The organism is Bacillus sp. 11C (genome assembly GCF_055486375.1).
The window spans coordinates 1-115,343 of sequence record NZ_JBUPVZ010000012.1; the positions used below are offsets into that span (position 1 = coordinate 1).

Genomic DNA, 115,343 nt, shown 5'->3' on the forward strand with positions numbered 1-115,343 from the left:
CGGTAGTTCAGTTGGTTAGAATGCCTGCCTGTCACGCAGGAGGTCGCGGGTTCGAGTCCCGTCCGGACCGCCATTTAAATAATACTTAGGCTCGGTAGCTCAGTTGGTAGAGCAACGGACTGAAAATCCGTGTGTCGGCGGTTCGATTCCGTCCCGAGCCACCATTTATCAATATATATATTTTGGCGGTTGTGGCGAAGTGGTTAACGCACCAGATTGTGGCTCTGGCATTCGTGGGTTCGATTCCCATCAATCGCCCCAAATAAAAATTGCGGGTGTAGTTTAGTGGTAAAACCTCAGCCTTCCAAGCTGATGTCGTGGGTTCGATTCCCATCACCCGCTCCATTTCTATATTGTCATGGGCCTGTAGCTCAGCTGGTTAGAGCGCACGCCTGATAAGCGTGAGGTCGATGGTTCGAGTCCATTCAGGCCCACCATGATTTATATTCCACAGTAGCTCAGTGGTAGAGCTATCGGCTGTTAACCGATCGGTCGCAGGTTCGAATCCTGCCTGTGGAGCCAAATGGAGAAGTACTCAAGTGGCTGAAGAGGCGCCCCTGCTAAGGGTGTAGGTCGTGTAAGCGGCGCGAGGGTTCAAATCCCTCCTTCTCCGCCATATGATTACAGTTAGAAGTTCTCAATCATCGGCCCGTTGGTCAAGCGGTTAAGACACCGCCCTTTCACGGCGGTAACACGGGTTCGAATCCCGTACGGGTCATCCAAAAACCTTGCATATTCTGCAAGGTTTTTTATTGTGGAAAAGAAAACCCTCGGCTAGGCCTGAGGTTCCAAAAAGCTTCCAGCGTGGTATAAAAAAATACTCCTCCGAGGTGCTAAATATTTTTGGTTCGCCAACCAAAATATGAGCATACGGAGGAGTTATAATGTCAAAAGACAGTAATAGTCTAGCACACACATAGAAGCAACAGCGTGCAAAGATCACATCCATATGTTAGTGAGCATTCCGCCAGTGATAAGTGAATAGGCATTCATAGGATATTTGAAAGGAAAAAGTAGTTTAATGATATTTGATCGTCACCAAATGTGAAATACAGATATGGGAACCGGAAATTTTGGTGTGCTGGATATTATGTAGATACGGTTGGGAGAAACAAAAAGGTAATCGAAGAATATATACGAAATAGATACAAGATGATATCGTGGCAGAACAATTAACAATGATCGAATATATCGATCCATTCACAGGTGAAGAGGTCAAGAAAAAGAAAAGGAAATAGGGAGAAGGCCTTTGAGGTCTGGTCAGCAGAAGTAGTACATAAGGCGAACCAATCAGAAGTCCTTTAGGGTTTGGTCAGTAACAAGGGCTTTCAGCCGCAGAGAAAACCACCCGTGATAACGGGTGGTCATTATTTTATATAATTCTTGATCTATTTCATGCTTTATTCTATAAAAAAGCAACAAAAATCTCCATATATTTCGTTTTTCTTCAGAAAATGAATTTAAATGTCAATAAGTATAAGCGCTTTCATGAAAGGGCTTTTTTTTATTTCTTCGAATAAATACTATATATAAAAACTATGATGTCAGAAAGGATGATTACATGACCGCTGCCAGCCCGACAGCACATGATGTTTATCTTTATCACGAAGGCAGTCTGTTTAGAAGCTATCAGCTATTTGGCTCGCATTATCGTGAGCTGAATGGCCAAAGCGGATATGAATTCTGTGTGTGGGCGCCTCATGCGTCAGAAGTTCGAGTAGCTGGGGATTTTAACAGCTGGTCAGGAGAACAGCATGTGATGCATAGAGTGAACGATAACGGCATTTGGACTTTATTTATTCCGGGCTTGGCAGAACAGGAACGATATAAGTATGAAATCGTGACTCATAGCGGTGAGATCAGGCTGAAAGCAGATCCATACGCCTTTTATTCAGAAGTCCGGCCTCATACAGCGTCACTGACTTATGATCTGGCAGGATACAGCTGGCAAGATCAAAAATGGCAAAAGAAACAAAAGGTTAAGACGCTGTATGAGAAACCACTTTTTATTTATGAACTTCATCTCGGTTCTTGGAAGAAACATTCTGATGGCAGGCATTACTCTTATAAAGATTTAAGTCAGTCGCTTATTCCTTATATCAAAAAGCATGGGTTTACCCATATCGAACTGCTCCCGGTATATGAACACCCCTATGATCGTTCCTGGGGATACCAAGGAACGGGGTACTACAGCCCGACAAGCAGGTTTGGCACGCCTCATGATTTGATGAGGTTTGTCGATGAATGCCATCAAGAAAACATCGGAGTCATTCTGGATTGGGTCCCCGGACATTTTTGTAAAGATGCACATGGCCTTTATATGTTTGATGGAGGGCCTCTTTATGAATATCAAGATGAACGTGATCGGGAGAACTGGCTATGGGGAACGGCAAACTTTGACTTGGGAAAACCGGAAGTTCATAGTTTTTTAATTTCTAATGCGTTGTACTGGGCGGAACTCTATCATATAGATGGATTTAGGGTTGATGCAGTGGCTAATATCCTGTATTGGCCAAATCAGGATGAACGCCACACGAATCCATATGCTGTTGGGTTTTTAAAAAAACTCAATCAAACGATGAGAGAGGCATATCCGCATGTCATGATGATTGCGGAAGATTCAACGGAATGGCCTCAAGTGACAGGTGCCGCTGAGGAAGGGGGGCTCGGTTTTCATTTTAAATGGAATATGGGCTGGATGAATGACGTACTGAAATACATGGAGACGCCGCCAGAAGAACGGCGGTATTGTCATCAGCTTATTTCTTTTTCATTACTGTATGCGTTTAGAGAACATTTTGTATTGCCATTTTCTCATGATGAAGTCGTTTACGGAAAAAAATCAATTCTTAATAAAATGCCTGGCGACTATTGGCAGAAATTTGCCCAGTATCGGCTCTTGCTCGGTTATATGACGGTTCATCCCGGAAAGAAATTGATTTTTATGGGAACAGAATTTGCCCAATTTGATGAATGGAAAGACACAGAGCAGCTTGATTGGTTTTTGGACTCCTTCCCCATGCATCGGAAAGCCAGCGTTTTTACGCAAGATATTCTCCGTTTTTATCAAAAAAGCAAAATCCTTTATGAACATGATCATCGTGCACAGTCATTTGAATGGATTGATGTCCATAATGACCAACAATCGATTTTTTCTTTTATTCGTTATGGCAAAAGGCACGGTGAGGCGCTTGTCATCATTTGTAATTTTTCACCCGCGGTCTATCATCAATATGATGTTGGAGTTCCTTTTCTTACCCAATACATCGAAGTGCTGAATAGCGACAGTGAAACATATGGAGGCTCAGGACAAATTAACAAAAAGCCGTTAGCGTCCAAAACGGGAGCTTTACATCATAAACCGGGTTATATCACGATGACCATTCCCCCTTACGGCATTTCGATTTTACGGGCGGTTAAAAAAAGAGGAGAGATAAAAAGATGAAAAAACAATGTGTAGCCATGCTCCTTGCCGGCGGGAAGGGCAGCCGTCTCAGCGGATTAACAAAAAATATGGCCAAACCGGCTGTATCTTTCGGGGGAAAATACAGGATTATTGATTTTACCCTCAGCAACTGTTCCAATTCAGGCATAGACACAGTCGGAATTTTAACACAATATCAGCCGCTTGAGCTGAATTCCTATATTGGAATCGGCAGTGCGTGGGACCTTGACAGACATAATGGCGGCGTGACGGTTTTACCCCCTTATGCCGAGTCATCAGAAGTCAAATGGTATAAAGGGACAGCAAGCGCCATTTATGAAAATCTCAATTATTTGAATCAGTATGATCCTGAGTATGTGCTGATTTTATCAGGAGATCACATCTATAAAATGGACTACGGCAAAATGCTTGATTTTCACATTGAAAAGAAAGCGGATGTAACGATCTCTGTCATCGAAGTGGGGTGGGAGGAAGCAAGCCGGTTCGGTATCATGAAGACCAATGCAGATGGGATGATCACACATTTTGATGAAAAGCCCAAATTCCCTAAGAGCAATCTTGCCTCAATGGGAATTTATATATTCAATTGGCCGCTTTTAAAACAGTATCTTGAGATGGACGACCGAAATCCTTATTCAAGCCACGACTTCGGCAAAGACATTATTCCTCTGCTTTTAGAGGAGAAAAAGAAGCTATCTGCTTATCCGTTCAAAGGATATTGGAAGGATGTCGGAACAGTGCAGAGCTTGTGGGAAGCCAATATGGATTTGTTACAAGAGGACTCGGAGCTGAAGCTTTTTGAACGGAATTGGAAAATTTACTCCGTCAATCCGAATCAGCCTCCGCAATTTATTTCATCTGACGCACAGGTAAATGATTCGCTTGTGAATGAAGGGTGTGTTGTGTATGGAAATGTGACTCATTCCGTTCTTTTTCAAGGTGTTACTGTCGGTAAGCATGCGACTGTCACATCGTCGGTCATTATGCCGGATGTGACGATTGGCGAGCATGTAGTGATTGAAAATGCCATCGTTCCTAATGGTCTGATGCTTCCGGATGGCGCAGTGATTCAGTCCGAAAAAGACATTCAGGAGGTGCTGCTCGTTTCCGGGGAATTTGTAGAAAAAGAATGGATCTAATACTGAAGAGGGGGCAGAGTCAGTGTTTAATAATCAAATGTTAGGTGTTATAGATGAAACCACATATAAGCATTCTCTTCAGGATTTAACGGCACAGCGGTCGCTGGGGGCAATCCCTTTTGCCGGCAGGTACCGTCTGATCGATTTTATGCTTTCCAACATGGTGAATGCGGATATTAGGAGTGTCGCGATTTTTCCGAAGTATCGCTACCGTTCGCTTATGGATCATCTTGGAGCGGGTAAGGAATGGGATTTGCATCGAAAAAAGGATGGTCTCTTTTTTTTCCCGTCGCCCCACCTTCATCAAGAATATGATGAATTCGGTTCTTTCCGTCAGTTTTCAGACCATCTTGATTACTTCCATAGAAGCACACAGCAATATGCTGTCATCTCCAACAGTCATACCGTATGCAACATTCAATTTCAATTTGTGCTGAAACGCCACCAGGAGGTTGGCTGCGACATCACAGAGGTATTTCAGGACGGCCAGTCGCTGCAAATCTATATCATGTCTACAACGCTTTTGAAGGATCTGATCTATGGACATCGTGAAAAAGGCTATAAAACCATTCAGGAGGCTGTTGAAAAAGAATCAGCCGCCTTGACCATTTGCCCTTATGAATATTCAGGTTATGCTGCAGTCATTGATTCGGTAGAAAAGTATTATACCCACAGTATGGAGCTCATTCAGCCTCGGTTTTGGCAGCAGGTGTTTTTGCCGCAGCAGCCGATCTATACAAAAGTGAAGGATGAGCCGCCGACGAAATACGGAAAACACAGCACTGTTAAAAACTCCTTGGTGGCAAATGGCTGTGTGCTTGAAGGAGAGATTGAAAACTGCATATTGTTCAGGGGGATTCATGTCGGAAAGGGAACGAAGCTAAAAAACTGCATTATTATGCAAAAAACGCAGATTGGCGAGGAGTGTCTGCTTGAGCAGGTTATTTCTGATAAGGACGTTAAAATCGGCAATTCGACTGAGGCTGCGGGAACAGCCGAGCAGCCGCTTGTATTAAGAAAAGGTTTGGTGCAAGGAGAGCTGATGAATTCTTGAAGATATTGTTTGCTGTAGCTGAATGCGCCCCGTTTGTTAAATCAGGAGGTCTTGCCGATGTAGCCGGCGCTCTGCCAAAGGCACTTGCGCGATTAGGCAATGAAGTAGCTGTGATATTGCCGAAGTACAGCCAAATACCTGAACGCTGGAAAAAGCGCATGAGAAAAGCGGCTGAGTGTACGGTAGCCGTCGGCTGGCGTCAGCAATATTGCGGAATTGAACATATGGCCGATGATGATGTGAATTATTATTTCATCGACAATGAATATTATTTTAACAGGGATTCGTTGTACGGGTATGATGATGACGGTGAACGCTTTGCTTTTTTTTCTAGAGCTGTGCTGGAGGCAGTCGAAGCTGTAAATATTCAAGCCGATATTGTTCATACTCACGACTGGCATACAGCAATGGTCAATTATTTGCTGAAAGAGGAATACGGGAAACATCCTTTTTATGAACAGATGAAAAGTGTGCTCACGATCCACAACCTGCAGTTTCAGGGCATTTTTCCGCCTGATGTCACACATGACTTGCTAGGGCTTGAGATGGATCATTTTCATTATGAAAAGTTAGAATGCAACGGATTCGTTAATTTTATGAAGGCGGGCATCATTGCGGCTGATCATGTGACAACTGTAAGCCCGACTTACAGAAATGAAATATTGACGCCTTATTACGGTGAACAGCTGGATCAGGTTTTGCGATATAGGGAAAATGATGTAACCGGCATTTTAAACGGCATTGATGATTCTTTCTATCAGCCGAAGAGCGATCCTTATATAGCTGCGCATTACGATTCGGAGCATCTTGCATGCAAGGAAGAAAATAAAACGAAGCTTCAGCGGCGGATGGGGCTTCCAGAGCGAAACGATATTCCGCTGATCAGTATGGTGACAAGGCTCACTAAGCAAAAGGGACTTGATCTTGTGCGCAGGATTATGCACGAACTCCTTGAGGAGCAGGACATACAGCTGATTGTGCTGGGTACAGGGGAACGTGAATTTGAAGACTATTTCCGGTATGCAGAATTTGCTTTTTATGAGAAGTGCCGTGCGTATATTGGGTTTGACGAGCCGCTTGCCCATCAAATTTATGCGGGCTCTGATTTGTTTTTGATGCCTTCGAAATTTGAGCCGTGCGGCTTGGGCCAGCTGATTGCTCTCCAATATGGCGCCATTCCGATTGTCAGGGAGACGGGCGGTCTTTATGATACTGTTCATTCCTATCAGGAGGAAGAGGGATCGGGCAATGGCTTTACGTTTTCCGCCTTCAATGCGCATGATCTGAAATATACGATTGAGAGGGCGCTGTCGTTTTATCGCCAAAAGGATGTATGGAAGAGCCTCATGAAGACCGCAATGAACGCAGATTACAGCTGGGAGAAGTCAGCGAAAGAGTATCAGCGCATTTTTGAGCATGTGACAAGGAGTGGACGGGATGTTCTCGAGTAAAGAACGATTTGCAGCCTTATTTTTAAAGCGTCTGGAAATGACGTGCGGAAAAAGCTTTAGAGACTCTGCCAAGCTGGACCAATATAAAACGTTGGGCAATATGGTCAGAGAGTATATCAGCGCTGAGTGGATCCAGACGAATGAAAAGAGCAGGTCCAATTCCGGAAAGCAGACATATTATTTGTCAATCGAATTTCTTCTCGGTCAGCTCCTTGAACAAAATTTAATGAATCTTGGCGTTCGTGATGTGGTAGAAGCAGGCTTGAAGGATATCGGCATCAATTTAGAGGAGATCCTTCAGATAGAGAGCGATGCAGGTCTGGGCAACGGCGGGCTTGGGCGCTTGGCCGCTTGCTTTTTAGATTCTCTCGCTTCGTTGAACTTGCCGGGACACGGAATGGGCATTCGTTATAAGCACGGCTTGTTTGAGCAAAAAATTGTAGACGGGCATCAAGTGGAGCTGCCTGAACAATGGCTGAAAAACGGAAACGTATGGGAAGTAAGAAATGCGGATCAGGCTGTTGACGTGCCGTTTTGGGGCGAGGTGCATGTGACAGAAAAAAACGGGCGTCTGCATTTTCGGCATGAACAAGCTACAATCGTTACCGCTGTTCCTTATGATATTCCGATTATCGGCTATGAAACGGGGACCGTCAATACATTGAGGCTATGGAATGCCGAGCCCTATGCGCATTATCACGGCGGCAATATTTTGTCTTATAAGCGGGAAACAGAAGCCGTTTCAGAATTTTTATATCCTGATGACACCCATGACGAGGGGAAAATTTTACGGTTGAAGCAGCAGTATTTTTTAGTATGCGCAAGCTTAAAAAGCATTGTGAACAATTACCGCAAAACGAATAAATCTATGTCCGGCCTGCATAAAAAAGTAAGCATTCATATTAATGACACCCATCCTGCGCTTGCGGTGCCTGAGCTGATGCGGATTTTACTTGATGAAGAGAACATGAGCTGGGAAGAGGCCTGGCATATCACCGTACATACGATTTCTTATACAAATCACACGACATTGTCAGAAGCGCTTGAGAAATGGCCGATTCATTTGTTTAAGCCGCTGCTGCCGCGAATGTATATGATTATTGAAGAAATCAATGAAAGGTTTTGCCGTGCGGTTTGGGAAAAGTATCCCGGAGACTGGAAAAGGATAGAGGACATGGCGATTACGGCGCATGGTGTTGTCAAAATGGCTCACCTGGCCATAGTGGGCAGCTACAGTGTAAACGGCGTTGCCAAAATCCATTCTGATATTTTAAAGGAAAGGGAGATGCGCGACTTTCATTTGCTGTTTCCGAATCGTTTTAACAATAAAACGAATGGAATTGCCCACAGACGCTGGCTTCTAAAAGCGAATCCAGGTCTGTCTGCTGTCATCACGGAGGCGATCGGCAATGAATGGGTAAAACGGCCGGAATCACTGATCCGCTTAGAACCGTACGCCTCAGATCCCGCGTTTATTGAGCAGTTTCAAAACAACAAAAGCAGGAAAAAACAAGAGCTTGCTGATTTGATTTTTTGTACGGCTGGGGTGGTTGTGAACCCTGACAGCATATTCGACGTACAGGTGAAACGGCTTCATGCGTACAAACGGCAGCTGCTGAATGTTTTTCATATTATGTATTTGTATAACCGTCTAAAGGAGGACTCGGGATTTTCTATCTATCCGCAAACCTTTATTTTCGGGGCAAAGGCTTCACCAAGCTATCATTATGCCAAGAAAATCATTAAGCTGATCCATTCTGTCGCAGAAAAGGTTAACTATGACCCGGCAGTCAAGCAGCTGATTAAGGTTGTTTTTTTGGAAAATTACAGAGTTTCTATGGCTGAGCGGATTTTTCCCGCGTCGGATGTAAGTGAACAGATTTCAACCGCAAGCAAGGAAGCGTCTGGTACAGGAAATATGAAGTTCATGATGAACGGCGCTTTGACGATCGGCACACATGACGGCGCAAATATTGAGATTCTTGAGCGGGTGGGATCAGATTGTATTTACACATTCGGTTTAAAGGCGGATGACGTTTTATCGTATCAGGAAAACGGCGGCTATAGATCGAGGGAATATTATCAGCATGACCGCAGAATCAGACAGGTGGCGGATCAGCTGATTAATGGTTTTTTTGAAGGGGAAGCAGATGAATTTGAATCGATCTATGACTCTCTGCTTCCGCATAATGATGAGTATTTTGTGCTCAAGGATTTCAGCTCATATGCCGATGCGCAGGAGCGTATTCAAGCTGATTATCGCGATCGGCGGAAATGGTCTGAGCGTTCGATTGTAAACATTGCCCATTCAGGTTATTTTTCCAGTGACCGCACGATCCGGGAATATGCGAAAGACATTTGGGGAATCCAGCCGATGATGTGAAAAAGCCGCTGTAAGAGCGGCTTTTTTGGTTCACAGGTTCATTGAATAGATTGTAAAGGATAAGAACGTCGCAAATGCACTCCATAAAAAATAAGGCAGCAGAAGATAGCTTGAGGCTCTGCTGTATTTTTTTGCTATGATCATTAATATGAATGCTGTAATGGCGACAAGCAGGCAGTCAATCGATGCAGCCAGCAGGTTCTTTTGCGTAAACTGAAAATAGCTGAATGCCTGATTAAGCACATAATTAATCAAAAGCATAAACCAAAAGTTTTTCGCGTCTTTAAATGAAAACGCGGCATACACAAGGGCAGCTGAAAGGGAGATCAGCGCAAACAGGATGGCCCAAATGATGCCGATCGCGGAGCCGGGTGGCGTCCAGTCCGGTTTTTTTAGTGAATTGTACCATTCTTGGTCAACAGGAAACAGGTAGCCTGCGGCTGAAAACAGCGCATACGTAATCACAAAAACCGCTATGGCGCCGAGAATTTTCTTCATATTTGCAACCTCCGTATGTATTTATTTTACATTTATACTTATCCTTCCCCTTTATCTTATAAAGATCAAACCCCCGATATGCAGGGGGAATGATTATTTTAAATTAGCTGCTGCAATGCGTTTGCTTTAATGCGTTCATATTCAAACGCTGACTCTAACTCTTCCTTTGGCAAAGCGGACTTGCGGACGTATTTTTCGCGAATGACATCGTAAAGCTCATAAGGAAAAAGCATATCAATAAACATGACTTGTTTTTGTTGATCAGTTAATGGGGTTCTGGATTCGTAAGCGTTCAGCATGACATGAAATGTTTCTTCATCCCAAACGCCTGTCGTATCCAAAAGCGGGATAATCATTTTGCGCAAATCTCGAATAGGCAGATCAAATGATACGGTATCTAAGTCGATAACCCAAATCTGTTCATTTTCCCCTAAGAGTGTATTTCCTGTTCCGTAATCCTGGTGGCAGAGGTTAGGGCTTTTTTTCAGCTGTTCAGTCCATGGAACATAGGACGATTGCAAAAGCCGGTCTTTGATGCGCAGTCCGTCTTCAATAAAGCTGTCTATTTCCTGAAGATAAAGCAGTGAGAAAGGATCTTCTTTTTCCATCTGCGCCATCAGCTTCCACGTTTCCATTTGTTTGCACCGTTTCGTGTAGTGATTCGGCCAGCGCCCTAATTTCGTAAATACGGGAACGCCATTTGGCGGCTGATACCCGACGGAAGCTGTGTGAAAATCAGCAAGGCCTTTCATGATAAACTCCAAATCCTGCTTTACAGTCAGCTCAAACGGTCTTCCTTCGATCCAGTCATATACGACAAATAGAAAGGAGCCATGCTTGGAATATAGGCTGCCTTTTTTGTTTGGGAGTATGCCGGGAACATTCATGCCTTTTTTTGCCAAATAGTCCTGTGCGAAAATGGAAAACAAGGCTTTCTTTTCGGGCCTGTGTATTCGTTTCAGACAAACCGCACCGGATCCTGTGTGAACCTTCCACACAAGCGCCATCTGGTTACCCTGAATGACGTCTATTTTTTCAGCCTGAACATCCCATCCTTGAAGCACATTTTCAGCCAGCTCCGTTAATTTTCTTTCATCTTCTGCTGATAAAGGAAGCTCTGATGAATTCCCCTCCTCCATGACTTCTTGGTTTTCTGCCATTAAAGGACACATCCTTACCTGTTTTACTCCTACCTTATGAATCAAATGAAAAAAGTGATTGAGATATTTGACTATATGTATAAAAGAATATGGTTGTTTACCCGTTTTGTTTTTGGGGCAGTCCTATTCCGCACAAGTTGGTTGTTCAGCCGTATCATGATTTTAACTAGTTAAAAAACATGCAGGAATGGAGGCTATGTATGAAAATAGCACTGATCGCCACAGAGAAGCTTCCTGTCCCCTCGGTTCGAGGAGGCGCCATTCAAATCTACCTAGAAGCGGTTGCCCCTTTGATTGCCAAAAAACATGAGGTGACGGTGTTTTCGATTAAAGATCCGAATCTTGCTGATAGAGAGACGGCAGACGGAGTCCATTATGTGCACTTGGATGAAGACCGTTATGAAGAAGCTGTTGGGGAAGAGCTGAAAAAGAGCCGTTTTGATCTTGTGCATGTTTGTAATCGCCCAAGCTGGGTGCAGAAACTGAAGAAAAAGGCGCCAGACGCTGTTTTTATTTTAAGCGTTCACAATGAAATGTTCGCTTACGATAAAATCAGCCAGACAGAAGGCGAGATTTGCATTGATTCTGTAGCGCAGATTGTTACGGTCAGCGATTATATCGGCCGGACGATCACAAGCCGTTTTCCGTCAGCACGATCAAAAACAAAAACCGTGTATTCCGGTGTGGACTTGAAAGCGTACCATCCCCGCTGGACGAAAGAAGGGCAGCGGGCTCGTGATGATATGCGAAGCGAGCTGGATCTTCACGGCAAAAAAATCGCCCTGTTTGTCGGCCGGCTCAGCAAAGTCAAAGGCCCGCACATTTTATTGCAGGCTTTGCCGGACATTATCGAGGAGCATCCCGATGTCATGATGGTGTTTATCGGGTCAAAATGGTTCGGAGATAATGAATTAAATAACTATGTCAAACATCTTCATACACTCGGTGCGATGCAAAAGGATCATGTCACATTTATTCAATTTGTGAAGCCAAAGGACATCCCGCGCCTTTATACCATGTCAGATGTATTTGTGTGCTCTTCGCAATGGCAGGAGCCTTTAGCGAGGGTGCATTATGAAGCGATGGCCGCTGGACTGCCTATTATCACAAGCAATCGAGGAGGCAATCCAGAAGTCATAGAAGAAGGGAAAAACGGCTATATCATTCATGACTTTGAAAATCCTAAACAATATGCCCAACATATCAATGATTTGCTCAGCAGTTCTGAAAAACGCGAACGGCTTGGGAAATACAGCCGCCGTGAGGCAGAAAGCCAATTCGGCTGGCAGAGGGTGGCGGAAAATCTGCTCAGTGTGTATGAAAGAAACAGATAGAAGGGGTGAACAGAGTGTACCAAAAAGAGCATGAAGAACAGATTGTGTCCGATATTCTCAGCTATTATCCGTTCCATTTCGAACATGTGGCACTAAAATCAAACAAAAGCGGGCGCAAAATCTGGGAGATACAAACTGATCAAGGCCCAAAGCTATTAAAAGAAGCGCAGATGAAGCCGGAGCGAATGCTTTTTATCACTCAGGCACATGCCCATTTACAGGAGAAAGGGCTGCCGGTAGCGCCGATTCATCAAACAAAAAATGGCGGGAGCTGCTTAGGCACGGATCGGGTCTCTTACAGTTTATATGACAAAGTGACAGGTAAAGAAATGATTTACTATGATGCAGAGCAAATGAAAAAAGTCATGTCATTTGCCGGCCATTTTCATCATGCGTCAAAAGGATATGTTTGCACAGATGAAAGCAAGAAAAGAAGCAGGCTCGGAAAATGGCATAAATTGTATCGCTGGAAGCTGCAGGAATTAGAAGGGAATATGCAGATCGCGGCCTCTTATCCTGAAGACATATTTTCGCAAACTTTCTTAAAACATGCTGATAAAATGCTGGCCAGAGGTAAAGAAGCACTGCAAGCACTTGATGAGTCAGAGTATGAAAACTGGACGAAAGAAACGCATGAACATGGCGGATTCTGTTTTCAGGATTTTACATTGGCGCGGTTAACTGAGGTAGACGGGGAGCCTTTTTTAAAGGAGCTTCACTCGATTACGTACGATTTACCGTCAAGAGATCTGCGCATTTTGCTGAATAAAGTCATGGTTAAGCTTTCTGTATGGGATGCGGATTTCATGATTGCGCTGCTTGCAGCCTATGATGCAGTGTATCCGCTCACAGAAAAACAGTACGAAGTGCTATGGATTGATCTGGCGTTTCCGCATTTGTTCTGTGCAATCGGCCATAAATATTATTTGAAGCAAAAGAAAACATGGTCAGATGAGAAGTACAACTGGGCGCTGCAAAATATGATTTCCGTTGAAGAATCTAAAGATGCGTTTTTGGATAAACTGCCGGAACTGTATAAAAAAATAAAAGCGTATCGGGAGGCGAATTGACATGAGGTCATCGAGACAAAAAGCCTCCATTTCTAAACTCGATCTCGACCAATTCGTATTTACACCGCCTGGATCGATGGGATGGCAGGCTCATGACAAAATCTCGGCTGACAATGAAGAAGAGAAGCATTTGGCTGCGGGCAGGATCCGAGAGCTCCCTAACATCACTGCACCGAGAGATTCTCAAGAAGAAACAAAGGAAACGGAAACAAACCACAAAGTCATGGATGATGAAAAGACGAATTTGAATACCATTGGAGAGCTTGATGAGGAGCGTGATTCTAAACGATCAGCGTCTCCAATTGAAGTAGAGCATGAAGAATCAGCGGAGGAAGCTACTGTGGAAATCATCGTTCTTCCAAGTAAATCCGCACCAGCCCCATGGATTTCTCAAACTGTAAAGCGCAAGGCATAAAATCACATTTATGCCTTTTTTATGCGTCCCTGCAGCAAAAAAACAGCCCGTATCTGCAACACGAGCTGTAGGTATTATGATTTTGCTTTCACAAAAAGCTGATTTATAAATGATAAATCAAGGTTTTTCGTCAGAAGAGGCGGCGGAAATTGTTTGTTTTCCGGTGTCAGAACGGATTGATAAACAGCATTGAGCCGTTTGGCAGCATGGGTAAAGGTAAATAAAGATTCTACACGTTGCCGGCCGTTTTTTGTGATTTTATTCATTAATTGTTGATCTGTAAAGGCTCTGTCAATTGCTTTCGCAAATGCAGAAGGTTTGTTATAGCTGTCGATGACAAGTCCGTTGACTTCGTGTTTTACGACTTCTCCGTTTCCGCCACGATTTGTGGTAATTAAGGGGGTGCCGGCGGCCATTGCTTCATAATTCACACGGGCCAGGGGTTCATTCCATTGAGAGCTGCACACGAATACATCCGCCATCAGAAAGAGGTTTGGAATGTCGTCTGCGGGAATGAATTTCGTAAAGATCACGTGTTCTCTGTATGGCAGCGCCAGCTTGCGCAGATAGGTTACATATTGGTTTTCGCCGTCATCGCTGAACCACTTTCCGCCTGCTATGACCAGCACAGCGTCGGGATGCTGCTGTAAAATCCGTTTCATGCTGTGAATGAGAAGGTGGGGCCCTTTGGTTGGGCTTAAACGGCCGGCGAATAAAATAACTTTTTTATCCTCAATGCCGTATTTTTTCCTGTATGTTTCTCTGACAGCCGAACCTTTCATCGTCCAGACAGGCGGATAGGAGCGAATATCAACGCCGGAATATACGACTTTTGTGATGTCCTCGGCTTCCGGGAAACGATCAATGACCGTTTGTTTAATAAATTCGCTGACGGTTGTGATCATGGTGACATTGTCGAGTACTTCTTTTCCTTGCGCGAAGGTCATCTTTTTTTCAGAAAACATTTCGTTATGCAGGCTCAAAACAATCATGCTGCTTGGTGAAGCTTTTTTATATAAAGAGACATTTAAAGGCCTGTTAAACACATGGATTAGATCAAAGGAAGAGGCCCGCAGCTCTTCGGCTACCGCCTCGCGGTAATGCTCTTTTGGCAAATGGATATACTGTACGCCGTCTTTCGTTTCTCTTTTTGGGAGTGATGGATCTTCTATTGAAAAAATGGTCAGATCGTACCGGCTGCTGAAATAAAGCGTGACACCGTCAATCATCATTTGAATAGCGCCGCCGCGTACCGCTGGCGCCGGCAGCTTTTCTGTACAGATAAAGGCAAGTTTCATTTTCATTCCCCCTGATACAGCGACGATAAATAGGCGATTTCGTTAGCCAAACCATCGTTTAAGGATGTGGCGGGATCGTAATGCAAGAGCTGTTTTGCTTTTGAAATATCCGCCCACGTTTTGCTTGGTTCCCCTGCTATTTTGTCCGAGAAGTGCAGTGTTGCTTTTTTACCGGAAATGTCTTCAATGAGGGAAACAACCTTTAAGACTGAGGCACGTTCTCTGCCGCCGATATTCACTGTTTCACCAATAAGATGGGGGTTCCCAAGAACAGCGGTGATGCCTTTGACACAGTCGCTGATATAGGTGAAATCTCTTGACTGCTGTCCGTCACCGAAGATGGTGAGCGGCTTTTTCAGAAGGTGCTGTTTGATGAGCCGGTGAAATGCCATGTCCGGCCGCTGTCTCGGCCCATATACGGTAAAGAAACGGAGAATCACAATTGGAATGCCGAAGCTTTGTTGATATACATGGCAAAGCTTTTCTCCCGTTAGCTTTGTTACCCCGTACGGAGATAAAGGATAAAGCGCCGCATCTTCACTGACTTTCCCTTGTTTTTCGCCATAGACGGAAGAGGTGGAAGCAAAGACGAACGCTTGAACGGGATGTTTTCGGCATGCCTCAAGGAGCCTTTGGAGCGCTTGGATATTATGTGCGGCATATGGGTGAAAATGATCGCCCCAGCTTGAACGGACACCCGGTATGGCTGCCAAATGAAAGATGACGTTCACATCTTCCAGCAAGGGAGAAAGATCTGCTGTCAGCAGATTTTCCTTTATGAACGTAAATCGTTTTTCTGGCAGCAGGGCATCAAGGTTTCTTAATTTTAAGGAAAATGGAGTCGGTCCGATAAAGTCGTCGATTCCGATAACGTGATGTGTTTCATCCTTCAGCAATTCTTCGCAGAGGTGGGAGCCGATAAATCCCGCTGCTCCTGTGACGAGTATTTTCATGGGCGGCCAACCCCCGTGCAGATCAGACCGCAAGCCTCCAGAGATTCTTTTTTCAATACGTTGCGCCCGTCGATCACCAGACGCCCTTTCATGGTGCCTGCGGCCTTTTTCCAATCAATCGCTAAAAACTCGGGCCATTCTGTGGCCAAAAATAAAAAGTCACTTTCTTCTATCGCGTCAAAAGCTTGAGAATGCTGGGTCACATGTTGCCGCAAATGTTCTGGTAGAACAGCTTCAGGGTCATAAGCATGGACATGACATCCCAGATCTGTCAGCCTTTCCATCAGCCTGACGGCTTGAGAATTCCTAATGTCATCGGTATGCGGTTTGAAGGAAATGCCGAGTATAGCCGCTTTTTTGCCGTGAAGTGTATCGAAGAAAGATTTTATTTTTTTGACATACAGGTCGAGCTGGGTGTCATTGATGTGCTGAACGGCTTGAAGCAGGTAGGTCTCCGTGTTTTTTTCAAAGGCAGCGAATTGCAGCGCCTGCAGATCCTTTGGAAAGCAAGAGCCGCCGTATCCAATGCCGGCCTGCAAAAAGTGCCCCCCGATTCTCGGGTCAAGTCCGATAGCGCGGGAAATATCCGAGATATCTGATTGGTAGGCTTCACATATGCGGGCCATTTCATTAATGAACGAAATTTTTGCTGCTAAAAAGAAGTTATTGGCATATTTGATCAGCTCTGCTCCTGCTAAACTTGTGATGATATAAGGGGTGTCAATGTGTTTGTAAATGGATTTGACGATTGCTGCCGATACGTGATCTCCTTTTTGAATACCGATAACTGTTTTGTCAGGATACAGCATGTCATGCAAGGCGCTGCCTTCCCGCAGAAACTCCGGATTGGATACGATGTTAAATGAATTTGCTGAAACGCCGGAGGCAATCAGCTGTTTTGCTATGTTTTCATTTGTCCCGGGGGGAACAGTGCTTTTCGTAATGATGGTTTTATACGATCGGATCGTCTGGCTCAAATCGCTGATAACGGACTGCAGCGCTTTCGTATTTGCTGATCCGTCCGAGCGCGGAGGGGTTCCGACTGCGATAAAAATGACGGGACATTCCTCCATGCTTAATTTCACTTCGGAAGAAAACGAGAGATTATCGCAATGATGTACTGCATCTGAAAGCCCAGGCTCGTAAAAGGGAATGTCTCCATTTTTCAGCTGCTCGATTTTTTTGACGTCTTTGTCTGTGCATATCATGTCATGTCCGATGGATGCCAGTGCCGCTGATAGGGTTAAACCGACATATCCGGCGCCAACCACGCAAATTTTCATCACCTGAGCTCCTTTACAAGATTACTGGTCATATATCAATATCCTATTAAAAAAGGGCTGGTTCGTGATTCCGTTTTCAGCCCAGTTGCATCTGCCTAATTTCAGGTGTACAAACATCGGGGTGCGGTCTTGGAATATCATGTAATAAACATGAGCTGAGGGGAAAATAACATGATAAAAAAAGCAATCATTCCTGCCGGCGGATTCGGAACGAGGAATCTGCCGGTGACGAAGGTAATTCCGAAAGAAATGTTTCCGGTAGGATCTAAGCCCGTCATTCATTATATTGTGGAAGAGCTTAAGGAGTCAGGCATTGAAGATATTTTGATGGTTGTATCGAGCCATAAAAATCTGATTGTCGATTATTTTGATTCTTCTTTAGCGCTTGAAGCTTTTCTCGCCTCCCGGCACAAATTGCATTTACTCAGCGAACATCCGGTTCCGGATATACGCATTCATTATGTGCGTCAGCCTTATGCAAAAGGTCTTGGCGACGCGATTTCTTTTGGAAAGCAATTTGCAGGCGAAGAGCCGTTTGCCGTCGTTTTGCCGGATGATCTGATCTTCTCCGCTAATCAGCCGGCCCTGGGGCAGCTGATTGAGGCGTATACGAAATATCAGTGCAGTGTGATCGGTTTAAAAGAAACAAAAACGGAGGATTTGCACCATTACGGTGTGATAAAAGGGGAGTCTGTTGAAAAAGGGCTTTATCGCATTCAGGATATTGTGGAAAAGCCTAAACAAAACCCGCCATCTCATTTTGCCGCAGCAGGGCGTTATATTTTCACACCTGATATTTTTGATAAGCTGGAGACATTGGAAGCTGATACAGGAGGAGAAGTGCAGATAACGGATGCGATTAAATCTTCACTCGGGATATCGAGCGTTTACGGAAAAATGCTGGAGGGCAAACGGTATGACATCGGACTGCAAAAGGATTATCTGAAGCTGATCACCGATATGCTGAAAACGTAAAAGAACCCCCATAACCGGGGGTTCAATCAGCGTGGAGATCTCCGAATGTTGTCATGATTCCCTCTTCGTCGAGTTCTTCCTCATAACGCTCATGGGCCCTGCTTTGATAAACGGTAATTTCTTTGCCTGTGATATCTGTAGCGATGAAATTTTCGTACGACTCTGTATTGCCGATATTTTCTTCGGCATTCATCGTCATATCATCATAGCTAAGCGGCGGGTTTTCCATATCCTGCGGTGTTGATGAATTTCCGTATTTTTCGACGTCTTGGTAAGAATCTTCACTGTCATATGGCGCTCTGATTTCTTCATCATCGTCAAATTCAAATTGCCCGAAAGGTGTTTCTTCTTCGATCGGACGGTCTTTAGAAATGATATCCTGTGACGAATACTCTGCGAGCGTCGTGGCGGTCGGAAGCGCTTCAAGACGTTCGTATGGAATTTCCTTTCCGCTGACTTCACAAATACCGTATGTGCCGTTTTCTATCGCCTTCAATGAATGCTCAATGTCCCGAAGATGCTCTCGTTCATGCAAGTCGAGAGCGATGTCTTTTTCACGCTCATAAAGTTCGGTTGCATGATCTCCGGGGTGGTTGTCATAAGCCGAAAGTTCCCCCATTGAATCATATGGAAAGGCTGAATTGAGCTGAAAATGGTCATTGTCTTTGAAACGGTTTAAGATATCCTCTTTTGTTTGTTCCAGTTCATGTTTCAAATGCTGAAGCTGGTCTTTTGTAAGCATTGTAATCGCCTCGTTTCTCTGTGATGCATACCTTTAGTATGAACAGATCGCCTGAGAACTTTCATAAATGACGGGTGGAGGAATCTAGGAGATTTCCCTTATATGGTAAGCGGATACAACCTTTGCTTTCAGCGGAGAAAGAAATTTAAGGTTTGTTTCTTTTTCATTTCTGTAATTAGGTTTATAATAGGTAAGGCAGGCCATTTGGACTGCATGATCTGTGTGTTTGACACAAAGGAGACACAGGTGTATGGTATTAAAAGCATTTTAAGGATTATGGAGGAATGCCTCATGGTGACAACGGTGCAGCGTACGTTCCGAAAAGGAGTTCTACATGCATTACATAAAGCCAAAGAAGTCAACCATGCTGTCTTAATAAGCTATTCGAGACAAATCGAGTCTCTTGACCCTCTATCATTTTTCAATTACGGAGCAAAAAAATATACAGGCAATCGATTTTTTTGGTCAGATCCTGAAAGTGAATTGACAATAGTCGGTCTTGGCAAAGAAGCGATTTTCCAGACAAATCAAAAAAACAGCGAGCGGTATCGCGAGGTTTTTGAACAATGGGAGCGCTTTAAAAAGACGGCTTTTCATATTTGTGAAGAAGAAAAGCTGCAGCATTCTGCAGTGGGACCTGTGTTATTCGGAGGATTTTCTTTTGACCCTTGCGAAGAAAGAGGTACACAATGGGACCATTTCTCGGAAGGGGATTTCTTTGTGCCTGCGCTTATGCTGACGATGACTGCTGATGGCCCTTTCTTAACAGTCAACAGATGGGTAAGCGGAGAGGAAGACGCAGAAGGTGTTTTGGAAGGCTTAATTGCTTTTGCAGCGGAATTTATGGTTTCAGATTTAGATCAAAGACATCAGGCTGTGATGGCGGCATCAGAAGAGCTGGATAAGGATGATTGGCTCAAAGCGATTGAAACGGCAACAAGCCAAATGAAAGAGAAACAATACGATAAAGTGGTTCTTGCCCGAGAGCTGCTGCTCACGTTTGACGGCCCGGTCCAAATTGAACCGGTGCTTAAAACGCTTCTGAACGATCAGCAGACAAGCTATGTTTTTGCAATCGAACAGGAAGGAAAAACCTTTGTCGGCGCGTCTCCGGAAAGGCTGATCAAAAAAGACGGCAGCACTGTCATGTCTTCTTGTCTGGCCGGCTCCATTAGACGCGGCAAGGATGAAGAAGAAGACCGCCTCATAGGCCTTGAATTATTAAACGATAAGAAAAACCTGCTGGAGCATGATATTGTGGTCGGCATGATCCATGACGCTTTTGTATCAAGCTGTTCGGAGGTTGAAAAGCCTAGCGGACCTGTATTGTACAAAACAAAAAGTGTCCAGCACTTATTTACGCCGATTGTCGGTCAGCTTCGAGAGTCTGATTCGCTTTTTGACTTAATTGAGAAACTGCATCCCACACCGGCGCTTGGGGGGGCACCTCAGAAAAAAGCTGTTGAAGTGATCAGAGAGATCGAGCCGATGTCCCGCGGCTGGTATGCAGCTCCTATCGGCTGGATTGACAGCCAGAATAACGGGGAATTCGCAGTAGCCATCCGTTCAGGACTGATCGAGGGCAGCACAGCTAGGCTGTTTGCTGGGTGCGGCATTGTGGAAGACTCGGACCCGCAGTCTGAATATGAAGAAACGCAGATTAAATTGAAGCCGATGATCTCTGCATTAGGAGGTGTGAGGCGTTGACAGCCAACCCGATTACTCATTATATCGGAAGTTTTATTGATGAATTCGCCCTTTCCGGGATTACGGACGCCGTCGTTTGTCCGGGCTCAAGGTCTACACCGCTGGCTATTCTTGCAGCCGCGCATCCTGATATCAACGTCCATGTTCAAATTGATGAAAGATCTGCCGGTTTTTTTGCTCTAGGGCTGGCAAAAGCGAAGCAGCATCCCGTTCTTTTGATCTGCACATCAGGAACAGCCGCGGCTAACTTTTATCCGGCTGTGATTGAAGCCCATTATTCGAGAGTGCCCATTATTGTGTTAACTGCTGATCGGCCTCACGAGCTGCGCGAAGTAGGCGCACCGCAGGCTATTAATCAGCACTTCTTATTCGGTAACTTTGTTAAGTTTTTCACAGACTCAGCTCTTCCAGAAGCGTCTCCGAATATGCTGAGATATATCCGAACGCTGGCCGGCCGCGCCGCCGGGGAAGCACAAAAGCGTCCAATGGGACCTGTGCATGTGAATGTGCCGCTGCGCGAACCGCTGATGCCGGATCTTTCGGATGAGCCGTTTGGAAGAATGAGAACAGGCCGTCACGTGTCTGTGAAAACGGGTACGCAGTCTGTTGACCGCGAATCTCTGTCTGATGTGGCTGCAATGCTGGCAGAGGCTGAAAAAGGAATGATCGTCTGCGGAGAACTCCACAGTGATACGGATAAGGAAAGCATTATTGCGCTGTCTAAGGCGCTTCAGTATCCGATTTTAGCCGACCCGCTGTCTAATCTGCGGAACGGTATTCATGATAAAAGCACTGTCATTGATGCGTATGATTCATTTTTAAAAGATGATGAGCTGAAGTCGAAACTGCGTCCTGATGTTGTCGTCCGTTTTGGGCCGATGCCTGTTACAAAACCGGTTTTCTTATGGCTTAAGGATGACCCGGCGATCGAGCAGATTGTGATTGACGAGGATGGAGGGTGGAGAGATCCGACACAGGCAAGCGCACATATGATTCACTGCAATGCATCCGTTTTTGCCGAAGCGCTCATGACCGAACATGCTGACATGACCAGATCACCAGAATGGCTGGAAAAGTGGCAGTTTGTCAATGAGAGGTTCCGTACGCATCTGCAAACAATCAGCAGTGAAGAGGTTTCGTTTGAAGGCAATCTCTATCGAATCCTGCAGCATCTTGTGCCTGAAAACAGCTCGCTGTTTGTCGGCAACAGCATGCCGATCAGAGATGTTGATACGTTTTTTGAAAAGCAGGAACGCCCTTTCCGGATTTATTCAAACCGGGGCGCAAATGGGATAGACGGTGTTGTCTCCTCTGCCATGGGGGTATGTGAAGGAACAAAAGCGCCTGTTACCCTCGTGATTGGCGATTTATCTTTTTATCACGATTTAAACGGACTGCTGGCGGCCAAAAAGCTGGGCATTCCTCTTACTGTGATTCTCGTGAATAATGACGGTGGAGGGATTTTCTCATTTTTGCCGCAGGCTTCTGAGAAGACACACTTTGAAGATTTGTTCGGCACGCCGACAGGGCTTGATTTCAAGCATGCGGCTGCACTATACGGCGGAACGTACTCATGTCCGGCCTCATGGGATGAATTCAAAGCAGCTTACGCCCCGCAGGCAGACAAACCCGGACTCCATTTGATAGAAATCAAAACGGATCGCCAGTCAAGAGTCCAGCTTCATCGCGATATGCTGAATGAGGCTGTGCGGGAAGTGAAAAAACAATGGAAAGTGTAAACATAACGGTTTCAGATGGTGTCCGATATGCTGTGACAGACGACCGGCCGAACGCTTCAGAAGCCGTCGTCTGTCTGCACGGGTTTACCGGCAGCAAACAATCATGGACTTTTCTTGATGGGATGCTGCCTGATTCCCGTTTGATCAAAATGGATTGTTTAGGGCATGGTGAAACAGATGCCCCGCTGAATGGGAAAAGATACAGCACAAGCCGGCAAGTTTCTGATCTTGCCGAGATGTTTGATCAATTAAAACTTCACAAAGTGAAATTGATTGGGTATTCTATGGGAGGAAGGCTTGCTTATTCTTTTGCGGCGGCTTATCCCGAACGGGTATCGGCACTTGTGCTTGAAAGCACAACGCCGGGGCTTAAAACGCTTGAGGAACGGCGGGATCGGATCATACGGGACCGGAAGCTTGCTGATTTTATTTTGCGTAACGGGATCAAAGCTTTTGTGCAGTATTGGGAGGGTATCCCTTTGTTTTCATCCCAGCAGCGGCTGGCTGAAGATATTCGGCACAGGATACGGTCGGGCCGTCTGCGAAACAATAAGGTTGGGCTTGCAAACAGTTTAACCGGTATGGGCACCGGTTCACAGCCTTCCTTGTGGAGCCGTGTAGAAGAAATAGCTGTGCCTGTGCTTCTGATCTGCGGGGAGTGGGACGAAAAGTTTTGCGCCATCAATCAAGAGGTGCACAAGAAGCTTCCATCTAGTAAAATAGAGATTGTTCCTGAAGCCGGACATACGGTACATGTGGAACAGCCGCGTATTTTTGGTAAAATAGTGAGTGAGTTTTTGACAAGCTTATAACTCGTTCACATGGAAAAATAGAGGAGGTCATATCATGGCTGTAGAATGGAAAACTGAACGGACATACGATGAAATATTGTATGAAACGTATAATGGTATTGCAAAAATAACAATCAACCGCCCTGAGGTACATAACGCGTTTACTCCTAAAACGGTTGCTGAAATGATTGATGCGTTTGCTCGCGCGAGAGACGATCAAAAGGTCGGCGTTATCGTGCTTGCCGGTGCAGGAGACAAAGCCTTCTGTTCTGGCGGAGACCAGAAAGTGCGCGGTCACGGCGGTTATGTAGGAGACGACCAAATTCCGCGCTTAAACGTGCTGGATCTTCAGCGTTTAATCCGCGTCATTCCGAAACCGGTTGTCGCGATGGTGTCCGGATATGCGATCGGAGGAGGCCATGTGCTTCACATCGTATGTGACTTGACAATCGCTGCCGACAACGCGATTTTCGGACAAACAGGCCCTAAAGTGGGAAGCTTTGACGCTGGTTACGGTTCTGGCTATCTGGCTCGAATCGTAGGACATAAAAAAGCCCGTGAAATCTGGTATCTGTGCCGTCAGTATAACGCACAGGAAGCGCTGGACATGGGTCTTGTCAACACAGTCGTTCCTTTGGAACAGCTTGAAGAAGAAACGATTAAATGGTGTGAAGAAATGCTTGAAAAAAGCCCGACCGCACTGCGCTTTCTTAAAGCTGCGTTTAACGCGGATACAGACGGACTTGCTGGAATTCAGCAGTTTGCAGGGGATGCTACCCTTCTTTACTACACAACTGATGAAGCAAAAGAAGGCCGTGATTCCTTTAAGGAAAAACGCAAACCTGATTTCGGACAGTTCCCTCGTTTCCCGTGATCAGCAATACTTAGTCAACAAACAGCTTGAGACTTTGCGGTCCAAGCTGTTTTCTTTTCAATACAGACATTTTACCTCGGAGATGATGACATGCTGACAGAACAGCCCAATTGGCTCATGCAGCGGGCCCAGCTGACACCTGAGAGAATCGCTCTCATCTATGGAGACCAAACCGTGACATTTGCAGAATTGTTTGCGGCGTCTAAGCGAATGGCGGCGCAGCTTGCTGCTTATTCAGTTCGGAAAGGAGACACCGCGGCTATTTTGCTCCAAAACCGTGCAGAAATGGTATACGCCGTTCACGCTTGTTTTTTGCTTGGTGTGAAGGCGGTGCTTCTGAATACGAAGCTGTCAACACATGAAAGGCTGTTTCAGCTAGGGGATTCCGACGCCCGCTTTTTACTGACAGATTCAAGCTTTGACAAGCAAAATTATGAGCACATCGTTCAAATCATTGATGTGGACGAGCTTGCCAAAGAATCCGCAGAGGAAATTGAAATCCAGGCCTATATGAAATTGGAAGAAACGGCAACGCTGATGTATACATCAGGTACGACAGGCAAGCCCAAGGGGGTTCAGCAGACATTCGGAAACCATTATTTCAGTGCGGTGTCATCCGCGCTTAATTTGGGTATAACAGAACAAGACCGCTGGCTTATCGCATTGCCGCTCTTTCACATCAGCGGATTGTCCGCGTTATTTAAATCTGTGATCTACGGAATGGCTGTCGTGCTTCACCAGCGTTTTTCAGTAAGCGATGTGCTGGATTCTATCAACAGGCATCAAGTGACAATGATATCTGCAGTGCAGACGATGCTGGCCAGTCTTTTGGCCGAAACAAGTAGCTGTCCTGAATCCATCAGATGTATTCTGCTAGGCGGAGGTCCTGCCCCGCGGCCATTGCTTGAGGAATGCCGTGAGAAAGGATTCCCTGTCTTTCAGTCATATGGAATGACAGAAACATGCTCGCAAATTGTGGCCCTGTCACCGGAATTCAGTATGGAAAAGCTCGGCTCTGCGGGTAAACCGCTGTTTTCATGTGAGATCAAAATAGAACGGGACGGACAGGCATGTGAACCGTTTGAACACGGTGAAATCTTGGTCAAAGGCCCAAATGTCATGAAAAGCTATTTTAACCGGGAGAGCGCAAATGAAGCATCCTTTCAAAATGGCTGGCTGAAAACAGGTGATCTTGGGTATTTGGACAGTGAAGGCTTTTTATATGTATTAGACAGGCGTTCAGATCTGATCATATCAGGCGGAGAAAATATTTATCCGGCTGAAGTGGAATCAGTGCTGCTTTCACACCCCGCTGTGGCCGAAGCCGGTGTTTCAGGGGCTGAGGACAAAAAATGGGGGAAAGTGCCCCACGCCTATCTTGTCCTGCACAAGCCTGTAAGCGCAGAAGAATTGACCGCCTACTGCAAAGAACGTTTGGCGAAGTATAAAATTCCGGCGAAATTTTTTGAACTTGACGGCCTGCCGCGCAATGCGTCTAATAAGCTCTTGCGAAACCAGCTGAAGGATGCGCGTAAAGGAGAACTGTTATGATCGAAATAGAGAAAATTACGCTTTACCATTTGAGTATGAATTTAAAGAAACCATTTAAAAGCAGCATTGAAACGCTTCAAGAGCGTAAATTTCTGATCGTGGAAGCCATTGATACATCCGGTGTCACAGGGTGGGGAGAAGTATCTGCGTTCTCTTCGCCTTGGTACACCGAGGAAACCATTGGAACATGTTTGCACATGCTTAAGGATTTTTTTATTCCCAATGTTGTCGGGCGTGAATTCAGTCACCCTTCCGACGTGCCGGACAGCCTGGCGCGCTATAAAGGCAACCGGATGGCAAAAGCGGGACTTGAATCGGCTGTCTGGGATATCTATGCGAAAAAGAAGGGCATGTCTCTCGCCGAGGCATTGGGCGGGACAAGAGATAAAGTCCCTGCCGGGGTGGTTGTCGGCTTGGCGCCACTTGACGATATGCTGAAGGAAATCGAGAGTTATCAAAAAGAGGGTTATCGACGAATAAAAATTAAAATTCAGCCTGGACAGGATGTTGAATTAATCAAGGCCATCCGCAGCCGGTTCCCAAACATTCCGCTCATGGCCGACGCTAATTCTTCCTATGAGCTGAAGGACATCAGCCGGTTAAAGGAGCTTGATGAATATCATTTAATGATGATTGAGCAGCCTCTGCAAGCTGATGATATCGTTGACCACCGCCACTTGCAGAAACATTTGAAAACCGCCATTTGCCTTGATGAAAGTATTTGTTCATTTGATGATGCGAGACGGGCGATTGAGCTCGGAAGCTGCAAAATCATTAATATTAAGCCTTCCCGTGTCGGCGGCTTAACAGAAGCCTTAAAAATTCATGATTTATGCAGAGAGCATCATATGCAGGTTTGGTGCGGCGGAATGCTGGAAACAGGCATATCAAGAGCGCAGAACGTGGCGCTGGCTTCACTGCCGCAATTCACAATACCTGGGGATATATCCTCATCCTCACGCTATTGGGATGAGGATATTGTGACCCCGGATATCCGTATTGATAATGGATTTATTTCTGTGTCCAAACAGCCTGGTTTAGGGGTTGAAGTGAATCAGGACATTATGCGAAAATATGTGACCAAAATGGATGTTTTCACGCAGCATGGATAAGAAAAAAGCATTTTGACATTTTGAGAGAATGTCAATGTGCTGTTATAGTAAAAGCGTTCGTTGAATACATCCCTTCTCGTTTGGACCGGCTGTTGACCCAGCCGGTTTTTTTTGTATGTAAATTACGCTTGACAAAAGTGGACAAACGCGATAGTTTTGCATTAAGGAAACTTTTTGTCCTGCTTAAACAAAATATGCTTTTGTCTAATTTTATGTCACATGTCTAAGAAATGAAAACATAAGATAATACAATCTGACATTGATGGCAAAGAGGAGGGAAAATATGAAAAAGGGACTGATGGCAGCAGTGCTTTTGTCCTGCATTGCCTTAACGGGATGCGGGACGGATTCAGCCGGAAAAAGCGCTGACAAGCGCCTGCAGGTAACGGCAACAACATCCCAAATTGCCGATGCAGCCGAAAACATCGGAGGAAAACATGTGAAAGTGACCGCTTTAATGGGACCGGGAGTCGATCCGCACCTTTATAAAGCGTCACAAGGCGACACGAAAAAATTGATGTCAGCCGATGTCGTTCTGTACAGCGGATTGCACTTGGAAGGGAAAATGGAGGACATTCTTCAAAAGATTGGCGAACAAAAACAAGCAGCGGCTGTCACTGAGGCCATACCGAAAAACAAGCTTATTTCTGCCGGAGAAGGCAAAATGTTTGATCCGCACGTTTGGTTCAGCATTCCGTTATGGATCTATGCGGTGGATGAAATTGAAGCGCAATTCAGCAAAGCGATGCCTGAGTATGCGGAAGATTTTAAGAAAAAGGCCAAAGAGTACAAAGAGGATTTGCAATATTTAGATAAGTGGTCGCGTCAAGAGATTGCGAGCATTCCGGAGAAAAGCCGTGTGCTGGTCACCGCTCACGATGCCTTTGCGTACTTTGGGAAAGAGTATGGATTTCAAGTGAAAGGCCTGCAGGGGCTAAGCACAGATTCTGATTACGGATTGAAGGATGTTCAGGAGCTGGTCGATCTCCTGACACAAAAACAAATAAAAGCTGTTTTTGTCGAAAGTAGCGTATCTGAAAAATCAATAAATGCTGTGGCGGAAGGTGCTAAAGAAAAAGGCCATACAGTCACAATCGGCGGTCAGCTCTATTCGGATGCCATGGGTGAAAAGGGCACAAAAGAAGGCACATACGAAGGGATGTTCCGCCATAATATCAACACAATTACCAAAGCGCTTAAATAAAGAAAAGAGGTGATGGAAATGTTCCCTGTTGAGCTCGATAATGTAACGGTCGCTTATCATAAAAAGCCTGTTCTGCAGGACATTTCACTGCAGGTGCCTGAAGGAAAGCTAATTGGCATTATCGGTCCAAACGGCGCGGGAAAATCAACCTTGATCAAAACCATTCTCGGTCTTGTGCCCCGGGCTTCAGGAGATATCTCTATTTACGGTAAAGACTATAAGAAGCAGCGGACAAGAATCGGATACGTTCCGCAGCGAGGTTCGGTTGACTGGGATTTTCCCACAAACGCGCTCGATGTCGTGCTGATGGGACGATACGGACGAATTGGTTTATTGAAAAGGCCCAAAAAAGCGGATGTGGAAATGGCGAAAGCTGCTTTAGAAAAAGTGGGGATGCTTGATTATGCGAAAAGGCAGATCAGCCAGCTGTCAGGAGGCCAGCAGCAACGGGTGTTTCTTGCCCGGGCGCTATGCCAGGACGCCGACATTTATTTTATGGATGAACCGTTTGCCGGCGTTGATGCAGCGACGGAGCGGGCAATTATGACGCTTTTGGCGGAACTCAAAGAGAAAGGAAAAACAGTGCTTGTCGTCCACCATGATCTGCAGACTGCCGAGGATTATTTCGATTGGATCTTACTGCTTCATCTAAGAAAAATCGCTTTCGGATCAGCTAAGACTGTTTTTACGATCGAAAACTTGCAAAAAACGTATGGAGGAAGACTGACGTTTCTAAAAGATAAAGTGCTGGCAGAAGGACTTAAGGGGTGAGCGCATTGTTTGAAAGTTTGTGGCTGCAACTCCAGCATCCGAATACACAGTGGGTGCTGGCGGGTACGCTTTTGCTCGGAGCGGCAAGCGGGGTTTTGGGCAGTTTTGTGCTGCTGAGAAAGCAAAGTTTAATCGGTGATGCGATGGCCCATTCAGCTCTGCCGGGAGTGTGTCTCGCTTTTCTGTTCACCGGGCAAAAATCACTGCCTTTCTTTTTGCTGGGGGCAGCAATTGCCGGGCTGCTTGGAACGTGGTGTATTCAGCTGATTCCGCGGCTTTCAAAAACAAAAGAGGACTCGGCGATCGGGATTGTTCTTTCTGTGTTTTTTGGCGTCGGAATCATACTGCTGACATATATTCAGCAACAAGGGACGGGAAGCCAAAGCGGGCTTGATTCTTTTTTGTTCGGCCAGGCGGCTTCATTGGTTAGGCAGGATATCATGCTGATTGCAGGAATATCTGCTGTTTTATTGCTCCTCTGTGTTGTTTTCTTTAAGGAGTTTACATTGATCACTTTTGATCTCGCATTTGCAAAGGGATTGGGAATGCCGGTGCGTTTTTTAAACGGGCTTTTGTCTTGCCTGATCGTCTGTGCTGTTGTTATCGGGCTTCAGACAGTTGGGGTGATTTTAATGGCAGCTATGCTGATTACGCCTGCCATAGCTGCAAGATATTGGACCGAGCGATTAACCCGAATGATGGTCATTGCCGGTTTCATCGGCGGTGTAAGCGGCGTAGCCGGAACCTTGCTTAGCACGACGATGAAGGGTATGGCGACAGGGCCATTAATGATCTTATCAGCAACGATAATCTTTCTATTTTCAATGATTTGCGCGCCAAAGCGGGGATTGGCAGCAAAAGCAATAAGGCTGATCAGGCTGCGGCGCAAAACAAGCCGGGACCAGGTGCTGCTGACGATTTACGAGCAGTATGAAAAGAACGATCTTTATGTAACGGCTGAAGGTGTAAGAAAGAAAAAGCGGCTATCCCCTTCATTATGCCATAAGGTATTGAATGAATTAGAAAAAGAGCGATGCATCGTGCGTGTTGAAAATGGGATTTGGCAAATGACACGAGCTGGAATAGAAAAAGGCTATCACATCGCGTTGAAGCATCGAATGTATGAAGTGTACCTCATGCATGAAATGGAACTAGCGAATATAGAATTCGATCAGGATTATTTTGTCCCGGATCGTTTGCCTGAGGAAACGAGAGAGCGGCTTTTTTCACTCTTAAAGCTGTATGGACGGATGCCTGAACTTCAAAAAAAAGCATCTCCTGATTCAGAGAAGGGACAAATCGCAAATGAGTTTTGAAGCGTGGATTATAGCTACTGGTGTATTAGTCGGTGTAAGCTGCGCGCTGATCGGCACCTTTCTTGTGTTGAGAAGAATGGCAATGCTGGCCGACGCGATCAGCCATACAGTGTTGCTTGGCATCGTCAGTGCTTTTCTTGTGACAGGAAGTCTTGACGGGGTACCTATGTTTATCGGCGCGGCCGTATCTGGACTGTTAACGGCATTTTTGGTTCAGCTTCTTCACAGCAAGGGGGTTCAATCAGATGCCGCTATAGGCGTTGTTTTTACATCTTTATTTGCGGTGGGCGTCATTTTGCTATCTGTGTATGGAGCGAATGTCCATCTTGATATTGAGCACTCGTTGATGGGAGAGATCGCTTTTGTGCCGTGGAGTACGATCACGGTATTCGGAGCTGACATCGGGCCGAAAGCGTTTTGGATGCTGGCATCTGTTTTGGTTTTAAATGTGGTGTTGATCAGTGTGTGCTATAAGGAGTTCAAAATCGCTTCGTTTGATCCGCAAATGGCTTTAGCGCTGGGAATACCCGTGTTGCTGATTCATTATGTGCAAATGGGCATGCTCTCACTCACGACCGTTGCTTCTTTTGATTCGGTGGGTGCTGTATTGGTTGTGGCTATGCTGATTGTCCCGCCTGCTGCGGCTCATTTGCTGACAGACCGGCTGCTGTATATGCTGATTCTCAGCGCTGTGATTGGAGGGCTGTCAGCTGTCATGGGCTATTTCTTCGCAACGTGGCTTAATGTTTCAATTTCCGGAGCGATGGCGGCCATGACAGGTGTATGGTATGCAGGCGCCTTATTGTTCTCACCTGCAAACGGGGTCGTGACACAAAAGATAAGGACACAAAACATACGAAAAGAAAGAGCTGGCTGATGCAGCTCTTTCTTTTGATTACAAATCATGCGGCTTAAACGTTTTACAGTCCGTTTCCCGGCTGTTGTCAGCCGTTTCACCAGTATGGCTGACAACATAAATGGCATCAGCGGTGCACTTGTTTCCTTTGCCCCAATAAGAACAGTTGTTGACTTCGCATAGAATTTTCTGCTCCATGCCATCCCCTCCTTATAAAGGTTCTGGCTTAGTATAGCCGGCAGACTTGTCCTCTATTCCTCCTGTCGGATATAACGCTTATCCCTCATAAACATTTTCCAGAAGAAAAAGAAACCGGGAAAAAGGATGATAAATGCAACGATATACGTCGCAAACAGCGCTCTGAACGTTGCCGGCTCTGTAAAACCCGACATGATTGTCACATCAGGGTAAATCATGTACGGAAGATGCGCCCGCCCGTACGCGTAGCTGGCGAGAAAATACTGTACCGCAATCGCGACAAGTGCTAGCCGCGGTTTGCCGATGTTTTGGCCAAAGCTCTTGTTAGGCAGAAAAAGAGCGATTCCCGCAATGACAAATGTAATAAACGATGCAATTATCCAGGAGAGATCATTCATCATGCCGCTATACAGCCAGTTGGCTTCATTTCGCATTGTCAGCATAATGCATAAAGCAAACAGGAGTGAAATCGGGCCGGTAATCAAGGCGCTTTTTCTGTAAGCGCTGTACGCATCATGTTCCTCCGCTACATTTGAAAAATCAGCAAGCAGAAGCGAGGACAAAAATAAAGTGCTTAAAATCGCAAACCCCATGAATGAATAGGCGTTCGGGCTTGAAAAGATTTTAGACATATTCAAATTATAGATTCCGTCCGTTTTTTCGATAAACCCTCCGTGTGTCACAGGGAGAACCAAAATTAAAATAGCCGGGATGAGAAAACCGGAGATTCCGGAAATATATCTTAGCGTTTTTCGTTCTTTCGCTGTGTTTGAAAAAACGAGAAAGCCGCTTCGGATCGCTAAAAACAGTAAAATCATGCTGCCGGGAATTAATAAAACAGTTCCGAGCACAAATGTCGCGCCGGGAAAAAAGCTGAAAAGCGCCACGACGATGGCCACAATAAAGACGTTTGTGACCTCCCAAGTCGGGGACAGAAATCGGTTGGCGATATCGGTGGCCTTCATGTGCTCCTTGTTTAAATAGATCATAGACCAAAATCCCGCTCCAAAATCCATTGTCGCCATGACGGCGTAGATAAACACAAAGCCCCAGATAATTGAGATGGCGATCAGAGCGTCAGTTGTAATGTCCATTTGTCGATCTTCCTTCCGTTTGGTTTCCTGTTTGCGGAGCCATTACGAATCCGCTGTATTTAAATCTTCGTCAACCGGGTGTTTGCGGAAATAGTACAGCAGCACGTAAACGACAGCCGCGCCTAACACGGCGTAAACGAATGTGAAAAATAAGAAGAGGATCCCGATCGAGCCGGTCGTCGTCACCACATCCGATGTTTTCTGGAGATGATAGATGACCCATGGCTGCCTCCCCGTACAGGCGAAAATCCAGCCGAATTCAATGCCGATGATGCTAAAAGGGCCTGCCGTCATAAAAATGACCAAAAGCCACGTTGGGAAACGGTCTTTCTTCAGCACCTTTTTCCATACCACACCGATAATGGAATAGAGAATAAGCAGCATACCCACTCCGACCATCGCATTAAACAGCGTGTGAACGAACAGCGGCGGCCATTCGTCTTTTGGAAACGCGTTTAATCCTTTCACAACAGTGTCAAAACGGTCGGCTGCCAAAAAGCTTAACGCCCATGGAATTTCGATGGCCCATTTTACTTTTTCTTCATTCGGGTCGGTAAAACCGCCGATCGCAAGCGGGGCGTGAGACGTTGTTTCAAACAAACCTTCGGCCGCGGCTAATTTTTCGGGCTGGTATTCGTGCAGCATCTGAGCTGATTCGTGGCCGTTCAATGCCGTCAACAATGAAAAAATACCGCCGATTGTCAATGAAAGCAAAAGCGCTTTCCGGTGAAAGCGATAGATGTTTTCCTTTTTTTGCGACCGGATCATCTTGTATGCGGCAACAGAAGCGACGATAAAGGCCCCCGTCATAAACGCGGACACCACGACATGGCCGGCGGTGACAAAAAAGCTCGGGTTGAAAAACGCGGCCCACGGATCAACATCAGTAATTTTTCCATTTTCCATTTTAAAACCCGCTGGTGTGCCTTCAAAGGCGTGAACATTCGTGATTAGAACAGCTGACGCTGCCGCTCCGACTAATACAAAGAAAACGGCAACAATCCTCATAGCTGGTGATAAGCGGTCTGCGGCGTATACATAAATCGACATGAATAGGGCTTCCACAAAAAAAGCATAGATTTCAATTTGAAACGGCAGGGACATGACCCGGCCGATGACTTCCATAAATCCCGGCCATAAAAGCGCGAGCTGGGTGCCCGCAATCGTCCCGGTCGGTATGGCGACCCCCAGCAAAACGGCTTGTGCTTTCGTCCATCTTTTCGCCATGATCGCATAATGGTCATCTTTCGTTTTTTGATAGATCAATTCAGCCACTAAAATCATGAGCGGCAGACCGACTCCAAGCGTTGCGAAAATGATATGAAAGCCCATTGTCGTGCCAAAGAGGCTTCTGGCCAAAACTAAATCATCCACAATCGTAAACCACCTTTCTCAAAAGACGTTCTATATGTATTTTGGGTTTATTATTTGCTTCCTCGTTTAGATTATTCTTCCTGTTCTTAAATGCCCATGAGGTTTACGATATGGAAACGCGGGGAAGGATGTAAGAAGATTGACAAAACGTTTTTGATAATATAGAATAAAACGTAATTATTACGATTTGAAAGAAGGAGATATATATGAAAGAAGGAATTCATCCAAAGAACCACAAAGTCATTTTTCAGGATGTCAACAGCGGTTACCGTTTTCTCAGCACCTCTACTAAAACATCCAATGAAACGGCAGAGTGGGAAGACGGCAACACATATCCGGTCATTAAAGTAGAGGTCAGTTCTGATACGCATCCGTTTTATACAGGCCGCCAGAAATTTAATGAAAAAGGCGGAAGAGTGGAGCAGTTCAAAAAACGCTATAACATGGGGAAATGAGGCAGACCTGAGGGTTTGTCTTTTTTTCTGTCCTCGTTTGTTTTCGATAAGATGACGAAAAGACAAATGCTGTGATATATTGAAGAGTAAAAAGACCAGAAAGGATACAACTAGTTATGAGCCTGCTAAATGATATTCTCGACTTTAACAAAACATTTACAGATCAAAGGGAATACGAAAAGTATCAGACTTCAAAATTTCCAGATAAAAAAGTGGCGATTCTTTCTTGTATGGACACTCGTTTGGTAGAATTGCTGCCGCATGCGATGAATATGAGAAACGGTGATGTGAAAATCATTAAAAGTGCCGGTGCGCTTGTGACACACCCATTCGGAAGCATCATGAGAAGTTTGCTTGTCGCAGTGTACGAGCTGAACGCCGATGAGGTATGTGTGATCGGGCATCACGATTGCGGCATGAGCAAAATCAGCAGCAAAAGCATGCTTGATAAAATCAAAGAAAGAGGAATTACGGAAGAACGCATCGAAACATTAAAGTACTCCGGTGTGGACTTTGATCAATGGTTTAAAAGCTTTGATTCAGTGGAAGCGAGTGTGAAAGACAGCGTAGACGTTATTAAACATCATCCGCTGTTCCCGGAAAACGTTCCTGTCCATGGATTAGTCATTGATCCTAAAACCGGAAAACTGGATCTTGTCGTAAACGGCTATAACGATTAATGTTTTCGTTTCTTTTCAGGAACAGGATCGACTCCTCCCGGATGGAACGGGTGGCATTTCAAAATCCGTTTGATGGTCAGCCATCCGCCTTTTAAAGCGCCATGCGTTTTAATCGCTTCGATTCCATATTGGGAACAAGTCGGATAAAAGCGGCATGTTGGCGGCGTTAGCGGCGAGATGAATTTTTGATATCCTCTGATCAGAGCGATAAATAGGGTTTTCATATGTCTTCAGCAACCTTTCTGATGCAAGTATAAGAAAAAAAACACAGATTGAAAAGTTATTCGATAATTCTCATCGGAAAGGTATGTTATAATGAAATTACATTTTAAAAAAAGAGGAGAGTGCCATTATGCCTTCAGTAGAAAGTTTTGAGCTTGATCATAATGCGGTTGTTGCTCCATACGTAAGACATTGCGGCGTGCATAAAGTAGGAACAGACGGCGTTGTAAATAAATTTGATATTCGTTTTTGCCAGCCAAATAAACAGGCGATGAAACCTGACACCATTCACACACTTGAGCATTTGCTCGCGTTTACGATTCGTTCTCACGCTGAGAAATATGATCATTTTGATATTATTGATATTTCTCCAATGGGCTGCCAAACAGGCTATTATCTTGTTGTGAGCGGAGAGCCGACACCTGCGGAAATCGCTGATCTGCTTGAAGACACAATGAAGGAAGCGGTAGAGATTACCGAAATTCCGGCTGCGAACGAAAAGCAGTGCGGACAGGCGAAGCTTCATGATCTGGAAGGCGCTAAACGTTTAATGCGTTTCTGGCTGTCACAGGATAAAGAAGAATTGCTAAAAGTATTTGGCTAAATATAAAAAGACCTTTTTGCGCTTAAGCAAAAAGGTCTTTTTTGTGACGTCTCATATTTTGTGTACCATTTGCTGTAAGCGTTTGCTACTATTTAGGTAAACAATGAAAGGGTGATGGCATGAAAAAGATGTGGGTTGTTCTGCTTTTTTCTGCTTTTTTGCTTAACGGGTGCGGATCTGGTGAAAACAAAGCAAATACTGCTGAGACGCCCGAGGTATTGGATGTCAAACTGACCGGCCCTGAAAAAGTAAATGCCGGAGAAAGCGCCGCTTATGAAGCAGCGGTATCATATGGCGACGAAGCGGTGACGGATGCCGATGAAGTGGAGTTTGAAGTGTGGAAAGAAGGAGAAAAAGACGCCAGCCACATGTTTAAAGCAAAGCAAGAAAAAGGCTTATACCGATTGGAAACAACGTTTAAGGAAGATGGTGTATACACTGTCCAATCCCATGTCACAGCAAAAAAACAGCATAGCATGCCGACCATAAAAGTCCAAGTCGGAGACGCAGATGCTGCCAGCAACCAGTCAGAAGACGAGCATTCACACGATCATTGACTGTTTGAATCAGAGTTAGTTTCTTGCGGAGGATCGATGGTGTGCTTTACATTATAGGCTTTCACAGTCGTCCAAATGGTTACAAGCAATACAGCCAGCACAATCAATATGCTTACCGTAATGAGAAGCGTCATGATATTCCACCTCCCGTTTTTTAACAATTGTAGCATAGTAAAAGAAATCTTGACAGATAAGGGTGAAAAAGAGGTTTTAGCGTACGATATAGAGGGTATACATATTCATATAAACAAGGAGGAAGATAATCATGTCAGAACAATTGATTCAAGCAGTGAACAAACAAGTAGCCAACTGGACAGTCATGTATGTGAAACTACATAATTATCACTGGTATGTGAAAGGGAAAGATTTCTTCACTCTTCATGAAAAGTTTGAAGAGCTGTATAACGAAACGGCAACTTATATTGATGACTTGGCAGAACGTCTTTTGGCGCTGAACGGAAAACCGATTGCGACAATGAAGGAATCCTTGGAAACGGCTTCTGTAAAAGAAGCGGAAGGAAATGAATCAGCTGAACAAATGGTTCAGAGTGTATATGATGATTTCACAGTCATCGCGGAAGAGCTGAAAAGCGGCATGGATTTAGCTGATGAAGTTGGTGACGAAACAACAGGGGATATGCTTCTTGCGATCCATCAAAATATTGAAAAACACAACTGGATGCTGAAAGCTTACCTAGGATAAATTCAAAAAAAGAAAGGCCGGATGTCTTATAAAAGACGTCCGGCTTTTGATGTTGTATCTGAAAAAATAGGCGACAACCAGTCCATTTTTCTGAAAAATCCAATCCGTTCGGCTTGTTTTCCATAGAATATCGTAAGGCCGTTTCTGTGAAAGGATGTTGGATAATGGATAGAGACTTTGGCATCTTTTCGTTTTTAGCAGTCAGCGTTTCAGCAGCGGGTTTTTTCTTCGGAGGTTTTCAGTATTCATTCCTGATTTTGCTCTCTCTTATGGCAATTGAATTTATCAGTACGACCTTGAAGGAAACGATTATTCACAAATTGGCGTTTAAAAAGGTATTTGCCCGGCTTGTTAAAAAATTAGTCACGCTGGCTCTGATCTCTGTATGCCACTTTTTTGATCAGCTGCTGAATACACAGGGGTCAATACGTGACTTGGCTATTATGTTTTATATTCTTTATGAATCTGTGCAAATTGTAGTGACAGCCAGCTCTCTCGGTATACCGGTTCCTCAGATGCTTGTCGATCTTTTAGAAACGTTAAAAAATAAATTCAAACGCAAACCGTAACTTTTAGCTATTCGCAGGTCATAATAAAGCCCAGAGCGTCAGTCGCACATTTTGGCAAAAGACACGGCAAAACTGTACGAGCTGGTCTGTATGCTTTTAGACCCTGATGGCGTGCTGGGTTTCCCTTATTTTTTGTTAAAGGGCTTCCGAAGAAACATAACTGTGGTATGATGTATGGAAGATAGCTAGGAACGGATTTGAGGGATAAACATGTACGAGTTTAAAGATTATTATCAGAATACTGTTCAGCTTTCCTTTGACGATCAGCCTTTCTCGGACAGCCCGAAGCATGTCTGGGTGATTTGCCGTTTTGGCGGCAAATGGCTTTTAACAGAACATGAGGACAGAGGCTATGAGTTTCCAGGCGGGAAAGTAGAGCCGATGGAGTGCGCAGAAGAAGCGGCGCTCCGGGAAGTAAAGGAAGAGACGGGTGCGAGAGTGAAAAGCCTCAAGTACCTCGGACAGTATAAAGTTCTTGGTAAAGAAAAAGTGATTGTGAAAAATATATATTTTGCAGATGTAGAAAAGCTTGAAAAGCAAGCTGATTACTTTGAAACGAAAGGTCCGGTTTTGTTCCATCAGCTGCCGGAAAACCTTTCCCGCAATAAAAAATTCAGCTTTATTATGAAGGATTCCGTTCTTCCAATCAGTTTGAAAAAATTGAAAGAAGCTGGCTGGATTGAATAAAAAACCCGGCAGTATCAGGTTTTCTGATTTTGTCATTTTTCAGCGTGATTGAAAACCTTGAAGTCTAGGAAGGACGAGCATCGGAGCAGACTTCCGCAGGATGAGGTGACAGCGGCGTTTGAGCAGGACGCTCTAGCGTTTAGCCGATGATCTTTTTTACGTGAGCACCGAAGCGCAGGCCTGGCAACGAATGCGAGGGTTTGCCGACACGCTGAAAACCCGGCACATGTGCCGGGTTTTTTTATGTCCTGCCCTTCGTCCATTTCTTTTCCAGCAGCTCTACGCCCTGATACATCAGAGTGGCGAATATGGCGATGATCAGCAGGCTTAAGAAGACGAGCGTAAAATTGAAGACTTGAAAACCGTAAATAATCATGTATCCTAATCCGATCTTGGAAACTAGGAATTCGCCTACAATGACGCCAACCCATGATAAACCGACGTTTACTTTCAGAGTTGAGATAATGGCGGGGGAGGATGCGGGCAGAATCACTTCTTTAAAAATGCCCCATTTCGTTGCGCCGAATGTTTTCATGACTTTTATATAGTTTTCGTCAATCTCCTGGAAGGCGGTGTACACGACGATGGTTGTGATGATGACGCTGATGATGGCCCCCATCGCAATAATGCTGATCAAACTGGGGCCGAGCGCGACAATCAAAATCGGGCCCAGCGCCACTTTCGGCATTGCATTCAAAATAACGAGATACGGATCTAAAATCCTCGCAAGCCGGTTGGACCACCATAACAAAGCAGCGAGGCACGTACCCATAAACGTCCCAAGCAAAAAGCCAAGCACTGTTTCAAATAAAGTGACGCCGATATGTGACAGTAGAGACCCGTCACCGAGCTTCTCCAGCAATAAGTTCCATACAGCTGATGGAGAGCTGAAGATCAGCGGATCGATCCAGCCGAGCCTGCTGGAGATTTCCCACCCCGAGAAAAAGAGAATAAATATGGCAAGCTGAAAGGAATAGACATTCCGTTTTTCCTTTTTCTGTTTGAATTGATATTGCTCGTGAAGCAGATCAATGGTTTCTTTGCTGTTTCTCAAGAGAATTCAGCTCCTTCCATATCGTTTGAAACAGCGTTTGGAAGGATGGCTCCTGACGGGCGTCAAAAGGCATCATCGCGGCCAATTCTTTAGGGATCGTAAAAATCTGGTGAATGCTGCCCGGCTGATTTGAAAATAAAAAGATCGTATCGCTCATCGCTATCGCTTCCCCAATATCATGAGTGACTAGCACCGCTGTTTTTTGATATTCCTTTAATGTGCGGAATACCAGGTTTTCTAATGAAAGCTTTGTCTGAAAATCAAGCGCGGAAAATGGCTCATCCAGCAAAAGCAGACTTGGATTTGGCGCAAGAGTTCTTGCAAGCGCGGCCCGCTGGCGCATACCGCCCGACAGCTCTTTCGGGTATTTTTTCTCCACATCTATGAGACCGAACCCAGACAATAGACCGAGTGCAGCAGCCTTGCTTTCTTCCGTCAGCGTGTCAGCGATTTTTAAACCGAGAAGCACATTTTCCTCGATAGATTTCCAGGGAAATAAGTAATCCTGCTGAAGCATGTAGCCAATGTTATGTTCTTTTTGATTAGGCTCACTGCCTTCAATCAGAACTCTGCCTTCCGCTGGCTCAATCAGGCCGGCGATAATGGAAAGCAGCGTTGTTTTTCCGCAGCCGCTTGGGCCGAGAAAAGAGATGAAATCACCTTTTTCGGCCTCGAAATGAATATCCCGCACGGCCGTCGTTTTTTCTTTAATAGAAAAATAAGTATGGGTTACATGGTCGACATGTAAGAAAGACATAGATGGCGCCTCCTATTTTTCCGAGGTGACTTTTTCGGCAATTTGTTTATTTACAAGCTGATTGTATGGAATGCGCTTCGGCAGTTCTCCCGATTGATCCATAATGGTTTGGAGCAGCTCCCATTCTTTTTCGTTGAGCAGAGGGTCCGGCGAATACGAATGCTGTTTTTTATAGCGGTCAATGGATGTTTCGATGACTTCTGGATCAGTATCATCAAATTCACCTTTAATGGCTTTTGTGATTTCTTTCGCAGAGTGATTTTCCACCCATTGCTGTGCCTTATAAATGGCTTTTGTAAACTTGACTGCTGTGTCTTCATGTTTCTTCAGGTAGCTTTGTTTCGCCATAAAAGTCGTATAAGGAACCTGGCCTGATTCTTCTCCGAACGAAGCCGCGATATGGCCGATTCCTTTTTTCTCAAAAAGCGAAGCTTGAGGTTCAAAGAGCTGTACATAATCGCCGGTTCCAGAAGCAAATGCATTGGCGATATTGGCGAAGTCTATGTTCTGGATGAGATCAACATCCTTATGCGGGTTAATCTTATGTTTGTTCAGTACATACTCGCCGACCATTTGCGGCATGCCGCCTTTTCTCTGGCCGAGAAACGTTTTTCCTTTCAGCTGATTCCAGTCGAAGTGTTCAGCATCTTCTCTCGCGACAAGAAACGTTCCGTCTGTCTGAGTCAGCTGGGCGAAATTAATGACGGGGTCTTTGGCTCCTTGCGCTTCGACATAAATAGATGTTTCTGATCCGACAAGGGCGATGTCGGAGCCGTTTGAAAGAAGCGATGTCATCGTTTTGTCGCCGCCCCATGTCGTGCTTACATTGACATCAAGCCCTTCTTCCTTGAAAAATCCTTTAGACTCAGCGACATATAAAGGCGCGTAAAAAATCGAATGGGTCACTTCGGCTACTTTGACTTTGGTGAGTGTTTCTTCCTGCTTGCAAGCTGCCAGAGCGATCATCAGAAATATACTGCCGACACAGGCGCATCCCAGCCTTAACCGTTTGTTCACATAGACAACCTCCTTATTTAGCATCAAGTTTATATCCTTTTTTGCTTTACATATCGTATGATGGGTATAAAAATGTGTGAATGCCTAATCAGGTTCGCCGGATGTAAGTTTAGAGTAAGGAAAACATATAGAAAAGGAGGCGGCTGCTTTGATTGTTGAGAAAAGAAGATTTCCGTCGCCAAGTCAGCATGTGCGTCTGTATACGATCTGCTATCTTTCAAATGGCTTACGGATAAAGGGGCTTCTTGCTGAGCCGGCGGCACCGGGACAATATGACGGATTTTTATATTTGCGCGGCGGGATTAAAAGCGTGGGCATGGTTCGGCCGGGCCGGATTATCCAGTTTGCGTCCCAAGGATTTGTTGTGTTTGCTCCATTCTACAGAGGAAATCAAGGAGGCAAGGGCAACGAGGATTTTGCCGGAGAAGACAGGGAGGATGCTTTTTCTGCTTTTCGCCTGCTTCAGCAGCATCCGAATGTCAAAAAGGACAGAATTCATATTTTCGGCTTCTCCCGCGGCGGAATGATGGGAATGCTCACTGCAATTGAAATGGGCCGGCATGCGGCTTCGTTCGTTTCCTGGGGAGGCGTCAGCGATATGATCCTTACATATGAGGAGCGGCACGATTTGCGGCGAATGATGAAAAGAGTCATCGGGGGAACACCGAAAAAGGTGCCTGAGGCATATAAATGGAGAACACCGTTTGACCAAATAAACAAAATTCAGGCTCCCGTGCTGTTAATCCATGGAGAAAAAGACCAAAATGTTTCGATTCGGCATTCCTATTTATTTGAAGAGAAGCTAAAACAGCTGCATAAGCCGGTGGAGACGTGGTACTACAGTAAATTCACACATTATTTTCCGCCAAAAGAAAACCGGCGTATCGTGCGGCAGCTGACACAATGGATGAAAAACCGCTGACGGTGAAATATGGTATGATAAAGAAAAAAGAGAACGAAAGGGGATTTCACTTTGGGAATGCCTGTTGAATTTAATACACTAATTGTGACAAAAGGAAAAGAAGTTCGCATAGATGAAAATATATTCACGTTAGAAAAAGACGGATATCGTGTGTATCCGATGGAGATTCCGATGGACGTGCGTAAAACAAAGTTCGGCGAAAAGTCGGGCACAGCTGAAGTGCAGAAGCTTCAATGGGAAGACGGCCGGACCATCATTACGTACAAGCTGACGTCCCTGCATTCTGTCAATTAAAATAAGCCAAGAGCGTAAATGCTCTTGGCTTTTGCTTTTTAAACGAGAGGGCCGCCTGCCTGCGCAATGGCATCTGTATGTGCGAACTTTTTAAAATTCTCTTTGAATTCATTTGCGAGGTAGATCGCTTTTTCTCTGAATTCTTCCTTGTTGTTCCATGTGTTTTCCGGCTGAAGGATCTGATCAGGTACGCCGGGAACGTGAACCGGAATATGCAGGCCGAAAATATCGTCAGTCGTCATTTCTGCATCCTCTAATTTGCCTTCAATCGCTGCTTTGACCATCGCTCTCGTATAAGAAAGCTTCATACGTTCGCCTGTGCCGTAGCCGCCGCCGGTCCAGCCGGTATTGACCAAGAAAACGTCTGCGCCGTGTTCATCGATCTTGTTGCCTAGCATTTCAGCATAGACATGAGCAGGTAGCGGCAGGAATGGTGAGCCGAAGCATGTGGAGAACGTCGTTTCAGGAGACGTCACACCGCGTTCGGTTCCAGCAAGCTTGCTCGTATAACCGCTCAAGAAATGGTACATCGCCTGCTCCTTCGTCAGTTTGCTGATCGGCGGCAGGACTCCGAATGCATCAGCCGTCAAAAATACAATGGCTGAAGGATGGCCTGCCATGCTTGGTGTGACGATGTTGTCAATCATATGAATCGGGTAAGCCGCCCGCGTGTTTTCGGTATAGAAGGAATCATCATAATTGGCTTCGCGTGTCTCTTCATCAACAACAACATTTTCGAGAACAGACCCGAAGCGGATCGCGTTAAAGATTTGAGGCTCCTTTTCCTCGCTTAAATGAATGCATTTGGCGTAGCATCCGCCTTCAATATTAAAGACGCCGGTGTCAGACCAGCCGTGTTCATCGTCGCCGATCAGCCTGCGGTCAGCATCGGCTGATAGGGTGGTCTTGCCTGTTCCAGACAGTCCGAAGAAAAGGGCGACATCGCCTTTTTGACCGACATTGGCAGAGCAGTGCATGGATAGAATATCTCTTTCGGGGAGCAGGAAATTCATAATAGAGAAAATGGATTTTTTCATCTCTCCGGCATACTCTGTTCCGCCGATTAAAATCGTCCGCTTTTCGAAAGAGACAATAATAAACGTTTCGGAATGTGTGCCGTCTGTTTTTGGATCTGCTTTAAAATGCGGAGCGGAAAGAATGGTAAACGGCTGTTCAACTGTTTTCTTATCATGGCCTTCCGGGCGGATAAACAGCTGTCTGGCGAATAAATTGTGCCAAGCGAACTCATTCACGACGGTAATCGGCAGTCTGTATTTTTCATCTGTTCCGGCAAATCCTTCAAAAACAAACAGCTCATCCCGCTGTTTCAGATAGCTGACAACTTTTGTGTACAGCCGCTCAAACGCTTCTTCTGAAATCGGCTGATTCACCGTACCCCAATCGATCTTATTTTTCGTGCTTTCTTCCTGCACGATGAATTTGTCTTTAGGCGAACGTCCTGTGTAAGCGCCTGTTGTCGCCCGAACGGCACCCGTGGATGTTAAAATGCCTTCGTTTCGGGACAGTGCTTTTTCTGTAAGCTGTGCTGCTGATAAATTATGACACACATTTGGACTTGTTAATAAGGCTTGTAAATCAGCGGTTAAATCAACTGAGTTCATATGAAACCTTCCTTTATCGTTTTTTGTGTTTTGCTAATTGTGAATTAGTATAACATATATTTTCAAATAGTCTATACTATTTATCTTTTTTTGTGTGTGCGTTTCCATTGTTTTCCCTTGATATAGGTGCCTATTTCTTCTGAATCATATTGACATTGCAAACCCTTTTACGATAAGATATTTCATTGAGCGGATACTCTTATCCCGAGCTGGCGGAGGGACAGGCCCTATGAAGCCCAGCAACCGGTTTCTCTGTTATTTATTAGGTTCAGCTGTGTGAGACAACCAAGGTGCTAACCTGTTGCAAGGTTGTATGATTCCTTGAGCGATAAGAGTGAAAGGCACAAAGACCAAACCCTTTCCTCAATGGAAAAGGTTTTTTTATTTCATAAAATATGCCAATTAACATTCTCTAATATAACGTTACATTGTATAAGAGGGAGCGAGTTCCGTATCATATATACAAGGTCTATCGGGAGGCCTTGTGCAGGAGGAAGCAAATCATGAGTAAAAATCGTCGTTTATTTACATCAGAATCTGTTACGGAGGGACATCCGGATAAAATCTGCGACCAGATTTCTGACAGCATTTTAGATGAAATTTTAAAGAAAGACCCTAACGCGCGTGTGGCTTGTGAAACGTCAGTGACAACCGGTTTGGTTCTTGTCAGCGGAGAGATCACAACATCTACGTATGTTGACATTCCGAAAACGGTTCGTCAAACCATTAAAGAAATCGGATACACACGTGCGAAATACGGATTTGATGCGGAAACTTGTGCGGTTTTAACATCAATTGACGAGCAGTCTGCTGATATCGCGATGGGTGTAGACCAAGCGCTTGAAGCCCGTGAAGGCACAATGAGCGATGAAGAAATTGAAGCGATCGGTGCGGGTGACCAAGGTTTAATGTTCGGTTATGCGTGCAACGAAACGAAAGAGCTTATGCCTCTTCCGATTTCACTTGCTCATAAATTGGCCCGCCGCCTGAGTGAAGTCCGTAAAGAAGATATTCTTCCGTACCTTCGCCCTGACGGCAAAACACAAGTAACGGTTGAATACGATGAAAATAACAAACCTGTCCGTATTGACGCGATTGTTATTTCAACTCAGCACCACCCTGAAATTACGCTTGAGCAAATCCAGCGCAACATTAAAGAACATGTTATCAATCCGGTTGTTCCTGAAGAGCTGATTGATGAAGAAACAAAATATTTCATCAACCCTACAGGACGTTTCGTTATCGGAGGCCCTCAAGGGGATGCGGGACTTACAGGACGCAAAATCATCGTTGATACGTACGGCGGCTATGCACGCCACGGCGGAGGCGCGTTCTCAGGCAAGGATGCGACGAAGGTAGACCGTTCTGCTGCTTATGCAGCGAGATATGTTGCGAAAAACATCGTTGCGGCTGAGCTTGCTGATTCTTGCGAAGTGCAGCTTGCTTACGCGATCGGTGTTGCACAGCCTGTGTCAATCTCAATCAACACATTCGGTTCCGGAAAAGCTTCTGAGGAAAAACTGATTGAAGTTGTTCGCAATAACTTTGATTTACGACCTGCCGGCATTATCAAAATGCTTGATTTACGCCGTCCGATCTACAAACAAACTGCTGCGTACGGCCACTTTGGACGTCACGATGTTGATCTTCCGTGGGAGCGTACAGACAAAGCGGAGCAGCTGCGCAAAGAAGCGTTAGGAGAATAATTTTATAGCCGCTTACTGGTTAAGCGGCTTTCCTTTTTTTATCGTTGTATTCATGTTTATTTTTTTACATAACTGTGAAACCAAATACTATTCACAGCGTCTATAAATAGGGGTTCAATGATGACAATTTTAATTATGGAGGCAATACTATGTGTGGATTTGTCGGGGTTTTTAACAAGCATCCGTTAGCTCAAACCGCTGATCAAGAAGAACTAATTAAACAAATGAACCAAATGATCGTTCACCGCGGTCCTGACAGTGATGGATATTTCCATGATGAGCACGTTGGATTCGGATTCAGACGGCTCAGCATTATTGATGTAGAAAATGGCGGACAGCCTTTATCATATGAAGATGAAACCTATTGGATTATCTTTAACGGAGAAATCTATAACTATATTGAACTGAGAGAAGAACTTGAAGCAAAGGGGTATACATTCAACACGGATTCGGACACAGAGGTTCTTCTTGCGACTTATCGTCACTACAAAGAAGAAGCCGCGTCCAAACTGCGCGGTATGTTTGCCTTTCTAATTTGGAATAAAAACGATCATGTGCTGTATGGAGCAAGAGATCCGTTCGGCATTAAACCATTGTATTACACAACGATCAATGATCAGGTTTATTTTGCCTCAGAGAGAAAAAGTTTAATGGTTGCTCAAAATGATATTGAAATAGATAAAGAGGCATTGCAGCAGTACATGTCATTCCAATTCGTTCCTGAACCAAACACGCTTGATGCCAATGTGAAAAAAATAGAGCCGGGTTCACAGTTTACAATCCGCCCAGATGGCGATATCACATTTAAAACTTATTTCAAAGCGAACTTCAAACCAGTTCAGACTGAAGAAGATAAGCTTGTGAAAGAAGTTAGAGATGCGATCTATGACTCTGTAAATGTTCATATGAGAAGTGACGTTCCTGTCGGTTCATTCCTGTCTGGCGGAATTGATTCTTCCTTTATTGTATCTGTAGCGAAGGAATTGCATCCGAGCTTAAAAACATTCTCTGTCGGATTTGAGCAGCAGGGCTTCAGTGAAGTTGATGTAGCGAAAGAAACCGCCGCGGCGTTAGGCATTGAGAATATCAGCAAAGTCATTTCGCCTGAGGAATACATGAACGAGCTTCCAAAGATCGTATGGCATTTTGATGATCCGCTTGCTGATCCGGCAGCGATTCCATTGTACTTTGTTGCAAAAGAAGCGAAAAAACATGTAACGGTTGCTTTATCAGGTGAAGGTGCGGACGAGCTCTTCGGCGGATATAACATTTACCGTGAGCCGCTATCCCTTAAACCGTTTGAACGCATTCCGTCCGGCCTAAAAAAGATGCTTCTGCATGTTGCGGCTGTTATGCCTGAGGGCATGAGAGGAAAGAGCCTGCTTGAACGCGGCTGCACACCGCTTCAAGATCGTTACATCGGTAACGCGAAGATCTTCGAAGAGTCTGTCAAAAAACAGCTGCTGAAGCATTATAATCCGAACCTTTCATATCGCGATGTGACGAAGACTTACTTTACAGAGAGCAGCTCATACAGCGATATTAATAAAATGCAGTATGTCGATATCCACACTTGGATGCGCGGGGACATTTTGTTAAAAGCGGATAAAATGACGATGGCGAATTCTTTAGAACTCCGTGTGCCATTCTTGGATAAAGTTGTATTTGATGTTGCTTCGAAAATTCCTGATGAGCTGAAAACGAAGAACGGCACGACGAAGTATCTTCTTCGCAAAGCCGCTGAAGGAATTGTGCCTGAACACGTATTAAACCGCAAAAAGCTCGGTTTCCCTGTACCGATTCGTCATTGGCTGAAAAACGAAATGAACGAATGGGTGCGGAATATTATTCAAGAAAGCCAAACGGATGCTTATATCCATAAGGAGTATGTCCTGCAGCTTCTTGAAGACCATTGTGCGGACAAGGCAGATAACAGCCGTAAAATCTGGACTGTACTGATCTTTATGATCTGGCATAGCATCAATATCGAAAAACGCTATATGCCTGAAGAGCTGAACCATCAGCCTAAAGAAGTCATCTTTGTGTGACAGACAAGGCTTTCGATTCGTCGAAAGCCTTGTTATGATACCTTTATTTCTCCATCATTATTGATTACCAATCCGTTTTTTCTGTTTGCGTCTTAAATATCATTGGCATTTTTAGCATTTATCTTTATTCTTATGGCTTACAGTTCTGATACAAGAGGATCCGTGATTGTCGGACCGGTTTGGTTTCTCATCTTACTTGCTGTATTATGCAAAAGGTTTCCATAAGAAAAATGCCTATTGCCAGCGAACGAAATATCAGTTGACAAAAGAGCTCACAGTGAGCTCTTTTTGTGTGTGCTCATAGAAAATCAAGAACAGGAAAGAATAGGAATGTGTTTTTGAGAGGCTGCCTACAGTTGTGAATCATGTTTTATGATAAGATAAAAGTCATACATTTGATGCCATATGTGAATGTTTTATGGAAAAATCAAAACCCGAACGGTCATTACGCCCGGGTAACCGATGGTTATTGCTTTCAAACATAATTTGAAAAATGGTAAAGTAAGACGAAGCAGGTCTTATGTTTATTGAAGTGATTTATAGTATTGGCCCTTTGCTACATATTCCGACCGTATTCGCTGCATATCTTGCCGGTCTTCTTCCGTCAAAGGGCGGATGACTTTTGCAGGACGGCCAAAGGCGAGATGGCCAGGCGGAATGGTTTTTCCCGGCGGCACAAGACTGCCGGCACCAATAAAGGCGCCTTCGCCAATTTCGGCTCCGTCCAAGATGATTGAGCCCATGCCGATTAAGGTGTTCTTGCGGATGACAGCGCTATGAAGTGTAACCTGATGGCCTATCGTGGCGTCATCTTCAATGAGAAGCGTCCGGTTCGGGCTTTGATGGAGGCAGCTTAAATCTTGAATATTGACTCTGTTTCCGATTCTGGTCGGCGCGACATCTCCCCTTATGACAACAGAAAACCAAATGCTGGACTGTTCTCCGATAACAACATCACCTGTAATTGTTGCGTTATCAGCTACAAAGGCTGTTGAGTGGATATCTGGCATGTGTTTCTTATAAGGGTAGATCATAATATTCATCCTTCTTTCTCTATTTAAATTTTGTATGAGGTGAAGAGCATGTGGACCTGGAAAGCAGACAGACCTGTTGCAGTCATTGTGATGATTCACGGGGCAAGTGAATATCACGGACGATATAAATGGCTGATTGAAATGTGGAGATCTTCGGGTTATCACGTTGTCATGGGCGACTTGCCGGGTCAGGGAACAACGACAAGGGCAAGAGGTCATATTCGCTCATTTCAAGAATACATTGATGAAGTAGATACTTGGATAGATAAAGCACGAACCTTTGAGCTGCCGGTTTTTCTTCTTGGACACAGCATGGGCGGCCTGATCGCGATTGAATGGTTTAAACGGCAAAGAAATCCCCGGATCACGGGAATTATTTTATCATCACCATGTCTAGGACTGCAAATTAAAGTCAATAAAGCACTTGATCTTGCATCAAGAGGCCTAAATGTCATCGCTCCGTCGCTTAGGGTTGATTCGGGTTTATCAATTGATATGGCGACGCGTAATGAGGATGTCATCGAGGCCGACCAAAACGACTCGTTATACGTCAGAAAAGTATCTGTCAGGTGGTACAGAGAATTGTTGAAAGCAATTGAGTCAGCGATGATGCCGACAGATGCGTTTTTGAGAGTGCCGCTTCTAGTGATGCAGGCCGGTAACGACAAGCTTGTTGACAAAACGATGGCGGTCAAGTGGTTTTCAGGTGTTGCTTCCCGCAATAAAGCGTACAGAGAGTGGGAAGGGCTTTATCATGAAATATTTAATGAACCCGAAAGAGAAGATGTCTTTAAAGCAGCAAGAGCGTTTACTGATCAATATATTTGAACTAATTGGGGGTGCATGTGTTGACAGTACCGGAACATCCTTTTGGACTGATGGCAAAAGTATATCGAGATATTTTTCCGCTCGTTCATCAAGAGCTGGACATATGGAAGCGAAAATCAGAATTAATTCATAACAGTGAATTAAAAGCACAGGCAACCGCAAGTATTCGAGACAAAACATTCCACTGTGAAGGCGGCGGCATACTGGCGTTATTGTCAGGCAATCAAAAGCAAAAATGTGTCGAGTTTATCATCGCGTATCAAACGATCAGTGATTATCTGGACAATCTGTGCGACCGCAGCACCTCACTTGACCCGCAGGATTTTCGGATGCTTCACGCCTCAATGCAGGACGCACTGACAGTGGGAGCGGAGCCGCAAAATTATTATTTATTCAGAGAAGAACAGGATGACAGCGGGTATTTGCATGAATTGGTCAAAACGTGTCAGCGTGTTCTTGGTTCAATTGAGCACTACGACATGATTAAACCCTATCTGCTTGAACTATGCGGCTATTATTGCGATTTGCAGGTGCATAAGCACGTCATTGAGCATGAGCGTGTTCCGAGGCTTGAGAAGTGGTTTACTCAATATGAATCAGAGCTTCCTGAGATGGAATGGTATGAATTTTCGGCTTGTGCAGGCTCTACATTAGGCATTTTCTGTCTTGTTGCGTATTCATTCCAGCCTGATTTCACGGAAACAACCGCTAAAAAAATCCGCAATAGTTATTTTCCTTACATACAAGGTCTTCACATTCTGCTCGATTATTTGATTGATCAGGAGGAGGACTTGCTGGAAGGGGACTTGAATTTCTGCTCGTATTATCAGTCACACGAAGAAATGATGAAGCGGCTTGAACACTTTATCCAAAAAGCCGATGAACATTTGCACGGCATTCCGCATGAAAACTTCCATCGTTTAATCAATCGCGGCTTGCTGGGCGTTTATTTGTCAGATGATAAAGTGGCGGGCCAAAAGGAAATGGGCCGGCTCGCGAAGAAGTTGATCAAAGCGAGCGGAAAAACCTCCTTTTTCTTTTATATCAACGGCAGAGCCTATCGAAAATTTCAAAAAATAGCATGGATGAAAAACTCAAAGAAAAAAGCTCAAATCATTTGCTGATTTGAGCTTTTTTTTCGATGGCGACAATAAATGGCGGATCATTTTGCTGATTGATAAATCCATATGTTAACACACGGGCTGCTTGCTGATCCAAGTCTCGGCAAAAATCGAGCACGTCGTTTTTTTCAGCTTTGCCTTCCGGATGGCCATGATAAACAACCAGAACAATCAAGCCCTCATCTTTCATGATGCTGAGAAGCTGCTCAATCGCTTTGATGGTTGAATTTCCGTTGGTCGTAACCGACTTGTCCCCGCCCGGCAGATAGCCAAGGTTAAACACAGCGGCAGCCACTTTGCCATGTGTTTCCTGCGGGAGGGATTCAGCGATTTTGTCATGGCTTTTGTGAAATAACGTTGTTCGCCCTTGATATGTCTTACCGAGCCGTTCCTTTGTGTTGGCTACGGCTGATTCTTGGATGTCGAATGCGTACACATGGCCGTTTTCACCGACGAGCTCCGCTAAAAACTGCGTATCATGGCCGTTGCCCATCGTTGCATCTACGACAATATCTCCTTCTCCCGCAGCCATTTTCAGCAGTTCTTTGCTGTAAGGAAGAATCTTCTTCAAAATCATAGGGCTGATTCCTCCTCAAGCCGTTGAAAGAACTTTCCTTGGTAGCTGCCGCGATTTTCAAGTTCTTTATTAATAGCGCCAAGCACTTCCCACTTGTTGACGCTCCACATCGGCCCGATCATCAATTCAATTGGTCCGTCACCTGTAATGCGGTGGACGATCATTTCCGGCGGAATGATCTCAAGCTGATCACAAACGAGCTGCACATATTCATCTTGAGATAGGAAATCCAGTTTTCCCTTTTCATATTGCTTGACCATCGGCGTGCCTTTCAATAGGTGCAGCAGGTGAATTTTAATGCCCTGGACGTCCAAATCTGCGACGGCCTTTGCGGTTTCCATCATCATGTCCCGGTCTTCCAAAGGCAGTCCGTTGATAATATGCGAGCAGACACGTATGCCGTGTTTTCTTAATTTATTGACGCCTTCCACATAACAGTTAAAATCATGTGCGCGGTTGATCAGAAGAGCAGTCCGTTCATGAACCGTTTGAAGCCCAAGCTCCACCCACAAATACGTGCGTTCATTCAGTTCTGCCAAATAGTCAACGACATCATCGGGCAGACAGTCCGGACGTGTGGCGATCGAAATGCCGACCACATCGTCTAGGGCGAGAACAGATTCAAATTTCTCACGAAGCACCTCAACCGGGGCGTGAGTATTGGTGAAGGCCTGAAAATAAGCGATGTATTTTCCGTCCTTCCATTTTTCGTGCATGCGGTTTTTGATGTCATGGAATTGCGTAATTAAATCATCGGCCCGGTTTCCGGCAAAATCGCCTGAACCTGCTGCGCTGCAAAAAGTGCAGCCGCCGTGGGCAACAGTGCCGTCCCGATTCGGACAGTCAAAGCCGCCGTCAAGCGCCACTTTAAACACCTTATGGCCGAAATGTTCTCTAAGATGATAATTCAATGTATGATAGCGTTTTTCCGTATTTGAATAAGGAAAAGGATTGTTCTGCATCACAATTCATGTGCCTCCTTGCGTACGATTGCATCCTAAAATTGTAGCACGCATTTCACAAGAGAACAAATGAATATCGACCATAAATTACTTTATTGAACGAAGTGAGATGGGGCTACAATATGAGTGATGGATTGTTTCCATTACCAAGAGGAGGGGTTACTGTGGCAACAAGACAATCAGTAGATGAACATCTCCAGCAATGTATGCAGGCGTATGATGATGCTGAAGAACAGCTGAAACTCGCTTCAAAACAAGAGCATTATAACGACCAAGAATACAGTGACGCGCAAATGCAGCTTGAAAATGCGGTAAATGCTTTAAATAAGCTGTGGCTGTCGTCAAATGACCAGCAGAGAGAACAGTTGTACAGAATGAGGCTTCAGCTTCAAGCTTTGCAAAATAATATGATCCTGCACCACCCTCTTGATGTGTAAGAAACGGACCCTTTTGACTAAGGGTCCGTTTTTTTGTAAAAAAAGGATTGACTTTAGGCGTAAAAGTATTTATTGTATTGAGTGTACTAATTGATGTAATACACTATAGACACTCAAAATAGATTAGTCAATTTAGATTGAAATGAAGGAGGCAGTTATGAAACAAAAAAACGAAACAAACGTAACTTGCCGATGCTGATCGCGGCATCTGTGATCGCTTGTTCTTTTTTTCTTGTTCTTGTGATGATCGGTTTTGAATGGCAAAAAAGTATAATTGATCAGTTTTATTTATAAAAGGTTCAGATCGTATAGAAAGTAGGGAAGTAAATGATTCAAATCGATCCAAGAAGCTCAACACCCATTTACGAACAAATCATTCAGCAAATGAAAGAGCTTTGTTTAAAAGGGATCATGACGCCCGGTGATAAGCTTCCTTCTGTCAGAGAATTGGCGACGATCATTATTGCGAATCCCAACACTGTCAGCAAAGCGTACAAAGAGCTTGAGCGTGAAGGGATTATCGAAACGCTGCGGGGCAGAGGGACCTATATTTCGGAGCAAGCGAAAACAACTTTGGTTGAAGGGAAGATGACGATGATTAAAGAGCAACTTAAACAGCTCATCATCGATGCCCATTATGCAGGGGTTGAGCTGGAAAAACTGCAGGAATGGATGAAGGAAATCAGCATGGATGTGAAAGGAGGGCAAGAGGATGATTGAATTACGGCAGCTGTCAAAAACGATTGACGGCAATCAAGTATTAAAAGATGTTTCATTAACGATTGAAAAAGGAGAAATCTTCGGGCTTCTCGGCCGCAATGGGTCAGGCAAAACGACGATGCTCCGTTTAATCCAGCAAATCATTTTCGCAGACAGCGGGACGATTTTGTTTGACGGCGTAGAAATCAAAAAGCATCCGAAGGTCAAACAAAATATGATCTACATGCCCGTTCAAAACCCTTTTTACGACAAGTATACATATAAGCAGCTTGTCGACATCCTGAGAAGAATTTATCCGAAATTTGACGTCACGTACGCGAATGAGTTGATGAATAGATACGAAATTCCAGAAACGAAAAAGTACCGTGAGCTGTCGACGGGCCTGAAAAAACAGCTGTCGCTCGTTCTGTCGTTTGCGGCAAGACCGGCGCTGATTCTCCTTGATGAGCCTACGGATGGAATAGACGCGGTGACAAGGCACGATGTGCTGCAGCTGATGGTCGATGAAGTGGCAGAGCGTGATACGAGCATCCTGATCACTTCCCACCGCCTTGAAGATATAGAACGGATGTGCAACCGAATTGGTTTTCTCGAAGATAACAAGCTGACGAATGTGATGGATCTTGATGAGCTAAAAGAGGAATACATCAAAATTCAAATGGCGTTTGATACAGATGTCAACTTGGAGATCAGAGAACAAAATATTCCGATGCTCGATCAGGCCGGCGTGTTCTATACGGTGCTGATTCCGAAAAGCGACGAGGAGAAAAAGAGCTTTTTGAGAGAGCTGAAGCCAAAAGTATGGAATGAGCTTCCTGTCAACTTAGAAGAAGTGTTCATTGCGAAGTTTGGAGGGAAGCGGAGATGGTAGACCGAGGTCTCCTCTATCGAGAGTGGAAGCAGAATCAGGTTGTGCTTTTGTTAAATATTGCGTTTTTAGTACTGGCAAATCCGCTCTCTATTGTCAATGCGTATTTATCTTATCAAGGATGTCTTGCCCATCAAGACCCGCAATATTGTGTTTTTATTGTAAATTATGGGAGCAACCTGATAGATATCAACTGGGTGCCGGGTGTTATCTTGGCGGTCTGCTTCCTGGGCCTGGAACGTTCGAAAGGCACGATGGATTTTATATTAAGTCTTCCATATAGCAGAAGCCAAATTTTCCAGACGAAATTTTGGTTAGGCGGTTTAGTGATTGTATTATCGCAATTGATTGGCTTTTTGCTGGCATGGCTGCTTATTCTAGCTTACAAACCCGAACATGTTTACTTTTTTGAGCATAGCAGCGTTGGAGTGATCGTGATTAGCTTTATGGCTTACTCATTAGTGATGGCCGCCGGAGCGTTAACTGGAAATGCTTTTGCCCAACTTTTAACAGCTTTTTCTGCAGCTATCTTGCCGTATTTAATTGTTGCATTGCCGCTTGCTAATTTAGAGATCGTTTTTAATTTCCATATATATGAATATTTCTCTTCCTTAGAAAACTATTATGAGATGGAAAACAAACTTATGTATCTATTTCCTATGGTTTTTGTTGGTAATGACTGGCTTTCCGATAACAGATATATTTTATTGATTCCAGCCGTCATGAGCATTCTGTTTTACTTGATTGGTTATATCAGCTTTAAAAGGCATCCTAGTGAGCGTAACGGATACTTTTTCCTTTGGAATAGATTAGATCGTCCTGTACAAATTCTGGTTATAGCTTTCGGTATTCTTGGATTTGGTTTATTTGGATATTCAGCCGGACATTCTATTATGGGTTACATTTTTGGAATGATTATTGGAGCCGTAGTTGGATTTTTAGTGAGCTACTTCTCTATTTATAAGAAAACGAAAACTTAAGAAATACTTTCGGTTTGGAGTGAAGTGATGTGCCGGATTCCGGGCTATTTTATAAAGAGTGGAAGCAAAATAAAGCGCTGCTCATCATGATTTTTTTGGTATTTATGCTTAGCAATCCTTTTACCGTATTAAATACGTACATCTCATATCAAGGCTGCGTGGCTAATCAGAACGAGTGGGCCGGAACCTGTGTATTTACGATTAACTATTTAAACGGCACATTTATCTCATTGTTTTGGATTTGGGGTGTCGTTTTGGCGGTCAGCCAGCTTGGGATTGAACGAAGCAAGGGCTTGTTTGATTTTACATTAAGCCTTCCATATACACGAGGGCAGATATTTAATGCGAAGTTCCTTACAGGCGGAATGGTGATTGTGATGCCGCAACTTATAGGATATGTTTTATCCGTTTTGCTGCTCGTGCTTTTGAAGCCTGATCAGGCCATTTATTTTCACAACTACAGCTTGGGAATGATCATTGTCAGCATGTTGGCTTATTCTTTGGTTATGGCTGGCGGAGCACTGACAGGCCATATTTTTGCACAGCTTTTGGTTTCATTCACCGCCACTATTTTACCTTTTTTATTCATTACTTTGCCTGCGATTAATATAGATATCCTTTTTAGCGGGAGAGCGGCATTTTTAGACTTCCCTATACCAGAATGGATAAAGTATATATTTCCAATTACGTATGTTGTTCCAAACTGGGTTGATGATTCACCGTATTATTTAGTGATTCCAACTGTTTTAAGCATAATTCTCTACATCATCGGGTACATGAGCTTCGTCAAACTGTCAAATGAACGTAACGGATATTTCTTTTTGTGGAAAGCATTGGATCGTCCGGTGCAAGTGATCGTCATCCTCATTGGTATTTTAGGCTTCGGCTGTTTTGGATACGCTGCAAGCGAGAGCTTTACCGGTTATGTCATCGGCATGGCTGCGGGCGCGGTAATTGGTTTCTTCATCAGTTATTTTGCGATTTATAAAAAAACAAAACATGTGTAAGGGAGAGAAAAATATGATTGATGTTCAGCATATCGACCATTCTTTCACGATCGGAAAAAAAGGCCGTGAGAATGAAGTTCCAGTATTGAAAGATGTTTCATTAAGCGTGGCGAAAGGTGAAATCGCCTGTATTGTCGGGCGAAGCGGATCAGGGAAATCAACGCTTTTGAATTTAATTTCCGGCTACATCTCGCCGACAAAAGGGCGGATTGTCATTAACGGAACTGATGTCACTGGCTTTAATGAAAAGGAATGGGCTCAGTTCCGCCTTGAACACTTTGGGTTTATTTTTCAAAGCTTTCAGCTCATCCCGGGGTTAACGACGTATGAAAATGTTGAAATGCCGCTGGCGTTAAAAGGGATCAAACCGTCTGAGCGCAAGCAAAAGGTGCAGGACATGCTGAAACGCGTCGGTCTGGAGAATCACGCCGCTCATTATCCGAATGAACTGTCAGGCGGCCAGCAGCAGCGTGTCAGTATTGCAAGAGCGTTGATTTTAAATCCATCCATTATTTTAGCGGATGAGCCGACGGGAAGCCTTGATTCAGAAACGGAACAGGAAGTGCTGGATTTGATTCAGCAGCTGAACCGCGAGCGGGGCATTACATTTGTGATCATTACCCACGATGATGAAGTGGCTTCTATTGGACATTCAAAGTTTCAGCTTCATGACGGTGTGTTAAAAGGAGGAATTACGGTTGAGGTTTAAGGATCAGGTTCATTTTATCAGAAGAAATATGAAGAAAAACAGGCTCCGTGTCTTTATGACAATTCTTGCGACAACAATGGCGTGTGCGTTTTTGGTTGTGCTGTCGTCGGTTGGATTCGGGATACAAAAGACGATTACGGATATGACGATGAGCCAGCAGGTTGTGACGAAAGTCAGTGTAATGGGCAAGGAAGGCGATAAGCCCATTAAAAAAGCAGATTTAGAGAAGTATGATCATGTAAGGTCAGTTGTAGAAAGAACACAAGTGTATGAACCAAACAAAGCAACTTTAGGCAATCGCACAAATGAAAGCTCTAATCTCATCTTTACCAATATGAATGATGAACTAAAGGCCAATATGGAGTTGGAAAAAGGAAGAGTCGCAAAGTCGGAAAATGAAATTGTAGTAGGATACGACTTTGCAAAGGGATTATTGACGAAAAAAGAATCGGAAGCGTATAACAAAAAAATAGAGGAAGCAAAAGGAAACCCGGAAGATATAAAAGAACCAGATGGCTATACGAAAGATATTCTGAACAAAACGATTGAATTAAGTGTATCAAAAACAAATCCTAAAACAGGGGATGTTGAAAAAACAAAAACATATGATTTTAAAATTGTCGGTATTACAAAAAAGCCATCTCAAGATTGGATGGAGGACTCAAACATTTTCATCAGTGATCAATTCAAGAAGGATTTTTCGGAATTCTTAGATTTCAAAGGCGGAAATGTTGAAAAAAACACTGGCGTTTTTGCTGATAAATTTGAGAACGTGGAACAGCTGACAAGTGATCTGACAGATGATGGATACTATGTCACATCAGTTACTACCGAGCTTGAGGGCGCCAACACCTTCTTCATGGTCTTCAAAATCGGCCTGATCTTTGTCGGATGTATCGCGGTTATCATCTCTGCGATCGGTATTTTTAACACGATGACGATGGCGGTGACAGAAAGAACGCAGGAGATTGGCATTATGAAAGCGATTGGGGCGAGTCCGTCCATCATTCGCCGAATGTTCCTGATGGAAAGCGCGTATATCGGAATTTTAGGCTGTGTGATTGGGATTATCATTTCTTACGGCGTAAGCTTCCTTGTCAATCTGGCTGTCCCGATGATTCTCGCGGCGACAAGCGGAAGTGATGCGGGCGATTTGAATTACACCTTCTCCTACATCCCGGCCAGCCTTGTGATCATCGCTGTGGTGATTTGCGGAGGGGTAGCCGTGATTTCCGGGATGAACCCGGCGAGAAAAGCGACCAAAACCAACGTGCTGACAGCGTTAAGAAGAGAATTATAATGCGTACGAGCCGGCTGAGACAGCCGGCTTTCTCTATGGCGTATGATGGTATTTTGCTATACACTTGATAAAAAAGGAAAAAGTGCGGTGAGTTAATGTTTAAACTTTTGTTGATTGAAGATGATGAATCGCTGTTTCATGAAATCAAGGATCGTTTAACGGGATGGTCCTATGATGTATACGGCATTCAGGATTTCAGTCAAGTGCTGCAGGAATTTGCAGCGGTTAAGCCTGATTGTGTCATTATTGATGTTCAACTGCCTAAATTTGACGGGTTTCATTGGTGCCGGCTGATCCGCTCCCGGTCAAATGTTCCGATTCTCTTTTTATCCTCACGGGATCATCCTGCTGATATGGTGATGTCCATGCAGCTCGGGGCAGATGACTTTATTCAAAAGCCGTTTCATTTTGATGTGCTGATTGCGAAAATCCAAGCGATCTTCCGGCGTGTGTATCATTATAATACAGAGCCGAGCACGCTCAAAACGTGGTGCGGGGCTGCCATAGACGCGGAGCAGAACCTCGTCAGCAATGAGAAAGGCTCAGTTGAACTGACGAAAAATGAAATGTTCATTCTCAAACAATTAATAGAACAAAAAAACAAGATTGTCAGCCGTGAAGAGCTGATCAGAAGCTTGTGGAACGATGAGCGGTTTGTGAGTGATAATACGCTGACCGTCAATGTCAATCGCCTGCGAAAAAAACTGGACGCCCTGCAGCTTGGCACATATATCGAGACGAAAGTCGGCCAAGGCTACATGGCGAAAGAAGAGGATCATTTCTATGATTAAAGCATTCCTTACTGAAAGGCGAAGCTGGATTGCTGTGTTTTTGTTTCAGCAGGTTTTGATGCTCTTCATTGCTTTTGTTGATTCCTCCATTTCATTTAACAATGTTCTTTATATGGTGTATTTGTGTGTCTTGTTTTTTATCATTTTCATTTGGGTCCGCTATCTGAAAGAAACGGCATTTTATAAAAGCTTGAAAACTTGGGAGAACAATCTTGATGTGACAGCCATAAATGAACCGGAAACGCCGTTTGAATCGATGGTTGATAGAAGCATTACCGGACAAACGGAGCATTTGAAACAAACCGCAGCCCGGCATCGCTTGACATTAGAAAATGAAAAAGATGAGCTGATGGCATGGATCCATGAGGTTAAAACCCCATTGACAGCGATGCATTTAATCATAGACAGAATGGAAGATCAACCCTTGAAAGCCCAGCTATCGTATGAATGGATGCGAATTCACCTGCTTCTAGATCAACAGCTTCATCAAAAGCGCATGTCATTTATTGAAAACGATCTGTCTGTAGAATGCATTCAGCTTCAGCCTCTGATTTTCAAGGAGATCAAAGATTTACAATCATGGTGTATCCAAAAAGGGATTGGCTTTGATATTCAGCTAGAGGCTGAGGAAGTGCTGAGCGATGCAAAGTGGCTGGCGTTTATCATCAGGCAGCTGCTGACAAACGCAGTAAAATACAGCGACGGCTCTGAGATTGTGATCAAAAGCTTTCATAAAGGGGAACGGACGCAGCTTGAAGTGAAAGACTGTGGCAGGGGTATTGATCCAAAAGATGTGCCGCGTATTTTTGATAAAGGATTTACATCCACAACGGACCACCATAATCAAGGGTCCACTGGCATGGGGCTGTACTTGGCGAAAAAAGCCGCGGCGCCGTTAATGATCCATATTGATGTACGTTCGGAGTCCGGTGCGGGAACCGTTTTTACATTAACTTTCCCCAAACGGAATCAATTTGAACGAGTTATAGGCGTGTGACGAAAATGTCACATGCTTTTCTTTTTTGTTCGCCGTATCGAAGGAAAACTCCGGCAATCCTTTTTATAATGAGAGTATCCAATATAAAGGAGATTATAGGAATGATGATCTTACAAGCGAATAAAATTCGAAAAAGCTATGGAAACAAGCTGAATAAACAAGAAGTGCTCAAAGGCATTGATATTCATATTCAAAAAGGTGAATTTGTCAGTATTATGGGGGCGTCAGGTTCTGGGAAAACCACCTTGCTCAACGTTCTGTCCTCCATTGATCAGGTCAGTGACGGAACCATTAACATTAACGGAAATGACATGACATCAATGAAGGAAAAGCAGCTGGCTGAATTCAGAAAACAGCATTTAGGCTTTATCTTTCAAGATTACAATCTGCTGGACACGCTGACAGTAAAAGAAAATATCCTTTTGCCGTTATCGATTACAAAAATGCCAAAAAGCGAAGCGGTTCGCAAGTTCGAAGAGGTGGCGAAAGAGCTGGGCATTGATGAACTCCGTGATAAGTACCCAAATGAAATTTCCGGCGGCCAGAAGCAGCGCACATCTGCCGCGAGAGCATTTATTCATGAACCGAGCATTATTTTCGCAGATGAGCCGACGGGCGCGCTTGATTCAAAATCAGCCTCTGATCTATTAAACAAGCTGAGCCAGCTCAATCAGAAACGCAATGCTACGATTATCATGGTCACCCATGACCCTGTCGCTGCCAGCTACTGCGGAAGAGTGATTTTTATTAAGGACGGGCAAATGTATACACAGCTAAATAAAGGAGGCCAAGACAGACAAACGTTTTTCCAGGACATCATGAAAACGCAAGGCGTGTTAGGCGGGGTGCAGCATGAACATTAATCAGCTCATCCTAAGAAATCTGAAAAAGAATCTTCGGAATTACTATTTGTATGTGTTTGCGCTGATTTTTAGCGTGGCGCTTTATTTCGCCTTTGTCACACTCCAATATGATCCTGCGATTAATGAAGTGAAGTCTTCAATCAAGGGAGCCGCTGCCATTAAAACCGCTTCGATTTTGCTTGTGGTCGTGGTGTCGATCTTCATATTATATGCCAATACGATTTTTATTAAGAGACGGAGTAAAGAAATCGGGCTTTTTCAATTAATCGGAATGACGAAGCATAAAATCTTTCGCATTTTAAGTGCGGAAAATATTATGCTGTATTTCAGTTCCTTAGCGATCGGGGTAGCTGCGGGGTTTTCGATATCGAAGCTTGTCCTGATGATTCTGTTCAAAATTGTCGACGTCAAAGCTGATGCGAAACTGCATTTTTCCGGTCAGGCCTTGATCCAAACGATCATTGTATTCTGCGGCATTTACCTTTTAATCATGGTGATGAATTATACGTTTATCAAAAAACAAAGTATTTTATCTTTGTTTAAAGTGACGTCATCTACTGAAGACCAAGTGAAGAGAATATCATTTTTCCAGATGCTGATCGGCGCTTTAGGCATCGTGCTGATTTTGACAGGATACTATGTGTCTTCTGAGCTGTTTGGCGGTAAATTTAAGACCATGAATGAACTGTTCGGCGCGATGAGCTTTATTCTGGGGGCTGTCATTGTCGGAACGTTTCTCTTTTATAAAGGTTCGGTTACGTTTATCTCGAACATCATTCGAAAAAGCAAGGGCGGCTACTTAAATATCTCCGAAGTCCTGTCACTGTCATCAATCATGTTCAGAATGAAATCGAACGCGTTGTTATTGACGATTATTACAACCGTTTCAGCGCTCGCCATTGGGCTGTTATCGCTCGCTTATATTTCGTATTACTCGGCAGAAAAGACTGCTGAACAAAATGTAGCGGCTGATTTTTCATTTATGAATGAGAAAGATGCCAAAACATTTGAAAGCAGTTTGAATGAACGCAATATTTCATATGTGAAAAAAGAAACCCCTTTCCTGCAAGTGAATGTTGACATTGCAAATATAATGGATGGAGACCCGAAGGAGCTGCAGAGTGACCCCCATAATATGCAGCTTGCGGTTGTGAGTGACAAAGAGGTGGAACAGGTCGATGTGCCAGAAGGGGAAGCCGTTTTATCCGGATATAACGATTTACTGCAAAAAATCATGGTATTAAAAGATTCAGGCAGCATAAAAGTGAAAAGCAAGCATAAGACGACATCTCTACAATACAAAGGGTTAAGGAAAGAATTTCTTCTCTCCTTTCCGTTTACGAGCGGGGGATTGCCCGCTGTCATAGTGGATGACAGCCTGTTTCAATATCTGAACAAAAACAAAGATCCCCGTATTCAGCTGGCGCAATCTGAATGTATCACCGTCAATGTGAAGCATGAAGACCAGCTGGATAAAGCAAATGAGCTATTTCAAAAGGTGAACAAGAAAGACCAGCATTTATCAAGGCTGGATGCAAGCATCGCACAAAAATCACTATTTGGTATCGTGATGTTCATCGTTGGCTTCTTAGGATTAACGTTTCTGATTACATCTGGCTGTATCCTTTATTTTAAACAAATGGGTGAGAGTGAAGATGAAAAACCGAATTATACGATTTTGAGAAAACTCGGGTTTACACAAGGCGATTTGATGAAGGGAATACGCATCAAACAAATGTATAACTTCGGTATTCCGCTGGTTGTCGGCCTCTTCCACAGCTACTTTGCCGTCCAATCCGGCTGGTTCTTATTCGGATCAGAGGTGTGGGCGCCGATGATTCTGGTGATGGTGTTATACACCGCGCTCTACTCCATTTTTGGTTTTCTGTCCGTTCTTTATTATAAGAAGGTTATTAAATCGTCGTTGTGAAACAGCAAAAGCTCCAGAGGTTCTGGAGCTTTTTGTTTATCGTTTTGGCGGCCGGTAACCGGCGGCTTCAGCTTCTTCAACTGAGCAAAACATTTCAGCCGGATCGGTTGTCCGGTCATAGTATGTACTGCCCGGTGTGTGATAGATGCCGCTTTTGCTGCCTTTTATATTACAGCCTTCTGCTGGATCAGCTGTTTTGGCTTCATTCTTTGTATTGCTGGAAGAACTTCCAGCGTTTTCTTGTGAACTTGCAGTTTGGCTTTTCGTCTCTTTTAATTGCTTTTCAAGCTGTGTTTTATTTTGCTGCAGTGCTTCATTTTCAGCCTTTACTGTTTTTGTATCTTCTTTGAGCTGTTTTTGATTTTCTTGAAGCTCTTTCATTTCTGCTTTTAATGATTTCTGAGTCTTTTTTAGATCACTATTTTCTTTTTCAAGCTGCTGTAGTTTGTCTTGGTCTTTTGTGTTGTCCTTCAACTTCTTTGCTTTAGAACTGGCCGCTTCATATTCTTTCTCTAGTGCTTCATGCTCTTTTGTAAGGCTTTTATATTCGGCGTTTAGCGCTGAATATTTTTTCTCAGCATTTGCTGCTGCAGCGTCTGGGTCTGTCAATGCTGCTCCGGTGACGAGCAGCACCAGGCCTCCTATCAAAAGCGGCCAAAAGAGTCTCTTAGAGAAACATTTTTCCTTTTTCAGCACATATCTGACAAGATGATACAATCCATAGCCAAGCGAAATGAGACATGCTAGAAATCCTAAGAATAATAATACCATTTCCATAACATTACCCCTTTTTCTATTTATTTTACATTTTTCAAACAATATTTGTTAGATTTTTTCACGCACATCAGTTGAAAAATGTGAAATAGACAGATAGAATGAATGTGCTATGATCACTCGATTCGTACGGAGCCATTTTAGGTTTCGTTTTTTTCATGAACTTTTTTAGGCGAGAAAGGGGGATGAGTATGCCGCGTGCTCTTAAAATTTTAGTCATTGGAATGTTTATTAATGTGACGGGTGCTTCTTTTTTATGGCCGCTGAATACGATTTATATCCATAATCATTTAGGGAAGTCGTTAACAGTAGCCGGGCTTGTTTTGATGCTGAATTCAGGCGCCAGTGTGGTTGGGAATTTAAGCGGCGGTTTTTTGTTTGATAAAATCGGCGGCTTTAAATCAATTATGCTCGGGATTGCGATTACGTTGGCAAGCCTGCTGGGCCTTGTCTTTTTTCATGATTGGCCGGCCTACATTGTGCTGCTGACGATTGTGGGATTTGGTTCCGGTGTTGTTTTTCCGGCAAGCTATGCAATGGCTGGATCGGTGTGGCCTGAAGGGGGAAGAAAGGCATTTAATGCGATCTATGTCGCACAAAACGCGGGTGTGGCCGTCGGCTCAGCACTTGGCGGTGCCGTGGCTTCTTTCTCGTTTTCATATGTATTTTTGGCGAATGCTGTATTGTATATGGCCTTTTTCTTTATCGTATATTTCGGATTTCGAAATATTCAGACGAAGGATGCGTCCCAAACGTCTGTGCTTGATTATGATGCTGTAAACAGCAAAGCGAAATTTGCCGCGCTCATCATATTAAGCAGCGGCTATGTACTCGGATGGCTGGCTTATTCTCAATGGTCTACCACGATTGCTTCGTACACGCAAAGCATTGGAATATCCCTTTCCTTATACAGTGTGCTGTGGACGGTCAACGGAATTTTAATTGTGTTTGGCCAGCCGCTTGTCAGCTTTGTGGTGAAAAAATGGGCGGAGTCTCTAAAGGCGCAAATGGTCATCGGATTTATCATTTTTATTGTATCCTTCAGTATGCTGCTGACGGCAAAGCACTTCCCGATGTTTCTGGCTGCCATGGTGATCCTGACCATCGGGGAAATGCTTGTCTGGCCTGCGGTGCCGACAATAGCCAACCAGCTTGCCCCTAAAGGGAAGGAAGGATTTTATCAAGGTTTTGTCAACAGCGCGGCGACAGGCGGCAGAATGATTGGTCCGTTGTTCGGCGGTTTGCTTGTCGATCATTTCGGCATTCAAGCTCTTGTGTTATCTCTTTTGGTTTTGCTGATGATCAGTATCGCCACAACGCTTTTATATGACAAACGGATAAAACCGGCTAAAGAAACAAATAAACAAGCATCAATCTCTTCATAATAAAAGATCCCGCCGGATGAGCGGGATCTTTTTACATGATCGGAAGCACGTTAACGGCATCCTTTACATTTGAATATGTTTGCAGCGATGAAAAATTGGCATCCAGTTTATTCATTTTCATGGCCAATTCGGGTTTAATGCCGGTAATGATTAATTCGGTTCCGGTTAATTTCAGCAAATGGCTCAGCTTGAAAATTTGATCGGCGGTTTGTTCATTCACTTGTGCCAGCCCTGATAAATCAATGATCAAATAATCATCTTTGGATGTTGATAAGATATTCGTCAATGTGCAGACGATGGAATTAAATCGCTCCTCTGTCAGGTTGCCGACTAGCGGAAGAGCCGAAACGCCGTTGCGAATCGGGACAATAGGCGTTGAAAGTGCAGTGATTTCTGTGAGGGAATCCTCGAGAAGCTTCTCATACTCTTTTTGCCGGGTGATATCTTTTTGAATGCCGACAAAATAGGTCTTGCCTTCAATCTCGAGCGGGTCAATATTCAATTCATTCCAGAATAACGTTCCGTCTTTTTTGTAGTTTTGGATCTGAACGGTAACCGGCTCTTTATGTTGTATAGCGGTTCTAATGTTATCTACTTCAGCGGGGTCTGTGTGTTTCCCCTGTAAGAAGCGGCAGTTCTTTCCTAAAATCTCTCCGGCTTCATAGCCGGTCATTTGAACAAAGCCTTGGTTTACGTAGACAATAGGATTATCTTCAAGTGCGGGGTCTGTAATGACCACACCGACTCGCGCATGATCAAGCGCTTTTTTGATGACTTCCAGCTGTCCTTGTATTCCAAATGATTGAAAACTAGCCATATAAATCCCCCTTAGGCTGCGCCAGCTTGCTGTGCGAAAGCCCTGTATTCCCCTTTTTACAATGAATTATACAGTAACCGTAGCACAACACATGTTCTGATTCAAGCAAGCGCGCAGTTTGTTGTTTGTCATCAAGGCTTGTCCTCGTATACACTAAAAATAAGAACAGAAATTGAACATATGACGGAAGTAGCTAAATGAGTGACTAGGTCAATGTCACTGGGTGAAAAATGAATCCAATGCATCAAGCTTACCGATCATGTGTTCACATATAATGGAAGAAACAAGCTTTTTTCAGATTTGCCAGTATGTAGATATCGAAAATCATCGGAATCGTTTAAGGGGGCTGGATGGCCTGAAGTCGCTTTACGAAATAAGGGCTTTAGGAAGGTGATGATGAAGATGCTGCATCAGGTACTCATTGCTTGTGTAATTGGAGGAATCATGGGGATTCTCGGTCATGTGAAAAAGAGAGGCAGGCTGGAGAAACCCAGAATGACGAAGCGGTTTATCTACCTTGGATTTTTGGAAGATTGGTTTATCGGAATGACAGCTTCCATTTTACTTGTATTATCCGCTGACCCCGATTCAGGAATTCAACTTGTCATCTTATCCATTATCTCAGGCTACGGCGGTGAAGCTGTTCTCAGAAGTTTTGACTTTGTGAGAGAAATGAACAGCGGCGGCGAACCGGCCGAGTCCAAACGTCAAACCAAAACTCCACCCGAGTAATTGTCCTCAATCTCCGCCCGTTCAGGGTACATTCCCATTGTATACAAACCTGCTTGCACTTATGAACAGAATTCTATAAAATACAGTTAAGATTACGGTTGCGATAAGAACAATGAAGAGGAGCAGTAGGAAGCAGATATTGTTGCAGAGAGTTGACGGCTGGTGAAAGTCAATCAAGTTTGTTTCCGAACTCACCTCAGAGTTGCAGCGGTGAAAAGCCGCTGACGCATAACTGCGTTAAAAGTATCAAGTGAGTGCGGCGCATGCCGCGCTAACGAGGGTGGTACCGCGGGAAAACGAAAGTCTCTCGTCCCTTTTTGGGATGAGGGAGTTTTTTTTAGTTTGGGAATATTCTGAATATAATTCTCTCCTTCCCGTCAATACTTGAACCATACACGCCGTATTCAATCAGAAGGAGGTTTTTTACTTTGAGTTTTCAGCACAAAGAGATAGAAAAGAAATGGCAAACATACTGGCTTGAAAACAAAACATTTGCCACTCTTGATCATAATGAAAAACAAAAATTTTACGCGCTGGACATGTTCCCTTACCCGTCAGGAGCGGGCTTGCATGTCGGCCATCCTGAAGGGTATACAGCCACGGATATCCTGTCCCGTATGAAGCGTATGCAAGGCCACGATGTCCTTCATCCAATGGGCTGGGACGCATTCGGCTTGCCGGCTGAACAATACGCGCTTGATACAGGGAACGATCCCGCTATGTTTACGAAGCAGAATATCGATAATTTCCGCCGCCAAATTCAGTCGCTTGGCTTCTCATATGACTGGGATCGTGAAATCAATACGACTGACCCTGGATACTATAAATGGACGCAGTGGATTTTCTTAAAGCTATACGAAAAAGGCCTTGCTTACGTTGACGAAGTGCCTGTAAACTGGTGCCCTGCCCTCGGGACGGTTCTTGCCAATGAAGAAGTCATTGACGGCAAGAGCGAACGCGGCGGCCATCCGGTAGAGAGACGCCCGATGAGGCAGTGGATGCTGAAAATCACCGCCTATGCGGACAGGCTTCTCGAAGACTTGGAAGAGCTTGACTGGCCGGAAAGCATTAAAGATATGCAGCGCAACTGGATCGGCCGTTCTGAAGGTGCGCACGTTCATTTTGCTGTAGATGGACATGATGAATCCTTTACGGTATTTACGACAAGACCAGATACGCTGTTTGGCGCTACATACACTGTACTTGCTCCGGAACACGCATTGGTGGAACACATCACAACGGCAGAGCAAAAAGAAGCTGTAGAAGCATATATCAAAGAAATTCAATCAAAGAGTGACCTTGAGCGTACAGATCTTGCGAAAACAAAGACGGGCGTTTTCACAGGAGCCTATGCGATCAATCCTGTAAACGGAGAAACATTGCCGATCTGGATTGCGGATTACGTTCTTGCATCATATGGAACAGGTGCTGTCATGGCGGTTCCTGGTCACGATGAGCGTGATTTTGAATTCGCCAAAACATTCGGCCTTCCGGTGAAGGAAGTTGTGAAAGGCGGAAACGTTGAGGAAGCAGCGTACACTGGCGACGGCGAACACGTGAACTCTGATTTTCTAAACGGCCTTAACAAGCAGGAAGCAATTGCGAAAGTGATCGCTTGGCTGGAAGAAACGAAAAACGGCGAGAAGAAAGTGACATACCGTCTGCGTGACTGGCTCTTCAGCCGCCAGCGTTATTGGGGCGAGCCGATTCCGGTCATTCATTGGGAAGACGGAACATCAACGGCTGTGCCGGAAGAGGAGCTGCCGCTGATTTTGCCGAAAACGGATGAAATCAAACCGAGCGGAACAGGCGAATCACCGCTTGCGAACATCAAAGAGTGGGTGGAAGTCACAGACCCTGAGACAGGGAAAAAAGGAAGAAGAGAAACGAATACAATGCCGCAATGGGCGGGAAGCTGCTGGTATTTCTTGCGCTATATTGATCCGCGTAACCCGGATCAGCTGGCATCACCAGAGAAATTGGAAAAATGGCTTCCGGTTGATATGTATATCGGCGGCGCAGAACATGCCGTGCTTCACCTTCTGTATGCCCGCTTCTGGCATAAGTTCCTTTATGATATCGGTGTAGTGCCGACGAAAGAACCGTTCCAAAAGCTGTACAACCAAGGAATGATTCTCGGCGAAAACAACGAAAAAATGAGTAAATCTAAAGGGAACGTTGTCAACCCTGACGAAATCGTTGCCTCTCACGGCGCTGATACGCTAAGATTGTACGAAATGTTCATGGGACCGCTTGATGCTTCAATCGCCTGGTCTGAATCAGGCTTAGACGGCGCGCGCCGCTTCCTTGACCGTGTATGGCGCCTGTTTGTTGAAGAAAGCGGTGAGCTTAATGGCAAAATCGTTGAAGGCGCTGGTGAAACATTGGAGCGCGTATATCATGAAACGGTCATGAAAGTCACAGATCATTACGAAGGTCTTCGTTTCAACACGGGTATTTCCCAGCTGATGGTCTTTATTAATGAAGCTTATAAAGCGTCAGAGCTTCCAAAAGAATATGTGGAAGGCTTCGTAAAGCTTCTTTCTCCAATCGCGCCTCACTTAGCGGAAGAGCTTTGGGAGAAGCTTGGCCATTCCGATACGATTGCTTATGAAGCTTGGCCCGTATATGATGAAACAAAACTTGTGGATGATCAAGTTGAAATCGTTGTTCAGCTAAACGGAAAAGTAAAAGCGAAATTACAGGTTCCTGCCGATGCGACGAAAGAACAGCTGGAACAGCTTGCTCAAGCAGATGAAAAGGTCAAAGAGCAGCTTGAAGGCAAAACGATTCGAAAAATCATCGCGGTGCCTGGCAAGCTTGTCAATATTGTGGCAAACTAAGCCTGAGAAAAAATCCCCTTGCCGAAAGGGGATTTTTTTCATCAGCCTCTGAATAGCAATCGCCCGGCTGACTTTGCTATACTGAACATGATCATTGTGAATAGGAGTGTTTTCTTTGGAGATAAAAGAAATCAGCACAGCCGTTTTAAAAGAAAAAATTGAAGCGGACGAAGAATTATATTTGATTGATGTCAGAGAAGATGAAGAGGTGGCGGAAGGCATGATCCCGCAAGCCGTTCATATTCGCATGGGGGATATTCCTGAAAAAATGGATACCCTTGATAAAGACAAAGAGTACGTGTTTATCTGCCGCTCAGGCATGCGCAGCATGAATGTCTGCAAGTACTTGGATGAGCAGGGCTTTAAAACCGTCAACGTTGAAGGCGGCATGATGGCCTGGGAAGGCGAAACAAAACCAAAAAACTAGGGGAGAGCGGTCCCCTAGTTTTTTATTTGTATTCCGGCAGCCAATCGCCGTGTGCTGTGAATAAATCGTCACACATGGAGATGATGTCAGTCATGGAAAGTTCCGCGCTTGTATGCGGATCAAGCATTGCGGCTTGGTAAACCGCTTCTTTTTTCAGTGTGACAGCGGCTTCAATTGTCATCAGCTGTGTATTAATATTCGTCCGGTTTAAGGCTGCAAGCTGCTCAGGCAGTTCTCCGGCGAAGCACGGCGTTATTTTTTTTCTGTCGGCGACGCATGTCACTTCCACAACCGCTTTTGAAGGAAGATTGGTGATCAACCCTGTATTCAAGACGTTTCCCCCGAAGGTGAACGGCTCGTTCGTTTCCATTGCTTCTATAATTCTTGAACCATATTCCTTTGAGCGTTCGTGCGTAAGGTTTTTATTATTGACGATTTCATCCCGCATTTTCTCCCAATTTTGAATCTGTTTGACGCATCTTCTTGGATATTCATCGAGCGGGATTTGCAGCTCACTGATCAGCTCGGGATAGTTCCGTTTAATAAAGTATGGATGGTATTCTGCGTTGTGTTCGGACGATTCCGTGACGTAATAGCCGAACTTATCCATCAATTCAAACCGCACCATATCATGGTGTTTTGTTTTTTGTTTTTCTTTTGCTCTCCTTTTGATTTCTGGATATAGATCTACGCCGTCTTTTTTGACTTCCAAAAGCCAAGCCATATGGTTGATGCCCGCGATGCGCTCCTCGATTCCGCCATGCTCCATTCCAAGAGATTTGAATAAATCCTTCGTGCACACTTGGACACTGTGGCAGAGCCCGATTGTTTTGATACTAGTATAGCGAAGCATGGCGCCTGTAAGAGAGGCCATCGGATTTGTATAATTTAAAAACCACGCATCCGGGCACATGTCCTCCATATCTTTTGCGATATCAAATAAGACCGGGATGGTTCTGAGTGATCTGAAGATCCCGCCGATGCCGACTGTGTCGGCAATCGTCTGGCGCAGCCCGTACCGTTTAGGAATCTCGAAATCTATGACTGTGCTCGGTTTATATCCTCCAACCTGAATGGCATTAATGACATAGCTTGCGTTCTGTAAGGCGAGTTTTCTATCATCATAGCTATTGATGGCCACACTCGGGTTATAACGGTCTCTCAGATTTTCAAGCATCAGCTGGGATTCCTGCAGGCGTTTCGGATCAATGTCGTAAAGGGCGAATTCAAATCCATTCAGCGCTTCTGTTAACAAGCAGTCTCCCAAAACATTTTTGGCGAAAATGGTGCTCCCTGCACCGATAAATGTAATCTTTTTCATATGGCTTCCTCCTTTAATGTTATCCTTTTACCGCTCCGGATGACAGGCCGGCAATAAAGTATTTTTGCAGCGCCAAAAACAGAATAACCATCGGCAGCATCGCTATAAGCGCTGCTGCGGCAACTAAATGCAGATTGTTGGCGTTTTCACCGAAAAATCCTGCCATGGCCACTGTTAAGGTCTGAACCTTTTGATCTTGTAAAAAGAAAATCGCAAATTGGTAGTCGTTCCATATGAAGACACAAGAAATAATACAGATGGTCGCAGTGATCGGTTTCAGCAGAGGAAACACGATCGTAAAAAAGATTTTCAGCATACCTGCGCCGTCTATTCGTGCGGCTTCTTCAATCTCTTTTGGAATGGTCGAACGGATAAAGCCTGAATACAAGAATACGGTTAACGGCATATAAGCCGCTGTATTGATCAAAATGGCGATTGCGTGTGTATTAACCATGCCGGCGTCCACAACCATTCTGTACAAGGGGACCATGGATGTTAACGGAGGGATGATCATAATGGAAATCAGCAAGGCAAAAACGGCTTTATTCAGCTTCGTTTCCCGCCGGGCAAGAGGGTAGGCGGCAAGAGAGCCGAATATGATCAATAACAAGGCAGAAAAACCTGTGATGATGATAGTGTTTATAAAAGAATTTCCTAATGAAGCACGTTCCCATGCTTCTGAAAAATTGTGAAAGGAGATGTCAGCTGGAAACAGCCATTTCGAACTGTAGTCTCCTTTTGCTTTCAATGAAGTGGTCAGCAGGATGTAAAAAGGAATAAAATGCGCACAGGCTACAATGGCGGCAAAAAGCGTAACGATCCGCAGTTTTTTTGAACGGGCGGCTTTCATGACATTTCCGTCTCCTTTCTTTTAAAGTACGCAAGCGCGCAAAAGCTGATGATCAAAATGACAAATGCCATAAATATGCCTTGCGTTGCGGCATAACCGGCATCCTGCCGTTTGAAATACAAATCATACATAAACGTGGACATGGATTGTGACGCATTTCCGGGGCCGCCCGCGGTGAGTGCGATAATGACATCAAATAGCTTTAAGCCTCCGATAATGTTGATGACCATATTAATCGTGATGGAGGGCATTAACAGCGGCAGCGTGATGGTGAAAAACTGCTGGCCTTGTTTTGCGCCATCCATTTGTGCAGCTTCATAGTAGTCTTTCGGAATGCTTTGCAGGCCGGCTAAGTAGACAACCATAGCAATCCCGACATATTGATACGTGTTTATCATGACAATGAGCCACGGATTGAGCGACGGACTGGCGAGCGCATTGATCGAGCCGATGCCAAATACACCGAGCAAATCGTTAAGCGCGCCTCCGTCGTAGGAGAAGAAAAAGTACCAAATATAGCCCATGATGAGCGGGCTGATCATGACCGGCAAATAGACAATTGTTCTTGTTATCGCTTTCATTTTGATGCTTTGATGCAAGAGCAGGGCGTACAGGAGTCCGACCACATTTTGAAAAAAAGTACTGCCGAGCCCGTAAAGCAGCGTGTTTTTTAAGGTGTGCCAAGTATCGGGATCAGAAAACAGTCTTTCATATTGCGCGAATCCCACCCATTGGTAGATTTGTGAAAAGCCGTTCCAGTTTGTAAAGGTGATCAATGCGCCTTTCACAAACGGATAAATCATAAAGACTAGAACGGAGAGCAAAGCAGGAAGGTACATCCACCAAAGTGAGGACTGCTTTTTCGGCTTAACCTGTTTCACATGAACGTCTCTTGCGATATCACTCATTGTTTTCAGCTCCCTGTGTTTCCGATTGCTCCCGTAGTCGTTTGTATTCTCTTCCCAGCTTCTTTGAAATCTCTTGAGGCGTCAAAATGTCAGCAGCAAGTTCCTGCCCGGCCGTGCCCAGAACGTCCCACATTCCGTTTGGCAGGTATAAACGGTCGAAGTAAGGCTCGACTTTGACATCCTGATAATGCTCATAGTCATTTGCGTAGAAAATATCAGCTTTTACATTGGTCAGCCCTGATGGAAGCGATGTGGCTTCAGCCATTTGTTTGGCATTGGCGGGACGGGCCATAAATGCGATGAATTCTTTCGCTTCTTTTACATGAGGCGAGTCTTTCCAAGCTGCAAGCGTGTAGCGTTCACCGCCGATCCATATCGGATCATCTCCGGCATGTATGGCAGGTGTCGGGATCATGCCAACCTTGACGTTCGGATTGATCTGGGCAACGTCTTGGCCGAGTGTGCCGCCTTGCATTGTAAAGGCGATTTTGTTTTGAGCCATTAATTCAATGAGTTGTGATTTTTTTGCGGTTACAGCGTCAATATTAATCAGTTTTTCTTTCTGCATTTGTTTAAGGATGTCTGATAAATAAGTGAATTTGCTCCAATTAAAGGTGCCGTTGATGAGCTGTTTTTTTTCATTATGGGCAGGATCTGTGATGAGAAGAGGCGTAGCGAATTGGTCGTAATATTGGGCAAATGAGCTTTTGTCATATCCGGCAAACCAGAAGGGAACGATACTTCCTTTGCTCTTTTCTTTAATCGTTCTCAGTGCTTTCAAAAAGTCATCCATCGTTTCCGGCGGGGCAATGCCGTAACGGTCTAACATATTGCGGTTATATGCCAGACCGTCTTTTGCCTGATTGATCGGATAGGCATACACCTTTCCGCTTTTATTTTTAAGGATGCTGTTTAAATTGGGATCGAGACCTTGAGTCCATTCCATATCCCGGAGATCCGCTGTATATTCTCCGTACCTGATTTTTCCCCAGCCATGTGTATCGAAAAGATCAGGCAAGTCATTGGCTGCCATTCTGACACGCATCATATTTTCATAGTCATTGCCTGGGAAATGAAGGCTGACACGAATGTCACTGTGTTCCTTTTCAAACGCTGTCGCCAGTTTTCTGAACGTAGCTCTTTCACTGTCCGTTGACATTGTAGAATAAATGGTTAACGTCTTTTTTTCGATATCTGCTGAGCTTTTCTCTGCTGAGCAGCCGGGCAGAATAACTAGAATAAGAGAGAGAAATAAAACAAAAGTGTGTTTCATCTTTTCCTCCTTATCATCGTGATGGTTGTTTTCTTATGTCATCTCCTTAGTTGTACAGCCGCAGCTTTGTCTCACGATTAATGTTGTGGGCATGGTGACATGGTGAGGAAGCGTTCGGCCATTTAGGCGGTCAAGCAGCAGTTTTACGCCTGTACGGCCCATTTCCTCTGTGTACACCTTCACCGTTGTTAATGGCGTGCTGGCAAATTCAGCTTCTTCAATGCCGTTAAAGCTGACGATCGCTGTATCCGGCGGCACTTGCAGTCCGGCTTCCTGGAGCGCTTTTAATGCGCCGATCGCCATGGAATCGCTGGCGATAAAGAATGCTTCCGGCAGATTACCTTGAGCGATTGCTTTCTTCATCAGGCGATAACCCTCACGCATGCTGTATTCTCCGATCAGCACATGCTCAGGCTGGGGGACGGCGGACTCCAAAAAGGCGGTCAGCCGTTTGTCTTCAATTGTTCTGCAGATGCTTTGGCCGTCCTTCAGCGTATGCTCTTTTTCCTGTCCGCCAATGTAACCTAGCCGTTTGTAACCAAGGCCGAAAAGGTGATCAATCGCTTGGCGTGAAGCGGATTCAAAATCAATGCCAATCGAATCGTATGTTTGCGGATCAGGAGAATGATTGATAAATACGGCATGCTCCAGCCTTCCGCTGATATGCTTAACTGCTTCATCATGAACACGGCCGATGACAATGACACCATCCAGTTCCCGAAAGATATGCTCCTGAAAGGAACCGAGATGAATCGAATTTGTAATGAAAATTTCCTGTTCAAAGCATTCTTTTTCAATGCCTTTGCGAATCGAAGAAAAATAAGGGTCCTGCCGTTCCTGATCAGGGGACAGACAGCTCAGTACGCCGATCAGCGGTTGGGTCCGCTGTTTTTGCCCGCGGGCTTTCCGGCGTTTAGCAACCGTTTGATAGCCGAGCTCTTCAGCGATAGTGATGACTCTTTGTCTCGTTTCGCCCGCAACAGAAAGCGACTCATCTTCATTTAAAATCCTGGAAACAGTCGCACTGGAAACATTAGCTTTTAAGGCGATATCTTTAATCCGAACCATGGTAATCCCTCTCATCTATTTAGTAAAATATGAACTCGTCTGTTTTTTATAAATTGATATTATCATGTGAAAGTAAGCGGTTACAACAATTATTTTCGGAATATTTCGTTATATTTACTAAACATTTAGTAAATGATGCGATTTAGTTTGAAAAAATAAAGGGTAAACCAGTTCTGTCTCGTAAATGTGAAGTAAGCGAATAAGGAAGGATGATGGAATGAGAGAGGAAAGAAGAAAGCAGCTGTTTCGATTGCTTGGAGATTTGCCTGATCGGAGGCAAATTAGGGCGGAGACATTACGTATTGAAGAAAGAGAAGGAAATATCATTGAAACGCTCCTGCTCGACTTAAACGGACATGAAAAGGTGCCTGCTTATTTTGTGAAGCCGGAGTCCGCAGATGGACCGTGTCCGTCCGTATTGTTTCAGCATTCGCATGGGGGGCGGTATGACAAGGGAAAAAGTGAACTGATTGAAGGAGCAGACTACTTGAAAGCGCCTTCTTTTGCCAGTGAGCTGACTTCTCTCGGGTATAGCGTGCTTGCGATTGATCATTGGGGGTTTGGAGATCGGCGGGGAAAAGCGGAAAGCGAGATTTTTAAAGAAATGCTTCTTACCGGAAGAGTGATGTGGGGCATGATGATTTATGACAGTTTAAGAGCGCTAGACTATATGCAGTCTCGCCCTGATGTTCAGCCTGACAGAATCGGAACCATCGGCATGTCTATGGGAGGATTGATGGCGTGGTGGACTACGGCGCTTGATGACCGGATCAAGGTGTGTGTGGATTTGTGCAGCCAGGTAGATCATCATGTGCTGATGAAAACACAGAACCTTGACCGGCACGGCTTTTATTATTACGTCCCGTCGCTTGCAAAATATTTTTCCGCATCTGAAATCCAAAGCCTGATCGCGCCGCGCCCGCACCTTAGCCTTGTGGGTGCACACGACCGGTTAACGCCGGCTGAGGGTGTGAACAAAATCGAAAAAGAATTGTCAGCTGTGTATGCTGAACAGGGAGCTTCTGATTGTTATCGGGTGGCCCGTTCCGCTTCAGGGCATTTCGAAACGGCCGTCATGAGGCATGAAGCTGTCCGGTTTTTGCAAAAGCGGCTGTGACGGTTACGGGAAACTGGCAGAAAGGCGCAGACTTGAGCGAGGGATGTGGAACCAATGGAAGTACAAGATATTTTGGATTGGGCTTTCCGGAGGCATCTCAATCCATTAAGCTGGTATATTCGCCCCCTCTTTTTACTCGTATTGGTTTATGCTGCGTATAAGCGCAGCTGGAAAGGCATCATCATCACTTTTGTATTGATGATGAGCAGTATGGTCTGGTTTCCAGAACCTAAGAAGATTCACTTGCAAATGCAAAAAGTGCTCGAATTCGAGCAAATGCTTTTAAGCAGTCCGGTCTCGGCTGTTTTAACAATTTCTTTCATGATGGTTTTTCTCGGTTTTATTTTGGCTGCTTTCTGGAAGCGGTCGCTTGTATTTGGTTTAATCCTATTGAATGTGACACTCGCTGGGAAGGTGGCTCTCTCCTTATTTTTCACAGGCGAGAATGGCTGGGCGCCGTTAGGCAGTACGATTTTTGGGCTGGTGATGGTAAATGGGATCGGCTTGTTCATTAAGTATCGAAATCGAAAAAAACGAAGAGGAATAGACATCTAAGGCTAGGACCGTTTTACTGTAAAAACGGTCTTTTTGCTCGTTTCAACAATCAGCCTCAAAACAAAATGAAGATTTCTTATATTGACAGAATCATATGTGAATAATAATATTCTAATTGTTAACTTTTATTTATAATAGGTTAACAATTAGAATAGGATAGGATATACGTTCTTCAGTTATCAGTGAAAGGGCGAGATGGGATGCAAGAAGAAACATTTTATAGTGTCAGAATGAGGGCTTCAATGAATGGATCTCATGAGGATGGCGGAAAGCATATATCCGGCGGAGAACGGCTTATTCCATTTCATGAGATGAAGCGCACAGTCAATGCCTTATTAGAAAAAGGATTATCCCATTCAAGAGGAAAACCGGATTTTATGCAAATACAATTCGAAGAGGTTCATGAACCGATTAAAGCTATTCAGCCATTGCCAGTTCATACACACGAAGTGAGCTCCCCGGAAGAGGGACAAGTGCTTGCCCGATTGTTACTGGAAAGAGAAGGCGTTTCACGGGAAATGATTGAAAAAGCATATGAACAAATCCCTGAATGGTCGGGTGTCAGAGGAGCAGTTGTGTTTGATATTCACTCAGGGAAGCGGGTTGATCAAACGCGGGTGTCCAGAATAGATTGGACGGACGCCAATTTTGAAAAATGGGCGAGTCGCTTTCACGTGCCGGCACATCCAAGAATAAAAGAAGCTCTTGCACTTGCTTCAAAGGTTAGCCGGCACCCGATAACCATTGCGGAATTATGCTGGTCAGATGACCCTGATTACATAACAGGCTACGTTGCGGGTAAAAAAATGGGCTATCAGCGTATTACAGCAATGAAAGAATACGGGATTGAAGAGGGCTGCCGCATCTTTTTTATTGATGGCCCTGAAGATGCCAACACGTACATTCATGAACTGGAGAAACAGCCTATTTTGATAGAGTGGGAGGAAGACCATGACTCATGATTTGATAGAAAACAGTAAAAAGCACCTTTGGCTGCCATTTACCCAAATGAAAGATTATGATGAAAACCCATTAATCATCGAAAGCGGCAATGGAATCAAAGTCAAAGACATAAACGGCAAGGAATACTATGACGGTTTTTCTTCTGTTTGGCTTAATGTCCATGGGCACCGCAAAAAGGAATTAGATGACGCCATAAAAAAACAGCTCGGAAAAATCGCGCACTCCACGTTATTGGGCATGACCAATGTTCCTGCAACCCAGCTTGCTGAAACATTAATCAACATCAGCCCGAAAAACCTTACGCGGGTCTTTTATTCAGACAGCGGTGCAGAAGCGATGGAAATCGCCTTGAAAATGGCGTTTCAATATTGGAAGAACATCGGAAGGCCTGAGAAACAAACATTTATTGCAATGAAAAATGGCTATCACGGTGATACGATTGGCGCCGTCAGTGTCGGTTCAATTGAGCTGTTCCACCACGTATACGGCCCGTTAATGTTTGATAGCTACAAAGCTCCGATTCCTTATGTGTACCGCTCTGAAAGCGGTGATCCTGACGAGTGCCGTGATGAATGCCTGCGAGAGCTTGAACAGCTGCTCGAGGAACATCACGGGGAAATTGCCGCGCTTTCCATTGAATCAATGGTTCAAGGAGCGTCCGGTATGATTGTGATGCCGGAAGGATATTTGGCGGGTGTGCGCGAGCTATGTACAACATACGATGTGTTAATGATCGTTGATGAAGTCGCTACAGGTTTTGGCCGTACCGGAAAAATGTTTGCGTGTGAGCACGAGCATGTCCAGCCTGATCTGATGGCTGCCGGCAAAGGCATTACGGGAGGCTATTTGCCAATCGCCGTTACGTTTGCCACTGAAGACATCTATAAGGCATTTTATGATGATTATGAAAACCAAAAAACTTTTTTCCATGGCCATTCCTATACGGGAAATCAGCTTGGCTGTGCGGTAGCGCTTGAAAATCTGGCATTATTTGAATCTGATAACATTGTTGAACAAGTAGCGCAAAAAAGTGAAAAGCTCCATTTCCTTCTTCAAGATCTGTACGCTCTTCCTCATGTGGGGGATATTCGGCAGCTGGGCTTTATGTGCGGCGCAGAGCTTGTTCAATCAAAGGAAAGCAAAAAGCCTTATCCTGCTGATCGGCGGGTCGGATACAAAGTTTCCTTAAAAATGCGAGAGCTTGGCATGCTGACAAGGCCGCTTGGGGACGTGATTGCATTTCTGCCTCCTCTCGCCAGCACAGCTGAAGAGCTCGCTGAAATGATTGACATTATGAAACAAGCGATCGAAGAGGTTACAAGCCTTGAAGCTTGACGCCTGGTTAAACGAGCGGTTAGACAGAGTGAAGGCAGCCGGCGTATACCGTAATTTGCGGGCAATGAATGGGGCTCCGTTTCCAGAAAGGAACATTGAGGGAGAGAATCAAACGGTCTGGTCTTCAAACAATTATTTAGGACTCGCAAGCCATAGCCGCTTGATCTCCGCGGCCCAAGAAGCACTGCGGCAATTCGGGGCGGGAAGCAGCGGCTCCCGTTTAACGACAGGCAATTCGGTTTGGCACGAAAAGCTTGAAAAAAAGATCGCCACCTTTAAACGGACGGAAGCGGCTTTGCTGTTTTCGAGCGGTTATTTGGCCAATGCCGGTGTCCTTTCATCATTGCCGGAAAAAGAAGATGTCATTTTAAGTGATCAATTAAATCATGCGAGTATCATTGATGGCTGCCGGCTGTCTAAGGCTGATACAGTTGTTTATCGGCATATTGATATGGATGATCTTGAAAACAAGCTGAACGAAACACAGCGTTATCAGCACCGTTTTATCGTAACAGATGGGGTCTTCAGCATGGATGGCACGATTGCCCCTCTTGATCAGATCATCTCGCTTGCGAGACGCTATCATGCCTTCGTGATCGTTGATGATGCCCACGCCACAGGTGTTTTGGGTGATTCGGGAGGGGGAACGAGTGAATACTTTGGCGTTTGTCCTGACATTGTGATCGGCACCTTAAGCAAAGCGGTTGGCGCAGAGGGAGGTTTCGCCGCAGGTTCAGCGGTCGCCATCGACTTCTTGCTCAACCATGCCAGAACATTTATCTTTCAAACCGCCATTCCGCCAGCCAGCTGTGCGGCTGCTTATGAAGCTTTCAACATCATTGAAGCCAGCAGGGAAAAACGGCAGCTTTTATTTTCTGATATCAACATGATCAGAACCAGTCTGAAGGACATGGGGTATTTGGTAAAAGGGGATCACACGCCGATTATTCCTGTGGTCATCGGCGATGCTCGAAAAACGGTCACATTTGCTGAAAAGCTGCAGGACAAGGGGATTTATGCCCCGGCCATTCGGCCGCCGACCGTTGCGCCAGGTGAAAGCCGGATCAGATTAACAATCACCGCTGACCACAGAATGAGTGATATTGATCATTTGCTGACATCATTTCATTCCATTGGAAAGGAGCTGCACATCATTTGAGGGGTTTTTTTGTGACAGGAACAGATACAGAAGTGGGGAAAACGGTTATATCTAGCGGTCTTGCCGCTTTATTACGAGAACATAACAGAGATGTCGGGGTGTTTAAACCATTTTTAAGCGGCATATCTCGCCATCATCCGGATAGCGATACAAGTCTGCTGAAGTCTATGTCGCAGACGAGTCTTTCTCAGGAAGACATTACACCTTTTGCCTTCAAAGCGCCGCTTGCACCATACGTTGCAGGGAAGCTGGAGGGAAAGGCTGTCACCATGGAAGAGGTCTTAAGCCATTGGGAGCGGATAAGAGAAAAACATGAATGCTTCATCGTAGAAGGTGCGGGCGGTATTTCTGTGCCGTTGGGAGAGGATTTTTTAGTCAGCCATGTCATAAAAGCGCTGCAGCTTCCCATGATCATTGTGGCACGTCCTCATCTTGGGACGGTTAATCATACATTTTTAACTGTCCAATATGCAAAAAGCATGGGTCTGCCAATCGCCGGAATTGTCATCAATGGAATCAGTGCTTCTCCTGCTGATGATGAAAAAACCAATCCTGAAATGATTGAGCGCTTATGCGGTGTGCCGATTTTAGGGGTTACGCCACAGCTTGCCAATGTGACGAAAGAAACCGTTCTACATATGGTAAAAGACCATATCAATCTATCATTACTGATGAATCAAGTGGGGGTATGAGAATGAATCAATGGATGGAACTCGCAGACCGGGTGCTGGCTGGAACAGAAGTGACCAACGAAGAAGCGCTTTCGATATTAAACTGTCCAGATGAAGACATCTTGCTTTTGATGCATGGAGCTTTTCAAATCAGAAAACACTTTTACGGCAAAAAAGTAAAGCTCAATATGATTATGAATGCGAAATCGGGACTCTGTCCGGAAAACTGCGGCTATTGTTCACAGTCTTCGATTTCGAAAGCGCCGATTCAGGCTTACCGGATGGTGAATAAGGATACGCTTCTCGAAGGCGCAAAGCGGGCGCACGATCTGAATATTGGCACATATTGTATCGTGGCAAGCGGCAGGGGGCCGTCCAACAGAGAAGTGGATCAGGTCGTAGACGCGGTGCAGGAAATTAAAGAGACGTATGGACTGAAGGTTTGTGCGTGCCTCGGGCTGTTAAAGCCGGAGCAGGCGAAGCGGCTGAAAGAAGCCGGAGTAGACCGCTATAACCATAATTTGAATACGTCACAGAGAAACCATTCCAACATCACGACTTCACATACATACGATGACAGGGTCAATACGGTTGAAGTGGCAAAAGAATCAGGGCTGTCTCCGTGTTCAGGCGCCATTATCGGAATGAAGGAGACGAAACAGGACGTCATCGACATCGCCAAAAGCTTGAAGGTCCTTGATGCGGATTCCATTCCGGTGAATTTTTTACATGCGATTGACGGCACGCCATTAGAAGGCGTTAACGAATTAAATCCGCTGTATTGTTTAAAAGTGCTGGCGCTGTTCCGTTTTATCAACCCGTCAAAAGAAATCCGCATTTCCGGAGGAAGAGAGGTCAATCTACGCTCATTGCAGCCATTGGGTCTTTACGCCGCTAACTCCATTTTTGTCGGAGATTACTTAACAACTGCCGGACAGGAGGAGACGGAGGACCATAAAATGCTGAGTGATGTAGGCTTTGAAGTCGAATCAGTCGAAGAAATGAAGGCTAGTTTAAGCGTGAAAAGCTAAAAGAATCAATAAAAGCAGTCGGTGTAATGTCGATTGCTTTTATTGTTGAACAAAAGGAGAAGATCACATGACAATTGCATTTCAAACTGCATCCTCTGCGTTTTTGAAAAACCCATATCCTTTTTACGAAACATTGCGCGCTGTTCATCCTATATATAAAGGGAGTTTCTTGAAATACCCGGGCTGGTACGTTACAGGATATGAAGAAGCGGCAGCTATTTTAAAAGATGCGAGATTCAAAGTTCGTGCTCCGCTGCCGGAAACGTCAATCAAATATCAAGATCTTAAACATGTACAAAATCAAATGATGCTGTTTCAGAATCAGCCTGATCATAGGCGATTGCGGACGATGGCCAGCGGAGCGTTTACCCCAAGAATGTCAGCATGCTATCGCCCGTATATCGATGAAACTGTCCACTACTTGCTAGATCAAGTGCAAGCTGAAAAAAAGATGGAGGTCATTTCGGACTTTGCTTTTCCTTTGGCAAGCTACGTCATTGCTAACATGATAGGTGTGCCGGCCGAAGATAGGGAGCAATTAAAAGAATGGGCTTTAAGTCTCGTTCAAACGATTGATTTTACCCGGTCAAGAAAGGCTTTAACAGAGGGCAATCATATCGCTGTACAGGCTATGGCATATTTTAGAGAGCTGATTCAAAAGCGGAAACGCCATCCTAAACAGGATATGATCAGCATGCTTTTGAATGGGACAGAAAAGAATAAGCTGACGGAAGAGGAAGCGGCATCTACGTGCATACTCCTGGCGATTGCCGGACATGAGACAACGGTCAATCTTATCAGCAATTCAATCCTTTGTCTGCTGCGGCATCCAGAACAGCTTTTGAAGCTAAAAGAAAACCCTGATCTGATCGGTACCACAATTGAGGAATGTTTACGCTATGAGAGCCCCACGCAAATGACAGCCAGAGTTGCCCCAGAAGATATTGACATTAGCGGGGTGACGATCCGTCAAGGGGAACAAATCTATCTTCTATTAGGGGCTGCCAATCGAGATCCAAACATATTCACGCAGGCAGATGTCTTTGATATAACCAGAAACCCTAATCCGCACCTCTCATTCGGACATGGCCATCATGTTTGCATAGGATCCTCGCTGGCACGATTAGAAGCACAAATTGCGATTCATACCCTGCTGCAGCGAATGACCGGTCTTAAGCTCGCTGTTTCTGAATGCCGATACCGGCCGCTTTTTGGCTTTCGGGCGCTTGAAGAGCTGCCAGTGACTTTTGACTAAACCAGCATGTGAGTGCCAAAAAAAGTGTCAGCCCCGCCGAAAATGGGCAATCTATAAAAAAGGGGAGTGAACACAGTGAAAAAAGTGCTGATCGCCGGCGGAAATGGTGTGATTGGAAGACTGCTGGCTGAAGGGCTTACAGCAGATTATGAAGTGACAGTGCTTGATAAAGATCATTTCGATGGCAAAGCTTCTTCCATTCAGGCTGACGCGGCAAATTATGGGGAGCTGTTGAAGAAGATTCCGAAAGATACAGATGTGATCTTGAATTTATTGGCTGTTAAAATCAAATACGATGTCATGGACATCAATGAATTTGAGAAAATGACGGATGTTTTCTATAGGGCAAGCTATTACTTGTGCCGCGCCGCAGCGGAGCTCGGCATTCAAAAGCTCGTGTTCGCCAGCAGCAACCATGTCACAGATGTATACGAAAAGGACGGGCGTTCTCTCTTAGGGCGGGAAATCACAACAAGTGATTATCCGCTGTCAAAAAACTTGTACGGTGTATTAAAGCTGACCTCTGAACAGATCGGCCATTTATTTTATTTGGAAAATAAGCTTTCAGTAATCAACCTTCGAATCGGAACAGTCGTCACAGATGAAATGGATACGCTGCATGAAAAAGAACGGGTGAAAAAGACGCTACTGTCTCATCCCGATTTACTTTCGATTTTCAAAGCTGCCATTGAAACCAATATCCGGTACGGCACGTATTACGCCGTCTCTGACAACCAGGGCCGGCCGTGGTCTATTGCATCCGCTGTTAACGAACTCGGTTTTTCGCCCCAAATCAATACATCCGAACTTCTGGAAGAGGAAGAGAACGGAGCATAATCATTTTCTAAGATTATGCTCTTTTTCTTTTGTCATCAGTTCTCATTCACGGCAAGCCCCGCAGCGAAAGGGACTCTGTTCAAATGATTATAGACATGGCAATCACAGATTTGCTACATTTTAGACACGATATCGTCACATGCTGCAGCTCGTTTAAAAAAGAATGATAACGCTTACAAAAGAGAGGTGGGAGCTATCGCGCATTCACTGAAAAATCGCCTGTTTGATATTTTGATTTACGGGTTTTTGCTGATGTTCGCTTTAATATGCGTACTACCGTTTATTCATGTCATCGCGGCATCCTTCGCCACAGTAGAAGAAGTTGTGTCGAAAAAATTTATTTTAATACCGACCACTTTTTCGCTTGATGCTTATCGTTACATTTTTTCAACAGATATTATTTATAAGAGTTTGCTTGTTTCTGTGTTTGTGACAGTGATAGGCACTGCGGTCAGCATGTTTCTTTCATCACTGATGGCTTACGGGTTATCCCGCCGTGATTTAATCGGCCGGCAGCCGCTCATGTTTCTCGTCGTATTTACGATGCTCTTCAGCGGCGGCATGATTCCGACTTTCCTTGTGGTCAAATCGCTTGGATTGCTCGATTCTTACTGGGCGCTCATTTTGCCGACAGCCATTAATGCCTTTAACCTGATCATTTTGAAAAACTTCTTTCAAAATATCCCGTCAAGCCTGGAAGAGTCGGCGAAAATCGACGGGTGCAATGATCTGGGCATTTTCTTTAAAATTGTGCTGCCGCTGTCTCTTCCTGCGATCGCAACGATCTCGCTATTTTATGCGGTTACGTATTGGAACACGTATATGACGGCGATCTTGTACCTAAATGATTCAGCAAAATGGCCGATTCAGGTGCTTTTACGCCAAATCGTGATTGTATCAAGCGGGATGCAGGGGGATATGTCAGAAATGGGGTCGAGCAGTCCGCCGCCCGAGCAAACCATCAAAATGGCGGTCATAGTGGTGGCGACTATCCCAGTTCTGCTTGTCTATCCTTTTATACAAAAGCATTTTGCAAAAGGAGCTTTGCTGGGATCTGTCAAAGGATAATGAATATGAAACGGAGGGGTACGATGGGAAACAAATGGAGGGTGCTTTTGATTGTGCTTGTATTTGCACTCGGCGGAGTGATGGCGGGCTGTAAAGGGGCTGATCAGTCTTCGGCTGAGGGTAAAGCTGACTCGGATTCAAAGGTAAAGCTGTCTTGGATGGCGATTTTGTATCACCAGCAGCCGCCGAAAGACAGGGCGATTAAAGAAATTGAAAAGCTGACAAATACAGAACTGGACATCACCTGGGTTCCTGACGCGGTGAAAGAAGACAGGCTGAATGCGGCGCTTGCAGCCGGCAATCTTCCGCAAATCGTGACCATCCAGGATATTAAAAATTCGTCAGTCATGAATGCCTTCAGATCAGGAATGTTTTGGGAAATTAGCGATTATATCAAAGATTACCCCAACTTAAGCAAAATGAACAAACTTATTAATAAAAACGTGACGATCGACGGCAAGCTCTACGGGGTATACAGAGAACGTCCGCTCTCCAGACAAGGGATCGTCATTCGGAAGGACTGGCTGGACAATTTGAATTTGAAAACGCCGGAAACGCTTGATGAGCTTTATGAAGTGGCCAAAGCGTTTACGGAGGACGACCCGGATAAGGATGGGAAAGACGATACATTCGGACTGACAGACCGCAATGACTTCATTTACGGCGCGTTTAAAACACTTGGCTCGTATGAAGGCATGCCGACAGACTGGAAGGAATCAGGCGGCAAGTTCACGCCTGATTTCATGACGCAGGAATACAAAGACACAATGAACTACATGAAAAAACTGCGTGATAACGGCTATATGAATAAGGATTTTCCCGTCACAAGCAAAACCCAGCAGCAGGAGCTGTTTTCTCAAGGAAAAGCCGGCATCTATATTGGGAATATGGTAGATGCGGTCAATCTGCGCGACCATGCCTCTGATAAGTCTATGGACCTTGAGATCATCAACCGCATAAAAGGCCCGGATGGGAAAGAGCGGGTGTGGGCGTCAGGGGGCCATAACGGCGTGTTTGCTTTCCCGAAAACGAGTGTGAAAACAGAAGCGGAGCTTAAAAGGATTTTGGCGTTTTTCGACCGAGCCGCTGAAGAAGACGTCTATAGCCTGATGACTTACGGTATTGACGGCGTTCATTACAACAAAGGAGAGGGCAAAACGTTCACACGCAAGGAAAGCCAAGTGAAAGACTGGCAGACTGATATTCAGCCGTTGTCCGGCTTAATCGCCATTGATAAAGCCTACTTAAAAAACACTGGGGATCCGCTTCGGACGGCGTACGAGGAGCTGACAAAAGATAATGAAAAGATCATCGTCTCAAACCCTGCTGAAAGCTTGTATTCCGCCGCGGAGTCGGAACGGGGAGATGAACTGAAGAAAATCATTGATGACGCGACCTATAAATATATAATAGGAGACATCACAGAAAGCCAGTTTGATAAAGAAGTGGAAAAATGGGCATCAAGCGGCGGGAAGCAGATTATTCAGGAATACGAAGAAGCGTTTAAACAGGCAAAATAACATGTAAAAAACCCAAAACGCGGTTTTGGGTTTTTACATGCTTCTTTTTTGCTGGCGGTAGTTTCCCGGTGTAATCCCCTCCAGCTTTTTAAATGACCTGATAAAGTTTTGCGAGTTTTTGTATTTTAGTTTTTCGGCAATGTCTTTTACCGCCATGTCGGTTTCGGCAAGCCAGCTTTTCGCCATATGGTGGCGGTAGCCGGAGACATACTCGCTGAATGAAATGCCCATTTCTTTTTTGAATATGCTGCTTAAATAGTTTGGGTTGTAATGCAGCCTGCGGGCGATTTCATCCAATGTCAAATCGGATTCAAACTCATGGTGGATGATATGAATGATATTGTCGGAAATGTTTTTGTACTGGGCATCCGCGCGGGCGTTCACTTTGTCTGTCATCGGATCAATGAACTCATTCTTGAGCCAGTTTTCGGTATCCTCGAACGTTTTCAGCTCGAAAATTTGATCGTACAGCATTTTATTTTCTTCAAACTCAAACAATTCGATCCCGAGTACATGCATCAGTTCAATCACATGGTTCAAAAAGCGGGCGATTGCGATTTGGAATTGGTACGGATTGGTGTTTTGGGTGAAGATCGATTGCAAAATTGCGTGCAGGCATATGTCCGCTTTCTCCTTGTCCCCCTCTTTTACGGCATCAAACAGCTCATGCTGAAGCTGTTTTGGAAAATGGGTGTTGAAGGTTTTTTTCTGGTCAAGGTCTTCGTAAAAGATAATCGATTTGTTTTCCGCTTTGAGCCGGTATTTCAACGCTTCTGATCCTTCTGCATAGGCTGTTTTCGCGTTTACCAGCGCATCAAACGGCTGGCTGATGCCGATGCTGACAGACAGCTGCAGCTCCGCTTCCGCCTTATCCTGTATCATCCTTGCAGTCTCATTCAGCTCAGCTATGAATGCTTCCTTTGTCCCGTTCTGATTGATCAAAATCGTTGCCTGCTGTTTGTCAACGACAGCGGGTGTGAGATGTTTGTCCGACGGGATGTTTCGCTCAATCATGCTGTTGACGGCAAACAAAAGCAGATCCATATCTTTTTTCTCATAAGGCGTATGATTCAGCGAATCAATTTGAAGCACGAGCAGGGCGAGATGCCGCCAATTTTGCTCTAAACCAAGGCTTTCAAAACGGTTATTGACCTCTTCATCCGTCAGTTTTCCAAGCATGAGCCTGACCATAAAATATTGCTGCAGATGGGTCGCCTGCTGTTTCATCATTTCTTCAAGGTCGTCATTTCTGTCCTTCAGCTGCATAAAGCTCTGTTCAATTAACTCAAATTCATTTTGAGGCGGCTGTTTTTCTGGTATGGCACCGTGCCTTGCGAATGATTCGTAAAGCAGACGGATCGGTTTGTAAAAATGGCGGGAGCCAAGCCAAGAGAATAATAATGAAAGCGCTAACAAAATAAAGCATACCGTAAAAGTGATCCAGCCGATTGACTTGGCTTCTTTTTTTAGTTCAGGCAAGGAAACGAGAGAGAAATAAGTCCATGTGTTATAGTCGGATCTTTGATAGGTGACTTTATAATGAATCCGGTCAATAACGGTTTCAAACTGCCCGCTTTTGGCGGTCTGCGCCAGCATTTTTTGGACAAAGTCGTCGTTCTGAAGAGTTTCACCGATGTCAGACATGTTGTTATGCAGGATGATGCGGCCTTTTTCATTAATGATAAACAGGTTATTGGCATTTGAATAGTCGGGCATGTTTTTGACAAGCGAACAGCTCGGGATGCTTGCGGCGGCCAATCCCTTTGTATTTGTGCTGTTCAGAGGAAGCTGTTTAATTAAATTGATATTGTAGCGGCAGTTTTCTGAGGTCCCTTCCTTTGTCGAAATTAAATGATTGTTTTCTTCAAGCGTCCAATACGAGCGGCTCGCTTTGTGTGTCGTGTATGCTGCGGCTGCTTCATGAAGAGAGTCTGTATTCAAACGGTATAAGCCGGAATTGTTCATGTACCATTGTTTCATATAGCTGACTAGCGTCATGTTGGACAGGTCGGTATCGAAGCTTTGCAGGTAGTTGAGCTCTTGGTTCACTTGGTTATAGATTTGAAATTGGTCAGAGTGCAAAGGCTCGGACAGTGTGCGAAGGAGAGGCGGCGAACTCACATAGTGGGTTAAAGAGTGATCGACGGTTTTTAATATATGCTCGATGCTTTGCTGGGTCTGCTGGAGTGTGTCGAGTTTTTCCTCCGAAACGTTGGAGATAGCCGTTTTCTGCGAGTGCTCGTACGAAAACAATCCGACCAGAATGACCGGAATGGTGCTGAGCAGGCAGAAAAACGTGATCAGTTTGTAATAAAACTTGTATTGGCTTCTTTTCATAAAACCCCCCATTTCATAACATCGGCTTTCACCTTAATACAATTAATCCAAAGATTGATAGATATTGTCAATAATCATTTTCTAATATTGGTGTCTTTTTTTTAGATGGAATGGCTGAATCCTTTATCATAAAGGGATAAGACAGGATGTGATCATATGATTGTAGACGGACTTTTGCCTGCTGCGCTACAGTGAATGCAAGAACCCGTGAAAGGAGGCTTGGGAAAGATGAAAACAGCAGAAGCGCAAGTGCCGGCTGTTGATGCAGTCATTTTAAAAAAAGAAAAAAGAAAGCGCTTACTAAACAAGCTGGTCCAGCAGAAATATTTGTATATGATGATTTTGCCGGGTTGTATTTATTTTTTGCTATTCAAGTATGTCCCGATGTGGGGAATTGTGATTGCGTTTCAGGATTATCAGCCGTTTCTCGGCATTTTGGGCAGCGAATGGGTCGGGCTGAAGCATTTTATCAGGCTGTTTACAGAGCCTACATTTTTTCTCCTGTTAAAAAACACGCTCGTGTTATTTGCTTTAAACCTGGTTATATTTTTCCCGGTGCCGATTCTGCTGGCGCTTCTATTAAACGAAGTGCGGCTGGCTCTCTTTAAAAAATTTGTTCAGACGCTGATTTATATTCCGCATTTTATGTCTTGGGTCATCGTTGTATCGCTTTCGTTTGTGCTTTTAACGGTAGACGGAGGCTTGATTAATGAGCTGATTGTGTTTTTTGGCGGCGAAAAAATCAATTTTCTGCTGAATGAAGAATGGTTCCGGCCCTTGTATATTCTGCAGGTCATCTGGAGGGAAGCGGGCTGGTCGACGATCATTTATCTTGCGGCCATTACAGCGGTTGACCCTCAGCTGTATGAAGCGGCGAAAATGGACGGAGCGGGACGGCTGCGGCAAATGTGGCATATTACGCTGCCCGCCATCAAAAGTGTCATCGTCGTTTTGCTGATTTTAAAAATCGGGGATACGCTGGAGCTTGGCTTCGAGCATGTGTATTTACTGTTAAATGCGACAAATAGGGAAGTGGCGGAAATTTTTGATACGTACGTTTATACTGCGGGGCTGAAACAGGGCCAATTCAGCTACAGTACAGCAGTCGGCGTCTTTAAAGCGGCGGTCGGGCTGATTTTGGTTATGCTTGCGAATCGTTTGGCGAAGAAATTTGGCGAGGAAGGAATCTATTAAGAAAGGGATGGGATCAATGGATCAATCAATCGCCGTAAAATCACCTCTTACGTACGCGGAGGCATTGGCAAACACCATTATGGACACGTACACAGTGGAGGAGTTGCCGCCTGCAAACCGCTGGCACTACCATCAGGGTGTTTTCTTATGCGGGGTATTGCGGTTGTGGGAAGCAACCGGGCAAAAGCGGTATTTTGAGTATGTGAAGGCCTACGCAGATCTCTTAATTGATGATTATGGCAATCTATTATTTAGAAGAGATGAGCTTGACGCCATTCAAGCGGGTCTTCTTCTTTTTCCATTATACGAAACGACGAAGGATGAGCGGTATGTCAAAGCGGCAAAAAGGCTGCGCAGCTTGTATGGGACACTGAACCGGACGTCTGAGGATGGTTTTTGGCACAAGGACGGCTACCCTTACCAAATGTGGCTTGACGGCTTATACATGGGCGGGCCGTTCGCGCTGAAATATGCCAATCTGAAGCAGGAGCCGGAGTTGTTTGATCAGGTCGTGCTTCAGGAGTCGCTGATGAGAAAGCATACAAAGGATTCAAAAACCGGGCTCTTTTATCACGCTTGGGATGAAGCGAAAAAAATGCCATGGGCCAATGAAGAGACAGGCTGTTCTCCGGAATTCTGGGCGCGTTCTATCGGCTGGTACGTGATATCTCTTGCTGACATGATTGAAGAGCTGCCGAAGAAGCATCCAAACCGTCACGTGTGGAAAAAAACGCTGCAGGACATGGTCGAAAGCATCTGCCGCTATCAAGACAAGGAGTCGGGATTATGGTACCAGATCGTTGACAAAGGCGACAGAGCCGATAACTGGCTGGAAAGCTCAGGATCCTGTCTGTACATGTACGCAATCGCGAAAGGAATCAATAAAGGATATCTTGACAGAGCTTACGAAACAACACTGTTCAAAGCGTATCAAGGTTTGATTCAGCAGAAAACCGAGATGGCAGAAGACGGTGCGTTTCTTGTCAAAGATATATGTGTCGGCACGTCGGCCGGTTTCTATGACTATTATGTCAGCCGCGAAAGAAGCATAAATGACCTGCATGGGGCCGGTGCGTTTATTTTGGCCATGACAGAGCTGGAGCCTCTTTTTAGGTCAGCGGGGAAATGATACCAAGTACACGTACGGCTTTGTGTGTGATCATCTCAATTCTCTTTTTGGCATCATGCTCAAGCAGGAAGGATGGATTGCATGTCATCCTCTTTTCTGATATGCAGGCTGGCGTACAGGAAAACATAAAAGAGGCCGCTGGGCAGAAGGCCGGGAAGGTGGATATCTTTCCAGCCTTTCCGGAAAAACTGCTGACTGAAATCACCGCTCGTGAGGGAGATGTTTTCATCGTGCCTGAAGACATGTTTCAAGCGTATGATGATCCGGAAAATTTTCAGCCGTTAGACGGATTGCCGCCTGAAAAAACATCTCCCTATACAACTGTTGATCAAAAAACAGGAGAAAAAACGGTCTATGCCGTTCAGATCAAAAAAGGGAAAAAACAGCTGAACGGCTATTCTTTTCGATTGAATCGCAATATGGCGGCGTTTATCCCTGTGTACACTAAAAAAACAGAGGAAGCGCTGCAGCTGATTTCCCAACTAACTGAAGCCCGATAGAGGTGAGGACATTGAAGAACATCGTCATTTGCGGAGTGAGCAGCAGAGCGCTCAGTATGTTTATCAAACCGCTGATGGAGCGGTTTTCAACACAATATGAGATTACGGGATTGCTGGATGCCGATCCAAAACGTTTTGCCGTTTGCAAGAAGAGGTTTCCCGAGCTTGCCCACGTACCGGAGTACAACGCAGATGCTTTTGATGAGATGATGTGTGTTTCAAAGCCTGATATTGTCATTGTGGCAGGCAGGGATGACACACATGTCACATATATCTTAAGAAGCCTTCAGTGGGATACGGATGTGATGACAGAAAAACCAATGGTGACGACGGTGCGGGATGCGAATCGGGTGCTTGAGGCGGAGGCGAAAAGCAAAGGGAAAGTCACCGTCGCGTTTAACTATCGCTACAGCCCGTTTCATCGGAAAATGAAAGAAATGATTCTGGATGGAAAAATAGGCAGGGTCACCTCTGTTGATTTGAATTGGTATATTGATACGTATCACGGTGCCAGTTATTTTAAACGCTGGAACCGGTCGAGGCTATTTTCCGGCGGTCTTTCTGTCCATAAATCAACACATCACTTCGATCTCGTCAATTGGTGGCTCGGGCAAAAACCGGTTGAGGTATTTGCTTATGGCGCCTTGAATTACTATGGGGCGGACAGTGAGTGGAACCCGCTGCCGGAAGAAGACGGGCGTTTTTGCGGAACGTGCGGGGTTAAAGAAAAATGTCATTACTATTCAAGATGGCATTCTCGTTCTTCTATAGCCTCTGTAAAGGATGATCATCTTCAAGCGGGTGACCAGTCCAGCTTGTATACAGCGTACAGGCCTGACGCGTGTATTTTTGACGAGGAGATTGACATTGAGGATACGTACGTGGCGGCTGTGAAATATGACGGAGGTGCGCTCTTAAGCTACTCGATCATATTTTCCGCTCCGTATGAAGGCTACCGGCTGACGATCAATGGCACAAAAGGGCGTATCGAATCAAATGAATTTCACGAGCCTTCCAGAATTCCGTTTGCTTTTCCTGAGCAGACGATTGAATACTATCCGCTTTTTGAATCAAAGCAGACGATACAAGTGGTCAAAAACGAGGGCGGGCACGGCGGGGGTGATCCGTTATTGCTTGAGGATCTTTTTTTAGGAAAAGACCCGCTGCGCCGCTATGACATTTTAGCCGGAGCTGAAGCAGGAGCCTACTCCATCGCGGTTGGTGAGGGGATGTGGCGCTCGGTTGCCGAAAAGAAGCCGATCAACATTAAGAGGCTGTTTCAGATGCAAAATGTATAATGGAAAAGGAGGGACCTCCGTGGAGCATGATGGTTCAATGGGGCGGGTGCTGCGCTTCTGTGAGTGGATCATGAGATTTGCGTATACAAACTTGCTTTGGCTGTTTTTTACGCTGATCGGTCTCGGGCTGTTCGGCATCATGCCCGCGACCGCGGCTTTATTCGCTGTCATGCGGAAATGGGTTCAGGGGCAGGATAACATCCCTGTTTTAAAAACGTTTTGGCGAGAATACAAGGCTGAATTTCTCCGTTCAAATCTGATCGGCGCTGTACTGGTGATCATCGGCTTGATCATTTATATCGATTTGGCATTTATTTATCCGAGCCATTTCCTTCTGCATGTCCTCCGCTTTGCCATTATGATATTTGGATTTTTGTTCGTATCCATGCTTTTTTATGTGTTTCCGCTCCTTGTCCATTTTGAATGGAAAAAACGTCTGTATGTGAAGTTTTCGCTCTTGCTCAGTGTGGCGTATTTGCAATATACGCTCGTCATGCTGGCGCTGACTGTCGCTCTCTTTTTCTTGCTTGCGTACCTGCCCGGCATTGTCCCTTTTTTCAGCGTCAGCCTGATCAGCTACTGTCATATGCGAATTGTTTATGCCGTGCTCCTCAAAGTGGAGCGGCAAGAAGATGAGCCGCAGAAGAAACGCCATACACGGGCTTTTTATCCGGAGACGAGGTAATCAAGATTTCTCTATCATAACGCTGTTCCAAGCGGAATAGATTGATAGAGAAAGGAGAGCGGATAAGATGCTGAAGGTGGCGGTATTTGATGAAGAGCATGAAAAAGACTTACAGACGGAAATTAATTCGTTTTTAAAAGGGATAGCGGAGGAACAGCTGATTGATATCAAATATACGGTTTCGGCGGCGTGCGACCCAGACGGCGAGCAGCTTTACTGTTTTTCAGCCCTTATTCTATATCGCAAATAAAACAGATCTTCCCGCACAAGCGGAAAGATCTGTTTTGTGATTAAGCCTTCTTCACTCTCGGGCTTCTCGGTTTCTGAAGCTTCTCTGCTTTTCTGATCTCTTTTCTTTCTTTTGCCAATGATTTATAAAGAGCGACAATCATCAGCAGAATGACGATAGAAAACGGCAGCGCCGCGAGTATAGCTGTGTTTTGCAAAGCGGAAAGTCCGCCGGAATAAAGGAGGACAGCAGCCATGGCAGATTGAATGATGCCCCAGCTGAATTTTACTGAATTGGCCGGGTTCAATGAACCGTATGTCGTCTGCATACCGAGCACAAATGTTGCGGAGTCGGCAGACGTGATAAAGAACACAGCGATCAGGATCAATGACATAATAGATGTCAGCATCGTCAGCGGATAGTGGTCGAGTGTTCCAAACAGCATCGTTTCACTTGACAGTTTCGCTACATTGAAGATGCCTTTTTGCTGAATATCCATAGCCGATACGCCAAAAATAGAGAACCATAGGAACGCGAGAATACATGGTGTTACCAAGACACCAATTAAAAATTCACGGATCGTCCGTCCTCTGGATACCCGGGCGATGAAAATGCCCACAAATGGAGACCAGGAAATCCACCATGCCCAATAGAAAATCGTCCAGCCGTTAATCCATTCACGTTTCTCAGGATCGTACGGCGCCAGTCTAAAGCTCATTTGCACGATGTTTTGTATATACTGTCCGATAGAATCTGTAAAAGAGTTCATAATCAATACGGTAGGCCCGGCAAACAGCACAAACAGCATTAACAGTCCAGCTAATACCATGTTGGTGTTGCTCAAATACTTAATGCCTTTTCCGAGTCCGGACCACGAAGAAACCAAGAAAAGGATAGTAACAACAGCGATCAAAATAAATTGAACGAGAAAGTTATTTGGTATACCAAATAAGTAATTCAATCCGCCGTTGATTTGAGTTGCCCCGATACCAAGGCTTGTCGCTACCCCGGCGACTGTGGCAAAAACAGCGATACAGTCAATCAGTTTTCCGATCGGGCCGTTTACTTTATCACCGAGAATCGGTGACAGCGTGCTGCTGATTAATCCAGGAGCGCCTTTTCGGAATTGGAAATATGCAATGCATAATGCCACAACGGCATAGATGGCCCAAGCGTGCAGACCCCAGTGGAAAAACGTATAACGGAGCGCATCTCTGAAGGCTTGGGGGGTTTCTGTTTCACCTGATGGAGAGCTAATTGCGTAATGGCTGATCGGTTCAGCCGCACCGTAGAATACTAAGCCGATCCCCATGCCTGCGCTGAACAGCATGGCAAACCATGATAATAACCCGAATTCCGGTTTTTCATCGGGCTTACCGAGTTTAATTTTTCCGATCGGGCTGAAAATCAAAAAGAGACAGAACCCGACAAATAATGAGACAACTAAAAGATAATACCAGCCAAACGAATTGGTGATAAAAGCTTGCGCGGATTGGGTTACGTTTTGCAGGCTGTCAGGAGACACAACGCCCCACAATACAGCAGCAGCTGTGATCACAATCACAATCCAAAATACACTAGATATATTTTTCAAATATTCTCACCCTCTAAATTTTTTGTGTACGCCTATATCTTGCTCGCAGGCTTAGTATGGTCGTACGATGGCAGATCATTCCTCTCTTAAAATTACCCCGCAATCAGGTGAAACAAAACAAGTCTCACCGTACCATGAATGCGGAGAATTTTCAAATGTTCAGCGTTTTGTAAAAAATTGAAAGGTCTGGTCAAGAGCGGGCGAAGCGACCGGCATTGAGCCCCGCAAGCCTTCCTGTGATAAGGGCGGAGGTAATATTGTATCCCCCTGTGTAGCCGTGGATATCCAGAATTTCACCGCACAAATACAGCCCCTCCATTTTTTTAGAAGCCATCTTTTTCGGGTCAATTTCTTTTACAGATACCCCGCCGCCTGTGACGAATGCCTTATCAAGAGACAGTGTGCCGTTTGCGAGTACGGTAAACTGCTTGCAGTCCTTTACAAATTGTCTGAAAGGCTCCTTTGGCAGCTCGGAAAACGATACGTTCGGAGAGATGCCGTTTTTTTCGAGCAAGAATAGAAGATAGCGCTCCTGCATCCAAGGCTTCAGCACGTTTTTAACGGTTTTTTTCGGTGCTTCCTTCAGTTCTTTATACATCTTTTGGAATAACGTTTCTTCATTGATATCAGGATACAGATCAATTTTGATCGGCACTTGCGGCTGTTTTTTCAGCTCTTTCACGACAAATTGGCTGCATCTGAGAATGGCCGGTCCTGAGAGGCCGAAATGGGTGAACAGCATGTCCATTTTATGTGTGATGACCGGTTTGCCTTTTTTATTTAACACACTGACGGCAACATCTCTAAGTGATAAGCCCTGAAGTGTTTTTTGCTTAATGAACGGTTCGGAAGATGTGACGGGAACCTCTGTCGGGAACAGCTCTGTAATCGTATGGCCTGCAGCTTCAGCCCATTCATAGCCGTCTCCCGTGCTTCCGGTATGAGGCACACTTTTACCGCCGACAGCGATAATGACTGCCTGGCTATGGATCATTTCGCCGTTATTCGTCACAATCCCTGCTGTCTGTCCATCTTCATAGATGACAGATTTAATTTTCTCGTTCGTTCGAATGGTTACGCGCAGCTGTTTCAGCCTGTTTAACAGCGCGTCGACGACACTTTGCGCTTTGTCTGTCACAGGAAACATCCGGCCGTGATCCTCTTCCTTCAATTGAATGCCGAGATTTTCAAAAAACTTGATAATGTCTTCATTATTAAATTCAGAAAACGCGCTGTATAAAAAACGGCCGTTGCCTGGAATGTGCTTAATAATTTCTTCCACAGGAAGGCGGTTCGTCACATTGCAGCGGCCGCCCCCGGAAATCGCGAGTTTCCGGCCTAGCTTATTTCCTTTATCTATCAGCAAAACATCAGCGCCCTGTTCTCCTGCTGCAATTGCGGCCATCAAACCTGAAGGGCCTCCGCCGATTACGATAACGTCATACTGTTTCATCTTTATCATCAACTTTCTTTTTCTGTTTCGTCTGCGGACACCCCGCCCGCAGTACTATTATAGCGAAAGAAAGCCTCTCCTTAAACGTCTTTTGCGGCGAACCTGAATCGTTCACAAGATTGCTTTTGTATTTATTACCGTCTAAATGCCCAGTTGTGGTAAAATAGAAAAGTTGAATCTTCGTAGAAAATGGTGATGAAGAAACATGTCAAGCAAACTGTTAAGAGGCACGTTTGTGTTAACGCTCGGTACATATATATCGCGGATTCTCGGAATGGTCTATTTAATTCCTTTCAGCATTATGGTCGGGGCGACAGGCGGTGCATTATTTCAATATGGATACAACCAATACACATTATTTTTGAATATTGCCACGATGGGCTTTCCAGCCGCCGTTTCTAAATTTGTTTCCAAATATAATTCCAAAGGGGACTATGAAACAAGCAGAAAAATGCTTAAGGCGGGTATGTCGATTATGCTTGTCACCGGTATGATTGCCTTTTTCATTCTGTATTTATCAGCTCCGTTTTTTGCGGAAATATCGCTGGGAGGCAAGGATAATAACGGCCTGACAATTGATCATGTCGTTTATGTCATCCGGATGGTCAGCTTAGCGCTTTTGGTCGTGCCGATTATGAGCCTTGTCCGTGGATTCTTTCAAGGGCACCAAATGATGGGGCCGACGGCTGTTTCCCAAGTTGTTGAACAGATTGTCCGCATCATCTTTTTATTGAGTGCGACATTCTTGATCTTGAAGGTTTTGAACGGCGGCCTTGTGATCGCTGTAGGTTATGCGACCTTCGCAGCGCTGATCGGCGCCTTCGGAGGACTGATCGTACTGTATATTTATTGGAATAAACGGAAGGGCAGCCTGCTGGCGATGATGCCGAATACGGGGCCGACAGCAAACTTAAGCTACAAGAAAATGTTTCTCGAGCTGTTCAGCTATGCCGCTCCGTACGTTTTTGTCGGACTAGCCATCCCTTTGTATAACTATATTGATACAAATACGTTTAACAAAGCGATGATCGAAGCCGGCCATCAAGCCATCAGCCAGGACATGATGGCGATTCTTACCTTGTATGTGCAGAAGCTCGTGATGATTCCGGTCTCCCTTGCAACAGCTTTTGGATTGACATTAATTCCAACGATTACTGAATCGTTTACTAGCGGAAACTATAAGCTGTTGAATCAGCAGATTAATCAAACGATGCAGACGATCCTGTTTTTAATTATTCCGGCAGTTGTTGGGATTTCAGTACTGGCAGGACCGACGTATACGTTCTTTTACGGATCAGAGAGCCTTCTTCCTGAACTGGGGGCAAACATTCTGTTTTGGTATTCGCCAGTCGCGATTTTGTTCTCTTTATTTACGGTCAACGCAGCGATTCTGCAGGGCATCAATAAACAAAAATTTGCGGTTGTCAGCCTTGTGATCGGCGTCGTGATCAAACTTGTGCTGAATGTTCCGCTGATCAAGCTGATGCAGGCTGACGGTGCGATTTTAGCGACGGCGCTTGGATATAGCGCGTCGCTTTTATACGGATTTATCATGATCAAACGCCACGCGGGCTATTCGTATAAGATATTAGTCAAACGGACTGTTTTGATGCTGGTCTTGTCAGCCATTATGGGGATAGCCGTGAAAATCGTACAGTGGCTATTAAGCTTCTTTATTTCCTACCAGGATGGTCAAGTGCAAGCTGCGATCGTTGTAGTCATTGCGGCCGCTGTTGGCGGAGCTGTCTACCTGTATTGCGGTTACCGAATAGGATTTTTGCAGAAAATATTAGGCCGCCGCTTGCCCGGGTTCTTAAAGAAAGGCAGACATGCCGGCTGATGGACTAGATAATCAAGAAACAGAGGGCTCGCATGCTGCGGGCTTTCTTTTATAAAGGAGAGATCGGGAATGAGACTTGATAAGCTGCTTGCCAACAGCGGATATGGTTCCAGAAAAGAAGTCAAAACCGTTGTGAAGGCGGGGGCCGTCATGGTCGACGGCAAACCGGCCAAAGATGTAAAGGCGCACGTTGATCCTGATACGCAAGAGGTTACCGTATACGGAGAACCGGTTGATTACCGCGAGTTCATTTATCTCATGATGAATAAGCCGCAGGGAGTGCTGTCGGCGACTGAGGACAGCCGTCAGCAAACAGTGGTCGATCTGCTGACGCCGGAAGAGATGAGATTTGAACCCTTTCCCGCCGGCAGGCTTGATAAGGATACAGAAGGCTTTTTACTGCTCACCAATGACGGCCAGCTGGCACATCGGCTCCTATCGCCTAAAAAGCATGTTCCAAAAACGTATGAAGTCCATTTACAATCACAGATTTCACCGGAAGACATCTCGGATTTAGAAGCGGGTGTCTACATAGAAGGCGGCTATCAAACAAAGCCGGCAAAAGCGGAAATCAAGACAAACGACAACGGCAATACCGTGATATACCTGACGATTACGGAAGGAAAATACCATCAGGTCAAGCAGATGGCAAAGGCGGTCGGCAATGAAGTGATTTATCTGAAGCGGTTATCAATGGGGTGTGTTTCCTTGGATCCTGCCTTGTCACCGGGAGAATACCGTGAGCTTACAGAAGAAGAACTTCATTGGCTGAATGAACCGCAGGCATGAAGAAATCCCGCATTTAATGCGGGATTTCAGCGTGTCGACAAACCCTCGCATTCGTTGTCAAGTCTGCGCGTTGGTGCTCACGAATTAAAACATTCGCTCTGCTCCAATGCTCGCCTTTCCTAGACTTCAAGGGTTTTCAATCACGCTGAAAAGATGACAAAATGCTAAAACTACAAACCGTTTTAGCATTTTGTCAACAATCTGAAATCCCGCATTTTAATGCGGGATTTTTTATATATAAGTAAGCACACAAAAACAAGGCTCAGAAGGTTCTTCGCCCTGTATCTATCAGGCCGCTCTCAGGCGGCCCTATGTAATTTTCAATGTTTATGATGTGATCTTTACTTTCTTTCTCGTTGTCTCCCACTTGCCACGGCTTGGACTATGAACAAGATCATTATATGCCAACACATTTAAGTCTCTTTGAATTGTTCTAGGTGTAATGCCGAATTCGTCAACCAGTTCCTGTGTTGTCACAAGGCCTTTTTCTTGGATAAACATGTAAACTGATTTAATTCGAGTTAGCATACGGTTTGTTGAAGGTTTCAAAAAACCACTCCCTATCATAAGATCGGATGGACTTGACTAACCACAACTCACGACTATCAACTGCGTACGAAATAGCAACAAAGGCAGACATTTTATATTATAGTTCTTAGATATTTCGCCCTCATTATACACGATATCGCAGTGATGAATCTAGGGATAACTCCTATTAATTTTTTCCAATTTGAGCTGGGCAGCCATCCTTGTTGGATTACTATGTATTTCGGCACAATATTATTATGGTTAAAGAAACTTTTTTTATTCTGTTTCGTAGTAAATTTTGGAGGAGGAGTGAGATTTGGCAAAAATGCTTGAGGCTTCAATAGAACAGGCGGGGTATACGAGCCGAAAAAAAGTGCTCACCGATGTTTTTAAGGAAAGTGATGAGTATTACCGGGCCAGAAAAAGCTGTATCAACACCCTGCACTATGCATTTGCCGTATGCTGTTTTTTAGCGGCTGCTGTCTCTTTATTGTTTACATAAAAAACCCAAACGGCTGACGTTTGGGTTTTCTGTATGTGCTATAAAATAAACAGCTGGATGAAAAATAGAATAGCGAAAACGATCACGAGCGGATGAATCTCTCTCCATTTTCCCCGCGCTGCTTTTACAATCGGATACGAAATAAAGCCAAGCGCGATTCCTGTAGAAATGCTGGATGTCAAAGGCATCGACAGAATGACGAGAAACGCAGGGAATGCCTCGTCCATCTCTTTCCAGTTCATATTGGACACCGAGCGCATCATCAGGCTGCCGACGATAATTAAAGCAGGAGAGGTGATGGCGGCTATGCCGGATAAGGCACTGACAAGCGGACTGAAAAACATTGAAACCGCAAACAGCACCGCAACAGTCAAAGCTGTAAGCCCCGTTCTTCCCCCGGCTGCGACACCAGCGGATGACTCGATAAATGCCGTCGTTGGACTTGTGCCGAAAACCGCTCCTACTGTTGTCGCCGTTGAATCAGCCAGCAGCGCTTTTCGCACGTTCGGCAGCTTGTTATTTTTCATCAGCCCGGCTTGCTCAGCAACACCGATCATCGTGCCTGTTGTATCAAATATCGTGACCAGAAGAAAAGAAAAGACAACAGCGTACAGGCCGTGATGTACAACATCGCCAAAAGCGGAAAACGGATTTGAAATGATCAGGCCGTCTGGCAAATGAGGAAGCGACATTAACCCCTTCGGTAAATGCAGCTGGCCGGTAAAAAAGGCGATCAAAGCGGTCGCTGCCATTCCGATAAATAAGGCACCGCTTACGTTCAGGACCATCAAGACCACACTGATCAAAAGCCCGATCAGCGTTAAAATAACACCAGGTGAATGCAAATCGCCGAGAGTAACCAAGTTTGACTCATCAGCGGCCACAATTCCCGCCTGCCGCAAACCGATAAAAGCGATAAACAGCCCGATGCCTGTTGTGATTCCGTATTTTAAATTGTTTGGAATTGCCTCAATAAGTTGTTTTCTTAAAGGCGTTAACGATAGAATAATGAAGAGAACCCCTGCTGTAAATACGGCGCTGAAAGCTGTGGCGTATGTGATGCCGCCATCGCTGGCGCTTACGACATGAAAGGCTAAATAAGCGTTCAAGCCCATGCCGGGCGCAATAGCAATCGGATAATTTGCTGCCAGGGCCATCCACAGCGTTCCGACAATGGAGGCAATAATGGTTGCGGTGAAAACCTGGTCGAAAGGAACCCCGGCGTTAGCCAGAATGACCGGATTGACCACGACGATATAGACCATTGTGAAAAAGGTCGTCAGCCCTGCTATGATTTCTTGCTTTATGGATGTTTTCTGCTCTTTTAGATGAAACATAGTATCCTCCAATTACGAACGTTTTAACAAAACACCATTAATATTATTCGTTTTATTTGGTTTTTGCAAGTGATTTCTTGCGGAAAGGGGAACGTTATGAACTGGGAAGTTGAAGTGATCAGAAGAAAAGAGGATTTAATTCGTGATACACAGGAATTTTTGAGAATCAACAGTGTAATGGATGAAACAACCGCAGGGACCGGCAAACCGTTTGGAGACGGAGTAAACGCCAGTCTGACTTCCTTGCTGGAGCTTGGAGAAAAAGAAGGCTTTACAACAAAAAATCTTGACGGCTTCGCAGGTCATATTGAATGGGGCGAGGGCGATGACATTGTCGGCGTACTATGCCATGTTGACGTCGTGCCGCCCGGAGACGGCTGGACGAGTGATCCGTTTTCAGCTGATATCCGTAACGGACGGATTTATGCAAGGGGGGCCATTGATGACAAAGGTCCGACAATGGCCGCATTCTACGCGCTGAAAATCGTGAAAGACATGAATTTGCCGCTGTCCAAGCGCGTCAGAATCATTATCGGAACAGATGAAGAAAGCGATTGGAGATGTGTAGAGCATTATTTCAAGCATGAAGAAATGCCGACACTGGGATTTGCGCCTGACGCCGATTTTCCGATTATTAACGCGGAAAAAGGGATCATTGATGCGTCTTTACTTATCCCGCCCAGCTCAAACCTAGCCGATTCTGAGGCAATGCTTGTCTCATTTCAGTCGGGTCTTCGCTTGAACATGGTGCCTGATGCCGCTGAAGCTGTCATTGAAGGGCTGAAAAAAGAAGAGATTCTTGCTTCATTTAAAGATATGCTTTGCACGAAGGATCAAAAAGGAGAAGCTGGCATAGAGAACGGTCAGCTCATTTTGCGTATGTACGGGCTTTCCTGCCATGCGATGGAACCGAACAATGGAATCAATGCCGGCATTTTGTTGTGTGAATTTCTGCAGCAGGCTGAGCTTGACGAAGCAGGACAGCGATTTGTGCAAGTCGTCACAGACAAGTTTTCAGGTGATACGAGAGGGAAGAAACTGAATATTGATTGTGAAGATGACATCAGCGGCGTGCTGACATTAAATGTCGGAACGCTTCGCTATACGGAAGGACAAGGAGGCGAGCTCGGGATCAATATCCGCTATCCTGTGACCGCGGAAAGCAAAGTGATCCGTGATGCGTTCGAAAGCGCATCTGAATTTAAGCTGGGAGAATTCAAAGACAGCAAGCCGCATCATGTGTCAGCAGACCATCCGTTAGTCAAAACCCTGCAAAAGGTTTATGAAGGCCAGCTGGGCAAAAAAGCTGATTTAATCTCAATCGGCGGGGGGACTTATGCCAGATCTTTAAAAGCAGGTGTCGCGTTCGGCCCGCTCTTCCCTGGACGTCCTGACAGTGCACATCAAAAGGATGAATATATTGAAATTGATGATTTGCTGAGATCGACAGCTTTATATGCGCAGGCAATCTACGAACTTGCAAAATAAAAGACGGGCTTCTTCTGAAGCCCGTCTTTTTTTAAACAAATGACCACAAATCAGTTGATAAATACCGTTCTCCCGTATCGGCTGTCATACAGACCACGACTTGGTCAGGAGAGAGGCGTTTCGCTGTTTCGATTGCCGCGAAACAGGCAGCACCTGATGAGGGCCCGACAAGAATTCCTTCTTCTGCAGCAAGGCGTCTTGTTGTCGTGTAGGCGTCTTCATCAGAGATTTTAATAATTTCGTCATAGACGTCTTGATTTAAAATCGGAGGAATAAAGCCTGGGCTCGTCCCTACAAGCTTATGTGCGCCGGGTTTTCCTCCGGATAATACAGGCGAACCCGCGGGCTCGACAACATGAACTGTGATATCCGGGAAAAGCTCTTTGAGCGCTTCACCTGTTCCGGTAATGGTTCCTCCCGTTCCGGAAGAGGCGACAAAAGCGCCGAGCGGCTTTCCGATTTCCTCTATTGCCCGGGCAATTTCAGGCGCCGTTGTTTTTCGGTGCGCGTCAGGATTTGCGGTGTTATCGAACTGCATTGGGATATAGCTGTTCGGAATTTGTTCAGCAAGCTCCTTCGCTTTTTTGATGCTGCCCGGCATTCTTTCCGCTCCGGGTGTTAATACAACCTCTGCACCGTAAGCTTTAAGAAGGTTGATTCGTTCCTTCGTCATCGTATCAGGCATAACTAAGATCGCTTTATAGCCGCGAGCCGCCGCATTCATGGCGAGTCCGATTCCGGTATTTCCGCTTGTCGGCTCGATAATCACTGATCCCGGTTTGAGCAAACCGTTTTGTTCTGCTTCTATCATCATATGATAAGCAGCTCTGTCTTTCACACTGCCGCTCGGATTGAAAAATTCAAGCTTTAAATAGACTTGTGCCGCGTTTTCCGGCTGAAGCCGATTCAATCTCACAAGCGGTGTATTTCCAATCAGATCAGCTGTATTTTCAACGATTTTCAACATTGTCATTCCTTTCTGAATAAAACAAGTGTCGTATAATATCCTAACATAATAAACGTTTGTGCGAGAGTGTTTTCATGCACTGTTCCTCTATCCGCACAGCCTCTTTATTGATAAAATAATAGCTGTTACAGAAGGGAGTGTCAGACGGATGCCAGATATACGGCCTCATTATTTCATCGGCGTTCCCATTCCTGAGGGAATTGCGAATCCGATAAACCAGGCTGCGAAAAACGAGCCGGTTTTGACGTTTCAAAAATGGGTGCACCCGCTTGACTATCATATCACGTTGATTTTTCTCGGAGCGGCGGATGAGACACAAATCCAGCAGCTTGAAGGCTCGCTAGCTGCGATTGCTTCAGAAACCAATCCGTTTCCGATTGAGTTTGGCAAAATTGATGTATTCGGCGACCGCAGAAGGCCGCGTGTTTTACACCTCGAGCCAAAGAAAAACAAAACACTTGAAATGCTGCGGGAACATACAAAACAGGCTGTTCTTCAAGCCGGCTTTCAAGTGGAAAAGAGACCGTACCACCCTCATATGACGCTGGCCAGAAAATGGACAGGCGAAGAAGGATTTCCGGCACATGTCCCGTTTGAAAGCGGCGAGGTTTCGATGATGGCTGAACGATTCTCGCTTTTTCAAATACACTTGAATCAATCACCAAAGTATGAGGAACTATTCAAATTTCATTTAACTTAATTCATTGCGGAGTGGAGAAACAAACATGGCACAAATCATCAAAATTCATGATTATATATCAAGATATGAGCTTGATCCGTACCATTATATAAACCAGTTTGTACGGCTGAAAAAAGAGCGCTGGCTTTCACTATTAGAGGCAGCGGAGCGCCAGCATGAAGAAAAACAAGCCAGTGCCGAAGAGCCGGAACCGGTGCAGAAACGAAAAAAATTTTCTTTGAAAAGAAGAAAAGAAGAGATAAAAGCCGATATACAAGAAGAGAGACACCGATGGTTTGAGGAAGAAGACAATTTACATGTAAGGCTGCCGAAGAGCAGGATGGCGCTTGCTTCCTTTTATAAAAGACATTTATATGAATTTCAGCTCAAATGGGCTAGCTCTACTCTTGCAGAAATATCCCATCTCTCAAACCAGGTGAAGCAGGACCGCATTTTGCGTTATCTGACCCAGCAGCTGCCTGATTCTTATTTCGTTATGTATAAGCCTGTGCTGAAAATTCAGCAGGCGGCGGTTGAATTAAGCATTGTGATTATTTCTCCCCTTGAGATTTATTGCGTTTCTTTCTTAGAGGCGGAGGAAGACAGTGTGTACATAGGGTCTAAAAATCGTTTTTGGGAGAAGAAAACAGCTTCTCAGAAAGCATCAGTGTTAAATCCGGGGCTGAGCCTGTTTCGTACGGAATCCGTTGTCTCAAACATCATAAAGGAAAAACAGGCTGATATTCCGGTTCGAAAATTGCTTCTGAGCAGAACGTCGTACATCGATTATCCGGAGCCGCCATACGGCTTAGAAATAGCGGATAAGCGGGGAGCGGAAGAATGGATTGAGCGGCAGAAGAAAAACACTGCCCCGATTAAACATCATCAGGTAAAGGCTGCAAAGGCTCTGCTGTCTTACTGCATGTCTGACTCCTATCGCAGACAAGAGTGGCTGGAGTGAAAGAGAACGATATGAGCGGTTTTCTCATAACATAAGCAGGTGAGAAAGATGAGCCATTGGTTTTTTATTATTAATCCGACAGCAGGCCGCCGAAACGGCCTGCGTGTTTGGAAGTCCATTCAAAAGGAACTGATCAAACGCAAGGTTGAGCATCGTTCATTTTTAACTGAACATCCGGGGCACGCCGAGGTGCTCGCCAGGCAGATTTCAACGATACAGGAATATAAACTGAAGCGGCTGATTGTCATTGGCGGAGACGGAACTATGCATGAAGTTGTCAACGGGCTGAAAGATGTTGACGATATTGAACTGAGCTTTGTGCCGGCGGGCGCGTATAATGATTTTTCGCGGGGATTCTCTATCAAAAAAATGGATCTGATGCACGAAATCAGGAAGCAGAAGCGTCCGTTAACCCGATCCTTTCATTTAGGGAGCGTCAATTTCTTTCAGGATAAATCGCAGGTTCTTTATTTTATGAATCATATCGGGATCGGGTTTGACGCATATGTCAATAAAAAGGCGCTGGAATTTCCGTTAAGACGGGTTTTTCTTTTTTTGCGCCTTCGATTTCTTGTTTATCCGCTTTCTCATTTGCGCGCCTCCGCCACCTTTAAGCCGTTTTCGTTAGCCTGTACAGTTGAAGGAGAAACACAAGAATTTCATGATGTCTGGTTTGCGGTCGTATCCAACCACCCATTCTACAGGGGCGGCATGAAGGCGGCACCTCTTGCAAATCCGCGCGAAAAGGCGTTTGATATCGTGATCGTTGAAAATCAGCCGTTTTTGAAAAAATATTGGCTATTATGTCTGATGGCATTTGGTAAGCATATCAAAATGGACGGCGTTACGATGTTTAAAGCAAAGGACATTACGTTTTACACGAAGGACAAAATTCCGTTTCATGCTGACGGAGAAATCATGGGCACCACCCCGTTTCGTTTGGCATCGAGTCCTTCACCCCTAAGGATTAAAACTTAAAACGTGTTTGGAGGAGAGAGCTTCCGATGGTCAGCATCCGCCGCAGCTTCGAAGCGTATGTCGATGACATGAATATCATTACCGTTCTAATTCCTGCTGAACAAAAAGGCATCATGAAACCGCCTTTTCGGCTTGAGACAGACACAACAGATATTCCTCTGGCTGTCAGAGAGGAATATCCGCTTGAAGGAAAATACAAGTACGTCTGCGCATCCGACCGTCCAGTGACTCTCGGAACAACACATGCTGTGAGAGCGTCCAGCGGCGACAAAACGGATCTCCAAATAGGCGCGGTCATCCGGACGGACGCGTTTGATGATGCATTTTATTATGACGGAGAGCTGGGGGCTGTTTATACTGCGGATTATACTGAATTTAAAGTATGGGCGCCTGCCGCAGCCTCAGCTGCTGTCAAGCTTTCTCATCCTGAAAAAAACGGGCGCACCTTCCAAATGATTCGGATGGAAAAAGGTGTTTATACCGTTACAGTCACCGGCGATCTCCACGGATATGAGTATGTGTTCTGCATCTGCAACAATTCAGAATGGACGGAAACCGTTGACCCGTATGCAAAGGCCGTGACGGTAAATGGAGAGAAGGGCGTCGTCCTGCGCCCGGAGGAGATAAAATGGGCTGATTCGGCCGAACCATTCTCAAACCCTGTGGATGCTGTGATCTATGAGATGCACATCCGCGACTTTTCCATCCATGTAAACAGCGGCATGAAAAACAAGGGGAGATACTTAGCGTTGACGGAAACAGAAACGCAAACCGCAAATGGCTGTTCTTCCGGACTGGCGTATGTAAAAGAGCTCGGCGTTACACATGTAGAGCTTCTGCCGGTGAATGATTTTGCCGGAGTTGATGAAGAGAAGCCGCATGATGCTTACAATTGGGGATATAACCCGCTTCATTTTTTTGCCCCGGAGGGAAGTTACGCCTCAACTCCTCATGATCCTCAAACAAGAAAAACAGAGTTAAAACAAATGATCAAAACCCTTCATCAACATGGCTTGCGAGTCATTTTGGATGTCGTCTTTAATCACGTGTACGAAAGGGAGAATTCCCCTTTTGAAAAGACAGTGCCAGGCTATTTTTTTCGGCATGACGAATTTGGGATGCCGTCAAACGGCACAGGCGTTGGCAATGACATTGCGTCAGAAAGACGGATGGCGAGAAAATTCATCGCGGATTGCGTTCGCTATTGGATTGAGGAATACGATGCTGACGGCTTCCGCTTTGACCTGCTCGGTATTTTAGATATTGACACTGTGCTTTACATGAAAGAAAAAGCAACGGCGGTAAAGCCCGGAATCCTGCTTTTTGGGGAAGGATGGGATTTGGCGACACCGCTGCCGCATGAACAGAAAGCGACCTTGGCGAACGCTTCAAAAATGCCGGGCATCGGCTTTTTCAATGATACGTTTCGTGATGTTGTGAAAGGGAACACCTTTCACCTTACGGCAGCGGGCTTTGCGCTCGGCGGCGGTGAAGCAGCGGAAGCCGTTATGCACGGAATTGCCGGGTCTTCGGGATGGAAGGCATTTGCACCAATTGTTCCTGAACCCAGCCAGTCCATCAATTATGTTGAGTCACACGACAATCACACTTTTTGGGATAAAATGGCCCTTGCGCTTCCTCAAGAAACTGACAGCCGTAAGAGGAGCAGGCAAAGGCTTGCAGCCGCGGTTATCTTGCTTTCCCAAGGAGTGCCGTTCATACACAGCGGCCAGGAATTTTTCAGGACGAAGCAGGGAGTGGAAAACAGTTATCAATCCAGTGACAGCATTAACCAGCTGGATTGGGATCGGCGTGAAACATTCAAAGAAGATGTTGATTACATCAGCAGACTGATCTCGCTAAGAAAAGCGCATCCGGCGTTCCGTCTCAGGTCGGCTGCAGATATCCAGCGCCATCTTGAATGTTTGACGCTAAAAGAACACCTCATTGCATTCAGGCTTTCTGATCTCGGCGAGGTTGATGAATGGGAAGACATCATCGTTATCCACCACGCGAGTCCGGAAACTGTTGAATGGAAGCTGCCAAACGACAAAACGTACCTGCTTTTAAGTGATACATCAGGTTTTCGGCATGACCCGAAAGAAATCAAGAAAGCGGTTGCGGTAAACGGCATCGGAACGGTTATCTTATATTTAGCATCAGATCTTAAGAGTTTTGCTTGACGAAGTTTGTGCTATAGCGCTAAAATTTAAAGGACGGCTATTGATTAGCATATGAGACTCTCAATAGCTGTCTTTTTTATTTTCATACGATTCGTACGAAAAAGGCACTCGCTGGGATAGACTAGAGACGATTAGCCTTTATTCTAAAATATTTTAAGAAATGATGGGTTGAACATTGATATGAACTGGTTGGGACAATTACTAGGTAGCGATTGGGAGATCTTCCCCGCCGGAGGAGCTACAGGAGATGCATATTATGCGAAACATAACGGGCAGCAGCTTTTTTTAAAACGTAATAGCTCACCTTTTTTAGCTGTTTTATCCGCCGAAGGCATTGTTCCGAAGCTGGTTTGGACAAAACGGATGGAAAATGGGGACGTGATTACGGCCCAGCACTGGATGACCGGCAGAGAGCTGAAGCCTAAAGATATGAGCGGACGGCCCGTTGCTGAATTGCTTCGTAAAATACACACATCAAAAGCCTTGCTGGACATGCTGAAGAGACTTGGAAAAGAACCGCTGAACCCGGGGGCTCTTCTGTCTCAGCTCAAGCAGGCTGTATTTGCTGTGCAGCAATCTTCACCGCTGATTCAAGAAGGGATCAAGTATTTAGAAGAACATCTGCATGAAGTGCATTTCGGTGAGAAAGTCGTTTGCCATTGTGATGTCAATCATAATAACTGGCTATTGTCTGAAGACAACCAGCTGTATTTAATTGACTGGGACGGCGCCATGATCGCTGATCCGGCGATGGATCTAGGGCCTTTGCTGTACCACTACGTCGAAAAGCCAGCTTGGGAGAGCTGGCTGAGCATGTACGGCATTGAGTTAACAGAGAGCCTGCGCTTACGAATGGCTTGGTATGTGTTATCTGAAACAATCACTTTCATTGCCTGGCATAAAGCAAAAGGCAATGACAAAGAATTTCATGATGCAATGGAAGAACTGCATATTCTCATGAAACGCATCGTTGAATAATCAGGAATACGAATTCATTTGCTCTACCCATTGAGACAGGCTGTTCTGATGCTCTTGTATGTGTGAGTCGATGGATTTCGACGATATTCCTGATTGACTATAGCGGTAAACATCTTCCAGCACGTTTTTGAAGTTTGAATCAAGCTCGGTGTTTGCCATCAGCGATTTAATCACACGCTCAAGCTGTTCGTACTCTGCGACGGTTCCGCAGCAGTCCAATTGATGGTCAGTCAATATATCCTTTAATAAATGAACTTGATGCTCATAATGTAAACCCATAGCGGTACACATCCCTTCAGTATCATACGGGTTAAATTGTTCAAAATAGAGCGTTTTTATACATGTGAAAGGAGTGTTCCGGCAGACGGAAACCTCTTTTTTTTATATACTCAGCTTTAGCGGGCACGCTTTAAAAAACGAGCTTGCGGGTCTTTTTAATTCATGGTATGTTGTTAGTCGAAATAATAGATAGAGGTGTCAATCATATGAGAATGCGCCACAAGCCTTGGGCTGATGACTTTTTGGCTGAAAACGCACATATTGCCATCAGCAACCCTGCTGAATATAAAGGGAAATGGAACACAGTGTTTGGCAACGACAATCCGATTCATATCGAGGTTGGGACAGGAAAAGGGCAATTTATTTCTGGAATGGGCAAACAAAATCCAGACATCAATTATATTGGGATTGAGTTATTTAAAAGCGTCATCGTGACAGCCGTCCAAAAAGTAAAAGATAGCGAAGCAACGAATGTAAAGCTTCTGAATATAGATGCGGACACGCTGACGGATGTATTTGAGCCGGGTGAAGTCAATCGGGTCTACTTGAACTTTTCTGATCCTTGGCCGAAAAACCGTCATGAAAAACGCCGTCTGACGTATTCCCACTTCCTCAAAAAATATGAAGAAGTGATGGGAAAAGGCGGATCGATTCATTTTAAAACGGACAACCGCGGCTTGTTTGAGTACTCTTTGAAGAGCTTCTCTGAATACGGCCTGCTGCTGACATATGTCAGTCTCGATTTGCATAACAGCAATCTGGAAGGCAATATTATGACAGAATATGAAGAAAAATTTTCAGCGCTTGGCCAGCCGATCTATCGGGCTGAGGTTGAATGGAGAACGTAAAACAGACTCTGATACAGGAGTCTGTTCAATTTATTGACAAAATCCTAAAACAGTTTATTGTTTTAGGATTTTGTCATCTTTTCAGCGTAATTGAAAACCCTTGAAGTCTAGGAAGGACGAGCACCGGAGCGCAGCGAATGTTGAAATTCGTGAGCATCGGAGCGCAGTCCTGACAACGAATGCAAGGGTTTGCCAACACGATGAACAGACTCTGATACAGGAGTCTGTTTTTTTTATGGGCCGTTTGCTACCATGATGACAGGGGGGATGAAAATGAAAACAATGAAAATCGGAAATATCACGTTGACCTGGCTTGACGGAGGCGTGACACATATGGACGGAGGCGCCATGTTCGGCGTCGTTCCAAAGCCGTTATGGTCTAAAAAATATCCAGTCAATGAAAATAACCAGATTGAACTAAGGACAGACCCTATTTTCATTCAAAAGGACGGGCTCAATATCATCGTCGACGCAGGAATCGGGTCCGGAAAGATGTCTGAAAAACAAAAACGAAACTATGGCGTGACACAAGAGTCGAATGTGAAACCATCATTAGCGGCACTCGGATTAACGGTTGATGATATAGACGTGATTGCTATGACACATCTTCATTTCGACCACGCATGCGGTTTAACAGAATATGAAGGAGAACAGCTCGTCTCTGTCTTTCCGAATGCAGTGATTTATGCATCGGCTGTTGAATGGAATGAAATGCGCCATCCGAATATCAGATCGAAAAATACGTATTGGAAAGAAAACTGGGAGGCTATTGCCGGCCAAGTGAAAACCTTTGAAGACACCTTAACGATCACAGAGGGGATTACGATGCATCATACCGGGGGCCATAGTGACGGACACAGTGTGCTAATATGCGAGGATGCGGGTGAAACCGCCGTACATATGGCAGATTTAATGCCGACACACGCCCACCGCAATCCGCTATGGGTGCTGGCTTATGATGATTATCCAATGACCTCTATACCGCAAAAGCAGAAATGGCAGGCATTTGCGGCGGAAAAAGACGCTTGGTTTATTTTTTACCATGACGCCCAGTATCACGCGCTGAAATGGGATGAGGATGGAAGCATCAAAGATGCAGTCAAGCGCAAGAAGCCATAGCATATTTTAATGTTTGCCCTGCATGTTTTCCGGCTAATAATGCAAACCTAGTACTAATTATGCTCAGAAAGGAAGAGGCAGGGTGAAACAATTCAAAGTAACAAACGAAGGAGACATTCAAACAACGTTAAGAGGCCTTGAAGTACTCTCTGTTCCTTTTTTGAACAAAGGTGTTGCTTTTACTGAGGAAGAAAGAAAAGAACTAGGTTTAAAAGGCTTTCTGCCGCCAAAGGTATTAACGATTGAAGATCAAGCGAAAAGAGCGTACGAACAATATTCCGCACAGCCTGATGATTTGAGCAAAAATGTCTATTTAACGGCGCTGCACGATCGGAACGAAACGCTGTTTTACCGACTCTTAAATGACCATTTAGGGGAAATGCTCCCCATTGTCTATACTCCGACAGTGGGAACGGCGATCCAGAGATACAGCCATGAATACAGAAAGCCAAGAGGGCTTTATTTGTCAATCGATGACCCAGACGGTATGAGAGAAGCATTTAAACAGTATAAAGATCAACGCGATACGATCGATTTAATTGTAGCAACTGATGCGGAAGGTATTTTAGGAATCGGAGACTGGGGTGTCGGCGGGATTGCGATTTCTATCGGCAAGCTAGCGGTTTATACGGCGGCTGCCGGCATAGATCCGAGCAGAGTGCTGGCTGTTGTTTTAGATGCGGGGACAAATCAGGAGAGCCTCTTGAACGATCCGCTTTATGTCGGCAACCAGCATTCCAGAGTGCGCGGGGAACGCTATGACCAATTTATTGACGATTATGTTGCGCTGGCGAGAGAAACATTCCCGAATGCATTGCTGCACTGGGAAGATTTCGGGGCGAAAAACGCGCGCAGCATTTTGAAACGGTATAAAGATAAGATTTGTACGTTTAATGATGATATCCAAGGTACAGGCGCTGTTTCACTGGCGGCCGTTTTATCCTGTGCAAAAGCGTCTAAAGTGCCGCTGAGAGATCACAGAGTCGTCATATTCGGAGCGGGCACGGCAGGTATCGGGATTGCTGAACAGCTGCGCGAGGCTTTGGTGCGAGAGGGATTGAGTGAGGAAGAATCTTTCAAACGCTTCTGGTGCATAGACCGAAACGGATTGTTAACAGATGATATGGAACAGCTTTTTGATTTCCAAAAGCCATACGCACGTTCGGCTGATGAGGTCAAGGATTATCAGCGAAAGGGAGAAGGCGGAGGTATTGATCTCCTTGAAGTGGTCCGGCAGGCGAAACCGACGATTCTGATCGGGACATCAACTGTTTCAGGCGCGTTTACTGAAGAAATTGTAAAAGAAATGGCTTCACATGTGAAACGGCCGGCCATTTTGCCAATGTCGAATCCGACAACTCTTTCTGAAGCGAAACCTCAGGATTTGATCGAATGGACAGAAGGCCGCGCGCTTGTCACGACAGGAAGCCCGTTCCCGCCAGTGGAATATAACGGCGTGACGTACCATATCGGCCAGGCAAACAACGCGCTTGTCTTCCCGGGACTTGGGCTTGGAACGATTGTCACCAAATCAAAATTAATAACCGATGGCATGTTTGAAGCATGTGCCCGGGCGATCGCAAGTATGGTCAATGTCGGAGTGCCGGGCGCGCCGATGCTGCCGAAGATAGAGGATTTGCGGACTGTATCGGCAACTGTTGCGGTGGAAGTGGCTAAAACCGCGATTAAGGAAGGCGTTGCGACGGAAGAGCCTGAAGACATCATACAGGCTGTGCAGGATGCGATGTGGTATCCGGTATATAAACCGATCCGCGCGATATCATAAAAAAGGCCGCTGCATGAGCAGCGGCTTCTATTTTATGCTTGTCCGGCGTTAGGAGGCGATTGTATCAATGACATCTACAATTTCCCCTGTTTTCGCATCCACCATGACTTCATACTGCTCTAATTCTCCGAAAGCGGATCGTGTAATGCCGGTTTTGTACACCTGTACCGTTTCTCCGTTTACATTGTAAGGCTCCGGCTGGGTGTAAATCCATGATCCGTCAATCGGCCCCCGCTGCTTAAAAGCGGATTTTACAATTCGAAGCGCTTTTTCTGAAGAAATATAAGGCTTCATCACATATTGTTTTACAACGACAGCTGTACAAATTCCAAGTCCTGCTCCTAAAAGAAGATGACGCAATTTCAAGATAAAGCACCTCCTGGTTGATCGTACTTTTCATTATACAGAAACCGCCAAATCCTGTTAAGCAATACGCGGCTGATGGAGCAGATTCGGTCACGGTGCTTGGAAAACTAGATTTTTTCGAATAAAATAAAAGGACTACATAGAAATGAGGGGAAAACATGAATCAAGAAACGAAAGCGCTTTTCCAAACACTGACGCAGCTTCCCGGCGCGCCGGGCAATGAGCATCAGGTTCGTGCTTTTATGAAGCAGGAGCTGGCTAAATATGCCGATGACATCGTTCAGGACAGACTGGGAAGTGTTTTCGGAGTCAGAAAGGGTGAAGAGGGCGCACCGAGAATCATGGTAGCCGGGCATATGGACGAAGTCGGCTTCATGGTCACATCCATTACAGACAACGGGCTGCTCAGATTTCAGACGCTTGGGGGCTGGTGGAGCCAGGTGCTGCTGGCACAGCGAGTTGAAATTCAAACAGATAACGGGCCGGTTCCGGGTGTGATTTCAAGCATACCGCCTCACCTGCTGACAGATGCTCAGCGAAACCGCCCGATGGATGTCAAAAACATGATGATCGATATTG

The 115,343-nt window shown here is 45.0% G+C and carries 110 protein-coding genes, 7 tRNA genes, 4 pseudogenes, 1 riboswitch and 1 other annotated feature (1 of these 123 running past the window's edge); of the genes and pseudogenes, 88 read left to right on the top strand and 33 right to left on the bottom strand.

Translation table 11 applies throughout. The annotated features are described in order from the left end of the window. Positions 1-88 precede the first annotated feature (88 nt). The 13 genes and pseudogenes from ACY3LV_RS15735 to glgP all read left to right on the top strand — a co-directional run bounded on the left by ACY3LV_RS15735 (position 89) and on the right by glgP (position 9,472). Positions 89-164 (top strand) — tRNA-Phe (locus ACY3LV_RS15735). A gap of 21 nt (positions 165-185) precedes the next feature. After that, a tRNA-His gene (locus ACY3LV_RS15740) sits at positions 186-261 on the top strand. Between the two features lie 10 nt (positions 262-271). Further along, positions 272-345: transfer RNA gene (locus ACY3LV_RS15745), tRNA-Gly, on the top strand. A 15-nt stretch (positions 346-360) separates the two neighbouring features. Beyond that, a tRNA-Ile gene (locus tag ACY3LV_RS15750) sits at positions 361-437 on the top strand. Positions 438-447: 10 nt separating this feature from the next. Next, positions 448-522 (top strand) — tRNA-Asn (locus ACY3LV_RS15755). A gap of 3 nt (positions 523-525) precedes the next feature. Beyond that, positions 526-616 (top strand) — tRNA-Ser (locus ACY3LV_RS15760). Positions 617-646: 30 nt separating this feature from the next. Further along, positions 647-718 (top strand) — tRNA-Glu (locus ACY3LV_RS15765). Positions 719-916: 198 nt separating this feature from the next. Beyond that, a pseudogene (gene tnpA / locus ACY3LV_RS15770) lies at positions 917-1,238 on the top strand (IS200/IS605 family transposase); the annotation flags it as partial. Positions 1,239-1,561: 323 nt separating this feature from the next. Then, complete coding sequence (gene glgB, locus ACY3LV_RS15775) at positions 1,562-3,445, top strand: 1,4-alpha-glucan branching enzyme (protein ID WP_333562076.1); 1,884 nt, start codon at positions 1,562-1,564, stop codon at positions 3,443-3,445. Continuing rightward, positions 3,442-4,584, top strand: coding sequence for a glucose-1-phosphate adenylyltransferase (locus ACY3LV_RS15780; RefSeq protein WP_464864129.1), 1,143 nt, complete (start codon positions 3,442-3,444; stop codon positions 4,582-4,584). The genes glgB and ACY3LV_RS15780 overlap by 4 nt, the downstream gene beginning before the upstream one ends. A 22-nt stretch (positions 4,585-4,606) precedes the next feature. Further along, complete coding sequence (gene glgD / locus ACY3LV_RS15785) at positions 4,607-5,638, top strand: glucose-1-phosphate adenylyltransferase subunit GlgD (protein WP_148962450.1); 1,032 nt, start codon at positions 4,607-4,609, stop codon at positions 5,636-5,638. Further along, on the top strand, positions 5,635-7,089 hold the full coding sequence (gene glgA / locus ACY3LV_RS15790) for a glycogen synthase GlgA (RefSeq protein ID WP_464864130.1): 1,455 nt from the start codon (positions 5,635-5,637) through the stop codon (positions 7,087-7,089). The genes glgD and glgA overlap by 4 nt, the downstream gene beginning before the upstream one ends. Continuing rightward, positions 7,076-9,472 (top strand): glycogen phosphorylase GlgP, encoded by a 2,397-nt coding sequence (gene glgP, locus ACY3LV_RS15795; protein ID WP_464864131.1) that lies wholly within the window; start codon positions 7,076-7,078, stop codon positions 9,470-9,472. Before glgA ends, glgP begins: the two co-directional genes overlap by 14 nt. Before the next feature lie 30 nt (positions 9,473-9,502). Here the strand turns inward: glgP and ACY3LV_RS15800 are convergent, their stop codons facing one another. Together ACY3LV_RS15800 and cotI are read right to left on the bottom strand one after the other, a co-directional pair. Beyond that, positions 9,503-9,970 carry a TspO/MBR family protein gene (locus tag ACY3LV_RS15800; RefSeq protein ID WP_148962447.1) on the bottom strand — a complete coding sequence of 156 codons (468 nt, stop codon included), beginning with the start codon at positions 9,968-9,970 and terminating at the stop codon, positions 9,503-9,505. A 98-nt stretch (positions 9,971-10,068) separates the two neighbouring features. After that, on the bottom strand, positions 10,069-11,142 hold the full coding sequence (gene cotI / locus ACY3LV_RS15805) for a spore coat kinase CotI (protein ID WP_148962446.1): 1,074 nt from the start codon (positions 11,140-11,142) through the stop codon (positions 10,069-10,071). Positions 11,143-11,330: 188 nt separating this feature from the next. Between cotI and cotSA the strand changes: the two genes are divergently transcribed. From cotSA to ACY3LV_RS15820, 3 genes are read left to right on the top strand one after another with little or no spacing between them, the layout of a single operon-like run. Then, entirely contained in the window at positions 11,331-12,464 is a 1,134-nt protein-coding gene (cotSA, locus tag ACY3LV_RS15810; protein WP_148962445.1) for a spore coat protein CotSA, read from the top strand. Positions 12,465-12,478: 14 nt separating this feature from the next. Beyond that, positions 12,479-13,534, top strand: coding sequence for a spore coat putative kinase CotS (gene cotS / locus ACY3LV_RS15815; protein ID WP_289347942.1), 1,056 nt, complete (start codon positions 12,479-12,481; stop codon positions 13,532-13,534). A 1-nt stretch (position 13,535) separates the two neighbouring features. Beyond that, on the top strand, positions 13,536-13,949 hold the full coding sequence (locus ACY3LV_RS15820; RefSeq protein ID WP_333562071.1) for a hypothetical protein: 414 nt from the start codon (positions 13,536-13,538) through the stop codon (positions 13,947-13,949). 74 nt (positions 13,950-14,023) lie between these two features. On the opposite strand, the gene ACY3LV_RS15825 is transcribed toward ACY3LV_RS15820, so the two are convergent. From ACY3LV_RS15825 to ACY3LV_RS15835, 3 genes are read right to left on the bottom strand one after another with little or no spacing between them, the layout of a single operon-like run. Continuing rightward, positions 14,024-15,247, bottom strand: a complete 1,224-nt coding sequence (locus tag ACY3LV_RS15825) for a glycosyltransferase family 4 protein (RefSeq protein WP_464864132.1) — start codon at positions 15,245-15,247, stop codon at positions 14,024-14,026. Between the two features lie 2 nt (positions 15,248-15,249). Further along, the gene (locus ACY3LV_RS15830) at positions 15,250-16,200 is read right to left on the bottom strand and encodes an NAD-dependent epimerase/dehydratase family protein (RefSeq protein ID WP_148962441.1); all 951 of its coding nucleotides are present in this window, start codon (positions 16,198-16,200) and stop codon (positions 15,250-15,252) included. Beyond that, entirely contained in the window at positions 16,197-17,483 is a 1,287-nt protein-coding gene (locus ACY3LV_RS15835; RefSeq protein WP_464864134.1) for a UDP-glucose dehydrogenase family protein, read from the bottom strand. The genes ACY3LV_RS15830 and ACY3LV_RS15835 overlap by 4 nt, the downstream gene beginning before the upstream one ends. Before the next feature lie 171 nt (positions 17,484-17,654). On the opposite strand from ACY3LV_RS15835, the gene ACY3LV_RS15840 reads away from it, so the two are divergent. Then, positions 17,655-18,458 (top strand): UTP--glucose-1-phosphate uridylyltransferase, encoded by an 804-nt coding sequence (locus ACY3LV_RS15840; RefSeq protein WP_464864136.1) that lies wholly within the window; start codon positions 17,655-17,657, stop codon positions 18,456-18,458. A gap of 22 nt (positions 18,459-18,480) precedes the next feature. Here ACY3LV_RS15840 and ACY3LV_RS15845 read toward each other — a convergent pair whose 3' ends face one another. After that, positions 18,481-19,200, bottom strand: a complete 720-nt coding sequence (locus tag ACY3LV_RS15845) for a yteA family sporulation protein (RefSeq protein ID WP_087992923.1) — start codon at positions 19,198-19,200, stop codon at positions 18,481-18,483. Between the two features lie 291 nt (positions 19,201-19,491). On the opposite strand from ACY3LV_RS15845, the gene ACY3LV_RS15850 reads away from it, so the two are divergent. The 10 genes from ACY3LV_RS15850 to ACY3LV_RS15895 all read left to right on the top strand — a co-directional run bounded on the left by ACY3LV_RS15850 (position 19,492) and on the right by ACY3LV_RS15895 (position 31,142). Then, on the top strand, positions 19,492-20,907 hold the full coding sequence (locus ACY3LV_RS15850) for an isochorismate synthase (protein ID WP_148962437.1): 1,416 nt from the start codon (positions 19,492-19,494) through the stop codon (positions 20,905-20,907). Beyond that, positions 20,904-22,646, top strand: coding sequence for a 2-succinyl-5-enolpyruvyl-6-hydroxy-3-cyclohexene-1-carboxylic-acid synthase (gene menD / locus ACY3LV_RS15855; RefSeq protein ID WP_464864137.1), 1,743 nt, complete (start codon positions 20,904-20,906; stop codon positions 22,644-22,646). Before ACY3LV_RS15850 ends, menD begins: the two co-directional genes overlap by 4 nt. Further along, on the top strand, positions 22,634-23,458 hold the full coding sequence (gene menH / locus ACY3LV_RS15860; protein WP_464864138.1) for a 2-succinyl-6-hydroxy-2,4-cyclohexadiene-1-carboxylate synthase: 825 nt from the start codon (positions 22,634-22,636) through the stop codon (positions 23,456-23,458). Before menD ends, menH begins: the two co-directional genes overlap by 13 nt. Before the next feature lie 34 nt (positions 23,459-23,492). Beyond that, positions 23,493-24,311, top strand: a complete 819-nt coding sequence (gene menB, locus ACY3LV_RS15865) for a 1,4-dihydroxy-2-naphthoyl-CoA synthase (RefSeq protein ID WP_148962434.1) — start codon at positions 23,493-23,495, stop codon at positions 24,309-24,311. A 90-nt stretch (positions 24,312-24,401) separates the two neighbouring features. Then, on the top strand, positions 24,402-25,862 hold the full coding sequence (locus tag ACY3LV_RS15870) for an o-succinylbenzoate--CoA ligase (protein ID WP_333562064.1): 1,461 nt from the start codon (positions 24,402-24,404) through the stop codon (positions 25,860-25,862). After that, positions 25,859-26,974 carry an o-succinylbenzoate synthase gene (menC, locus tag ACY3LV_RS15875; RefSeq protein WP_148962432.1) on the top strand — a complete coding sequence of 372 codons (1,116 nt, stop codon included), beginning with the start codon at positions 25,859-25,861 and terminating at the stop codon, positions 26,972-26,974. Before ACY3LV_RS15870 ends, menC begins: the two co-directional genes overlap by 4 nt. Positions 26,975-27,257: 283 nt before the next feature. Beyond that, entirely contained in the window at positions 27,258-28,178 is a 921-nt protein-coding gene (locus ACY3LV_RS15880) for a metal ABC transporter solute-binding protein, Zn/Mn family (protein WP_333562063.1), read from the top strand. 18 nt (positions 28,179-28,196) lie between these two features. Next, positions 28,197-28,949, top strand: coding sequence for a manganese ABC transporter ATP-binding protein MntB (gene mntB / locus ACY3LV_RS15885; RefSeq protein WP_464864139.1), 753 nt, complete (start codon positions 28,197-28,199; stop codon positions 28,947-28,949). Between the two features lie 5 nt (positions 28,950-28,954). After that, the gene (locus ACY3LV_RS15890; RefSeq protein ID WP_148962429.1) at positions 28,955-30,265 is read left to right on the top strand and encodes a metal ABC transporter permease; all 1,311 of its coding nucleotides are present in this window, start codon (positions 28,955-28,957) and stop codon (positions 30,263-30,265) included. Next, positions 30,255-31,142, top strand: a complete 888-nt coding sequence (locus ACY3LV_RS15895; RefSeq protein ID WP_148962428.1) for a metal ABC transporter permease — start codon at positions 30,255-30,257, stop codon at positions 31,140-31,142. Before ACY3LV_RS15890 ends, ACY3LV_RS15895 begins: the two co-directional genes overlap by 11 nt. An 18-nt stretch (positions 31,143-31,160) precedes the next feature. On the opposite strand, the gene ACY3LV_RS15900 is transcribed toward ACY3LV_RS15895, so the two are convergent. The 3 genes from ACY3LV_RS15900 to ACY3LV_RS15910 are packed head-to-tail and all read right to left on the bottom strand — an operon-like array spanning position 31,161 to position 33,787. Beyond that, the gene (locus ACY3LV_RS15900; protein WP_148962427.1) at positions 31,161-31,319 is read right to left on the bottom strand and encodes a DUF1540 domain-containing protein; all 159 of its coding nucleotides are present in this window, start codon (positions 31,317-31,319) and stop codon (positions 31,161-31,163) included. Positions 31,320-31,372: 53 nt separating this feature from the next. After that, positions 31,373-32,413 (bottom strand): cytochrome d ubiquinol oxidase subunit II, encoded by a 1,041-nt coding sequence (locus ACY3LV_RS15905; RefSeq protein WP_464864141.1) that lies wholly within the window; start codon positions 32,411-32,413, stop codon positions 31,373-31,375. 42 nt (positions 32,414-32,455) lie between these two features. After that, entirely contained in the window at positions 32,456-33,787 is a 1,332-nt protein-coding gene (locus ACY3LV_RS15910; RefSeq protein WP_148962425.1) for a cytochrome ubiquinol oxidase subunit I, read from the bottom strand. Between the two features lie 206 nt (positions 33,788-33,993). On the opposite strand from ACY3LV_RS15910, the gene ACY3LV_RS15915 reads away from it, so the two are divergent. Continuing rightward, the gene (locus ACY3LV_RS15915; RefSeq protein WP_003219346.1) at positions 33,994-34,242 is read left to right on the top strand and encodes a type B 50S ribosomal protein L31; all 249 of its coding nucleotides are present in this window, start codon (positions 33,994-33,996) and stop codon (positions 34,240-34,242) included. A 116-nt stretch (positions 34,243-34,358) separates the two neighbouring features. Next, positions 34,359-34,922 carry a beta-class carbonic anhydrase gene (locus ACY3LV_RS15920; protein ID WP_087992910.1) on the top strand — a complete coding sequence of 188 codons (564 nt, stop codon included), beginning with the start codon at positions 34,359-34,361 and terminating at the stop codon, positions 34,920-34,922. On the opposite strand, the gene yidD is transcribed toward ACY3LV_RS15920, so the two are convergent. Continuing rightward, positions 34,919-35,146, bottom strand: coding sequence for a membrane protein insertion efficiency factor YidD (yidD, locus tag ACY3LV_RS15925; RefSeq protein WP_087992909.1), 228 nt, complete (start codon positions 35,144-35,146; stop codon positions 34,919-34,921). The two genes, ACY3LV_RS15920 and yidD, sit on opposite strands and share 4 nt — an antisense overlap. A 128-nt stretch (positions 35,147-35,274) precedes the next feature. Here yidD and ACY3LV_RS15930 point away from each other — a divergent pair, with 128 nt between their 5' ends. Both ACY3LV_RS15930 and ACY3LV_RS15935 read left to right on the top strand, forming a co-directional pair. Next, the gene (locus tag ACY3LV_RS15930) at positions 35,275-35,748 is read left to right on the top strand and encodes an S-ribosylhomocysteine lyase (protein ID WP_148962423.1); all 474 of its coding nucleotides are present in this window, start codon (positions 35,275-35,277) and stop codon (positions 35,746-35,748) included. 119 nt (positions 35,749-35,867) lie between these two features. Continuing rightward, a complete protein-coding gene (locus tag ACY3LV_RS15935) occupies positions 35,868-36,305 on the top strand; it encodes a FixH family protein (RefSeq protein WP_333562059.1) in 438 nt (145 codons plus the stop codon). Here the strand turns inward: ACY3LV_RS15935 and ytzI are convergent. After that, positions 36,299-36,439: a YtzI protein gene (gene ytzI, locus ACY3LV_RS15940; RefSeq protein WP_187441502.1), complete on the bottom strand. Its 141-nt coding sequence runs from the start codon at positions 36,437-36,439 to the stop codon at positions 36,299-36,301. The two genes, ACY3LV_RS15935 and ytzI, sit on opposite strands and share 7 nt — an antisense overlap. A gap of 131 nt (positions 36,440-36,570) precedes the next feature. Here ytzI and ACY3LV_RS15945 point away from each other — a divergent pair, with 131 nt between their 5' ends. The 3 genes from ACY3LV_RS15945 to ytkD all read left to right on the top strand — a co-directional run bounded on the left by ACY3LV_RS15945 (position 36,571) and on the right by ytkD (position 38,264). Continuing rightward, positions 36,571-37,008: a Dps family protein gene (locus ACY3LV_RS15945; RefSeq protein ID WP_087992905.1), complete on the top strand. Its 438-nt coding sequence runs from the start codon at positions 36,571-36,573 to the stop codon at positions 37,006-37,008. Between the two features lie 164 nt (positions 37,009-37,172). After that, positions 37,173-37,577, top strand: coding sequence for a phage holin family protein (locus tag ACY3LV_RS15950; protein WP_014114879.1), 405 nt, complete (start codon positions 37,173-37,175; stop codon positions 37,575-37,577). Positions 37,578-37,787: 210 nt separating this feature from the next. After that, positions 37,788-38,264, top strand: a complete 477-nt coding sequence (gene ytkD, locus ACY3LV_RS15955; protein WP_087992904.1) for an RNA deprotection pyrophosphohydrolase — start codon at positions 37,788-37,790, stop codon at positions 38,262-38,264. Between the two features lie 241 nt (positions 38,265-38,505). Here ytkD and ACY3LV_RS15960 read toward each other — a convergent pair whose 3' ends face one another. From ACY3LV_RS15960 to ACY3LV_RS15970, 3 genes are read right to left on the bottom strand one after another with little or no spacing between them, the layout of a single operon-like run. Then, positions 38,506-39,318 (bottom strand): ABC transporter permease, encoded by an 813-nt coding sequence (locus ACY3LV_RS15960; protein WP_148962419.1) that lies wholly within the window; start codon positions 39,316-39,318, stop codon positions 38,506-38,508. Then, a complete protein-coding gene (locus tag ACY3LV_RS15965; RefSeq protein WP_087992902.1) occupies positions 39,293-40,075 on the bottom strand; it encodes an ABC transporter ATP-binding protein in 783 nt (260 codons plus the stop codon). The genes ACY3LV_RS15960 and ACY3LV_RS15965 overlap by 26 nt, the downstream gene beginning before the upstream one ends. Positions 40,076-40,087: 12 nt before the next feature. Continuing rightward, positions 40,088-41,092, bottom strand: coding sequence for an ABC transporter substrate-binding protein (locus ACY3LV_RS15970; protein ID WP_464864143.1), 1,005 nt, complete (start codon positions 41,090-41,092; stop codon positions 40,088-40,090). A gap of 148 nt (positions 41,093-41,240) precedes the next feature. Here ACY3LV_RS15970 and ACY3LV_RS15975 point away from each other — a divergent pair, with 148 nt between their 5' ends. Further along, a complete protein-coding gene (locus ACY3LV_RS15975) occupies positions 41,241-42,014 on the top strand; it encodes an alpha/beta hydrolase family protein (RefSeq protein ID WP_464864145.1) in 774 nt (257 codons plus the stop codon). Between the two features lie 51 nt (positions 42,015-42,065). Further along, positions 42,066-42,308: a DUF2584 domain-containing protein gene (locus ACY3LV_RS15980; protein ID WP_003223304.1), complete on the top strand. Its 243-nt coding sequence runs from the start codon at positions 42,066-42,068 to the stop codon at positions 42,306-42,308. Between the two features lie 38 nt (positions 42,309-42,346). Here the strand turns inward: ACY3LV_RS15980 and pckA are convergent, their stop codons facing one another. Continuing rightward, a complete protein-coding gene (gene pckA, locus ACY3LV_RS15985; RefSeq protein ID WP_464864147.1) occupies positions 42,347-43,930 on the bottom strand; it encodes a phosphoenolpyruvate carboxykinase (ATP) in 1,584 nt (527 codons plus the stop codon). Positions 43,931-44,126: 196 nt separating this feature from the next. Further along, positions 44,127-44,265, top strand: a riboswitch (SAM riboswitch). Between the two features lie 168 nt (positions 44,266-44,433). On the opposite strand from pckA, the gene metK reads away from it, so the two are divergent. The 3 genes and pseudogenes from metK to ACY3LV_RS16000 all read left to right on the top strand — a co-directional run. Beyond that, a complete protein-coding gene (gene metK / locus ACY3LV_RS15990; protein ID WP_003229102.1) occupies positions 44,434-45,636 on the top strand; it encodes a methionine adenosyltransferase in 1,203 nt (400 codons plus the stop codon). A 149-nt stretch (positions 45,637-45,785) separates the two neighbouring features. After that, a complete protein-coding gene (asnB, locus tag ACY3LV_RS15995) occupies positions 45,786-47,684 on the top strand; it encodes an asparagine synthase (glutamine-hydrolyzing) (RefSeq protein ID WP_087992897.1) in 1,899 nt (632 codons plus the stop codon). A gap of 96 nt (positions 47,685-47,780) precedes the next feature. Further along, positions 47,781-47,947 (top strand): annotated as a pseudogene (locus tag ACY3LV_RS16000) (amino acid permease); the annotation flags it as partial. A gap of 261 nt (positions 47,948-48,208) precedes the next feature. Here the strand turns inward: ACY3LV_RS16000 and ACY3LV_RS16005 are convergent. Beyond that, on the bottom strand, positions 48,209-48,718 hold the full coding sequence (locus tag ACY3LV_RS16005; RefSeq protein WP_464864148.1) for a gamma carbonic anhydrase: 510 nt from the start codon (positions 48,716-48,718) through the stop codon (positions 48,209-48,211). Positions 48,719-48,766: 48 nt separating this feature from the next. Between ACY3LV_RS16005 and ACY3LV_RS16010 the strand changes: the two genes are divergently transcribed. Next, on the top strand, positions 48,767-49,546 hold the full coding sequence (locus ACY3LV_RS16010; RefSeq protein WP_333562055.1) for an alpha/beta hydrolase: 780 nt from the start codon (positions 48,767-48,769) through the stop codon (positions 49,544-49,546). A 20-nt stretch (positions 49,547-49,566) separates the two neighbouring features. Then, positions 49,567-50,670, top strand: a complete 1,104-nt coding sequence (gene tbcS / locus ACY3LV_RS16015; RefSeq protein ID WP_333562054.1) for a tetraprenyl-beta-curcumene synthase — start codon at positions 49,567-49,569, stop codon at positions 50,668-50,670. Here tbcS and mnmM read toward each other — a convergent pair. After that, positions 50,660-51,244: a tRNA 5-(aminomethyl)-2-thiouridylate-methyltransferase MnmM gene (gene mnmM / locus ACY3LV_RS16020; RefSeq protein ID WP_333562053.1), complete on the bottom strand. Its 585-nt coding sequence runs from the start codon at positions 51,242-51,244 to the stop codon at positions 50,660-50,662. The genes tbcS and mnmM overlap by 11 nt on opposite strands. Further along, entirely contained in the window at positions 51,241-52,209 is a 969-nt protein-coding gene (gene mnmL / locus ACY3LV_RS16025) for a tRNA modification radical SAM protein MnmL/YtqA (RefSeq protein WP_333562052.1), read from the bottom strand. The genes mnmM and mnmL overlap by 4 nt, the downstream gene beginning before the upstream one ends. Positions 52,210-52,370: 161 nt before the next feature. Between mnmL and ACY3LV_RS16030 the strand changes: the two genes are divergently transcribed. The 12 genes from ACY3LV_RS16030 to ACY3LV_RS16085 all read left to right on the top strand — a co-directional run bounded on the left by ACY3LV_RS16030 (position 52,371) and on the right by ACY3LV_RS16085 (position 62,808). Beyond that, the gene (locus ACY3LV_RS16030) at positions 52,371-52,643 is read left to right on the top strand and encodes a YtzC family protein (protein ID WP_087992891.1); all 273 of its coding nucleotides are present in this window, start codon (positions 52,371-52,373) and stop codon (positions 52,641-52,643) included. A 186-nt stretch (positions 52,644-52,829) separates the two neighbouring features. Next, complete coding sequence (locus tag ACY3LV_RS16035; RefSeq protein ID WP_464864149.1) at positions 52,830-52,937, top strand: hypothetical protein; 108 nt, start codon at positions 52,830-52,832, stop codon at positions 52,935-52,937. 33 nt (positions 52,938-52,970) lie between these two features. Further along, positions 52,971-53,363 carry a GntR family transcriptional regulator gene (locus tag ACY3LV_RS16040; protein WP_289347919.1) on the top strand — a complete coding sequence of 131 codons (393 nt, stop codon included), beginning with the start codon at positions 52,971-52,973 and terminating at the stop codon, positions 53,361-53,363. Then, positions 53,356-54,234, top strand: coding sequence for an ABC transporter ATP-binding protein YtrB (gene ytrB, locus ACY3LV_RS16045; RefSeq protein WP_464864150.1), 879 nt, complete (start codon positions 53,356-53,358; stop codon positions 54,232-54,234). The genes ACY3LV_RS16040 and ytrB overlap by 8 nt, the downstream gene beginning before the upstream one ends. Beyond that, positions 54,228-55,211, top strand: a complete 984-nt coding sequence (gene ytrC / locus ACY3LV_RS16050; RefSeq protein ID WP_464864151.1) for an ABC transporter permease YtrC — start codon at positions 54,228-54,230, stop codon at positions 55,209-55,211. Before ytrB ends, ytrC begins: the two co-directional genes overlap by 7 nt. A gap of 29 nt (positions 55,212-55,240) precedes the next feature. Beyond that, complete coding sequence (locus tag ACY3LV_RS16055) at positions 55,241-56,218, top strand: ABC transporter permease (protein WP_464864152.1); 978 nt, start codon at positions 55,241-55,243, stop codon at positions 56,216-56,218. A 13-nt stretch (positions 56,219-56,231) separates the two neighbouring features. Continuing rightward, on the top strand, positions 56,232-56,927 hold the full coding sequence (gene ytrE / locus ACY3LV_RS16060) for an ABC transporter ATP-binding protein YtrE (RefSeq protein WP_039074819.1): 696 nt from the start codon (positions 56,232-56,234) through the stop codon (positions 56,925-56,927). Continuing rightward, positions 56,917-58,227 (top strand): ABC transporter permease YtrF, encoded by a 1,311-nt coding sequence (ytrF, locus tag ACY3LV_RS16065; protein WP_464864154.1) that lies wholly within the window; start codon positions 56,917-56,919, stop codon positions 58,225-58,227. The genes ytrE and ytrF overlap by 11 nt, the downstream gene beginning before the upstream one ends. A 95-nt stretch (positions 58,228-58,322) precedes the next feature. Further along, complete coding sequence (gene bceR, locus ACY3LV_RS16070; RefSeq protein ID WP_333562048.1) at positions 58,323-59,018, top strand: two-component response regulator BceR; 696 nt, start codon at positions 58,323-58,325, stop codon at positions 59,016-59,018. Beyond that, positions 59,011-60,015, top strand: a complete 1,005-nt coding sequence (locus tag ACY3LV_RS16075) for a HAMP domain-containing histidine kinase (RefSeq protein ID WP_464864156.1) — start codon at positions 59,011-59,013, stop codon at positions 60,013-60,015. Before bceR ends, ACY3LV_RS16075 begins: the two co-directional genes overlap by 8 nt. A 101-nt stretch (positions 60,016-60,116) precedes the next feature. Next, on the top strand, positions 60,117-60,878 hold the full coding sequence (gene bceA / locus ACY3LV_RS16080) for a bacitracin ABC transporter ATP-binding protein BceA (protein ID WP_148962401.1): 762 nt from the start codon (positions 60,117-60,119) through the stop codon (positions 60,876-60,878). After that, positions 60,868-62,808 (top strand): FtsX-like permease family protein, encoded by a 1,941-nt coding sequence (locus ACY3LV_RS16085; RefSeq protein WP_464864158.1) that lies wholly within the window; start codon positions 60,868-60,870, stop codon positions 62,806-62,808. Before bceA ends, ACY3LV_RS16085 begins: the two co-directional genes overlap by 11 nt. Before the next feature lie 36 nt (positions 62,809-62,844). On the opposite strand, the gene ACY3LV_RS16090 is transcribed toward ACY3LV_RS16085, so the two are convergent. Continuing rightward, complete coding sequence (locus tag ACY3LV_RS16090) at positions 62,845-63,585, bottom strand: LMBR1 domain-containing protein (protein WP_464864159.1); 741 nt, start codon at positions 63,583-63,585, stop codon at positions 62,845-62,847. A gap of 188 nt (positions 63,586-63,773) precedes the next feature. Here ACY3LV_RS16090 and ACY3LV_RS16095 point away from each other — a divergent pair, with 188 nt between their 5' ends. Further along, complete coding sequence (locus ACY3LV_RS16095; RefSeq protein WP_333562043.1) at positions 63,774-64,967, top strand: MFS transporter; 1,194 nt, start codon at positions 63,774-63,776, stop codon at positions 64,965-64,967. A 31-nt stretch (positions 64,968-64,998) separates the two neighbouring features. Here ACY3LV_RS16095 and ytvA read toward each other — a convergent pair whose 3' ends face one another. Next, the gene (gene ytvA, locus ACY3LV_RS16100; protein WP_148962397.1) at positions 64,999-65,784 is read right to left on the bottom strand and encodes a YtvA family blue-light photoreceptor; all 786 of its coding nucleotides are present in this window, start codon (positions 65,782-65,784) and stop codon (positions 64,999-65,001) included. Between the two features lie 396 nt (positions 65,785-66,180). Here ytvA and ACY3LV_RS16105 point away from each other — a divergent pair, with 396 nt between their 5' ends. The 3 genes from ACY3LV_RS16105 (at position 66,181) to ACY3LV_RS16115 (ending at position 69,786) form a co-directional block, all read left to right on the top strand. Continuing rightward, complete coding sequence (locus tag ACY3LV_RS16105) at positions 66,181-66,516, top strand: DUF4257 domain-containing protein (protein WP_003223352.1); 336 nt, start codon at positions 66,181-66,183, stop codon at positions 66,514-66,516. A gap of 103 nt (positions 66,517-66,619) precedes the next feature. Then, positions 66,620-66,834, top strand: a binding site (T-box leader). A 110-nt stretch (positions 66,835-66,944) separates the two neighbouring features. Further along, on the top strand, positions 66,945-69,359 hold the full coding sequence (leuS, locus tag ACY3LV_RS16110; protein ID WP_464864160.1) for a leucine--tRNA ligase: 2,415 nt from the start codon (positions 66,945-66,947) through the stop codon (positions 69,357-69,359). A gap of 115 nt (positions 69,360-69,474) precedes the next feature. Then, a complete protein-coding gene (locus ACY3LV_RS16115; RefSeq protein WP_148962395.1) occupies positions 69,475-69,786 on the top strand; it encodes a rhodanese-like domain-containing protein in 312 nt (103 codons plus the stop codon). A gap of 22 nt (positions 69,787-69,808) precedes the next feature. On the opposite strand, the gene melA is transcribed toward ACY3LV_RS16115, so the two are convergent. From melA to ACY3LV_RS16140, 5 genes are read right to left on the bottom strand one after another with little or no spacing between them, the layout of a single operon-like run. Then, entirely contained in the window at positions 69,809-71,107 is a 1,299-nt protein-coding gene (gene melA, locus ACY3LV_RS16120; RefSeq protein WP_464864161.1) for an alpha-galactosidase MelA, read from the bottom strand. 19 nt (positions 71,108-71,126) lie between these two features. After that, positions 71,127-71,957: a carbohydrate ABC transporter permease gene (locus tag ACY3LV_RS16125; protein WP_464864162.1), complete on the bottom strand. Its 831-nt coding sequence runs from the start codon at positions 71,955-71,957 to the stop codon at positions 71,127-71,129. Then, on the bottom strand, positions 71,954-72,865 hold the full coding sequence (locus ACY3LV_RS16130; RefSeq protein ID WP_464864164.1) for a carbohydrate ABC transporter permease: 912 nt from the start codon (positions 72,863-72,865) through the stop codon (positions 71,954-71,956). The genes ACY3LV_RS16125 and ACY3LV_RS16130 overlap by 4 nt, the downstream gene beginning before the upstream one ends. Continuing rightward, the gene (locus ACY3LV_RS16135; protein WP_148962391.1) at positions 72,858-74,138 is read right to left on the bottom strand and encodes an ABC transporter substrate-binding protein; all 1,281 of its coding nucleotides are present in this window, start codon (positions 74,136-74,138) and stop codon (positions 72,858-72,860) included. The genes ACY3LV_RS16130 and ACY3LV_RS16135 overlap by 8 nt, the downstream gene beginning before the upstream one ends. Positions 74,139-74,171: 33 nt before the next feature. Next, a complete protein-coding gene (locus ACY3LV_RS16140) occupies positions 74,172-75,206 on the bottom strand; it encodes a LacI family DNA-binding transcriptional regulator (RefSeq protein WP_464864165.1) in 1,035 nt (344 codons plus the stop codon). 217 nt (positions 75,207-75,423) lie between these two features. On the opposite strand from ACY3LV_RS16140, the gene ACY3LV_RS16145 reads away from it, so the two are divergent. The 11 genes from ACY3LV_RS16145 (at position 75,424) to ACY3LV_RS16195 (ending at position 86,717) form a co-directional block, all read left to right on the top strand. Further along, positions 75,424-76,323: a dienelactone hydrolase family protein gene (locus ACY3LV_RS16145; protein WP_464864166.1), complete on the top strand. Its 900-nt coding sequence runs from the start codon at positions 75,424-75,426 to the stop codon at positions 76,321-76,323. A 54-nt stretch (positions 76,324-76,377) separates the two neighbouring features. Further along, complete coding sequence (locus ACY3LV_RS16150) at positions 76,378-76,878, top strand: hypothetical protein (RefSeq protein ID WP_148962388.1); 501 nt, start codon at positions 76,378-76,380, stop codon at positions 76,876-76,878. A gap of 200 nt (positions 76,879-77,078) precedes the next feature. Continuing rightward, entirely contained in the window at positions 77,079-77,840 is a 762-nt protein-coding gene (bioW, locus tag ACY3LV_RS16155; protein ID WP_464864167.1) for a 6-carboxyhexanoate--CoA ligase, read from the top strand. Beyond that, on the top strand, positions 77,830-79,176 hold the full coding sequence (bioA, locus tag ACY3LV_RS16160) for an adenosylmethionine--8-amino-7-oxononanoate transaminase (RefSeq protein WP_464864168.1): 1,347 nt from the start codon (positions 77,830-77,832) through the stop codon (positions 79,174-79,176). Before bioW ends, bioA begins: the two co-directional genes overlap by 11 nt. Further along, the gene (bioF, locus tag ACY3LV_RS16165) at positions 79,166-80,335 is read left to right on the top strand and encodes an 8-amino-7-oxononanoate synthase (RefSeq protein WP_464864170.1); all 1,170 of its coding nucleotides are present in this window, start codon (positions 79,166-79,168) and stop codon (positions 80,333-80,335) included. The genes bioA and bioF overlap by 11 nt, the downstream gene beginning before the upstream one ends. After that, on the top strand, positions 80,332-81,027 hold the full coding sequence (gene bioD, locus ACY3LV_RS16170) for a dethiobiotin synthase (RefSeq protein ID WP_333562032.1): 696 nt from the start codon (positions 80,332-80,334) through the stop codon (positions 81,025-81,027). Before bioF ends, bioD begins: the two co-directional genes overlap by 4 nt. A gap of 2 nt (positions 81,028-81,029) precedes the next feature. Then, complete coding sequence (bioB, locus tag ACY3LV_RS16175; RefSeq protein WP_414956486.1) at positions 81,030-82,037, top strand: biotin synthase BioB; 1,008 nt, start codon at positions 81,030-81,032, stop codon at positions 82,035-82,037. Between the two features lie 67 nt (positions 82,038-82,104). Next, on the top strand, positions 82,105-83,292 hold the full coding sequence (locus ACY3LV_RS16180) for a cytochrome P450 (RefSeq protein ID WP_464864171.1): 1,188 nt from the start codon (positions 82,105-82,107) through the stop codon (positions 83,290-83,292). 75 nt (positions 83,293-83,367) lie between these two features. Further along, positions 83,368-84,129: an NAD-dependent epimerase/dehydratase family protein gene (locus ACY3LV_RS16185; protein WP_148962382.1), complete on the top strand. Its 762-nt coding sequence runs from the start codon at positions 83,368-83,370 to the stop codon at positions 84,127-84,129. 207 nt (positions 84,130-84,336) lie between these two features. Then, positions 84,337-85,197, top strand: a complete 861-nt coding sequence (locus ACY3LV_RS16190; protein ID WP_148962471.1) for a carbohydrate ABC transporter permease — start codon at positions 84,337-84,339, stop codon at positions 85,195-85,197. 23 nt (positions 85,198-85,220) lie between these two features. Continuing rightward, on the top strand, positions 85,221-86,717 hold the full coding sequence (locus tag ACY3LV_RS16195) for an extracellular solute-binding protein (protein WP_464864172.1): 1,497 nt from the start codon (positions 85,221-85,223) through the stop codon (positions 86,715-86,717). Positions 86,718-86,750: 33 nt separating this feature from the next. On the opposite strand, the gene ACY3LV_RS16200 is transcribed toward ACY3LV_RS16195, so the two are convergent. Then, positions 86,751-89,066, bottom strand: coding sequence for a helix-turn-helix domain-containing protein (locus ACY3LV_RS16200; protein WP_333562028.1), 2,316 nt, complete (start codon positions 89,064-89,066; stop codon positions 86,751-86,753). Positions 89,067-89,282: 216 nt separating this feature from the next. Here ACY3LV_RS16200 and rmgP point away from each other — a divergent pair, with 216 nt between their 5' ends. The 6 genes from rmgP to ACY3LV_RS16230 all read left to right on the top strand — a co-directional run bounded on the left by rmgP (position 89,283) and on the right by ACY3LV_RS16230 (position 94,110). After that, positions 89,283-90,248: a polygalacturonan/rhamnogalacturonan ABC transporter permease gene (gene rmgP, locus ACY3LV_RS16205; protein WP_333517352.1), complete on the top strand. Its 966-nt coding sequence runs from the start codon at positions 89,283-89,285 to the stop codon at positions 90,246-90,248. A gap of 7 nt (positions 90,249-90,255) precedes the next feature. Then, positions 90,256-91,377: an unsaturated rhamnogalacturonyl hydrolase gene (rmgQ, locus tag ACY3LV_RS16210; RefSeq protein WP_464864181.1), complete on the top strand. Its 1,122-nt coding sequence runs from the start codon at positions 90,256-90,258 to the stop codon at positions 91,375-91,377. Continuing rightward, entirely contained in the window at positions 91,374-91,877 is a 504-nt protein-coding gene (locus ACY3LV_RS16215) for a lipoprotein YteS (RefSeq protein ID WP_464864173.1), read from the top strand. Before rmgQ ends, ACY3LV_RS16215 begins: the two co-directional genes overlap by 4 nt. An 11-nt stretch (positions 91,878-91,888) precedes the next feature. Then, positions 91,889-93,175, top strand: coding sequence for a Gfo/Idh/MocA family protein (locus tag ACY3LV_RS16220; RefSeq protein WP_333517350.1), 1,287 nt, complete (start codon positions 91,889-91,891; stop codon positions 93,173-93,175). A 19-nt stretch (positions 93,176-93,194) separates the two neighbouring features. Beyond that, positions 93,195-93,860 carry a YesL family protein gene (locus tag ACY3LV_RS16225; RefSeq protein ID WP_464864174.1) on the top strand — a complete coding sequence of 222 codons (666 nt, stop codon included), beginning with the start codon at positions 93,195-93,197 and terminating at the stop codon, positions 93,858-93,860. Positions 93,861-93,927: 67 nt separating this feature from the next. Beyond that, on the top strand, positions 93,928-94,110 hold the full coding sequence (locus ACY3LV_RS16230; protein WP_087992855.1) for a sporulation protein Cse60: 183 nt from the start codon (positions 93,928-93,930) through the stop codon (positions 94,108-94,110). 40 nt (positions 94,111-94,150) lie between these two features. On the opposite strand, the gene opuD is transcribed toward ACY3LV_RS16230, so the two are convergent. Both opuD and ACY3LV_RS16240 read right to left on the bottom strand, forming a co-directional pair. Next, positions 94,151-95,683, bottom strand: coding sequence for a glycine betaine transporter OpuD (opuD, locus tag ACY3LV_RS16235; protein WP_148962375.1), 1,533 nt, complete (start codon positions 95,681-95,683; stop codon positions 94,151-94,153). Between the two features lie 190 nt (positions 95,684-95,873). Next, entirely contained in the window at positions 95,874-97,136 is a 1,263-nt protein-coding gene (locus tag ACY3LV_RS16240) for a BaiN/RdsA family NAD(P)/FAD-dependent oxidoreductase (protein WP_202327715.1), read from the bottom strand. Positions 97,137-97,341: 205 nt separating this feature from the next. Here ACY3LV_RS16240 and murJ point away from each other — a divergent pair, with 205 nt between their 5' ends. Together murJ and ACY3LV_RS16250 are read left to right on the top strand one after the other, a co-directional pair. Continuing rightward, positions 97,342-98,976: a lipid II flippase MurJ gene (gene murJ / locus ACY3LV_RS16245; RefSeq protein WP_333517347.1), complete on the top strand. Its 1,635-nt coding sequence runs from the start codon at positions 97,342-97,344 to the stop codon at positions 98,974-98,976. Positions 98,977-99,045: 69 nt separating this feature from the next. Continuing rightward, on the top strand, positions 99,046-99,765 hold the full coding sequence (locus tag ACY3LV_RS16250; RefSeq protein WP_464864175.1) for a pseudouridine synthase: 720 nt from the start codon (positions 99,046-99,048) through the stop codon (positions 99,763-99,765). 327 nt (positions 99,766-100,092) lie between these two features. Here ACY3LV_RS16250 and ACY3LV_RS16255 read toward each other — a convergent pair whose 3' ends face one another. After that, positions 100,093-100,314, bottom strand: coding sequence for a DeoR family transcriptional regulator (locus tag ACY3LV_RS16255; protein ID WP_003152337.1), 222 nt, complete (start codon positions 100,312-100,314; stop codon positions 100,093-100,095). Positions 100,315-100,609: 295 nt separating this feature from the next. Here ACY3LV_RS16255 and ACY3LV_RS16260 point away from each other — a divergent pair. Both ACY3LV_RS16260 and ACY3LV_RS16265 read left to right on the top strand, forming a co-directional pair. Further along, a pseudogene (locus tag ACY3LV_RS16260) lies at positions 100,610-100,690 on the top strand (ABC transporter ATP-binding protein); the annotation flags it as partial. Beyond that, positions 100,685-100,795 (top strand): annotated as a pseudogene (locus tag ACY3LV_RS16265) (hypothetical protein); the annotation flags it as partial. The pseudogenes ACY3LV_RS16260 and ACY3LV_RS16265, both read left to right, overlap by 6 nt. 38 nt (positions 100,796-100,833) lie before the next feature. Here ACY3LV_RS16265 and pbuO read toward each other — a convergent pair. Further along, positions 100,834-102,132 carry a hypoxanthine/guanine permease PbuO gene (gene pbuO, locus ACY3LV_RS16270; protein ID WP_087992849.1) on the bottom strand — a complete coding sequence of 433 codons (1,299 nt, stop codon included), beginning with the start codon at positions 102,130-102,132 and terminating at the stop codon, positions 100,834-100,836. 96 nt (positions 102,133-102,228) lie between these two features. Between pbuO and pepV the strand changes: the two genes are divergently transcribed. Continuing rightward, positions 102,229-103,620 carry a dipeptidase PepV gene (gene pepV, locus ACY3LV_RS16275; RefSeq protein WP_464864176.1) on the top strand — a complete coding sequence of 464 codons (1,392 nt, stop codon included), beginning with the start codon at positions 102,229-102,231 and terminating at the stop codon, positions 103,618-103,620. Between the two features lie 31 nt (positions 103,621-103,651). On the opposite strand, the gene cysK is transcribed toward pepV, so the two are convergent. After that, the gene (cysK, locus tag ACY3LV_RS16280; RefSeq protein ID WP_087992847.1) at positions 103,652-104,587 is read right to left on the bottom strand and encodes a cysteine synthase A; all 936 of its coding nucleotides are present in this window, start codon (positions 104,585-104,587) and stop codon (positions 103,652-103,654) included. A 148-nt stretch (positions 104,588-104,735) separates the two neighbouring features. Between cysK and thpR the strand changes: the two genes are divergently transcribed. The 5 genes from thpR to ACY3LV_RS16305 all read left to right on the top strand — a co-directional run bounded on the left by thpR (position 104,736) and on the right by ACY3LV_RS16305 (position 110,366). After that, complete coding sequence (thpR, locus tag ACY3LV_RS16285) at positions 104,736-105,287, top strand: RNA 2',3'-cyclic phosphodiesterase (protein ID WP_148962369.1); 552 nt, start codon at positions 104,736-104,738, stop codon at positions 105,285-105,287. Between the two features lie 25 nt (positions 105,288-105,312). Next, on the top strand, positions 105,313-106,227 hold the full coding sequence (locus ACY3LV_RS16290) for a hypothetical protein (protein ID WP_148962368.1): 915 nt from the start codon (positions 105,313-105,315) through the stop codon (positions 106,225-106,227). A gap of 48 nt (positions 106,228-106,275) precedes the next feature. Further along, positions 106,276-107,205 (top strand): YegS/Rv2252/BmrU family lipid kinase, encoded by a 930-nt coding sequence (locus tag ACY3LV_RS16295; protein WP_148962367.1) that lies wholly within the window; start codon positions 106,276-106,278, stop codon positions 107,203-107,205. A gap of 26 nt (positions 107,206-107,231) precedes the next feature. Further along, the gene (gene pulA, locus ACY3LV_RS16300; RefSeq protein ID WP_464864177.1) at positions 107,232-109,388 is read left to right on the top strand and encodes a type I pullulanase; all 2,157 of its coding nucleotides are present in this window, start codon (positions 107,232-107,234) and stop codon (positions 109,386-109,388) included. A 180-nt stretch (positions 109,389-109,568) separates the two neighbouring features. Beyond that, positions 109,569-110,366, top strand: a complete 798-nt coding sequence (locus ACY3LV_RS16305; RefSeq protein ID WP_003223423.1) for a phosphotransferase family protein — start codon at positions 109,569-109,571, stop codon at positions 110,364-110,366. Here ACY3LV_RS16305 and ACY3LV_RS16310 read toward each other — a convergent pair whose 3' ends face one another. After that, complete coding sequence (locus tag ACY3LV_RS16310) at positions 110,367-110,645, bottom strand: YtzH-like family protein (protein WP_087992843.1); 279 nt, start codon at positions 110,643-110,645, stop codon at positions 110,367-110,369. Between the two features lie 206 nt (positions 110,646-110,851). Between ACY3LV_RS16310 and trmB the strand changes: the two genes are divergently transcribed. From trmB to ACY3LV_RS16325, 3 genes are all read left to right on the top strand, one after another. Then, complete coding sequence (trmB, locus tag ACY3LV_RS16315; RefSeq protein ID WP_333562021.1) at positions 110,852-111,493, top strand: tRNA (guanosine(46)-N7)-methyltransferase TrmB; 642 nt, start codon at positions 110,852-110,854, stop codon at positions 111,491-111,493. A 273-nt stretch (positions 111,494-111,766) separates the two neighbouring features. Then, the gene (locus tag ACY3LV_RS16320; RefSeq protein WP_333562020.1) at positions 111,767-112,612 is read left to right on the top strand and encodes a YtnP family quorum-quenching lactonase; all 846 of its coding nucleotides are present in this window, start codon (positions 111,767-111,769) and stop codon (positions 112,610-112,612) included. Between the two features lie 82 nt (positions 112,613-112,694). After that, the gene (locus ACY3LV_RS16325) at positions 112,695-114,398 is read left to right on the top strand and encodes an NAD-dependent malic enzyme (protein WP_333562019.1); all 1,704 of its coding nucleotides are present in this window, start codon (positions 112,695-112,697) and stop codon (positions 114,396-114,398) included. Between the two features lie 48 nt (positions 114,399-114,446). Here the strand turns inward: ACY3LV_RS16325 and ACY3LV_RS16330 are convergent, their stop codons facing one another. After that, a complete protein-coding gene (locus tag ACY3LV_RS16330; RefSeq protein ID WP_003223432.1) occupies positions 114,447-114,764 on the bottom strand; it encodes a PepSY domain-containing protein in 318 nt (105 codons plus the stop codon). 158 nt (positions 114,765-114,922) lie between these two features. Here ACY3LV_RS16330 and ACY3LV_RS16335 point away from each other — a divergent pair, with 158 nt between their 5' ends. Further along, positions 114,923-115,343 carry the start of a M42 family metallopeptidase gene (locus tag ACY3LV_RS16335; protein WP_148962364.1) on the top strand. The gene runs 653 nt beyond the window's last position, so only the first 421 of its 1,074 coding nucleotides appear in the window; its start codon is at positions 114,923-114,925; its stop codon lies off the right edge, out of view.

What these genes read in the sequence shown, in the direction of transcription:
- ACY3LV_RS15900 (WP_148962427.1), bottom strand. Translation starts at nt 31,319, where the DNA reads ATGGAGCAGAAAATTCTATGCGAAGTCAACAACTGTTCTTATTGGGGC.
- ACY3LV_RS16005 (WP_464864148.1), bottom strand. Translation starts at nt 48,718, where the DNA reads ATGATCTACCCTTATAAGAAACACATGCCAGATATCCACTCAACAGCC.
- ACY3LV_RS15920 (WP_087992910.1), top strand. Translation starts at nt 34,359, where the DNA reads ATGAGCCTGCTAAATGATATTCTCGACTTTAACAAAACATTTACAGAT.
- pbuO (WP_087992849.1), bottom strand. Translation starts at nt 102,132, where the DNA reads ATGTTTCATCTAAAAGAGCAGAAAACATCCATAAAGCAAGAAATCATA.
- menB (WP_148962434.1), top strand. Translation starts at nt 23,493, where the DNA reads ATGGCTGTAGAATGGAAAACTGAACGGACATACGATGAAATATTGTAT.
- mntB (WP_464864139.1), top strand. Translation starts at nt 28,197, where the DNA reads ATGTTCCCTGTTGAGCTCGATAATGTAACGGTCGCTTATCATAAAAAG.
- ACY3LV_RS16195 (WP_464864172.1), top strand. Translation starts at nt 85,221, where the DNA reads ATGGGAAACAAATGGAGGGTGCTTTTGATTGTGCTTGTATTTGCACTC.
- ytrC (WP_464864151.1), top strand. Translation starts at nt 54,228, where the DNA reads ATGGTAGACCGAGGTCTCCTCTATCGAGAGTGGAAGCAGAATCAGGTT.
- ACY3LV_RS16140 (WP_464864165.1), bottom strand. Translation starts at nt 75,206, where the DNA reads ATGGTTCGGATTAAAGATATCGCCTTAAAAGCTAATGTTTCCAGTGCG.
- glgP (WP_464864131.1), top strand. Translation starts at nt 7,076, where the DNA reads ATGTTCTCGAGTAAAGAACGATTTGCAGCCTTATTTTTAAAGCGTCTG.
- ACY3LV_RS16180 (WP_464864171.1), top strand. Translation starts at nt 82,105, where the DNA reads ATGACAATTGCATTTCAAACTGCATCCTCTGCGTTTTTGAAAAACCCA.
- ACY3LV_RS15800 (WP_148962447.1), bottom strand. Translation starts at nt 9,970, where the DNA reads ATGAAGAAAATTCTCGGCGCCATAGCGGTTTTTGTGATTACGTATGCG.
- ACY3LV_RS16105 (WP_003223352.1), top strand. Translation starts at nt 66,181, where the DNA reads ATGAAGATGCTGCATCAGGTACTCATTGCTTGTGTAATTGGAGGAATC.
- ytrB (WP_464864150.1), top strand. Translation starts at nt 53,356, where the DNA reads ATGATTGAATTACGGCAGCTGTCAAAAACGATTGACGGCAATCAAGTA.
- cysK (WP_087992847.1), bottom strand. Translation starts at nt 104,587, where the DNA reads ATGTTGAAAATCGTTGAAAATACAGCTGATCTGATTGGAAATACACCG.
- bceA (WP_148962401.1), top strand. Translation starts at nt 60,117, where the DNA reads ATGATGATCTTACAAGCGAATAAAATTCGAAAAAGCTATGGAAACAAG.
- ACY3LV_RS15870 (WP_333562064.1), top strand. Translation starts at nt 24,402, where the DNA reads ATGCTGACAGAACAGCCCAATTGGCTCATGCAGCGGGCCCAGCTGACA.
- ACY3LV_RS15905 (WP_464864141.1), bottom strand. Translation starts at nt 32,413, where the DNA reads ATGGACATTACAACTGACGCTCTGATCGCCATCTCAATTATCTGGGGC.
- ACY3LV_RS16320 (WP_333562020.1), top strand. Translation starts at nt 111,767, where the DNA reads ATGAAAACAATGAAAATCGGAAATATCACGTTGACCTGGCTTGACGGA.
- ACY3LV_RS16075 (WP_464864156.1), top strand. Translation starts at nt 59,011, where the DNA reads ATGATTAAAGCATTCCTTACTGAAAGGCGAAGCTGGATTGCTGTGTTT.
- ACY3LV_RS15830 (WP_148962441.1), bottom strand. Translation starts at nt 16,200, where the DNA reads ATGAAAATACTCGTCACAGGAGCAGCGGGATTTATCGGCTCCCACCTC.
- ACY3LV_RS15820 (WP_333562071.1), top strand. Translation starts at nt 13,536, where the DNA reads ATGAGGTCATCGAGACAAAAAGCCTCCATTTCTAAACTCGATCTCGAC.
- trmB (WP_333562021.1), top strand. Translation starts at nt 110,852, where the DNA reads ATGAGAATGCGCCACAAGCCTTGGGCTGATGACTTTTTGGCTGAAAAC.
- ACY3LV_RS15895 (WP_148962428.1), top strand. Translation starts at nt 30,255, where the DNA reads ATGAGTTTTGAAGCGTGGATTATAGCTACTGGTGTATTAGTCGGTGTA.
- ACY3LV_RS16135 (WP_148962391.1), bottom strand. Translation starts at nt 74,138, where the DNA reads ATGAAACACACTTTTGTTTTATTTCTCTCTCTTATTCTAGTTATTCTG.
- pulA (WP_464864177.1), top strand. Translation starts at nt 107,232, where the DNA reads ATGGTCAGCATCCGCCGCAGCTTCGAAGCGTATGTCGATGACATGAAT.
- murJ (WP_333517347.1), top strand. Translation starts at nt 97,342, where the DNA reads ATGTCAAGCAAACTGTTAAGAGGCACGTTTGTGTTAACGCTCGGTACA.
- bioW (WP_464864167.1), top strand. Translation starts at nt 77,079, where the DNA reads ATGCAAGAAGAAACATTTTATAGTGTCAGAATGAGGGCTTCAATGAAT.
- ACY3LV_RS16250 (WP_464864175.1), top strand. Translation starts at nt 99,046, where the DNA reads ATGAGACTTGATAAGCTGCTTGCCAACAGCGGATATGGTTCCAGAAAA.
- bceR (WP_333562048.1), top strand. Translation starts at nt 58,323, where the DNA reads ATGTTTAAACTTTTGTTGATTGAAGATGATGAATCGCTGTTTCATGAA.
- ACY3LV_RS16125 (WP_464864162.1), bottom strand. Translation starts at nt 71,957, where the DNA reads ATGAAAGCCGCCCGTTCAAAAAAACTGCGGATCGTTACGCTTTTTGCC.
- ytzI (WP_187441502.1), bottom strand. Translation starts at nt 36,439, where the DNA reads ATGACGCTTCTCATTACGGTAAGCATATTGATTGTGCTGGCTGTATTG.
- ACY3LV_RS16215 (WP_464864173.1), top strand. Translation starts at nt 91,374, where the DNA reads ATGATACCAAGTACACGTACGGCTTTGTGTGTGATCATCTCAATTCTC.
- rmgQ (WP_464864181.1), top strand. Translation starts at nt 90,256, where the DNA reads ATGGGATCAATGGATCAATCAATCGCCGTAAAATCACCTCTTACGTAC.
- ACY3LV_RS16305 (WP_003223423.1), top strand. Translation starts at nt 109,569, where the DNA reads ATGAACTGGTTGGGACAATTACTAGGTAGCGATTGGGAGATCTTCCCC.
- ACY3LV_RS16230 (WP_087992855.1), top strand. Translation starts at nt 93,928, where the DNA reads ATGCTGAAGGTGGCGGTATTTGATGAAGAGCATGAAAAAGACTTACAG.
- rmgP (WP_333517352.1), top strand. Translation starts at nt 89,283, where the DNA reads ATGAAAACAGCAGAAGCGCAAGTGCCGGCTGTTGATGCAGTCATTTTA.
- ACY3LV_RS15930 (WP_148962423.1), top strand. Translation starts at nt 35,275, where the DNA reads ATGCCTTCAGTAGAAAGTTTTGAGCTTGATCATAATGCGGTTGTTGCT.
- ACY3LV_RS15945 (WP_087992905.1), top strand. Translation starts at nt 36,571, where the DNA reads ATGTCAGAACAATTGATTCAAGCAGTGAACAAACAAGTAGCCAACTGG.
- cotSA (WP_148962445.1), top strand. Translation starts at nt 11,331, where the DNA reads ATGAAAATAGCACTGATCGCCACAGAGAAGCTTCCTGTCCCCTCGGTT.
- ACY3LV_RS15950 (WP_014114879.1), top strand. Translation starts at nt 37,173, where the DNA reads ATGGATAGAGACTTTGGCATCTTTTCGTTTTTAGCAGTCAGCGTTTCA.
- ytrE (WP_039074819.1), top strand. Translation starts at nt 56,232, where the DNA reads ATGATTGATGTTCAGCATATCGACCATTCTTTCACGATCGGAAAAAAA.
- ACY3LV_RS16295 (WP_148962367.1), top strand. Translation starts at nt 106,276, where the DNA reads ATGAGCCATTGGTTTTTTATTATTAATCCGACAGCAGGCCGCCGAAAC.
- ACY3LV_RS15845 (WP_087992923.1), bottom strand. Translation starts at nt 19,200, where the DNA reads ATGCTTACAAAAGACCAGCTTCAGCATTTGAAACATGAACTGGAACAA.
- metK (WP_003229102.1), top strand. Translation starts at nt 44,434, where the DNA reads ATGAGTAAAAATCGTCGTTTATTTACATCAGAATCTGTTACGGAGGGA.
- ACY3LV_RS15840 (WP_464864136.1), top strand. Translation starts at nt 17,655, where the DNA reads ATGATAAAAAAAGCAATCATTCCTGCCGGCGGATTCGGAACGAGGAAT.
- ACY3LV_RS16240 (WP_202327715.1), bottom strand. Translation starts at nt 97,136, where the DNA reads ATGAAACAGTATGACGTTATCGTAATCGGCGGAGGCCCTTCAGGTTTG.
- pckA (WP_464864147.1), bottom strand. Translation starts at nt 43,930, where the DNA reads ATGAACTCAGTTGATTTAACCGCTGATTTACAAGCCTTATTAACAAGT.
- bioB (WP_414956486.1), top strand. Translation starts at nt 81,030, where the DNA reads ATGAATCAATGGATGGAACTCGCAGACCGGGTGCTGGCTGGAACAGAA.
- ACY3LV_RS16145 (WP_464864166.1), top strand. Translation starts at nt 75,424, where the DNA reads ATGAGAGAGGAAAGAAGAAAGCAGCTGTTTCGATTGCTTGGAGATTTG.
- mnmM (WP_333562053.1), bottom strand. Translation starts at nt 51,244, where the DNA reads ATGATTTTGAAGAAGATTCTTCCTTACAGCAAAGAACTGCTGAAAATG.
- ACY3LV_RS16040 (WP_289347919.1), top strand. Translation starts at nt 52,971, where the DNA reads ATGATTCAAATCGATCCAAGAAGCTCAACACCCATTTACGAACAAATC.
- bioA (WP_464864168.1), top strand. Translation starts at nt 77,830, where the DNA reads ATGACTCATGATTTGATAGAAAACAGTAAAAAGCACCTTTGGCTGCCA.
- asnB (WP_087992897.1), top strand. Translation starts at nt 45,786, where the DNA reads ATGTGTGGATTTGTCGGGGTTTTTAACAAGCATCCGTTAGCTCAAACC.
- ytkD (WP_087992904.1), top strand. Translation starts at nt 37,788, where the DNA reads ATGTACGAGTTTAAAGATTATTATCAGAATACTGTTCAGCTTTCCTTT.
- ACY3LV_RS15835 (WP_464864134.1), bottom strand. Translation starts at nt 17,483, where the DNA reads ATGAAAATTTGCGTGGTTGGCGCCGGATATGTCGGTTTAACCCTATCA.
- ACY3LV_RS15780 (WP_464864129.1), top strand. Translation starts at nt 3,442, where the DNA reads ATGAAAAAACAATGTGTAGCCATGCTCCTTGCCGGCGGGAAGGGCAGC.
- ACY3LV_RS16150 (WP_148962388.1), top strand. Translation starts at nt 76,378, where the DNA reads ATGGAAGTACAAGATATTTTGGATTGGGCTTTCCGGAGGCATCTCAAT.
- ACY3LV_RS16085 (WP_464864158.1), top strand. Translation starts at nt 60,868, where the DNA reads ATGAACATTAATCAGCTCATCCTAAGAAATCTGAAAAAGAATCTTCGG.
- menC (WP_148962432.1), top strand. Translation starts at nt 25,859, where the DNA reads ATGATCGAAATAGAGAAAATTACGCTTTACCATTTGAGTATGAATTTA.
- ACY3LV_RS16200 (WP_333562028.1), bottom strand. Translation starts at nt 89,066, where the DNA reads ATGGGGGGTTTTATGAAAAGAAGCCAATACAAGTTTTATTACAAACTG.
- melA (WP_464864161.1), bottom strand. Translation starts at nt 71,107, where the DNA reads ATGAAAAAGATTACATTTATCGGTGCAGGGAGCACCATTTTCGCCAAA.
- menH (WP_464864138.1), top strand. Translation starts at nt 22,634, where the DNA reads ATGGAAAGTGTAAACATAACGGTTTCAGATGGTGTCCGATATGCTGTG.
- ACY3LV_RS16290 (WP_148962368.1), top strand. Translation starts at nt 105,313, where the DNA reads ATGGCACAAATCATCAAAATTCATGATTATATATCAAGATATGAGCTT.
- ACY3LV_RS15915 (WP_003219346.1), top strand. Translation starts at nt 33,994, where the DNA reads ATGAAAGAAGGAATTCATCCAAAGAACCACAAAGTCATTTTTCAGGAT.
- ACY3LV_RS16310 (WP_087992843.1), bottom strand. Translation starts at nt 110,645, where the DNA reads ATGGGTTTACATTATGAGCATCAAGTTCATTTATTAAAGGATATATTG.
- ACY3LV_RS15850 (WP_148962437.1), top strand. Translation starts at nt 19,492, where the DNA reads ATGGTGACAACGGTGCAGCGTACGTTCCGAAAAGGAGTTCTACATGCA.
- ytvA (WP_148962397.1), bottom strand. Translation starts at nt 65,784, where the DNA reads ATGGCTAGTTTTCAATCATTTGGAATACAAGGACAGCTGGAAGTCATC.
- ACY3LV_RS16130 (WP_464864164.1), bottom strand. Translation starts at nt 72,865, where the DNA reads ATGAGTGATATCGCAAGAGACGTTCATGTGAAACAGGTTAAGCCGAAA.
- ACY3LV_RS15825 (WP_464864132.1), bottom strand. Translation starts at nt 15,247, where the DNA reads ATGAAACTTGCCTTTATCTGTACAGAAAAGCTGCCGGCGCCAGCGGTA.
- thpR (WP_148962369.1), top strand. Translation starts at nt 104,736, where the DNA reads ATGCCAGATATACGGCCTCATTATTTCATCGGCGTTCCCATTCCTGAG.
- pepV (WP_464864176.1), top strand. Translation starts at nt 102,229, where the DNA reads ATGAACTGGGAAGTTGAAGTGATCAGAAGAAAAGAGGATTTAATTCGT.
- ACY3LV_RS16095 (WP_333562043.1), top strand. Translation starts at nt 63,774, where the DNA reads ATGCCGCGTGCTCTTAAAATTTTAGTCATTGGAATGTTTATTAATGTG.
- cotI (WP_148962446.1), bottom strand. Translation starts at nt 11,142, where the DNA reads ATGTGTCCTTTAATGGCAGAAAACCAAGAAGTCATGGAGGAGGGGAAT.
- ACY3LV_RS16090 (WP_464864159.1), bottom strand. Translation starts at nt 63,585, where the DNA reads ATGGAAATGGTATTATTATTCTTAGGATTTCTAGCATGTCTCATTTCG.
- yidD (WP_087992909.1), bottom strand. Translation starts at nt 35,146, where the DNA reads ATGAAAACCCTATTTATCGCTCTGATCAGAGGATATCAAAAATTCATC.
- ACY3LV_RS15880 (WP_333562063.1), top strand. Translation starts at nt 27,258, where the DNA reads ATGAAAAAGGGACTGATGGCAGCAGTGCTTTTGTCCTGCATTGCCTTA.
- ACY3LV_RS15935 (WP_333562059.1), top strand. Translation starts at nt 35,868, where the DNA reads ATGAAAAAGATGTGGGTTGTTCTGCTTTTTTCTGCTTTTTTGCTTAAC.
- ACY3LV_RS15965 (WP_087992902.1), bottom strand. Translation starts at nt 40,075, where the DNA reads ATGTCTTTCTTACATGTCGACCATGTAACCCATACTTATTTTTCTATT.
- ACY3LV_RS16010 (WP_333562055.1), top strand. Translation starts at nt 48,767, where the DNA reads ATGTGGACCTGGAAAGCAGACAGACCTGTTGCAGTCATTGTGATGATT.
- glgB (WP_333562076.1), top strand. Translation starts at nt 1,562, where the DNA reads ATGACCGCTGCCAGCCCGACAGCACATGATGTTTATCTTTATCACGAA.